Raw genomic sequence first — 115,343 nt, 5'->3', positions numbered from 1 at the left:
GACGCGTTGACTCGCCGCCTATGTCCAAGATGTCGGCGCCTTCGTGAAAGATCTCCCTGCCTCGTTGAAGCGCAAGCGAGGGATCAAACCAGCGCCCCTGATCGGATGATGAGTCTGGTGTGACATTAAGTATGCCCATTATACGCGTCATAATCCTCCTTAATAATTATTTTTCTTCAAACGCGAATGTTGAGTGTATCAAGCGAAAGCTCCTTTGTATAGATGTAAAATCTATTTTAAAAGCAAGTTTGTTTTTAATTACTTTGTTTGGGTTTTTACTAATTAGTTTTTATTGTTTTAAGGTTGGATTTGTTGATTATTAAAATTGGTTGGTGATTTAAATGAGGAAGAGGGATGGAACTATCACCTGTAAGTAGCTTTTCGGAAATCCTCACTGCGCTTAAAGGTGTCTTGTCAAAAGTTAGAGATAGCTTGATGGAGACAATGGAGAGACTAGGGCGAAAAATTATTGAAGGGATGCAGCATATTAAGGCATTGGTAGGCGGAGGTGCTGCTCAGTTCCTGGCCGATGTGGATGCGACTGTTTCTTCTAGATCAACAGTTGTTTCGAAAACCGATCATGTAGGCACAAGACAATTAAAGGTTGCTCAAGCACCTACGGCAGCTCCACAGATCGCTTTTGCAAAAGATGGTTCAATCAACGTTAATTGAAAGTTATCTCAAAAATATCGACTTATTGAAAGAGCTCGGCGGCAGTTCGATAGAGGGCTTAAGCTTAGGAGTGGAGGGGTATTTTCGGGAAATAAAATGGTTTCAACCTTTACAACTTTAGAGACGGGACCTGCAGCCAAATATTGTGAAGATCTTATAAAAACGATCCTGCAAAATTTGATCAGATCAGAAATGATGAAAGTTTCGACGGGTTTATGGAAAGGGCGCAAAACAATATTTTTTTAAGCCGGTTTAAATCGACGAGAGAACCAATTTATAGGATGGAGGGGTTGAAACAAATGCTCCTTTAGAGATCTTCACGAGGCAGGCTGATTACAAGGCAGAGGAAACAGTCGGTTTTGTTTTCGATAAGAGCGGTTTGGCGCATAAAATCCTGTATGGTCCAAAAATTGAGATCCCTTCATTTAGAGATTTGTTCATAGAAGGAGTGAATAAGGTTAGAGGATTGCTTGGAATGGGGTCTTTAGAAGTTGGAAATCAATCACCCGAATTTATTAGGGAAAAGGTATCGCTCTTTAGAGCCTTTGTTTTAGGAAAAGGGTATGTAGAGGTAAGAGCGAATGATGCTGAAAAAATCCATGGGCTCGGTTTTAATGCTTTTATTGTTTCTCATCGTAAACTAGGGACTTTTTCTTTTGGCACAACTCCTAAAAAGGTGAGTGAAGCAACAGGGCATGCAATTGCTGCGGCCAAAGATTACGCAGAATGGCGCAAAGACATGGTAACCTATACGACATACGATAATGTTGATGCTGCTATTGCGTCGATGAGGGATGAAAAGCGAGAGGCTTTGATTAAATCAGCTAAAGAAGACATAGGAAGCTATTTAAGGAAAAATCCAAAAGAGGGCGGGATCAGATAAAAATCCTGCAAGCCATTTTAAAGAGGGATAATCTCGACATAGACATCATTTTTGATGCTCTTAATTCATTCAAAGAGCGAATCGCCTGAGGACCACTCAAAGTGCCTGAACATTCACACATATATAATCGATGCATGGATTTTGGTTCATGTTTCGATTATTTTTCTGAGATAAATGGGCTGAGCGATTAATTCAGTCATTTTTCAATAAGTTTCATATAGAGTAAATAAATTCCTTTAGGATATAAGGGAATGGCGCCTGACTAGCCATGCACATCAGCATTTGAAAATGAAGAAATCATGCAGGCTAGTAATGACAATGATTGGCATTTCTTGATCGGCCCCCCGATTGGGTCAGATTTGGTTTCAGGTCATATGAAATTTATTACGCTTAGGTGAAGGTCATGGATGTTTTAATGTTGGCGCGCATTCAGTTCGCTTTGACTATCATGTTTCACTACATTTATCCGGTTCTGAGCATAGGCTTGGGATTGATCATGGTGATCATGGAAGGAACGTATTTAAAAACAAAAAATCCTGTTTACCTGCGCATGGCTCAGTTCTGGACCAAAGTGTTTGCTTTGACGTTTGCGATTGGTGTAGCGACTGGGATTGTGATGGAGTTTGAATTTGGAACAAATTGGGCCACTTATTCCCGCTACGTGGGCGACGTGTTTGGGAGCGCTTTAGCGGCAGAAGGGGTTTTGTCTTTTTTTCTTGAGTCTGGTTTTTTGGCTGTTGTGCTTTTTGGCTGGAATCGAGTCAGCCCTAAATTCCACTTTTTTGCCACTACCATGGTTTGTTTGGGGGCACATTTTAGTGCCATCTGGATTGTTGTAGCTAATGCGTGGATGCAAACGCCGGCAGGATACCACATCGTTGGAGAAGGCCTCTCGGCACGGGCTGAAATTACGGATTTCTGGGGCATGGTGTTCAATCCCTCCTCTGTCGTTCGTCTCCAGCATGTCATCTTGGGGTGCTGGCTTGCAGGAGCCTTTCTCGTCATCAGCGTTTCAGCCTTCTATTTGCTTAAAAATCGGCATCGAGAATTTGCAAAAAAATCGATGATCATTGGATTATGGGTCGCTTTTTTAACATCGATTTTACAAGCTTTTTCCGGCCATAGCAGCGGAAAAGTAGTAGCGCAATATCAGCCGGCCAAATTGGCAGCGCTCGAAGCGCTCTACCAAACAGAGTCTGGCGCACCTCTTACTTTGTTTGGCGTTGTCAATGCCAAAGAGCAAAAGCTCGATTATGCTATTCAAATTCCCAAGCTGCTCAGCTATTTGTCGTTTGGGGATTTCAATGCTGAAGTAAAGGGATTGGATCAAGTTCCGAAAGAGGATTGGCCTCATGTCACGGCTTTATTTAATGTCTACCGCCTGATGCTTGGCATGTGGGCGATCATGCTCTTTTTGGCAGTTGCCGGACTGTATTTATGGTATAGAAAGCGGTTAGAGGTTCATCGTTGGCTTTTGTGGATAATGACCTTCTCAGCCATTTTCCCTCAGTTAGCCAATCAAGCCGGGTGGTATAGTGCCGAGGTTGGACGCTATCCTTGGATTGTTTATGGGCTATTGCGCATTTCGGAAGGATTGTCTAAATCGGTGACAGCGAATCACGTCTTTGGCTCGATCCTCATGTTTATGGTGGTCTATACGCTTCTCTTTATTTTATTTATTTATCTTTTGAATGAAAAAATCAAGCACGGGCCGGAAGAGGAAGGAAGCGATCAATCTACCCCTTACCACGGGCTTCATCATCTAGTTGAGGAGGGTGCTCATGATTCCGATCTCTAATTTGGAATTTGGTTGGTTTACCATTTTTGTTATTTTGCTGACGGGTTATGCCATCTTAGATGGATTCGATCTTGGAGTTGGCATGCTGCACTTATTTGCCAAAAAAGATAGCGAGCGGCGCGTGATGCTCAATTCCATCGGACCGGTATGGGATGGCAATGAGGTGTGGCTTGTGACGGCAGGAGGGGCGTTGTTTGCAGGATTTCCTGATATCTATGCGACGATGCTGTCGGCCTTTTATATACCAGTGATGGCTTTGTTGAGTGCCTTGATTTTCAGGGCAGTGGCAATCGAGTTTCGAAGTAAAGAAAAAATGGCCTGGTGGCGTTGGACATGGGATGTGGCATTTGCCCTTGGAAGTTTTTTGATTGCTTTGATCTTAGGGGTTGCCTTGGGAAATCTGATTCGAGGCATTCAACTCGATCAATACAAAGAATTTACAGGAGAGCTTCAGGATTTATTTCATCCGTATGCCCTTTTAGTTGGCTTTTTGGCCGTTTCTTTATTTCTCATGCACGGCGCCATTTACATTCTGATGAAGACCGAAGGGGAATTGCACGATAAAATGCGCCTCCGAGCGGTACCTTGCATTATCATTTTTATCATCTGTTATGCAACGACAACGATGGCAACTTTGATTTATATGCCTCACATGATTGAAGCTTTTCAGCACCGCCCCTTTTTCTTTCTGATTGCGATCATCAATCTGCTTGCGGTTGCAAATATTCCAAGGGAAATCAATTTAGGACGCGATGTTAGGGCCTTTATCTCTTCGTGCGTCAACATCATTTGCTTGCTGGCCTTGTATGCCATTGGAACGTACCCCAATGTCATTCGTTCGATAGATCAACCTGATCAATTGAGTTTGACTATCTACAATTCAGCTTCATCACCTTTGACATTGAAAATTCTTTTTGTTATCGCCATGGTGGGGGTACCACTTGTCATTTCTTATACAATTGCCATCTATTACATTTTTAGAGGCAAGGTCAAGATAGACCCCCATAGTTATTGAAATAGATCACTTTACTTGTCACTGGTTTATGGACAAGTAAAGTGAATAAGCGATTAACACAGTTGGCGTTCATACATTGGTAATATCTAGGGCATCTGACGATAGATGAGAACGGAGCCATAGTTGTAAAGATCTTCTTGTACGTCGGCAGGAGTGCAAAAGGAGACTTGATCATCGTTATAATTTGCCCATCTGTCTTCTCCTGCTTTGACATAGCAATAGGCATGTCCTTTACCATTAACTGAAAAGGCAATCAATTCGTATATTACTTCACTATTTGCCAGATTAATCGATTGAGGAACAAGCGTGTGTTGTCCATTTGTACGTCTTAGGCAAATAGGAAGGATTAAAGGGGCTTTTTTGTCCTTTTGACAAGCATAATCATGAATATAGCAGGTTTGTTCGAGCATTTGGTAAGGCTTGCCAAACGGCTTATCCCGCGTATGTTGTTCAGAAACCACATATTCAAGGCAGTTGTTTGTGTAAGATTTTTTTGAATCAAAAGTAATGGTAAGCCACTGGCCTAGGAATATCGAGATCAGGCTTTTGTATGCCAGAATGCTATCTCCACCTGTGACAAGGGGTATGGAAGAGTCGTAATCCGATAAATGCATTCTCAATTCGTTGATTTGTTCTGCTGTACATGTTTCTTGGCGCCCGGATTTCTCTAAAGTGCTTTTAATGGCTTGAATGAGCTTTTGGCGCTTGAAGGCATTAGCCTCACTTTCGCAAGACTGGTTAAATTCTTCTTTTAGTTCTTCTGGCAGGATTTCAGAAGAAGCTTGAAGACACTGCAAAGCAGTTGCTAGAAAACAGGTATTGCCTCCATTATGAAATCCGCCTTTTTGCGAAAATGCGTAAGGAGAAACCTCGCTTGCACCAATAGTAAGGAGGTTGGCCTCGATGGCAGGCAAGACATCGCTATTGTCCGGCAGATTGAAAAAAGCGTTCTCTAATTGCTGAAAGTGCTTGTCGAAACCATAGATCCAAAGGACTAATTTGATAAATAGGCGGTTGATCACATTGTGTTGATTCACAGCTTGTTTAATATGCGAATACTTGGCAGAAAGTGAATGAACAACTCTTCTAGCTTCTTCTTTGCTTTGATCAACTAATTTTTTGTGCGCTACTTGCACGACTGCATTGAAATCGAGCAGATTTCCTAAGCAGTTGCGGCTTTTTGGTTGAGCGACTATGATATCGTTTTCGACCGTCCATTTTTGATTATTGGAAAGAAGCGGTAATGAGAAATGTGAGTGCATAAAATTTAATTTTTACAGGTTTTGGCCATTGACATGGTTATTTGAGGATAATGTTAATTGTGAATGTTATTTTAGATAATCATAACTGAATTAAAATGGATTTTCAATTTAAATAAATAGTGATACTTAGTTTAATTCATCGTAAATGTATTAATTGTCATTAGCAATGCGCCAAGTTAACAAAAGCCTATTATTATCTTGGAGTGTTTGGATTGCGAGGGCCTTACAGGCGGCTTAAAAATGAGCGTGTGAATTCTTGAATTGAGAGGTTGAGTTGGTTTGATGCTGCTTGGCCGACTTCTCCATCGTACTGCAGAGATGCATCGGCGAATTGAGCCGCCAGGCCATTTTGTTTCACAGCGACCAGCACAAGTTGTTTGTCTTTCTTGAACTCTTCATGAGCATACTGAAGCGCCATTCCATCTCTTCTAAGGGCTTCTAGAACAAAAGGTCTGATGGAGTTGTAGCGGGGATCGGCTATTTTAGCTAGTAAGTGAGTGTTTTGAAAGGATGCTTTTCTGCCCCAAGGTAAATAGGTCTCCCATTCTATTTTGTTTAAATGCTCACTTTTAAAAGCATTTGACAATTGCTTGAGGATAGGCTTAATGGCGGAGTTTTCAGGCCATTTGTTTTGCATAGCCTCTTCCAGACGCCAGTTTACGTGTTTCATCAAAAGGAGAGTGAGTTTTTCTATTTCGCTTCCTGGTATAATGGAGGAGGCATATTGAAATAAAGATGACAGGGCTTTTTCAAACTTGAGATTTTCCGGTAAAAGGGCCTTTAACGCATCGAAAGAGATGTTTTTTAAATAGTCTGTCGGAAGAGTTGGTTGACTTAAATCTTCACTTTTCATTCTTGCTTGTTTGAAGAGATGAACAAGCTGTCTTGTTTCTGATGAATCGATTGCTCGTTTGAAAATGCGAGACACTTTAGCCAATTCGGTTCCTTCATTCCAATTCGTTTGAGCGAAGCCTGTAATGTGAAGCAGGGAATCCTGGGCGATTTCCTCAAGAGAAACACGACTTCTGTTCATTGCATTCAACGAACAGTTATCGCTATTTACGTTATGAATAGATAGGTTTTGATCAGATAATTGTAAACGCATGGAATACTTTTGTTCGAGGTTTCGCTTAAAATTCCGGCTTTAGTCAGTAAATAGGAGCCAGGAAATATGCTAAATTTAGGCCCTATGAATTTGACGAGCTCTAGTATAAAGCAAATGAAAATCGAGCGCTACAGGTATTGGAGGCTAAACATATCGTGCCTAATGTCTATCGAGTCCGATCTATTTATCCTTGACTTGTACCATTTGCCTTAAGCGATCAATTCCTTTTGCAGTGCTTCCTGCTCGACATCATGGGCCTGCTTGTAGAAATAAAAAAGGAATGCAAAGGTTAGCCAGCTAGCACTTAAATAGCAGTTATTAGCTTCCCAGCGAGGGATGCAGAGCTGCTTTAGCTGTACTCGATCTTTAACAGATTGATAGAGTGTTTGCGGCATATAGAGGGTGTATTGAGATAGGGAAGGCTGGGCGATGGTATTCAGCTCGTCGTAGCGCAAGTGGGCAGCGCAGTTATCACATATTTTAAAGTCCCCCCCTTTTACATCAACGATTGTATTTGTGTAGTGTCCATGAGCAAGAGGCATGGAGATGATGAATTGGTTTGTGTCTTTTTTAAACAGTTCATGAGAAGCCAAAGAGCCATTTTCGTTTGCGTATTTAATTTTCAGTCCATCTGAGTAAACGTTTAGATATTTCTGATACAGTTTTTCCAGGATGAAAGCGCCATTGCCTGCACTGCCATAGTCGATTGTACTTATTTCTTTTCTGATGAGTTGGAGCCCTTTACTTAGTAAGGGGGTGACAGCTGAGCGATCCAATTTATCTTCGTTAAAAGTGCAAATAAGCATGCATTTAATCAAGCGATCAAAGTCAAGAGGGGCATTGTCGCTGTTTTTAAGCAGGTTAAAGGCCTCTTGGTTGGAAAGTTCCTGCCAAGGATCCCCCTTTTTAAATAGGAGCATTTTATAGGAGGAGAGTATTTCCAATGCCTGCTGCCTTTTATTCAATTGATCGATTAAATCTACAAAAGTCTTTTGGATTCCTTCAGAGGCTGTTTTAGCATAGGCTTTGAGGGATGAAATGAAAGAACTGATTGGAGTTTCATTGACTCTATGACTTTTTATTAGGTGATCGGCAATGTAAAGAATGCAGTTCGTTCTTTCTTCTTCGCATTTAACTTCTTTCACTTGGTAAATTTCATCTAGAAACTTTGAAACAACATCGCATTTCAATTTATACAGCTTGGCATTGATGAATTGACTGGCGACAGCCTCGAGATCTGATTTATCCTTTAAGAAAAGAAGAGGCTCTTCGATAATGTCTGGAGATGGCACTATGTGTGATAGATCTTCTATTGAATCTACCTCGTTTGTGCCTTCAAAGAAAGAAGAGGTCTCCTGATCAACCGTGGGTATCTCTATGCTGTGCGGTTTTTCTTCTAAAATGGATTCTAGATCTGAAAGCTCTTTGAGATGTGCCTCACTCCCTTCAAAAAGAGTTGGAAATCCTAGATCAATCAGGAATGCTTCTTTGGGCTGAGGCCCCGTCTCTTGCATGGATGAGGGTAAAGAGTGCTCGTTTGCGACATCGTCATTGACAATCTCTTCATGACTAGCCGTGTTTGAAGAGAGGCCTAAGTCCGCACTCTGATCATTTATAAGGGGGTCTTGGGAAGAGGATTCGTCGGACAATGCTTCTGCGCTTTCATCCTTTATTTGCGTGGTAGCGATGCTTTGAGACTCTTTTCTTTCATCCTGAGGCTTGATTGCAAAAGGACGGGCTATATCTTCGCTTGGCAGCAGAGGCTCTGAAAGAGGGCTTTCAAGCGCTTTTTCGCCTTGTCTTTGTTCCTTTCCATCTGGCTGGATCGGCTGCTGTTGTTCGAGATTTTCCTCTGGTACAGTCGCTTCATTAATCAATTGGGGGATAGGGGCTAAATGAGTGTCATGAACAATGGAAGAAGAAGAGGGCTCTCTTCTTTTAATTAAATCTTTAAAAGCAGGAATCATCGATTCGATGCGCGAGTTTACCTTGAAACGACGACCGATTGCATAGCTGATTGTGACACAGGCAACTGCACAAGCAAAAATTGCAAGCACTTTTCTTTGCAGGGGCGTCAGGATGATCAGGCTTTTTCCGATCTGTTTAATAAATAGGGAAGCAGTTGCTAAAGAGGGAATCTGAATCATCATCCTAACTGGGGTTAAATGAGTAATAGCCGTAAGGTAATAAAAAAATGACTGTATTGAATTCGTCTAATGACTTCATAAAGAAGGTGTTAAGTTCTCATTAAAGAGTCTGTTAGTGAAGCTTACAATCTATTTAAAAAAATAGCATTTACTAAATATAAATTCAATTGATGATTTAATAAATATTTATTGTTTGTTTAAGATTTGTTAATAAATTTCAAGTATTGTTCATCCAGCTAAAATAATTTTAGGTTGTATGAATATTCAATTTGTTAATGCTCAAATTAAATCTTTATTGGTTAGTGAAGACTCTACTATTTTAAATAGTCATTTCAAGGCGAGCGAGTTTAAGAGTAAGATTCAAGTCATTATTAGTCGGTTCAACGATGAGTATGGTTCTTTTAACTATCAACAATTTATGGACTTGCACGGCAATATCCGGCAATTGCGTTTGCAAAAGTGGAGGGGAATGAGCGAGTTTGAGTTGATGGAGTTGGAGCGTTTGGCTGGAACGAAAATATTGACTATTAAGGCTTCTCATTTCGATTGTGCAAGCGATTGTTTAACCGGTATTCAGAAGTGTCGGGAGAAAAATTGGGTGCTCTATTTAAATTTGATTGGCCGAGCTTTTAGGGTGAAGGAGCCTTTTTCACGGTATGAATCCTTTTTAAAAAAGGGCGTTCTTTGGGTTAGTTTTCAGTCCAGATTTTATAAAGGCTTGGAGAAGGCAGTTTCTGAGCAGAAAATGATGTTAATTAAGGGCGTGATTGAGCGCACCTATGCTGTTTTTAGGCAGATTCATAGATCCGAAGAAATCTTTGTCTTAGACTATTTAGACGAGGCCCTTGGACAGGATGAAGGGGAATTTAATGGGCAGCATGTGGAGATGGAAGAAAGGCTCATCGCGCGCTTAAATAAGCATATGATTGCCATTCAAAAATATGAGACTTTTAGTTCTATTCATAAGTTTTTGCACTCCATGCAGGAGCAATCCCGAACAAAAGATTCGCAAGAGTATCTTTTGCAAGGAGTGTGCACGGGTGCTACGATTCGCTATATTGAAGCGAAGATAGACAAGTTGCCATGCAAGGGAATGCAAATTTCGAGCAAGGCACGCTTTTATCAGCTGTGCTATGATATGAGCCATTACTTCAATTACACATTTAATGAAAGGCTCATTGATTATTCTATTTTGGAGTCTGATTTAGACGGAAGGGTGGAGGCTCAGCCAGAGCTTGATTCCCTTGCCTTGCAAAGAGATGCAGTAAGAAAAGAGAGGCAGGATTTTGCAAGTCAACTGGATCGAAACTACTCCCGGACGATTATTCCTCCTTTTTTGGGCAAAAAGTTAAGTTTCGATCTTGAGGAGATCATTGGGCCATTTGGTTCAATGCGTCAAGGGGATATCGCAGTTGATGAGTTTATCTTGAATGTTTTGGATCAATTGATAGGCAGCTACAAGGGTTGCAAAACACATTTCATCTTAACGGTAGCGGATAACCGGGCGCATGCGAGGCAGGAAAAAAAGAAAGCGCTGACGCCTGAAGAGTTGAAGGAAAAGACCCTTGCTATATTGGGTTCAGATGCTCCAGAAACTATCAAAAAAAGAATTAAAGCCAGCTTGATTGAGCAGGAGCCGGAGACGGGTCATGCTGTCTACCTATCATTGACTTCCCCTTACGAATTTCAAGATCCAAATGTGTCAGGCTGTGAAGGGCTGCATTCGACGGATCTAGAAAGCTTTAAGTGGATGCTCTTGGCTTGGTTTTCCCGTTTTCCTTATCAAACGATTTCTGGACTCTATCGTGCCTTGCCGCAAGTGAAAAAGGCTGGATCTATGAGCTTTAAAGAGGTTTCTCAGAACTAGAAAGGCCGGCTTGAGGTAGGGCCTCTTCGCTCTGCCCCTTCTTGCCTGCTTCGGCTTTAAAACGCTCTTTCGTTTCTTCGATAAATTGCTGCAATTTCTGCTTTTGCGTGTCCATTTGATCGAAAATGTCTTGGACCTGCGTCATAACATGGCGCAGATTTTCCTTTTCTGAATCAACTTCCGCTTTTAAATCTTCCACAGCCTGGAAGATTTGCTTTTTAAAAGCGTCTTGATTGCTGTCTTGAAGATGTTTTATGTGGTAGTCGCTGGCATAGCCCCTCAGCATCTGCTGATTGCTGACAAGCAAGCCTGCTGCTAGCGAGAACAGGAGGAGGAGGAGAGTAATGGAGAACCCGATCCACTGTTTGACGACTAAAAAAATGGTAACTAAGAAGATTAAGACGGCGATGAGAAGGGCTAAAATGGGTTCAGATTGCAGAAATTGCCATAAGGGGTGCATAGAGAGTCTCCTTCAAAATAAGTCCATTTTAGTGATTTGTGAATATCTCGCCATTCTAAAATTAAAAATGCAGAAAAATGGGAGAATGACTTGTTGGAATTTAACAACTAATTGAAATTTAATCGTTGTGGGTGTTTGATTTATATGCCTATAATTTGTGGTTTTTTTATTTTACTTTTGAAAAATCGTTTTATTTTTTGTTTTTTACGTAAAAGGTTTTATGAGTTCAATACTATATTCTAGTCAAAGCTGTGCTTCAATGCATGTAGGGGTCCCACAAGGAGGGTACGCTCTGACAGCGGCAACAAGTGATCGTCCCATCTTGTTTACGAGCCATGTTGTGACTTGCTTTGCCGTGACTATCTATGATCCGGTCTCAAAAATAGGCTCTTTGTTGCACATTGATTCGCTGACGTGCATAAGAGCTTCTTTTGATAAATTGGTAAAAAACCTTAAGAGGAATGGCGTTAACTTAAATGGCGTTGAAATTTCAGTCATAGGAGGGCATAAAAAATACAGTAAAGGCATCGCTGCCATTAGGCGCGTGCTAGCAGAGCTTTCGCGCACTACCGTAAAAGAAAATCTTTTTAGCAAGCAGGAGTTGTTGGAGGATGAAAGCAATGATTTGCAGAAGTTATTTGCCTTGATCGAGGACGTTGGAAGCCCGGTCAATCAAGAGTATTTAATTGGAAAAATAAATGGCTATCTTGGCAAGTATTGCTTTACTCAAATTGCTTTGGACACCCGAACAGGCGAGGTGGCTCAATCGACACACTATAACCATCTCATGGTTATCGAAAGATTGCCGGAAGGTTATTCTAAGAAAGCGATTCGCATTTTCGAGAACATTCAACTGGATTTTCAAAAACTATGCTGTCTACTTCATGAACCATCTTTTTTAAAATTGAAAGCGAGTGAAAAGAAAAATCGTTTAAAGCAATTTGAAATCCCCTTGAGAAAAGTTTATGACAGCACTAGAACAGATAAAATACATTTATAAATTCCTGAGATTTGGCTGGGCAAATGCCAGGCAGAAAACAGCGAATTGAATAGAAAGCATTCAACGATTCCATTCACTTGATGGTTTGGCGGGTCCATGTCGTTCGTTGAGGTCGATCTCATCGCGTGGTTCATTGATTCCAAGCGCTTGCCTTGCTTGACTCATGATGAAAAAAGAGCCGCAGATCAGGAGGATTTGGTTATGCAGTTTAGCTGCTTGTACGGCATTTTGGATGCCTTTTTGAATCTCGGAATGGGTGTGAATGGGGCTTGGTTCAACACCCAGATTGGCGAGGCGTGCCTTCAACTCGCTGATTGCAGCCCCTCTTCCATTGGGAGCTTCCACGATATGAAAAGCAGCGGCATTGTTTCTTAAAATAGTTAAACATCCGTCAAGATCCTTTCCTTTCGACAATCCGAATAGAACTCTTATTGAATGTTCTGGAAAATGTTTTTTTGTTGCTTGGAAGAGGCGCTGCAGGCCATCGGGGTTATGAGCGACATCTAAAATGACAGCTGGCGAGCCTTGCAACACTTCGAAACGGCAAGGCTGTTTTGCTTCCAATCCTTTTGCTATGGCTTCCGGGGGAAGTTTAAAACTGCTTTTTAAATGGTTCAAAGCCGTATGAGCAATGGCTTTATTTTCTTCTTCGAACAAAGGAGAAAGGGAATGTACTTTGATGCATGGGCTGTTATTTGCGTGAGCGATGTCTAAGAGTTGTCGATGGGGCGTTTTAGGACCTATAATTACGGGAATACCCGATTTGATGATGCCGGCTTTTTCTTTGGCTATGGCTTCTTCTGTTGATCCCAAAATGTCGGTGTGGTCCAAGCTAATTGAGGTGATGATCGATAAAAGAGGGGAGACAATATTGGTTGCATCCAGACGCCCTCCCAATCCTGTCTCCAAAACGGCAACATCCACTTTTTCTCTCGCAAAGTAGGTTAGGGCTAATAAAGTGGTGAGTTCAAAAAAAGTGGCAGGAATTGCATGCACAGTAGTTAGCTCAAATAGATGGGGAAGAATGGTTTCTACAGACGATTCGGAAATCATGTCTTGATTGATTCGAATTCTTTCGCGAAAGCAGCAGAGATGAGGAGAGGTATACAGGCCCACGCGATAGCCTGATTCTTGCAAGGCTTTTGCAATTTTTGTGACGACCGATCCTTTACCGTTGGTTCCCGCGACGTGGATGGTTGGAAATGCGTGATCCGGGAAGTTGAGGAGTCTTTGCAGTTGGTAGCAATTGGTCAATCCCATTTTTATGCCGCCAAAGAGATTGATGCTAAATAAGCGTTGGATAAGTTCCTTGTAGGTCATAGAAATTAATCAATTGTATGTTGTTTGAAATGCTCGAGTAGAACGTTAAAAGTCTCTTCTCCGACCCATGAGCTGCCAAGAGGAAGAGTTGGCTTGATGGTGCCATGAAAATCGGAGCCTCCAGTTACAAGCCATCCTCGATGCTGGCCGATTTTGACCCAGCGTTCCTGCTTAGATTTTGGAAAGCGTGCGTAATATCCCTCAATGCCATCGAACTTCATCGTTAAAAGATCGCGAATGATGCCGATATTTTCTACTAGATGCGGGTGGGCGATGACTGCAAGCCCTTTGGCGCGATGAATGAGATCGAGGGTCTCTTCGACGCTAAAGGTGTGGCCTGGCTCATAACAGCTTTTTCCCTCGCCAATATAATCGTGAAAGGCTTGTTGAATAGTGGTCACGTACCCTTTCTTTAACATGGCTAAGGCAATATGGGGGCGTCCCATGCTTACTTGAGATACAAGGGTTTGGGGATGCACATCTTCAAGCGTTAACGGCATTCCATGTGCGGTCAGGCGATCTAAAATGGCTTGATTGCGCAGTAAGCGCCTTTGATAGTGTTTATGGCAAAAATCTAAAATCAAGGGTGAATGCAAAGGAAAGCTGTAAGCTAAAATATGAATGCTGGTTTCTTTATGGACGGCCGAAAACTCGACGCCTGAAACGAGGGGGAGGCCTTTGGCTTTTGCAATAGGGATGGCTTCCTTATAGGCTTCAATCGTATCATGGTCTGTAATCGAAAGGCCTTGCAATCCTTTTTGGCAAGCGAGCTCAATGATTTCTTGTGGTGTGGCTGTCCCGTCTGAACAGGTACTGTGACAGTGAAGGTCTGCTCGAAAATCTAACATGCATCTGCCTTGGATGGCTCGTAGGCAATGCAGCGCACTTCACTTTCCAACTCAACACCCGTTCGAGCTTTTACTTCGATTTGAATGTGATGGATGAGTGCTAAAATATCTTGTGATGAGGCCATTCCACGATTGATCACAAAATTGGCGTGTACGGTCGAGACTTCTGCATCGCCGATCGCTTTTCCTTTTAGGCCTGCCTGATCGATTAACGCTCCGGCATGACCGCAGTCTGGATTGCGAAACACGCAACCTGCAGATTTCGCTTTATAGGGCTGTGTTTTTTTGCGGTAGTCGATGATTGCCAGCTGTTTTTCGCGGGCGGTCTCAGAAGGCGTCAGTTGGAAAGTAGCAGATACAATTGCTCCAGGCAGCTTCTGGAAAGGAGAAGTTCGGTAATGAAAAGAGAGATCTGAGCGGTTGAAGTGGATGAGCTCTCCTTGGGAATTCACAAACTCTACACTGATTAAGGACTCTGCAGTTTCCCGCCCATTTGCTCCTGCATTCATATAAACCGCTCCGCCGACGCTTGCTGGAATTCCAGAAGCAAATTCTAATCCTGAAAAGCCTTGACGAGCTGTTTGAGAGCCTAACAGTGAAAAGCTGTAACCAGCACCGACATGCCACTGGTCTGGCTGGATTTTTTCTAGAAAATCGATGCGATTGGCAATGACGACACCATTGAATCCTCGATCGTCAAATAAAGAATTAGACCCTTTTCCCAATATGAAAAAAGGGAGCTTATTTTGATGGCAGTAGTGAAGAACCTGCTGCATAGCGGAAAGTGTGCGAACTTCAACGAAATGCTTGGCTGGTCCACCGATTCCAAATGTCGTAAAATCTTTTAATAAGCGGTTGCTTTGAAAATCATTAGGAATGTTCATGAGAGGGGCTTTCATCTTCATCTGGCTCATCGATTAGAGGAACTTCTAAAGAATAGTCGGTTGCCGCTTGTTCGCTTTCGGCAAGGGTTTGCGCCTGTTGCGCGAGGATTTGAGGATCTGCCTTGTCTCCCTTGCTTCCTTGGTAGAGATGATCTAGCAAGGCATTAACAAAACTTGCTGACTCCGGGGTGCTGAATTTGCGCGACAGGCGGATGGCTTCAGCAATGGCTACTTTGGGCGGAATACCCTTGTCATAAAATAATTCGAAAACGCCTAGGCGTAAAATGTTTTTTGTCACCGTTTGAATTCGTTCAAAATCGTAAGATGTTGAAACTGAAGAGATCGAAGAGTCGATTTCGGCCAGTTTTTCAACGATGAGGTGCATTTTTTCTTGGGCTAAACGGACATTTTTCTTCGATACTGCCAGTTCCGCCATGATCAAACTAATCATCTCAGCTTCATCTGGATGACCGATATCTTGACTATAAAGAAGTTGAAAAACAATTTCTCGGAATTTTTGTTGCGATAGTGCCATGAAGTCCTAAATGCTTAACGTTAATAAATGAGAGGCTCAAGCATAGCACAAAGCCGGTGTTTCAGACTATTGAGAAATCGGAATTTCGTATTTTTGTTTGAGGTCTTTGTGCTGAATATACAGTCTTCTTAGCCTGGATTGTTCGTCAAATTGGAGGATGAATTCCATCCAACCACCATTAAAATGGTAAGAAAAAAGTGAGTTCTGTCTGAAAAGTTCTTTGCGAAGAGCCGTTTGAAAAATGCCGTCGGCTTGGTTGCGAGGCATAAAGCGCATAAGTTTAGTAGGACGATGAGAGGGATTTGTTAAAGAGGTGATAAATTCTTCGAATGTCAAAGCATTGGAAATATTGAGGCCAAGATCTGCTGCAACTTCTTCCGGTAAAGAAACAGGATAGCGAAAGCGAGTTAAAAGACGTGAGAGTGGTTGAGTGAGGAGTTTCATACGCAGCTGGGGTTTAGGGTTAAATAAGACCAAAAAAAGAGAAAAAAGCGATGTAATTACTATACAGGCAAAAAACTTCTCGGATTTTATCTTACGAAAATTGATTGCGGTGAGACTCTCTTAAGAGAATTGCAATCTAATCATTACGATTGAGTGTTTCGATCTTAACAACACTTTAATGTTGCATGCAATAAAAATATGGTTTTCATTCTTTTTTTTGCCTCTTTTAAAGAAAGAAATCGATGTTTTAATTAATTAAATATAAGTTGATTATGATTTTTTGGGAATGCTTTTATTTGCTTTGATGAGTAAAAATTTTAATTCACTTGATCGTTGCAAATTTTCTTCAAGCTGGCGTTCGAGCAATTGTAGGTTAGTAATAGTTGTGAAGCGAATCCATATAAGCTTTAAGCACAATTTTGCTGGAGTTCAAAAAACTTGTTGAAGATGGAGGAGATTTTTGTTATACCTCAGCCCTTTTATTGGCCACTCTAAAGACCCATCTTCAAGCTATGTTGTTGGCATACCTTGTGCAGGTCGCTTGTTATTTAGTCTGTCCCTTTATTAATAAAACCCATTGAAACTATGCTCGCCATTTTTTTAGACATCGAATCATCCGGTCTTGATTCTTTTCATCATCGTGTATTGGAAATTGCCTTTAAGGTCGTTGATGTGCATACGGGTGAGGAAAAGCTAACTTATCAAAGTATCGTTAAGCAACCCTTAGAGGTTTGGGAGAAGCACGATCCCATCAGTATTCAAATTAATGGGTTTTCTTGGGAAAAAGTATTGCTTGGTCAAAGTGAAGAGGTGGTTGGCCGGGAAGTTGTACAAATTTTTAATGATCTGGGAATTGAGCGAGGAAAGGCGGTCTACATTTGCCAAAATCCTGCATTTGATCGCGGATTCTTTTCTCAAATTGTCGATGTCTACACGCAAGAGAAGTATCACTGGCCTTACCACTGGCTTGATTTTGCCTCGATGTATTGGGCTTTGCAAGTCAAAAATTTTGATCAAAAGCATGAACAATTGCCGGCAGAAATGAGCCTATCCAAAAATGCCATTGCTCAGCAATTTGGACTTCCCATCGAATCCAGCCCTCACAGTGCTCTCAATGGGGTCAATCATCTCATTTTATGCTATCGAACAGTGGTCGGCTTTGGACATCCGATTTTATCCCATTAGGTAAAATATGGAGGATCCTTTCCATAAAGATAGGAGAGGAATTGCCTTTTCTTAAATAGGCTATGGCCGGCTCAGTCTTGGCAAGAGATGGGCCTATTCATTCATCTATCTTTATATTTTCACCGAGTTCATTTGCGATTTGCTTTTTGCAGCAGCAAGAGGCTTGGGGCATGCCTTCGGTTGATCCATTTGTGATGGCAGGCGCTCCATTCGAGAGGTGAAAGGGTTTTAATCCATTCCAGAATAGCCTCTTCCTCACGAGCGCCTTCCAGATGACCGGGATAGCAAGTCACGCTAATTGCACCGCCTGGCACAACTAAGTTTAAAGCCTCTTGCAGGCTTAGTAAGGTCGTTGAAGTTTCTGTCGTCTCCGCTTTATCTCCTCCTGGCAAATAGCCTAAATTGTAAACAATCAGTTTGATGCTAGTGGGTGTAATAGATGCAGGGAATTGGGAGTGGCAGCCGAGGATAAGGTGAATGTGTTCGATTTGGCTGGGCAGAAGATTTTGATTCAAATAGGCTTTTGTATTTTCTATGGCTTCGCTTTGGCGATCGAGCGCATAGATTTCTCCTTCGCTTTGGCATAAGGCCAGTTGGCATAATTTTAAGGTGTCATGGCCATTACCGCAGGTGGCATCGATCGCTCTGTCACCTGGCTTGAGGAGTTTTGACCAGTAGTGATGGGCTAAGTCGAGGTGAGATTGAAAGAGAGGATAGGTAGAGCGCATAAAAAATGATTGGGTTTGGTGTTTAGGGTCGTGAAAAAGCCTTAAGGTCGGCACTCACGAAAGCAATCGCGTCTATCATGCCCATTTGTAAGATTAATTCTCAATCTAACTCAAGAGCTAATTCGAGGAGGTTCGATTTATCTGATTTAAAAATCAGATTAGAAAATATTTGAATTCTTAAGAAACTTTCGGTAAAGCCTAAGGGAGTATTTTAAATTTGGTCAGTTAAGGGGGAGAGAATGAAAGTAAAAGACGTTCTTGTTGTAGGAGCTGGAATTGCTGGTTGTGCCGTTGCCCTGGCTTTGGCGAAACGCGGCGTTCCAGTTACCATTGTAACCTCCTCTTTTGATCAACGTGCGTACCATGCACCTTTTATTCAGCATGGACAATTCGAGGATAAGTTGAAGGCTCTCCAGTTAGTTGAGCGAGAAAACTGTTCGCGAGCAATGGCGCAGCTGGTCTCGCACGCAAGAAAAAGCGTGGATGAATTATTAGAATCTCATTACTTGGTCGATCGCAATGGCAACGTCGATATTCATCGTTGTTTGCAAGAACAGCTCAAGCAACTCCCCGATATTGAGTGGATTGCCAACCATAGTTTCATTGAATTGTTGACTTTGGATAAACATTCTTTGGCTTACGGAGATGTTTATAAAAAGCCCAGCTGCTTAGGCGCCGTTTTATACCATCATGCCACGGGAGAAGTGGAAACTATTTTGGCTAAGGAAGTGATTTTAGCAACCGGGGGCGCGACGTCTTTATTTCCTTATTCAACTCATCCAGCTATGGCCAGAGGTGGGGGATTGTCGATTGCCCATCGAGCGGGGGTGCGGCTTTTGAATATGGAAAACATCCAATTCCATCCATTGGGACTATACGAAAAAGATAAGCCTTGTTTTCCCTTGCCTTTGGAGCTTTTGCAGGCAGGGGGCAAGCTGCATGTGTTGAAGTCCATGCCATCAGAAGATATTGGATTGGCAAGCCAATTGAGCGAGCCTATTTATGATGCATTGCAAGCGCATCATGTCGATCATTTATGGCTTGATTTAACTATATTGGATCCGGTGTCTTTAAAAGACAAGTTTCCAGCAGTAGATACCTTTTGTCTAAATCATGGTTTTAATATCGCTAAAGACCCCTTACCAATTATCCCTGTAGCACGCTATACAGGAGGCGGCATTGCAGTTGATCGCACAGGACAAACGAGTCTGCAGCGTTTGCGTGCGCTTGGTGAAGTTGCTTGTACTGGCTTATTTTATGAATTTTGTGATGAAGCGATTAGCGTATTGGAAAGTCTTACATGGGCGACGGCTTGCGCTGAAGACGTTGTCAAGCATTTATCTAAATTTATTTATTATTTCCCAGAATTAAAGGAACGGGACTATGTGATTCAACAACAGTCGGAAAGTATTCTTCAAGAAGATTGGTATTTGCTCAAGCATTTGATGTGGCATTATGTAGGAATCAAGCGCGATAAGGCTCGTTTAAAGCGAGGGTGTATGCTCTTAGAGGAACTGCAAAGAGCAAATTGTATCCAGCCAGAGAATCTTACGATCGATCAAATCCATTTTTCGAATGCCCTGCAAACGGCGCTTTTGATTGCTCGTGCTGCGCAAGAGGCAAGCCAAGCGAAACTTGTTAAAAAGTCCCTTGTATCTCAGTCTGGTGTGGAATTAGTTTGCCAGGCACACAATTGACACTCTGATGAGGCTTTGATTGTATTGAAGGGGGAGGTTGTTATCTGAGTGGATGCATAGCTCAAACCGAGTCAATCACATCCAAGAGCATTTCCTGCTAGATGCATGCAAGCATCAGCTTAAGGAGGACTTGATGCGAATTGCTTAGGCTGTGTCGAAGCTGGCAATCAAATGGACGTCATGCGGGTACCCGAGTAGATCTCCAAACAGCCCCTTGAAATCTTGATTGATTCCCTCTAGTAATAGCTGCTGTTCCGGCTCTGGTAGATGAGGGAAATTGGCGACAATTTGCAAAGACTGGTTGCGGATGGTTAAATAGAAAGGAATGTGATGCTGTGGAAAACGCTCTTTCCAATAGGCTTCTAGATATTGCTCTATTAGGTTTTCATCAATTGTTACGGCGCGGCTACCTATTCTGACATGGGCGTAGTGGTGTCTTGTGCTCAAAAAAGTATAAATGACAATCGACAGTCCGACTAAAGCAAATCCAAGTCCAAATAAGGAGAGGATTAAAGCGTTTTCTGTTAGAAATCGAATGGTTGCAGCTTGCAGATGGGAAGACCATGGGAGGGCAATGCTAAAAACTCCCATGGTAAAGAAAAAGGTTCCTAGGATGAAGCTAATTGCTAGGTGGAAAAAGCGCCCAAATTTAAAATTCATCAGAGTACTCTTCGCCTAGATTTGATCCCATCAGTGTCGGGGGGCCTTGAGTTGCGCCTTGCTGACTTAACTTATGAGCTTGTTCAACCGAGATGACATTTTTAAAGACTACGTGCACAGAGGCGACGTGCAGACCTGTCAATTTAGTGATTTCTTCAGCAATGTTGGTCTGGATTTCTTCAGCTTTTTCTGGGATTGAGATGCCAAATTGAATATTGACTTCGACTTTGATCGTGACCGACTGGCTTTTATCATCTTGCTCAGCATAAATGCCTTTTACGCCTTCAGCACTACGGCCGAGCAAATGATCAATAAAGTTTCCTTCAACCAGGCTTATACCGTCAATTTGAGCTAGACATTGCAAGACAATGGATTGAAAAACTTTATTTTCAATGTCGCGTATAAAAACAGTTTCAGGAATTTCAAATTCTTTAGTGTCGACTCTCTTCTTATCAACTTTTACTTTAGGGTCTATCATGAGTAATTCTCCTGGTCTGAGTGGCAGCTGTTTCGTATACAAAAAACCAGACTATTCTTTCTTAGGTTTGATTAGAAGGCTTTGTTTGTTACCACGTCATTCTTGTGTCTTTCACGTTGTCTAAAAGCCTATTCTTCAGGTACTTTGTATACAATTAGATTAGCATGAAGATTTTAATCTGACTAGTACCCAATTATTAATTTTCTTGCAGTTTGGGCTGGTGCACAAGTTTCCGTCTTAAGAGAGTCTCTATAGGCTAGTAGGGAAGGGATACGATCTGGCAACTTCAGAGATTTTAGCGTTGTCCAGCGCTATGAAAAACTAATGCGTTTGAGTGTTCTGTTGCAAGAAGCAAGCGACTCGCGGAAGGTATAGAGAAAGCTGGCTTTTCAAAAGTTTTTGTGCTTTAGTAGACTTTTTTCGAGAGTGATCATGATTTGCCATTGTGTCCAAAAGATAAGGGGATAATCAATTGAGAGAATCATCTCAAAGATGAATCATTAATGATTTCGAAAGATGTCTAGTGGAAGAAAGCTGCTAAGTCGTTTTCAACGCTTTTAGATGCTTTAAGTGATTCACAAAAAAATAAAATCCTCAAACGATTTGATTCAACCATTTAACTAGAAAGGATTGAGCATGCCTCATCAGGAACCCTCAACAATGCAAATGATTGTGAGTTTTATTATTTTAGTCATCATTGCGAGTTTAACAGCTTATTATGCCGATCGAAAAGGGCGCAGTTTTACAATCTGGTTTATTTTAGGGGTTTTGTTAGGTGTCTTTGCTCCTTTAATCCTTTTCTTTCTTCCTTCTCTTCGCGAAGAAGATGCTAGTGAAGGGCAGCCAACCATGACAGTATCCAGACCAGATCCTTCTTTAGAGCATATGTCGCCCCCTCTAGCTCCTGTTCCAGCTTGGAAAGAAGAAGAGAGTAAGCTGTGGTATTACTTAGATCAAGAGCATCAGCAAATGGGTCCTGTTAGCATTGTTGCTTTAAGAGAGATGTGGAATAGGGGCTTGTTGGAGCTTACTAGTTATGTGTGGACAGAAGGGATGGGGCAGTGGCAGAAAGTTGAGCAGCTGCCTGAATTGAAAGATGCTTTGAGCAAGCAATAAGTGCTTGCTCCCTATTTGATCCACTATTCTTTTTGCTTGGAGCTCATTTCGATGGGCTTTAAGATCGTTTAACAATCCTTGTTTCGGCCTATTGCGCATTCGCTTTCTTGGTTTCCCACTTTTACATCCTATTATACGAACTTGGGCGATAAAGAGAGGCAGAATGTAGTATGCTGACTGTAGAGGAAGTGCGCAGCAGCGGTGGGTGACTCTTCCTTGCATTCACAAGAAAAACTTACTCTTACTTAAGGAGGGATTGTCTTTTTGTCTCTGTGAGGTAGTTGGGAATGGGGAGATGAATTTTAGGTATAAAAAAGGATGACAGTTGTCATCCTTTAATCTTCAGGGTTAAGCAGACTTTTAGTCTATTGAGCGCTAAATGGCTCAGCTTACCAGCTTGATTTCGTTACACCAGGAATCATTCCCATAGAGGCTAATTCTCTGAACGTTAAACGAGAAAGTTTAAATTTGCGCAAGAATCCGCGTGGGCGCCCAGTCAGTTGACAACGGTTTCTTAAACGGATAGGAGAAGAATCGCGAGGCATTTTGTTGAGGGCAATGCGAGCCTGCTCTCTTTCTTCTTCGCTGAGATTCATGTTATAACTTTTTTCGCGCAGCTCTTGCCTCTTGTCCCATTTTAACTTGACAAGTTTTTCGCGGCGCTTTTGCTTTTCTACAGATGACTTTTTCGCCATGTTTTCTTCCTTATTTTTTACGGGCTGGGCCTTTTTGGCGCTGCTTGCGATTTGGATCTTTTTTGTTGATCACATACAAACGACCACTGCGACGAACAAGAATATCGCCTTTAGAAGGATCAGCTTTGACCGATGCTTTGACTTTCATGAGGATTCCCTAATTGAGTTAATCAGTAAAGGTTATAAAGTAAGCATTAGTTATAAATCAAGATGCAATTTTATTCAACCTTTTTTCTGCGAGAATCTGCATTGGATTGCTTAGAAGATAATCGCATTAGAGCATTACATGTCTAAGATCTGTAAATGCGAGTGCTGGAGTTTCCTAGTGGAGATGTTTTTTAGTTGTTTGGTCGTTAACATGGAATATAATGGAGAGATCCTTTTATATATAGGAGAAGTTGAGCGAGAGGAATAAATCGGGGGCTGGTGCTGGAACCCCAAGCGGCAAAGATTTACCCCTTGCATTTATTATTGAAAATCGCTATCCTCTTGTCATGTTTAAACGTTTGAAGCCAAGAATACTGGGCTTTACCAACATTGAATTTTAATTTTTAAGGAAATTAACCGTGAAGCGTACTTACCAACCAAGCAAGCGTCGCCGTTCTTCTGAGCATGGATTTTTGAAAAGAATGAGCACAGCCAACGGACGCAAAATTATCAATAGACGTCGTAGACACGGACGTAAGCAATTAACACGCGTCTAACTCATCGATTTCCTAAGTCAGTGCGCTTGCGTACTCGTCGTCAGTACCAGCGCATGGCTCATGGAAGCCGACGTTATGTCGGCCAATGGATTATCGTTGATATCCGTTCTAGTAAAGAGCCTACTTCTCGGCTTGGAATTACCGTCACCCGTAAATTCGGAAAAGCGCACGACCGCAATCGTTTTAAACGCGTTGTGCGCGAAGCTTTCCGTTTATCTTATCAACAGTTTCCTGGTTCGTTTTTGCTTGTCGTCAAACCGCGTACGTTGGCGCATCAAGCTAGCAGCTTAGATATTCAAAAAGAGTTATTTTCTCTCATTGAAAAGGCCTTTTCAGATCAGCTCAAGAGTAATCAAGTTTAAATTCAAACGTTCTTGGGAATGTTTGGGGGTGATTGGGTAGTTTTGATTCGTGAGTTTTTCAAATGAGCGTTTTGATAGTGACTCATGGACTGATAAACTCACGAATGGGGTTTTTATTTACTCTGATCAAGACCGAATGTTTTCAATACGAATCCGCCAGTCAAGATGATTAGGCTGATTACGATTATACGGGCAATCAATTGCTGCTTAGCTGTTGGATAGAAGGGCTTTTTATACGTGAATGCGGCAGAAACTGCTGGATTAGAGCGGTAGTAAAGGTATTTCAAGGCTCGGTCCTGCACATTTTGCCATTCTTGATTCACGACTCGGCTCGCTCCTTTGCTGTCTAAAACGAGCTTGCAAAAATCATTATAGGAAAGTTTGTAGATTTTTCTTTTTCCTTCAAGGAGGCTAGGATCGATCGGATCGACTAAAAAAACTGAAGGGACTGGAGATTTTTCAGCGCCAACGAGAACAACGGTATGAGCAGTCTTTGGCTGTTCCACAAGCTTGATGGGATCCTGCCATTCATACATTTCATAATCACTTGTAGATGTGGATAAAGTAGGCGAATGGGGTCCATAGGAGCTTCCAAGAAAGCCCTCTGTTACAACGGGGCCGACGTTTTTTAACAATACTATTAATTGATCAATCGAATCTAAAGGAGTCCAGCTGGTGGGCGTCAATTGATACAGTTCTTTGATTTGATCAATAAAAATCTGATGAATAATTGATAGCTGCCTTTGCTTGGATAAACGCGTGAAGTCCTCTTGCAAAGAGCTCAACGCGATCCATTGAGAAAACTCTTCATGCTCTTGCCGTTTGCACTCTTTGGCGTTTTCCATGTCGATATAGGCACTTAAGAAAGAGGAGAAAATAGTCATTTTCTCTTCGGCAAAGAGATCACAATAAAAGGTATGGATGTCGGCCTGCCCACTCTCTTTATAGCGTTTAAAAAATTCACGAGCCGTTTTAACTTTTTCCTTCGCATCACCCATCGCCGCAATTTTTAAAAGAATGGCTTTTTGATTAGCAAGTATCCATTTTTTTAAATCTTCATCTGCCATAGGAGATGTTTTTCTTTCTCTTAAAAGTTCAGAAACATAATCACAGACTAAAGCGCGATGCGGCCATGTAGTCGTCGCGAAATCGTGTATGGTCCTTCGAAAGCCGGACAGTCTCTTTCGATCGTTTTCTTGAATTTGAATGGACTGAGGAGAGTCATTAAAAAAATTGGCAATCAATTTAGAAGCGTAAAGATAGCAAGCTCCATAATTACCTTTCCCTTGTTCGTTTTTACGTTTGCTAGAACCGGGAAGGGGTTTGCCTGGTTGTATCGTCCATAGACAAGCCGAATTAGTTTGAATCGAATGAATCATTATAGTTTATATTTGTTTTTATAGTTCTTTTTTTTTGTTATTTGTAAGTGGGTGTCGATAATATAGTTAATTGCTTAACTTGTCAAAGTTAAATGATTTATATTGAGCGTGTTGCATTGAATTTCTTTTTTATTAAATTTAAGATTTTGCGTGCTTGTTAAAAGGGTTATTAACGAGCAGCTTGAAAATCAATGGGGATAAGAGAGGGTAAATGGAGCAGGTACAGGGGCCGGCTTAGGTTTCTAGAACGTGATCGAAAAAAAATTGGTGAATGACTGACAGCTGTCCTCTTGGCGGCAGGCATTCACCAAATTTTTGTCGGGTTCTGGTAAACGTTTATTGAAACCGATGACCGGTTTACCGGCTTGAATCGTCAAAAGGCATTTTGAATGGATAGAAGGGATCATGGTATTGATTCTTTTTTTATTATCGTATTTTAACTATGTTCTTTCTTCTAGCGATTTTCTTTTTATCAAATGGAATTTTACCATACAAAATTTATTTTTTATTTTTAAATCGATTAGCGATTTATTTGATCTTATTGTCAATAAAAGGGCGATCTGTCACCCTTTATTTCTCATTGATTTTACAAGATGACGAAGTATGGAAAAACAATTAGACCTGTTGAATCCCAATCAAAAGCGGGCGGCGAAGCTCGTGGATGGAAGAGTATTGATTCTGGCTGGAGCTGGGAGTGGTAAGACGAGAGTTTTAACCATGCGTATGGCCTATTTGATTCGCAATTTAGGTGTATCTCCCAAGTCTATTTTGGGATTGACCTTCACCAATAAGGCGGCGGCAGAGATGCGGCATCGTTTAGCCACCTTTGTAGATGCGCAGGCGGCTAAGCAGGTTATGCTCTGTACGTTTCATAGTTTTTGCATGCAAGTACTGAGGCAAGATATTGGTAGATTGGGCTATACGACCAAATTTAGTTTATATGATGAACAAGATGTGCAGCGTCTCATCAATATGATTGTACGCGATATTCTTCAGCATGAAGGAGAATTGCCCTCTTTAGCTTCGACGCTCAATGCCATTCGTCAGGCAAAAAATAAAGGATTGGCACCAGAAAGCATTCAAGGAACGGAATCGTCTTGGCATGACTCCTTTGCTCAAGATGTTTACCGTCGTTTGCAATCTAGCATGCGTGCTTATAATGCGGTGGATTTCGACCATTTATTGGGATTGACCGTCGAATTATTTGAGCGTTTTCCAGATGTGCTCGATCGCTATCAAGAGCGTTTTCGCTATATCATGATTGATGAGTATCAAGATACCAATCCTATCCAGTATCGGCTCGCTTCTTTATTGTCTGCGAAGTATCACAATCTGTGCGTTGTGGGAGATGACGATCAATCCATTTATGGGTGGCGTGGAGCGGATGTTAAAAATATTTTAGAATTCGAGAACGCGACGTTAATTAAGTTGGAGCAAAATTATCGATCGACAAATGTCATTTTAAAAGCTGCCAATGCAGTCATTGATCACAACCAGCAACGGCACCGCAAGGTTTTGTGGAGCGATAAGGGGGAGGGTAAGCCGATAGAGGTTTTTCACACCCCAACAGAGGTTGATGAGGCCCAGGCCGTGGTCAAAAGAATTGTCAAAATGAAAGAAACGCTCGGGCTGCGCTGGAGGGATTTTGCCATTTTATATCGCTCTAATGCTTTGTCGCGCCAATTTGAATTGACGTTGATGAAGGAAACGTGGAAGATGGGCGATCGCTGGGTTCAAGGAATTCCTTATGAGATATTTGGAGGGGTGGAATTTTATGAGAGGCGCGAAGTCAAGGATCTTTGTGCTTATTTAAGATTGATTCTCAATCCTGCCGATCAAGAAGCCCTCTTGCGCATCATCAATCAGCCTCGCCGGGGAATCGGCGAAGACAGCTTGGATGTTTTGACGGCCTACAACCGGCTGGAGCAGCGTCCTCTTTGGGAAGTCATTGAAGAGGTGGCTCGGCGTGAGGGGCAGGCGGCCCATTTAATTCAACATGGCAAGGCTTTAAAAGGAATCGAGGGATTCGTGCGCATCATCAACGAGGCGAAAGAGCGCTTTGAAAGAGGGAATTTGGCTGAGAATCTAAAATGGCTGATCGAGCAGGTGGACTACCAAAAGGCCATCAAAGAAGAAGTTAAAAGCCAGCAGATGCGCGATTTTAAGTGGGAAAACGTTCAGGAGTTTGTCTCATCGCTCGTCGAGTTTGAGCAAAAAGCGCAGGCTAATCCGGAGATGAGCGGTTCGCTCGAGGCTTTTATCGGCAATTTGTCTTTGGACAACAAGCTGATGCAGTCGACAAAAGATAATCGAGAGGAAGATAAGGTCAATTTGCTGACGTTTCACAGCTCGAAAGGATTGGAGTTTCCTGTTTGCTTCTTAGTCGGGATGGAAGATCACATTATTCCGCACGAGAAAAGTTTGAAAGAGACAGGATTAGAAGAAGAGAGGCGATTGATGTATGTGGCCATTACTCGGGCTCAACAGCATTTAAACATCAGCATGGCAAAACAGCGCAAGCGGATGGGTAAAGACATGGCTAGCAGACCCTCCCGCTTCTTATTTGAAATTCCAAAAGAGTTATTGCACATGACAGATTGGCGTGTCACAACTTAAGAACAGTAAATGCTTTTAGCGCTATAGCTTGCTAGCAGAAGGGCGCGGTTTAGCATCAATGAAGATAATATCCGAAAAAGCATCCTTTAATTTAATCAATTCTTTATCCTTATTGCCCATTTTTCCTACATCAAGAACTAGGTAGTAACCTTTCTCGGTTTGCTCGGCTTGTTTATACGTTTGTAATTGTCTAGTATATCCTGAAACCAGCTTTGGATTTGATGATAGTTTTATTTCAATGACTATACGTTTATCAAATCCTTTTGAAATTTTAAAGTCGACAGGCCCGTTTCCCGTCTCTGCTTCAGGTGTAATGTCCAAGTTGTTAGCTCTACAATAGGCATGAGCTATGGCAAAAAAGAGGTTTTGAGCAGATTTTTCTTTGCGAGGTTTGCCGTTATGGTACAATTCTATAGAAAGCCGCCGTTTTTCAATTAAAAAACGGAATTGCTCAATGATTCTTTTTACGATTTTTTCTATTCCTTCGCTTGGATGAATGTGATAAGGATATTCTTTCACAATACTACTAGCAAAGCGTAGCATTTGTGTGAGTGTTAGAGAATTCTCTTCGAAGTTATATGATTGAGCAATATTTGGTTGATGTATTAGCTCTAAGCATGTATCAAAAGCTAATTTGCTTGATAAAATTCTTTGCTTAAGAAAAGCTTTATTTTTTTTTGTATCGCCATGCCATATATTTCCTATATGTGTGTTAACTTTTTTTCTTAAATTATTGTTTAGCGAAGAAGCTCTTGCTATATCAGACCAATCTTTTACTATGGGCAATTCTCGTAAAATATCGTTAGGCACTAAAATAATGGGAGTTATCCCTTTTTCAAAAGGGTTTATGGGACAATTTATTTGAATTTCATTTCCATCTTTTAAGGTAAAGCTGTAGGGCTGCCTGGCTATTTTTAATGCATTTGTTATTCTTTCATTAAATTCCAGAAGGGCCGGTAAAATAATTCCTGTAGTCATATCACTAATTCTGTTAGGACCAAATCCTTCTTCAAATAGTCCCATCGCTATAAATAAGTCAGGGTCAGAAATTCCTAAATCAATGATTTCTTTTGCTGTTTTTATGAGCGCATTTTTTATATGAGGGCCGCTTCCACTGCCTGATATAGATTGTGAGCCATACCCCAAGCACGTACCTTTTATTTCGGGAAAATGCATAAGATCTTCAACTGACCTCCAGGGCTTGTCACCTTGCTTAGAAGAAACTTTTAAAAGCTTAATAATCGTACAAAAGAAATCTTCATAAAGCTTATATCCCCTTTCTTTGATTTCTCGATGCCTACTATTTTTGATAAGTAAGGGATCGATGAATAAAGGAGTATCTGCATTTAGTATTGGATCTAAAACTCCAAGTTCAAGCAACAAGTTTGGATCTATTTCAAAATGTTCTGAAAAGTGGATTGGATTGCAGATTTTTGCCATAATGCTCAAAATCGAACTGTTATGAATTAATTGAAAAAGATGATTACTTTATCATTTAATTTAATAACTACATATTAATTTTTAGCAAAAGCTATGATTTTCTAAGATTTTAATCTAGGCTATTGGTAAGGAAATAAAGCTTTTTTTGATTATTAAAGAATTGCGGGTTAAAAAACTAGGCTCAAGTATTATAGCTTAAGAGAAAAAGACTTCGAGGGAAACCTTCGAAGTCTTTAATAAATTAGCGGTAATAGGGATTGGAAGGCTGTTGATGGACTGGATAGGTCATCTGGCGACCGGAGAATTGGCCAGGGTTGAGCTTTTGGATGAGCTCATTGATGTAGACACCTGGTCCGCCGGCTTGGTAGTTGACTGTATACAGTCTTTGCCCACTGGCATCGACGACAACCATTGTTGGGAATGCATCGATTCCGTAACGATCAAGCAAGGAACGGAATGGTGAGGCTGAAATGGCTTCTTCGGCGTAATCGGGAAACTCTGCCTTCAAAAAGATGAAACGGCCGCCGACTGCCTGTGCAAATTCAGCCTTATTCAATACCTCTCTTTCCAGTTTCATACAAGCTGGGCACCATTGAGTCCCAGTAAAAAGGATGACGATTGGCTTGCCCGATGATTGGGATTGAGAAATAGCTTCTTGGTAATTGTTGAGCCAATTAAGTCCTCCCGCTGCATAGGCTTGCGATCCAAATTGGCTTGGCTGTCCTTGATTGGGCATCCGGGTTGGCTGTCCGTAAGGTTGATTAAAAGGTTGGCTAAACGCTAATGAGGGAATAGCGGCAAATGCTAATGAGCTGCCCAATAATAAAGCGGCTATTTTTTTCATCTTTCATTCCTTTCTTGAATTTATGCCTGTTGAACATTAAAATAATAACCTGAGTTTTGGGTTTATCCGCAAACAACCTGAAAAAGATGCTTGATTGCCAAAATTGGGATGCCTTGTCGTGAATGAGGGGAATGTCCGCTTCAGGGGTCTTGTCTATAAATCCAAAACTCAGGTTAATAACCTAATCCCAAATTAAGGTAATATCTGCAAAAAATGCAATCTTTTCCTCCAACTGTCGTCATTCGGCATAGACTTGAAAATTTGAAGAAGTGCAGCTTGCGCGGTTTAGAATCCCGCTCAGATTTTATTTTTCTCACCTATCCTTATAAGAGCCTGCCAGATTTGTCCGGCTACATCATTTTAGCAGTTGACGCTCCGCCTCTTTCGGTCGATGATGCTAAACGAGGATTACTCGTTCTCGATGCTACTTGGCGCTATGCAGAAAAAATGATGAAACCCTTGCATCAGCAACCCCAATACATTTATCGTAGCCTTCCACACCACTATCGAACAGCCTACCCACGCTGCCAACATGACTGCCCAGACCCTGAACGCGGACTTGCCTCCATCGAAGCCATCTATCTAAGCTATCTTTTAATGGGACGTTCTGTCGAAGGATTATTAGATCGTTATTATTGGAAAGAACAATTCTTGAGAATAAATCAATTGCTTAATTGACTTTAAATGCAAAATTTTTTACTATATATAGAAAATATTTAAATTTTTAAACAAAATTTGGAACATAGATGCTAACAGAATTAAGCTCTCGATTAGATTTACTAGAAGATATTTTATGGACCTATTGCGGTGTTCCCATCGTCATGTTATTAGGGCTTTATTTATCGATAAAATCGGGCTTTTTCCAAATTCGCCATTTACCAACAGTTTTTAAGACATTTTTGGGATTCTTACGCGTTCGCGATTCTGGCCAGGAGAAAGGAGGGGTTCATCCTCTCAAGGCTTTTTTTGCTGCGGTCGGTGGCTGTGTAGGGATTGGCAATATTGTTGGGATTTGTACGGCCGTTCAATTGGGTGGGCCGGGTGCTTTATTTTGGATTTGGATGACAGCAATTGCTGGGATGATTTTGAAGTATTCAGAAGTTTATTTAGGCCTGCGCTACCGAGTTCCAAATGGCAGTGGAGGATACAATGGCGGACCGATGTATTTCTTGCAGAAAGCTTTTAACAATACTTGGGTACCGAAGCTCGTTTGTATTTTGTTGTGTGTGTATGGGGTTGAAGTTTATCAATTTAGTGTGATTTCAACGAGCATCACGGGGAATTTAGGAATCAACTCTTACCTTGTCATCGGAGTTTTGCTGGCGTTGGTTATTTTTGCGGGAAGTGGGGGAGTGCGCCGCGTAGGAAGCATTTCGAGTACGAGTTTGCCTATTTTTGTTGTCCTGTATGTTGGGATGGGAATGTGGGTGTTGCTTAACAACTTACCAGCTCTTCCAGGCGTTGTGAGCCAAGTTTTTACGTCGGCTTTTTCAGGTCATGCGGCAGTAGGAGGCTTTGTTGGTGCTGGGGTCATGAGTACAATGTCTTATGGAATCAGAAGAGGGTGCTATACGGGAGATATTGGAGTTGGGTATGCGTCTGTCATTCACAGCGAATCGAGCGTGCAAATACCTGAAAAACAAGCATCCCTTGCCATTTTTGACATCTTTTTAGATACATTCATCGTCTGTACGACGAGCCTTTTTCTCATCTTGACGACGGGAATTTGGCAAGAGCCCATTGAAGCTGGAATGTTGGTCCAATTATCACTTGGAGAGTATTTTCCATACATGCATTTCTTTATGCCACTCTTTCTCTTTATGCTGGGCTATAACACGATTAATGCCTATTTTTGTGTGGGACTCAAGTGTGCGGAGCATCTTTCTCCTAAGTATGGACGCGCCGTTTACTATGCTTATGCTGTTTTGGCTCTGCTCATCTTTTCTTTCATGGGGACGAGCCAGGCTCAGACAGTCATGGCCATTGCAGGGGTATCGCTCTTAATCATCAATGGTTGCGGAATTTTTATGCTGAGGCATGAAATCTCTTTCGATCTGGCTTCAGAAAGCCGCGCGCGCGAACAAGAGCCCTTGCTATCAAAGGTTTCTTTAGAGCAGGTTTAATCGAGCTAGATATAGCAAAGAGTCCTAATGGCGGCCCAGTCAGATGACTGGGCTATTTTATTAGGTACGGGCAATAAAATCCTAGTTCGGCTTGACTGTGATGGAAGCCGGTGCGGACACGTTGCCAAATTCATCTACTGCTATGATCAGGTAAGTATAGGCTTTGCTTTTCTTGCGATTGTGATCTTTAAATTCTAAGGGTAAGAAAGCTGGAGTGACACTGATTGCTTTATTTAACTGAGGAAGGCGGTAAATTTTATAGCTAATGGGGGGATTGCCCTGTTTTGGAGCTTTCCATTTGAGGACATTGATGTAATCTGTTTGGGAAAGAAAGCGGTTCTTTTTTTGAGTTCCCTTTAAGTGGGTGGGTGGTAGAACTTTTCCGGGTTGAGGCGGTTCGGGCAGATAGGTGAATGCGGATGCTGGTGTGGTTTCAGAGGTGCCGGTCGGTCCTGTGATAACTACCTGAACGGTCCCCATTCCGGGCGGAGCAATGGCTCTGATTTCGGTGTCACTAATGATTTCAAAAATGGCAGCTGTTGAACCGAAGAAGACTTCACTTGTTGCGGTAAAGCTTGAACCCGTAATGGTAACGACAGTGCCCCCAGATTCTGACCCGCTGTTTGGGGAAATAGCCGTGACGATTGGCACGATTGGTGCGGCTAATCTAAATTTGGCAATAAAAGCTGAATTGCTTCCTGCGAGTGTTGGCTGAAAGGAATCAGGCGTCGTTGGAAAGTTTGAAGATGCTGATGCTCCAGCTATATACAAACCGCCCATGCCATCTAAGGCGATTCCGAGTCCCAAATCATCTGCACTTCCCCCCATGTAGGTAGAATAAAGCAGTGCGCTTCCCTCGGCATTCAGCTGGGAGAGAATGACATCAATCCCTCCTGCGAGAGTTGATTGAAAGGCGTCTGGCGTCGTTGGAAAATCAGGCGATGCAGTGATTCCAACAAGATAGATCGACCCACTTGGCTCTAATACTAGGCTGGTTGCTTGGTTTGTGGTACTTCCACCTAAAAGAGTAGAGTAGATGAGGCCCGTTCCTGTTGCGTTGAGCTTGAGCGCAAAGGCATCCCGTGTTCCAAGAAACGAGGTTTGAAAGGCACCTGGGGTTGTTGGAAAATTGGTCGAGTCTGTGAAGCCGACGATATGGGCATTGCCTGTGCTATCGACGGCTATTCCACTTGGTCCATCAAGATTATTGCCTCCAAGATAAGTTGAATAGATCAAGGCTGTTCCCGTGGCATTCAGCTTGGTTACATAGCCATTTGTTGCACCAGGCTTTGAGGTTTGAAAGGCTCCTGGGGTGACTGGAAAGTCCGTTGAAAGAGTGGCTCCTATCGCATAGGCTTGATTGCTGCTGTCGACGGTGATTCGCGTGCCTTGTTCTGCTTGGCTGCCCCCTAAATAGGTTGAGTAAATGAGAGCCGATCCCGTGGAATTGAACTTTGTAATAAAACTATTAAAAACACCATTTAAGGTTGTTTGAAAGGCTCCTGGAGTGACTGGAAAGTCGGCAGAAGTCGTCAATCCCGTAAGGTAGCTATTTCCAGCGCTATCGATAGCCAAAGAGGCGCTTTGATTGACACCTGAGCCCCCTAAATAAGTGGAAAAAATGAGAGCGCTGCCTGTTGCATTTAATTTAGTTAAAAATGCGTTGGCACCAGATCCTGGAGGTGAAACTTGAAAAGCTCCTGGGGTCGTGGGATAATTTGGGGAGAAGGTGGATCCTGTGATATAGGCATTGCCGCTGCTGTCTATCACGAGTTCGTTTGCGAGGTCGTTTAAGCTTCCACCTAAGTAGGTAGAATAAATAAGGGCAGTGCCACTTGCATTTAGTTTGCTTACAAAAGAGTCGATATCACCGGTCAATATTTCTTGAAAAGCGCCTGGTGTTGTTGGAAAATCGACTGAATTCGCAAGGCCAGCAATATACGCATTCCCGCTTGTATCAACGGCTAGAGCTACGCCAAAATCTTCTCCGGAGCCTCCAAGATGGGTGGAATAGCTTAGAATGGGATCGATAATGAGAGAACTGCTCCGATCGTATGAGCCAATTTTGAAGCCGATGTCATTTTTTGCTAGGAGCACAAATTCTCCTGGAATCTCGGCTTTCTTTTCATTGTTTATCTGGTAGACAAACGGCTTTTGCATTAAGAGCTGCTGGCCATCAGGAGTCGAAATTTGAAGATTTCCTTTCTTGTCAAGCGTCAATTCCTTTATTCCTTCAAAGTGCACGTGCACCTCATTTGGATCGGCTCCTGGCGCAACGCACAGGTCATATTCAAGCACTTGGCCATTTCCGTAAAAAACAGCATCGATGCCGGTATATAAGTTTTCGTAAATCTCTTTTGTGTAATTGGGAATGTCGATATGCCATTGATTGGAATTGCTTCCAATGAAGTAGTGGCTCTTGCACGATTGCTCATCGACACCTTTTAGGTTTAAATTTTGATTGGCTTTCACAAACTCCATCTTCAGAACTGAAAACTCTTGTTTTTGTTCAGACTTTTTTGCGATGGGTACTGCGATGGCAATCTCTTGCTCGGTAAAGTAAAAAGAATGTCCCAAGCGTTGAGTCTTATATTTGATTTCAGATGGCAATTGTCCGACATTGCCTTCGAAATAAAGGGGTAATTCGAGAAACTTAACGAGGGCGTTCTTTGTTAAGTGCTCTAATTTTTCTTCTTTAGTTTGGGTCGGAATGAATAAAAATGCTGTTGTTATCAGAGTCGCAAATAGTGCAATGAGAGCAATTTTGAGAGTGGTAAAGGGGCTTAGCATACATGCTCTCATGACCTATTTCTCCTTTTCATGCGATTTTAAGAATCTTTGATCAGCTTTATTTAAACACAGTTTCTTTCAAACATTGTGGAATATTTTTTCTTGTTCGGCACATTGAAAATACATGTGCGCTAGAGATGATTTAGGTTTAACCCAACGACAGGAGTTAAAATCGGGATAAAAGGGGTGAAACTATAGGAGTGTCTATAATTTTTTTTAAGATATAAGGCTAGATTATTATTAGTAAAACTGTTGATTAAATAGGGGAATTTAATCGACGAGGTCTGCTGTCTTACTATTTTGTGTCATCAATAATTTCATGATATATTGTCTATTCGCATATAAATATTCTACTCCAGAGAATAGAGAATAAAGAGCTGCGATGGACACTATAATGGTGCTCGTTTGCTGGAGTGTTTCGCGCGATAAATAACCCATTGAATAGGGTATTAGTAAGATGATAGTGGTAAAGGCGGCAATCGCTTGGATGACTGCTTTGAGTTTGCCGCTTGGGCGCGCCGCTAGAGCAAATCCCTTGAGAGCACAAATGGTCCGTAAGGTGCTGATCACAGAATCTCTATACAGAAAAACAAAGATCAAGATCATGGGCAATTGAATGGGGGGCAAGGTAAAGGTGAGGAAGATGGAGATTCGATAGATGCTGTCTGCCATTGGGTCTAGAATTTTGCCGAGGTCGGTCACTTGGTTGTATTTCCTTGCCAGATAACCATCGCAGGCATCTGATAACTCTGATATGCCAAGGATAAAAAGAAGAATATAGGGAAGAGTCGCTAAGTTGATGTTGAAGGTTTCGTATTCTAAATAAACTAATAGAAAAATCGGGCTGATAAAGATACGAAAAAATGTCAGATAGTTGGGGATGCTCAAATCGACCTTCCTTTAATCTAAAAGCTCAATAAGCGAGGATTTTTTTACCCACTTACAATTTAAGTTCTTAGATTACTCCTTTTATTTTTGATGCTAAGTAAAATACCCGCATTTTTTTATTAATTCAAGTTATTGATCTAAAAGGATGTATTCTTTTGTAAAGTGGCGTGCGGATGTCCGTCAGTTGGAGGACTAGAGATCTTTGTATGGTTTGCATTTATTTAACTATTAAGGGGTTGTGAGAGCATCGTACTTATTGGTGGAGTTGGGCATTGGGAGAGCCAGCTAGCTTCCCGATACCCAACCTCGAATGTCAAGAGAGATTTGAAGGAGATTGTTCATTGCGAATGACTTGGCGATAAATTTCCAAATAGTCATCTGATGAGTGATTCCAGCTAAAATCCATTTTCATTCCGTTAAGGATTAAATTGCGCCATTTTTCAGGGTCTTCAAACCAGCAATGAATGGCGCGGTCGAGTGCGGAATCGATTCCAGCCGCATCGGGAAATTCAAAGACGTAGCCATTTTTTTCTTCGAAGGGTTTTGAAGAGTTGTCGACGTCAAAAATGGTGTCGGCCAATCCTCCTGTATGCCTAACGATTGGAACGGTTCCATATTTCAATGCGATCATCTGAGTAAGTCCGCATGGCTCGAAGAGAGAAGGGACGATAAACATATCGCATCCGGCATAGATAAGATGTGCCAGCTCTTCTTGATGGTGCAAGACCAGATGAATATGGGGATGGTCTGTGTATTGATGTTTCAGCCTATGAAATTCGGCGCTAATGCTCGGAATTGGACTCGAGCCTAGCAAAACAAACTGTCCCTTTTTATCAACAATATGGCGCATGGTGTGCTTGATTAAATCTATTCCTTTTTGAGGCACGAGGCGCGTGATACAGCCTACGATGGGGCGGTGATCTTCGGCCAATAGGAGCTTTTCTCTGAGCAATTTTTTGATAAATCCTTTTTTATCAATCGTGCTGCGGTCTTTTTTGTTGGCAGGCGTTTCGCGAGGCGAGTAGTGTGCGGGGAGGAAGCGGTCAATTTCAGGGTTCCAATAAGAATAGTCGATTCCGTTTAAGATGCCTGCAAATTTATCTTTATGCTCAAGAAGGGTCGTTTCCAGGCCCCTGCCGCCCTCTGGAGAGAGAACTTCTTTAGCATAGTTTGGAGAAACGGTTGTAATAAAGTCCGAGTAAACGATCCCCCCTTTGAGGAGATTGATTAAGTTGGGATAGAGGTTGTCTTGCATGCGGCTGGCTTGCTGGTAGAGAGATCCATCTAAGCCAATATGATTTAGATCAAACGTGGCACATTTGCCTTGATATTCCATGTTGTGGATGGTAAAAACTGTTTTTGGCTTGCTATAGCCAAGTTCCTGGTACATGTCTTTGTAAAGTGGTGCAATAACAGCCGTTTGCCAATCGTGCAGATGAATGATGTCTGGTGTGACAGGCCGTTTGTACATGAATTCGATTGCAGCGCGCGAAAAATATAAGAAGCGCTCCGTATCGTCATCACAACCATAAAAACAACCACGGTTGAAAAAGAATCGAGGGTGGTGGGGTTCGATGAAATACACTTTTAGATTTTCAACCCAGCCCATCCAGATAGTATTGGAAAACCATTCTCCATTGTAAAACGACATGAGGTTTTTGCTATCAACTGTTAGGTCTCTAATTTGTTCGCTATCCATGCAGTCGTATTTGGGAATGATGATGTCGACATCGTGACCTTTCCAAGATAATTCACGGCAAAGGCCTAAAACGACGTCTGCTAATCCTCCAACCTTTGCAAGGGGAGCAAGTTCAGAAGCAATGTGAACAATGTGCATGCGGAGCTCCGGTTCTTAATTTTTCTAAAAGATTACCATACCTAATAGTCGAACTGAGGGGAAGAAAAAAGAGATTTTACAAACCGCGCGAATGAAAAATGAGAATTGTTTCATGGGCTTGAACCAAGAAGCAGTGGGGTTATCAGTCCCTTCCCTCTTCTTAAACGGCGCAATGTAGGCAAGCTGACAGAGCTGCAAAAAGCCCTTTGATGCAGCTTGCACTTATTTGGTCTGAAATGAACCATTTTCTCATTTAGTCATAGCTATCCTATCTCAACAGCCGGGTAATCTTCAGAATAGGATTCACCTAAAACTCCATAGTAGATAACGACGCGTTTTTTAAAGTCTACAATATAGCTCACAACACCTGCTTCCCAAGAAGCCTTTAAGAATTCTGGAAAAGAACTTTGTCCTGCTTGATCGATCCTTAAGGCCTTTATAAGAGCCTCACGATCAAATAGAGGAATATCAACAGTCGTGTTAACAAGTGGGGTGCCCTGACTTACAACAGAACCATACTCTGTCAGATAAATACTCTGGCACGAAGGGAGGTTCCAAATATTTCGAGTGATTCCAGCTTTTCTTAAAGCTTCGGCAAGGTATGGGAAACCGCCTATCTGAGAGCGAATACTCATGGCGAATTGTTGGGCGTTTAGAAGATTTTCGATAGCTTTGCTCATATTTTTTCCTGATACTTAAAGTTACAACTTCTTTTCTGTCTCTGTTTTGGGTTATACAGGCAGTGTTGGGGTTTAGTCTGGATGACAATCAGTTATAAGTTATAGCGATGAAAGATATGTATCAATAAGCATCTTCGAGATACTCAGGCGAGAAGGTAATTGGGGTAAGTTTGTATAGTCAAATCAATCTGCATGTGTTAATTCTACAGGAAGGATAGAAATTTCTCCTTCTTCCCATTCATAAGTGAATGCCATCATAAGAGAATGCGAAAATGGACATGGTTGGCTGCCAAAATAACAAATATTTCTTACCTTAATGCTGACTTCTTCAAATATTTCAAGACAGACGCATTGCTCAAGCGTTTCACCTGGATTCTACGCTGTAAGATTTCTCAGAAAAATACGGACCTTGCGCCAAGAGAATCTTATTCTCCTTTCTAATCAATGCCATTACTGCAGGTGGATAATTTTGGATAGGCTAAAAGATCCACACGAGCACTCTATAAAGCATTCTTAAGCTTTTCTATTGCCAACCAGAGGGGATCCCTTCATATTCCGCTTCAGCAGCAAACAAGTTTCCTCTCGCAAGAGTGCCAATGTAAATACTTCGCTTTAAAGCAATGGACTGTTGATTTGGAATATTCTACCCATTATCGGTTGTCGGCAGTTTATTACCAAAGCGAGTTTCCATTGTTTTGAGGACGCAAAGCATCTGTAAAGATTAGTGGAGCAGAAAATGGGGTGAGCATCATCAGTTAGCTAATTAGAATATTAATTGGGGGGTCTATCTTCCCAAAAGTACTTCTAGCAAACAAGAGTTGCGTGGAACTCACATGCTTTCCAATCTTAGTTCGTGAATTGGCAAAAAACTAGTCTTGCATGATAGTTTTTATGCAAATTTCTGCACGCCTAGGTCTTGCTGTTTTTGATGGCGGTTCTTTTGCAAACAGCTATACTAACTATGAAGCTATTGCTCCATGATTGGATAATAGCAGCATTAAAAGGTCTACTCATAAGTCAGAAATAAGAATCTGAGAAAAAAATGCATAGAGAATGGATGGATTGATTTGGATTGATAATCAGTTGTTTATGCTAAGATGAAGAACATTTCCTTTTCTTGTTGCAAAAAAAACGGTGGATCAGTATTATTTTGTCTTTGCTAATGCGAATGGCTCATAATTAATGGGGTGTAGCCAAGCGGTAAGGCAGCGGTTTTTGGTACCGCCACGCGGAGGTTCGAATCCTTCCACCCCAATTGATCATAGGCGATCAAATGTCCTTTAGTTTTCCTCAACCGCTGTTGTTTGCTGGATCATCTCATCTTCTTCTAGCGACTGAAGTCGCATCTCAACTTGGTATTTCTCTTGGTCAAGTGCAGCTCAATCAATTTCCTGATGGGGAAATAGCGGTTCAAATTTTGGAGAGTGTGAGAGGGCGGGACGTTTTTGTTTTGCAATCTATTGCATTAGATCCCAATTTCTATTTAATGGAATTGTTGATCATTGTGGATGCTTTAAAACGGGCATCTGCAAGAAGTGTAGTGGCAGTGATCCCTTATTTTGGATATTGCCGGCAAGATCGCAAAGACAAGCCGCGTGTTCCGATTACGGCCAAGCTTGTGGCTAATTTATTGGTCGAGGCGGGTGTAACGCGGATTTTGGCCGTTGACCTACATGCTGGTCAGTTGCAAGGTTTTTTTGATATCCCAGTTGATCACGTTCATGGGCGCCAGCTCTTGATTGATGGATTGCGAGATTTAGAATTGAGTCGTTGTGTTGTCGTTGCGCCCGATATTGGAAGTGTTAAAACAGCCCGAGCTTTCGCAGGTCAGCTTCAAGTTGATTTTGCAGTAGTTGACAAACATCGCCTGAGTGCGATGGAAGTGGGTGGTCTTTCATTGATCGGAGATGTTAACGGAAAAGATGTACTTCTCGCTGACGATATGTGCTCTACAGGAGCAACTTTAGTGTCAGCAGCGAAAGCATGCCAAGAGAAGGGAGCAAAGCGTATTTTTGGTGTTATCACGCACGGGCTATTTGTGGACGATGCTGTTAACCGTATAGAAAATAGTTTGCTTGAGTCAGTATGGATGACGAATACCATTCCCTATACTGAACGGTTGAAAGACGGTCATAAGCTTAAAACCATTTCGATAGCCCCTCTTTTGGCTCATGCCATCCAATGTATAGTATCGGATGAGTCCATCTCTTCTTTATAAAATGTGTCTATAAGCCTAGTGAAAGATAACGATCTGAAAAGTTTCCTCTTTTAGGGGCTTTATTGTAGATCGGAATTTTTTTAGATAAGTTGCGCAGCTTTGCAATTGAAAAGAGAATTGATGGGTCAAACCAGCCGAACAAAGCTTAGCGTAATGTAGAAATTTGTTTAACTTTATCCTTTTTGGGGGATTCATGAAACTGCAAACAGTATCGAGAACAGGAAATAGCAAAAGCGAAGTCAATAGCCTTCGTCGTGAAGGAATGATTCCAGCTGTCCTATATGTTAGAGGGAAAGCCGGTGAAACTTTAGCTGTTAAGAGTTCTGAATTTGGCGCTTACCTTCGTCAAGTTAAATCAGGTCATCTACCTACAACGGTATTTACTTTGGTTGACGACAAGGGGCATGAGCGTCGTGTATTAGTAAAAGATATTCAGTATACCATTACGACTTATGAAGTGATGCATTTGGATTTCGAAGAGTTATTAGAAGAGCATAAAATCAACGTAAAAGTACCTATCGAATGCACAGGCACTGTTGATTGCGTGGGGATTAAATTGGGTGGTGTACTCCGTCAGGTCATTCGTCATGTTCGCGTACGTTGCTTGCCAAAAGATATGCCAACTTTCTTCGAATTGAATGTAAAAGAGTTGGGCCTTAAGCAATCTAAGCGTTTAAGCGACATTGCAATCCCAGAAACAGTACGTCCTTTGGTTGATTTAAACGAAGTTGTAGCTGTTATTGTAAAACGTTAAAATAAAAGCTTAAAGAGTGACACATTCAGCTCAGCAAAATTACCTTTTTGTGGGACTTGGGAATCCAGGTTCTCAGTATGAGTTGACAAGGCATAACATGGGTTATCTTGTCATTAAGGCGTTTGCCTTGGGTATGGGGTGGCACTTTAAAGAAGATAGGCGTTTTAATGCTTTAGTAGCGAAAGGGGTAATCGGAGAGGCATCGATCCACTTGCTTTTACCATTGACCTATATGAATTTGAGCGGAACAGCTGTTAGGCGTTATCTAGACTTTTTTAAGTTGCCTGCTAGTTGTTTAGTGGTTGTCACAGATGACATCGCACTGTCTTTTGGAAAGCTCAGATTAAAGACGATGGGGAGTGCAGGAGGGCATAACGGATTAAAAAGTGTGGAAACTCATTTAGGGAGTTCGCATTATGTTCGTTTAAGGATGGGAATTGGACATCCTGGTGAGAAAGAACTCGCAGGATATGTTTTAGATTCGTTTAGCCCAGAAGAATTAAAAATTTTAGCGACTTTTGTTGATCGCGGGGTAGAGGTTTTACTACGCTTATTAAAAGAAAGCGTCTCGCATGTGATGAACGTGGTCAACACGGCTCCGAGCAAGGACAGATTGGTTCCCTTGCCAAAGAAGGAGTCAATAGATTTAACAAAACCCCCTTTGCAGGGTTAGGAGAATACGCATGAGTCAAAACAGACAAAACCTTTACGAAGGAATGTATGTCATTAGCGCGACGCTAAGCGATGATGCTCGCCACAAGGCTTTGGATAGAATTCAATCAGGAATCACCAGCCATGGTGGAGAAATTAAAAAAATTCACGAGCAAGGACGCCGCCGTTTAGCTTATGAAATTGATGGACATCGTGAAGGTTACTATTACCTGGTTTATTTTACAGCTCCAACAGCAGCGATTTCTGATCTGTGGCAGGAGTACCATTTGAATGAAGACTTAATCCGCTTTATTACTTTACGTACAGAGAAGGTGATGGAGAAAATTGAATTCAAACCTTTAGTTGAGCAGCAGTAAGGAGTAGACTATGATGCAAAGAAGACCAAAATACAATTCAGAGTACTCTGATGCTCGTTCTAAAAAGCGCAAGCGTTGCCCGTTTACAGCGGCTGGCGTAAGAGACATTGATTACAAAGATATCGACACTTTGACTAAATTTATCACAGAACGTGGTAAAATTTTACCAAGACGTATTACAGGCGTATCTGCTTATCATCAAAAGAAATTGACAGCAGCAATTAAACGCGCCCGTCATGTGGCGTTGTTGCCATTTGTAGCTGAAGTTTAAGGAATCATACGAGGAGATAACAGTATGGCACAATTGTTGTTACTAGAAGATGTGGAAGCTCTAGGCAGAAGTGGAGAGATTGTTAACGTAAAGCCTGGCTATGCACGTAACTTTTTACTTCCGCAAGGACTAGCGGTTACAGCTAATAAAAATGCTCTCCGTATGCAAGAGCGTCTGAAAGACGAACGTCAAAAGCGTGCGATCGCTGACAAGGAAGAGTCTGAAGCCGTTGCAGCGAAGATTGAAGGAGTGTCCTTAGTGAAAGTGGTTAAAGTTGACCATGAAGGGCACATGTACGGTTCCGTTACGGTTGCTGACATCATTCACCTTATTCAAGAACATACTCAAGTTGAAGTAGAAAAGAAAGCTATTCAACTTAAGCATGCGATTAAAACAACTGGTGTTCATACCGTTGTTGTTAAATTGAAAGAGGGTGTTTCTGCTAGCTTTAATCTTAAAGTGATGTCTGAAGAAGGTCATCGCGCAAGCTTAGAAGAGCAGCAAGCGTCTTAAGTGAATTATGGCTAGAAGTTGTTTGATGATTTTATCATTAGCAACTTCTAGTTTTTTTTAAGGAGCTGAGATGGTTGCAGTGTCCTCTTACAGGGCTTCTTAAGATATAAAGTTTCTTACCCTACTCAAAGCGTGGAGCATGCCCTATGTTGCGCTTATTTTCCCCTGCTAAAGTCAATCTCTTCTTACGTGTCGTATCAAAGCGCTCAGATGGCTATCACGAACTTTCTTCGGTTTTTCAAACCATTAGCCTAGGTGATGTCTTGACTTTTCAGCGCCAGGTAAAGGATGTTCTGACCTGTTCAGATCCTCTACTGCCGACAGACAGCTCTAATTTAGTGCTTAAGGCAACTCAGCTATTTCGTTCTAAAACAGGCATTGATCTGCATTTAAGAGTCCACCTCGATAAGCGTGTACCTTCTCAAGCGGGTCTTGGAGGAGGAAGCAGCAATGCTGCGACGACTCTTTGGGCATGTAATCAATTAGCCGGCGGAGTTGCATCGACAGATGAGTTAATGCAATGGAGCGGAGAAATCGGATCAGACATTCCTTTTTTCTTTTCTAACGGCACAGCACACTGCACCGGGAGGGGGGAAGTGGTTCAGGATTTGCCTCCTACTGCCAATCAAAAGCTTTGGATTGTCAAGCCAGCTCTTGGTCTTTCGACTCCGGAAGTGTACGGCCGAGTCCGAATTTCTCAGACTTCTCAAGAAGCGTATTCTAACCTCGATAAAGAGAAGTTCTTGCAAGGAACACTGCCTTATTTTAATGATCTGGAATCGGCAGCTTTTGAAGCTTGTCCCGAATTGAAGGAGATTAAAGCTTTTCTTTCTCAAAGCGGCTTTGAAACGGTATTGATGTCTGGTTCGGGCTCTTCATTTTTCTGTATGGGTGAGGGCCACCTACCTCACCAAACAAGTTTAAGAGCGTTTTCTGCTCATTTTATTAATAGATCTCCAATACAGTGGTACGCATAAATTCTTCACCCAAGAGAATAAGTCATTGAATTTGACACGCCCCAGTGAAAATTGAAAATAGGTAGCAACGATAATGGCAGACGATTCTTTAAAAAATGATCCCTCATCAGAGTGGCCGGAAGAGGTTAAGCAAGCCTATGAAAGCCTAAAGATTCCGAGCTTATATGATACTGTCCTGGCAAACGAAAAACTCAGTTTAGAGGTGCGCAAGCAAAATCGAGAGGTTAAGCTGGTCGTAGAAAACATGGGTAAGATTGCTCTTCAATTAGACTCGTTGCTCGAAATGATGTCAGAAGAGTGGGAGGAGTATGAAGAGGGGGATGTTCTTTCGCGAGAGCCTGGTAAGGAAGCTGAAGAAGCTCTTCCTACTTTTTCAGATTTAGAACTCGAATTGTTGGGAGACAAGCAAGCGCATTTGGAGCAGCAAACGCAAGAGCTGCTCGTTGAGATATCTGATTCGATTTTAGAGTTATCTCATACGACCAAACATATGGGGCATCAATTGTTGCAAGTCTTGCCAAAAAAAGAAGGGGTGTTTGCTAAACCTCCTCATTGGCATCCGTTAGCAGAAGATATCATCCATACTTTCGTTGAAGAAGTGAATCGCGTTCGCTATAGACTGTTATCGCGCCTTGAGAAAATGCAGATTCACTTGATAGATCCCCATGTGGGCGATCCTTTTGATCAAGACAAACATCAAGCTTTAGAACAAGTCGCTGGATCGCCTAAGGGAACTATTGCACAAGTCATCAGGCCTGGCTATAGCCAAGATGATACGATCCTACGCCATGCTGAAGTCGTGATCTATGTTTAACGCTAGCCGCTTAGTGGCTATTTGGCATGCTTAATTTGAATGAGTGGTGTTACTCATTTGAATGAGTTGCCATCAACCGAGTGAGGCTTACCTATCATGGAAGACGTGAATGAAAATTTATGGATTTGTCCTATCTGTTCAGCTGAGCATCCAAGTCCAGTAATTGTATGTCGTCGATGTGAATGTCAAATTCTTCTTCTCATTAAAATCAAGCTGACCGCGCATCAACTTCGTCAAGCAGGTTACTTAGAAATGAGTCAACGCTTCTACGATAGAGAGTGTGAATTGAGCTAGCAGGTGGAACAAGCTTACTAGTTCCTCATTTTCAAACCTAAATCCTGAAAATATTTTAATAATATTTATCGGTTCTTAATAATATTCAATTAAATTAAGAGCTAATTTTTAAAGTCTGTCTTTTCTTGAAAAGACCTGAAATAAGTAAACCGCAGAGAATAATATGAGTATTAGTAATAGTCTTTCGAATGTTGGGCATGCCATTTACGAGGGATGTAAAGTTGTTTATAAAAAGACTGTTCATCCTTTAGTGCAACTGGCCTGTAAGGTACTTTTTTTAGATATTCCTCATTATACAGGCACGATTGCTCGTAAAGTGATCCATCTCTTTACAAGGACTCAACCGACAATCGTACGTATTGAGGAAGCAGTGTCTACAGTTCTTCCTATTAAAAGAGAGCGAGTCGATTTAAGTTCTTTTGAGCCCACACTTTTTCAGCCTGAGTTAAGAGAAGAAGGTGAAGAGTCGGTTAACGATGAGACTGAAGAGAGAAGAGAGAAGAGCCCGAGAAATCCCTTGCAACCAATCGTTATTGAGCCAAGAGAAGAGATAGAAGAGCCAGTTAGCCATCAGGTTGTAGAGGGAAGAGAGGAAAGCCCGAGAAATCCCTTGCAACCAATCGTTATTGAGCCAAGAGAAGAGATGGAAGAGCCAGTTAGCCATCAGGTTGTAGAGGGAAGAGAGGAAAGCCCGAGAAATCCCTTGCAACCAATCGCTATTGAACCGAGAGAAGAGATAGAAGAGCTGGTTAACGATCAAATTGAAGACAGAATAGAAAGCGAGGCTGGAGAAGCCTTGCAACAGTCCATTCAGATCGTGCAGAAGGAGTTAGAGCCTCTGCCTGTGCTCGTAAAATCAACCAAAAGGTATGTTGCCAATTCCAACATACCTTTTTACGCGGCCCGTGTAGGCTTCCCGAATCCTTCTTTTCGAAATTGTAGCTTTAATTCCTTATCGGTTGTTTGCGCTCATGCAGGCTATAAAATACCCGTGATTCATCCGGACAATGAAAAGCTTTATGCAGAATTGGCTGTTGCTAATGCGGAAGAGTTTAAACAAGTGCTTTATCAAAAAATAGCTGAATGCCAGGAGAAGATTGCGTTAGGAGAGATAAAACTTCGAGGAATGAGTGAGCAAGAGAAAACCGAGCTAGCAGAGATTGAATGTAGGATCGAACCAACCAAAAAAGAACTTGACGAAGTCGCATCTCAATTAAAGCACTTTAATCCTAGTGAGTGGGAAATAAAGGAAGATGAAAGACTTCCCCCTTTAAGAAAGCAACTCTCGCTGCTTAAGCAAGAGCTCGTAACAGACGAGAGCGAAACATTAAAGCAAGATATTTACAAGCTGCAGATAGCTATTAACAAACGGGAAATGGAGCAAATGGTGCTTCGGAATACGATTGCGAAAACTGAAGAAAAGATTAAGGCTGCAGTTGAGGTCAAGAAGAACGAATTGGAGCGCAGGGAAAAAGAGCTGAAGGATAAAAAAGGGCAGTGGGGACGCGAAATGGGTGAAGTCTCGAGGGAGATTATATCAATGAAACGCGAGATGACAGAATTTGAAACGGCTTTAGAAAATCAAGAGAAATTAAAAAGAGGATCTGCTGTTATTGCGATTTTACGTGGAGAAATCGAAGGGCCTTTAACAATGGAAGATGCCCAAATACTCTCCGCTATTTTGACCCATGAAGTTAAATCTCGAACAATCTACAACGGTACTGAAGACGCGCGCTCAGATCTTGGGCATATGATCCTCAAGCAGGCTCTCTATGATTCTGATTGGCGTGCTCTTCGCGTCGGCGGATATGGACATTGGTGGGTTTATGTACGCAATCCAGATGGTTTGACTATTGATGAAATTAATGATGCAACCATTTATCGCAAGCGAATGACAGTTGATCAGCTATTTGCGAAATACAGCAACCCAGATGAGTGGCGCAATACGCAAATTACATTCTATGATGGCATAAACTAGATCCTGGGCCGTAACAAAAAAAGCTCAAAGGAAAGATTTGATCATTCCCTTGAGCTTTTTTTTGTCCTCAAATAACCCCCATTCTTTCTGCAATTAGCCGCGCTCTGAGCTAATAGAGGTGCTGATTTTCGCAAATAATGACAATTAGCTATTTAAAATGAGGCAGTAAACAAGAGTTTAATGCAGAGACGGTTGAGAAACGCAGAGATACAGATTTCAATAGCAGTAACAGATAAAAATTCTAAACAACGTGATCCAATGTATCTTAATATGCTTATGGATCGAAAAGTAATCATCTAAGTAAAAGCAACGGGCTAATTGTAATGGATAGAGCACATCATAGATGAATGTGGGCAGTGCAGTCAATGGTTTATCATTCCCTCAGTGTCTCGGCCTTAAACTCTTGTTCGCAATTTTGTTTGTTTCGCCCCAGCTCTTTTTCTTTTCCGCTTTGTGGACTAGCCAAGTTTACAGGATTTTGTTAGATTAAGATTCTCATTTTTAATGAGTTTTAGTATTCTTTTTTGCAACTATCAATCGAAACTGTAAGTGGCTGGATAAAAGATATGAAATTGTTTGATGATCAATTAATAGTAATTACTGGTGGCGCTGGTTTTATTGGTTCCTGCGTCGTGCGGTATTTGAATGACAGAGGAATGAACAACTTAATCATTGTCGACGAGCTTCGCTATTCAGAAAAGTGGAAGAATTTAGTTGGCAAACGATTTGTTGATGTGATTTCCAAAGACCGGTTATTTGATTGGCTGGTGGGACGGGAATCATTGGTCGAGGCTTTTATTCATTTAGGCGCGTGTTCAGATACTTTAGAGACCGATGCCAGCTATCTATTAGAAAACAATTATCGTTATAGCGTTCGTTTAGCAGAGTATGCTTTAAAGAACAGTCAACGCTTCATTTATGCTTCTTCAGCTGCTACCTATGGAGATGGTTCTAAAGGGTTTGTGGATGATCAAGACAATCTTTATGCTCTTCAGCCTTTAAACATGTACGGATTCTCCAAGCAGCTGTTTGATCAATGGGCCTTTAATGAAGGGATTTTGGATAAGGTTGTAGGACTGAAATATTTTAATGTTTTTGGGCCCAATGAATATCATAAGGGACGCATGGCATCGGCAGTCAGTAAAATGGTCCCTCAGATTTTAAATGGCGAAACGGTTAAACTGTTTAAGTCGTCCGATCCTTCATATTATGCCGATGGAGAACAGAAAAGAGACTTTATCTATGTTAAAGACGTCGTTAGGATGACCTGTGCATTTTTAGAAAATGACGAGGGGGGGGTGTATAACATTGGCAGTGGAGAAGCTTCGACTTGGAATGCTTTAACGCGAGCCGTCTTTAAGGCCTTGGATCGTACTCCTCAAATTCAGTATATTGATATGCCTCATGATCTCGTTAATAAGTATCAGAACTATAGCTGTGCTGATATGGCTAAGACAATCAATGTTTTGAAAAATGAAGCTCGGACAATGAGCCTAGAAGATGCTGTTGTCGATTATGTGAAAAATTATTTGGTATCGAAAAAGATATGGTAAAACTTGCTAATACACTGCGCAGCTTAAATCCAGTCAAAGTCATGGTGATTGGGGATTTGCTTTTAGATACTTATACCATTGGAAAAGCACGTCGCATTTCTCCAGAGGCTCCGGTTGCTATAGTGCATGTTCATCACGAAGAGCACAGGCCTGGCGGCGCTGGAAACGTGGTTTTGAATTTGGTTTCTTTAGGTGCTCAAGTGGCCGTCATCGGTCGTATCGGAAACGACTGGGCTGGCGAGGTTTTGTGCGATGCTTTGCGGAAGGAAGGAGTGGTTGTAGAAGCTATTTTTAAGCAGGAGAGCTATAAAACACCGATTAAAAATCGAGTGATAGCAGAAAACCAACAGATCGTTCGCGTTGATTTTGAGCAAATGACTACCCTCGATGAGCAATTGGAGCAGGAAATTATTGAGTCGATCCCTCATTTAATGCAAGATGTGAAAGCGATTGCGATTTCTGATTACGGTAAAGGATTGCTCACGCCAACGCTTTTGCAGGCCATTATTCAGCATGCCAACCGTCATCGTATTCTTGTCATAACAGATCCGAAAGGAAGCGATTTTAGCAAGTATTTGGGCACAACGCTTATTAAGCCTAATCTGTCCGAGGCGTATGCAGCAGCCGGCTTGCCTTTTCAGGCTTCATTAGACTTAGTTGCCCAGAAAATTTTGCATTTGACGCAAGCTAAGACATTGATGATCACCCGCTCAGAAGCTGGAATTTCCTTATTCGAATCGACGGGGACAAGGCACGATTTTCCGGTCCATGTCAAAGAAGTCAAAGATGTCACAGGTGCTGGAGATACGGTTTTGGCCATGCTGGCCTATGCTTTGGCCAATCAGCTCCCTTATGATTCTGCCACGCAGCTATGCAATATTGCAGCGAGCCTGGCCATCGAACAAGTGGGATGCGCGCGCGTTACTCTTTCAGATCTGGCGCATCGCCTTTTTCAGCGCGATATGAATCATAAAGTTTTTGATCACGAGCAGGTCTTTGTCTTACGAGAAGTTCTCAAGAAAAAGCCTTTTCATTTGCTGATTTTGCAAGGTATTGACGAGCTTTCGCAGCCCCTTTTCCAATCTATTCAACGGCTGACACAAACTGGCCACTCCCTTTTGGTCTATATCAGAGATCCTCAGCCATCTCAAATTGGAATAGAAATGCTTGCATCTTTAAAAGAAGTCAGCTTTATTCTCATTCAACAAGACAATTTAAAGTTTTTATGCCGAGAAGTACAACCTGAAAAGGCGTATGCGTTTGAAGGTCAAATTTTTAAGGAAATCAACGTTCTTTCTTACTTGTTGGATGCGTGGGTAACGGAGGAAGCGTCGATTAGTCATTAAATCTATCAATGGAGCGTAAGGATGAATATTAATGCCGCTTTTCAATGGGAATGCCAGCCTCAAGCTGAGAATTGGATATTAACTGTTGTTCAGGAGGCGATTGATTCAAACCCCGCCATTGCCAAGCTTCAGGATGATTTATTGACTAAAACGAGTACGCGGCTATTCGACTGGATCGATCACGTAGTTGCGGGGTTTTCTTCTGAAACGGAGAAGCAACTGCAGGCCCTTGGATTCGTCCGCCAACACTTCGATTTAGAGTCTGTCATTTATCATCATCCACGCGCTCAGTTACCGCGCATTGTATTAGAAAAAGATCATGCCGCTTTTCACGGATTAGCCATTAGCGTTGATAGTGTGGCAGAATTTCTCATGATGCAAGGGGGAGCCAATCTCGACATTGAGGGCGCCATTTTTGGCAATTATCGTAGCTGCTGTATAAATGTTGCGGGCAAAACGGCTCTTTGGGCGGTAGAAAGACGGGGAACACAAACCCTCATACCAACAAGCGAAGGACCGGGAGTTATTCAGACCTATCATGAAGCGTTGGAGATGTGGCTCAAGCGTTTTCGTGGAGATGAAGATGAGGAAAGGGCCATTAATGAGGCAATCGACCTGGCTGAAAAGCTTGTGACTCTGGTTGGGCAGCATCGAGCAGCTTGGACAGTTCTGGAAGGCGAAAGACGTTATTGGGAGGCTAGAAATACAGCTGGGCAAATTCAAAAAAATCGTCAGGACCGTTTGGGGATGGGTTGGGCCAATCATGACCACCATACATTCCGCTCTTCTAGGCGCTATTTTACCCATCTAGTCCATTTATTCGAAGTTTTAGGATTTACTTGCAGAGAGCGCTTTTATGCCGGTGAAGAGGCTGGATGGGGGGCACAAGTGATGGAAAATCCTATATGCCGGCTCGTTTTATTTCTTGACGTCGATTTAGCGCCGCAAGAGATTGAGGGAGATATTGCGCATGAGCCTTTGCCGGATCTGCCGCAGCTGGGTACTATTGGGCTGTGGTGTGCATTGCATGGGGACTCGATTTTGAAGGCTGGCATGCATCATTTGGAGGCTCAGTTTATGTTCGAAGAGCTTACACATGACTTAGCTCAAGTCGGAGTTAAAATGATGAATCCTTTTAGCTCTTTTCCATACCTTAAGCAAGCTTTTACAGCAGGTGAAATGTGGCAGGTGACCCCAAAACGGGTTCAAGGGCTATTGAAAGAAAATAAAATCTCAGAAGAGCATGCGGCTAAATTTATTTCTCAAGGAGCCATTGGAAGCCATTTAGAGAACCTTCAGAGGCGCGAAGGGTATAAGGGATTCAACCAAAAAAATGTCAGCATCATCATTAAAAAGACAGATCCACGCAGTCAGGAAAAATAAGCAGGGGAATCTTGCATTTGCAAGTCCTAAACATGGTGCTGTCTTAATTCTTCTTTGGTTTGTCTGACAGCTCCTAAAGCCACTGTAGGCGTTAAATCAGGAGGCCTTTCGGCCTCCAACAAACCACCCACAATCCATTCCAGCTAAGCCAGAATGTTGTTAGAGGCCTAAAGGCCGGCTGATCTTAGAGCCTGCCGTGATAGCGATGGATGGAGGAATCAAAAATAAAAGAATTCTGAGAGCCGTTGTTCGAGCTTTATCTGTATAGAATTACCAGGCATTTCTCCATTATTTGCTAATAAGATGTTCTTGGTCTTTGCAAATTATTAATTATTAAAATTCTGGTAGTCCTAAAGATGTAATGCTCGCCTTTGATTGTAGTCACAAATAAAATATTTTAGCATACCTATATGGTTTGCTAGTTTTTTCGAAAAAGAAAGAGTCTTTCTCACCAGTCGAGAGCATCTTTGTCTGAGGGTATTATTAAATCTTTCAATGTAGCTTGTTTTACCTGATTCTTTTCCAACCGGTCGATGTTGAAGCCATGGAATGGTTTCATAGTAAACAGAGAACTTATCTGTATAAAAGATGGCTTTTTTTTTAAGTCTTCGGGCAATTTTTCTAATAAGCATTCAGCTGCTTGTCTTGTTCGCTTACCAACATGCATTGCCAAAACCTGCCGAGTTTTGGAATGAAAAACAAGCCATAACCACTGCTGATTATCTTTTTTTTTAACATAACTCCATTGCTCATCTAACTCAACAAAAGCCACTTCAAGCTCATCAGCACAGGTTACCGTCGCATTCAGATCACCCGGGAGTTCTTTGATAATTTCATTAATAAATTGCAAAAGCCATGGCATGCTCACATTAAAAATTCGGCAGACCCCCTCAAGAGAAACTCGTTCGAGAAGTGCTTGGCGAATCAACGATCTCTTCTCTTCATTAATTATTTTCTGCTGAGGATCAAGGACAAACTGTCGTCCACAAGCAAGGCATTGGTGATTTTGCTTTCCGTTGTGAATATGACCATTTTTTTTGATCGATGTTGAAGAGCAAGCTGGACATTCTAGAAGCATTGTTTTCCTGGGTTATAAACCAAAGACGAAAACCCAAACGACATCAAAAAGTCAAAGGAAATCTTTTCTCAGCATTACATGTTTAGGACTACCAAAATTCTTTTAAATAAATTAAAATCCGATTAAATTGTTTTGAAATGTTAATTTTTCTGCAATGCTGTTTTTAATAAATAAAAAATAGGAGTTTTATGACCACTATTCAAGGGTTTCCTGTATTAACAGGAGTCAATCAAGGAAGAGAAAGCTTGTTTAATTTTTCTAACCAGGATTCGCTTTCTGTCAATAGTATTGCTGCATGGCTTGGGCATAAGGCTTTATCGGTGATTTGCATTCCATGTAATACTACTGCAACAGTTGTAGGAGCGGTAGGAATGGCCGTTACGGGGGCAACGCTCGGAGCTTTGAAGGTTGGTATTTTTGCTGCAACTTTGGGGAATGTCAAGCCCTCATTTCCATCAGGATTTCTTTGGTTTGGTGAGCGGGCAGCTAAAGCCTCCTCAGATTTAGTTGTGAATACGTATGAGTTGCTGTACGATGTGGGCAATCTTTTTTATCAAGGCTACCGTCTGCTAAAGTGGATTGCAGAGAGAATTAATCTTGGTGGTTTTGTGAAAATGGCTCTGAATGCTATTGCAGATGTTTTTAAGTTTTTTATAGAAAAATTTTATCACCTATGATTGAAAATGTTTTGGTGCCTACCATAGAATTTGTTGTAAGGCGTATCGATGCAGGCTTGAAAAAAGCAGTTGAATCAGAGGTGCCTTGTCAGATGAATGAAAGTACGCCTTTTCTTATTAAACCGATGAACGATATAGCCAAAGAGACGCGGATCGATTGGAGTTCCCAAGAGCGCTTGTTAAGTACAATTGCCAAACACTATGCCATATCAATTGTAAACATCCCTGTTAATGCTGCAGCTGCGATCTGTTTTACTGCAACATCGATTCTTCTCTCAGCTGCTTTTGTTGGAAAGGCTTCACTCTATGCTGCAACCAATGTGAATATTGCAATACCTACTTTTGCAGGGCACTCCATCAGGGCCGCAGCTTCAACTAGCTTCAATACGATTGCGGATGTTGCGACAGATGCTGCGGATCCGTTTGTTTTGATCTACAAAACAGCTTGTACATTAAGGCTCAATCGAGTCATGGCAACAGCCTTAGATGTACTCTTATATATTCCTGAAGCAGTATTCAGCTAGTTTTTGATTACGAGGTTTACGCCTTTATAATCTAGCTTATTTAGCGCAATAGATGCCTTGATAAGTAAGGGTGAGTAGTTTTTATACTCATTCTTCTTTTTTAGAAACTAACTAGCCATTCTTTCTTGAATTATCATTGATTCATTTTATCAAACAGCAATCATAAAAACAAGTTGTTAAAAATGGTTCTTCACGTACTTACAGAGTAGATTAAGTGGAAATAGAAAGCGAAATAGCTAAAAAATAATTTTGCATTACTGATTAGAGAGATAGATGTATGAGCCTTTACAATTTGAGTCTAATTTTTATAAAATTGCATAGCATTTTTTGTTAATTTTCTTGCAATTAATAGAGCATAAGCCTAACTTGCTCAGTTTAAATTTAAATTAAAGTTTTTATTTTTTGATGAAGCCATAGAATATTTGAGAATTAAAAAACTCAGACTTATCAAAAAATGGCATTATATTATAGATGGTTTATCACATGCAATCCTACCCAAAAATAGTTCTAGTTGGATTAGGCCCTTTTAGTAAGAGGAATTATTTTGAACTATTCAAGAGACATCAATTCCAGCCCGAATTTATTATCGATTTAGAAAGTAAAAGATCAGAGTTAACGCGTTTTTTAGATTGCAATGGTTTTCAAATTCCATTCTATCTGATTCCTGAAGAGTATCGAGATTGTGAAATACTACCAGATCAACAAAAGCGAATGATCTTGCAATTGTTAAAAAAGCATGATATCACGCATGCGATTGTGGCAACGGAGCCTAAAGCGCACTATGCCTATCTTGATTTCTTTATTGAGAATGGAATTCACGTACAAGTTGAGAAACCCCTCACAGCTCCAGAGTTTGCTTCCATTTCAATGAGTGCGGCTGAAAAAATTGAAAAGGACTATAACACGCTTTTGCAGAAAATTGAAGAGAGTCCGACACCAAACTTAAGGATTGAGATTCAATGCCAGAGGAGATATCACCCGGTATATCAATTTATTCAAGAGCAGATAGAGTCTTTTGTCCGTGAGTTTGATGTTCCTTTAACCTATTGCGATATTTATCATTGCGATGGGATGTGGAATATGCCGAATGAATTTTTAGAGCGTGAAAATCATCCCTACAAATACGGCTATGGCAAGCTTCTCCATAGCGGTTATCATTTCATTGATTTATTGGGAGTCTTGCTAAAGAGCAGCTTCAAATATTGCAGTAAGACGCCTACCTGTGCTGAATATTATGGTACGGGGTTTTCCCCATTGGATTCTTTGGGTGCTGTTAATCAAAAAGACTATGAGCGATTTTTCGGCCACAAGAAATACGCTGAAATCTTTGAGGATCCTTATGCATTTGGCTTTTCCAGATTTGGTGAGCTCGACTTTTTTTCGATTCTTCAGTTATTTCAAGGCGACAGGAAGCTGTCTGTTTGCAATCTGAACTTATTGCAAACTGGATTTTGCAGGCGGAAGTCGAGCGTGCTTCCAGAGGATACTTATAAAAATAATGGACGTCTTCGGCATGAGAGATTGAATTTGCAATTTGGGCCTTTACTCAACATACAAGTGCACAGCTATCTTTCCCAAAGCCCAAATGAGGTGAGTTTTGAAGATCCGATTTCTGTTGGGCACGAGCTTCATTTCGATGTCATGATCTTTAGAAATTCAGATTTGATCGGCGGCAAGCCTTTTGAAATTTATCATTCAGATGATTTTTCCTCGATCAAGAATGGATTTAATGAAATTTCCAGGGAAAGTTGTTTTTTTAATTTTATTAGCAATGAAAAGTCCTTGTCAGATTTACGCGATCACAAGTTGAGCATTCAGCTGTTATCTAAATCTTTGAAGTTGCTCTGTCGCGATCATGCTAATCAGGTTCCCATAGAGAAGTTTGAATTACATCCTTTATGTGAAAAAGCAGTGGTAGTCTAAATTTTAACCTTTGAGGTGATGATGAGTTTCAGAATTTCGGTAGAGTCAGTTATTTATAGACATTTACAGGATATGCCAGGAGAGGTGCTTTTGGTGAAGCGGGCCTCAGATTGTAGAGTGGCGCCGAATGTCTGGAATGTTCCGGCTGGAAAGGTTGATTTTTTAGAGAGGACCTATGAAGCCGTCGTAAGGGAGACGAGCGAAGAAACGGGGCTAAAGGTCAAAGTAGTGCAGCTTTTGTCAGAAGATGCTTTTGAAATTAGGGTTGGTGATGATAAAGCGTACCGCAACATGTTTACTTACTTGACTCAAGCTACAGATAATGATCAAGAAGTAAAATTGAATAAGGAGCACACGCAATTTAAATGGGTCACTGAAAAAGAGATTCATTCGGAAGAATATGCTTCCTTGATGCCTCGTTTGAAGCAGATTATTTTAGAGGTCTTCAAGAGTCATGAATAGTCTTACAACTACGCTTCCCGTCTCCTATGAAGTTGGGGAAAAATATTTTAATTATCGAACGTGCGGAATCGCTCTCAATGATGGGCGTGTGCTGGCTGTTAAAATTTCGCCCTATGACTTTTGGCTCTTTCCTGGCGGGCGAGTGGAGTTTATGGAGTCGTCGCAAGTGGCATTGGAAAGGGAGATTAAAGAAGAATTGAAGATTCCTTGCCGCGTTGAGCGGCCCTTGTGGATAGTAGAAGATTTTTATAGTTTCGAAAATCAAAAGGTCCATGAGTTGGGCTATTACTATCTCATCGATTTTCCAAGCAATAAAGAGATCTATGAGAAGAAAGAAGAATGGTCTGTCTATGAAGAAGAAAAAATTAATGAAAGGGCAAAGACGCTAACATTTCGATGGTTGCCATTGAACCATCTGGAATCGGTCGATCTTCGTCCCGGCTATATCAAAACTCGGCTTAGTGCTTTACCCGATAACACTGAGCACTTAATTATTGATTCTAAATAATGAGGCTTCACTTGAAAATAGTAACCTTTCAGGGTCCTTTGGAAATAGCTTCACAATTAAGTGAAGCATTGAGAATGGATGTGGTGGTTGTTGATCATGCAACACCGCTTCCTGTTCGAGATACAATTCTTGTGGGCCCATTAGCCTTTGAGCGTTTTGCCAATGCCGATTGCAAAATTCTATTGCATGAGGCAGGGCACGCTGTGGAAAATCCATTCTCTATAGAGTCTGGGATGTTGATCTGGAGGTATTGCCCGTCAGATGAAACCTCTATGGCTTCATTGGTGCGCTGGGTGAAGCATCATTTATATGGAACGCCTCTTTTGGTCTCTGTCATCATTCCTGCATATAATCGACAGGATCATCTTCGCTTTTGTTTAGAGGCGCTTTTTAAGCAAAATCTTTCTCCAGATTCATATGAAGTTATAGTTGTAGATGACGGCTCAAGCGATGCAACAGCTGAAGTGGCAGAGAGTTTTCCCACAAAGACTATTCGCACGTCCAACCGCGGACCGGGAGCTGCCCGAAACGTGGGAATAGAAGCTGCTAAAGGGGACATTTTAATTTTCTTAGATGCCGACATTCTAGTTGAAAATGATTATCTGGATCAAATATGCCAACGCTTTCGTCTTTCGAATTCCCTCCTTTTATTGGGAGCCAGGCGCCATTTGCCGCCGGGGCATACAAATGCTGAATCGGGGGGATATAATTTAGATAGCCGGGAAAAACTTTTAAGAAGGTATTCTTTTTGCCTCAGTCATTTAAATTGTCCTTGGAGCCTTGCCTATACATGCAACTTTTCAATTACAAAGCACTTTTTAGGAAGTATCAGATTTGATGAAAGTTTTGTCGGGTGGGGATTGGAGGATATAGACTTTGCTTATCGCCTTCATCAGCAAGGTGCCCATTTCATCTTTTCTAAGAGAATATGTGGCTATCATCTATATCATGACCGCCAACTCACGATGAATAGATATCTAAGCTGGTTGCAAAACTTGGAACTCTTTTTAAAAAAACATTCAGGAGATAAGGCACAAGGCTTTAGCCTCTTCAAGCAAGTCTTTCATCCAGAGATAAAGGCTAACTATTTTGATGTCTTTGATCAATTTGAAAATAGCCTTTCCTGCAGACAGCATATAGACGTATACGATTTTGCGAATGCTGAAGGCGATCCCATTGATTGGATCAAGCAAAAATGCCAAGAAGCGACAAAAGATTTCGTCCTTTTAAGCAGTTCCTCAAATGCAGCATTGGATGTTTACGTTCCCTTTTTTAAACATCCTAGGATCAAGTCGTATCTACCGAACGAAGATTGGAAACAAGCCCTATGCCAAAACTAGAGACAATGCTGCCTCTGCATTTTGGGTGGATTAATCTTGTTTTAGATATTCCTGATGGAGAGATCAAAGCCTTAGTTGTTTTTTGCCATGGTTTGACAGGGGATCGCTCCGGCCCACAACGAATTTTAACAGCGTGGGGAAAGACTTTAGCGGAACAACACTATTTAGTGGCCCGGTTTGACTTTAGGGGATCGGGGGATTCTTCCGGAGCGTTTGAAAAGACAACTTTTGCTCAAATGGAAGAAGATTTGGAAGCTGTAATTGACTGGTGCCGCGCCCATTATTCATTTCCCCACATCATTTTGGCAGGATTAAGTTTGGGTGGCGTTGTAGCCTCGAATGCGTTGAAAAAATATAAAGAGTGCAAAGCGATTTGTTTGTTCAATAGCGATGTGCGAAATGCTCCGCCTTTTGACCTTTGCTGCGATCCTCTGCCGATCAGAGAGGGACAGTTTTTTTTGCATAAGCAATTTTTTGAAGAACGCCTGTCCCTTTTTCCTGAACAAACCTTAGCCCATTCGAATGCGCACCGCTTTTTGTTTTATGGGGATGGGGATATGAAAATTAGGCAGCTTGTAGAGACGTTAGAGCCGATAGGGGTACGTACGATTAAAATTAAAAATTCAGGGCATCTTTTCGAATCGTTACAAGCCCGTTCTTTAGCGATTAATAAAATGGTAGAAGCATTAGAACTCTTGAGTGAAAGGTAGTAATATGAATAATATGAGTCCCCTTTGTTTGTGTTTGATTGTAAAGAATGAAGCAAAATATCTTAGAAAGTGTGTAGACAGTGTGAAGAACATTGTTTCTCAAGTTGTCATTGTCGATACAGGATCTACCGACGAAACTCTTGAAATTGCACAATTGCTGACAACTGACTGTTATCAAATCAACTTTCAGAACGATTTTAGCCAGGCACGCAACTATGCTCTCCAATACGTTAAGACTCCTTGGGTCTTGTTTTTAGATGCAGATGAAAGTTTTGAGAGTATAGATGCAGATAACCTTCTCGATTATATAAAGCAGGCCCCATCTTCAGTTTGGGGATGTCAATTAACACGTTACAATTTCTTTGGAACAGGCGGATGGTACACTTCAAAGAATCTTAAGGCCTTCAGAAACACTCCATCTATTAGATATGAAGGAACTGTCAGCGAGTCTGTCACTCAATCTATCAAAAGAAATGGAGGCGAAATCGTTGATGCTCCCGTTTTATTAAATCATTATGGTCATTGCAGAAGCATTGAAAACCGTAATATCAAGGCCCATTACTACTTTAAACTGATGCATGGGGAAATTGATAAGCAGCCGAACAATAGCCGCCTAATGGGATATATGGGAATGATTTTGCGCACGCTGGGCCGCTTTGATGAAGCATTGGAGATTGCCAAAAAAGGAGTCTCGCTTACGCCTGACTCTGCCCATTCTCACTATTGTCTCGCACAAGTTTTAAGATCTACTGGAAGTGTTGAAGAGGCTCTACATCACTACAAGAAAGCCATGGAATGCAATCCAAATGATCCGATGATTTTGAATATGATCGGACTCATGAATATGTCACTTAAGCGCTATGACGGGGCAGAAGAGGCTTTTTTAAGAGCTTACCATTTGAATCCACTGTTAGTTCATATCTATGTCAATCTAGGCCTTCTTTATCAGCTTAAAGGTGACATTGCTACTGCCTTACAGTACTTTGAAAAGGTTGTAGAAAGGAATAAAGGCTTTTTGCATGAAGATTTTGCTTCACGCTTGGAGTGCGATCCTTATCGCGAGTTTTACTACGAAACAATTTTTAAATACTGCGGGTTGGGATATCACATCGCCTACTGCAAAGAGAGAATAGGTAATAGCCAGGCTGTCTATTATCATGGCTATGAATATGCCCAGGCGTAATTTTTCTTTTCCAAAAGATTTCCTTTGGGGAACGGCAACTTCTGCTTATCAAATCGAAGGTGGAGTTAAATTGAGTAACCGGCAGGATTCTATTTGGGATACTTTTTGCCGGTATCCAGGCAATATTTTGAATGGAGAAAACGGTGATATTGCTTGCGGTCACTATCAGCGCTGGGAAGATGATATCATCTTGATGAGCAAGCTTGGAATCAAGGCTTACCGTTTTTCCATTGCTTGGACCCGGATAATCCCAGAGGAAACTGGGGCTATTAATTCTGAAGGATTGAATTTTTATGATCGATTGATCGACACCCTATTGAAGTATGGGATTGAGCCGATCATTACACTATATCATTGGGATTTACCAGAAAGATTGCAAAAACAAGGCGGATGGGCTTCTAGGGGCGTTATTGAACCATTTCTTCATTATGCATTAACCTGTTTTTCTCATTTTAGCGATCGAGTAAAAATTTGGATCACTCACAACGAGCCTTGGGTGATCGCCATGCTTGGATATCGTTGGGGCATTCATGCTCCAGGAGTGAAGGATGTACAGCATTCGCTGCAGGCTGCGCATCATTTGCTGCTTTCTCATGGAATGGTTGTTGAAGCCATGCGAGCCCATTCTCCAAATTTTTTAGGGAAAATCGGGATAGCCTTGAACTTAAGTCCAGTTTATCCGATTGATCCGAGTAAAGAGGCGGATCAATTAGCCGCTAAGCAGTATGGATGGATGTTGAATGATTTTTTCTTAGATGCCTTATTCCTTGGAGCTTATCCACAGGAAATTTTAGCTAAGTATCCTGAGCTGAATCAAATCATTCAGGCTGAAGATATGAAACGCATTTGCGTGCCTTTAGATTTTTTAGGCATTAACTACTATACGCGGACCCTTGTTAAAGGCTTTGAAAAAGAGGGGCAATTGGAGTCTGAAGTTGTGGCGCTTCCAAATGCGCATTCAACAATGTGGGAGTTTTATCCTCAGGGGCTTAGTGAAATCATAGAATGGGTTTGGGAGCGTTATCATCCTCGAGAAATCATGATCACCGAAAATGGAACAGCACTTGATGATGAGTTGAGCGCCACCCAAGAGGTATTGGATGACCGTCGAATTGAGTATTTTCAGGCCCATCTTCAAGAGCTGCACAAGTTGATCGATCGATCGATTCCAATTTCTGGCTACTTCGCATGGTCTCTTTTGGATAATTTTGAATGGAGTTTTGGTTATCAAAAAAGATTTGGATTAGTTTATGTTGATTTTCCTACGTTAAAAAGAATCCCAAAAAAAAGTGCAACTTGGTTTGGAAGTGTCTCAAAAAACAATGCTATCGCAATTAATTGAATTCCAAGTGGGAGCAGGCGCCTTTTACTGCCTTGAAGAATTACCTTCTCATTTACCAAATGGCAAGGCGATCGTTTTTCTTCACGGCCTTGGAGAAAATCGCTCAGGCTTAAATTATCTTTTCCATGAAATGTCTGAAAGGTTTACTTCTGATGGATTTGCTGTTTATCGATTCGATCTGGCAGGCTGCGGGGAAAGCTCCTTACCGCTATTATTTCAAGTGTGGCAGGAACAGCTGGCTGTTGTCGTTAATTATTTAGAAAAGTATCAAGCTGTCCATCTGATTGCGCGAGGAGTGTCATCCTATCTGCTCCCTAAATATCAAACGGGCAATATTGCAATTGGACCCATTGTCGCTCACTATTTTTGCGAACAATATCCCCAAATTCCTGTTGAGCAGCATGAAAAAGTATGGATTCCGCAAACAGACGCGTCTTGCAATCTTGAAAGGGATTATTTTTGGTTTGGTTTAGGCGTTGAAGCGGGATGCTTGGGCGGATTTTATCTAACGAAAGAATTCCTGATCGAACTCGAACAAGCTATTTTTCCCATTCCTAAAGAGTGGTCTGTTATCTATTCAGGAAAACATTGGCCCCATTCTCTGCCTTCTTGGGCCCATCTTCTGAGCGAATGTCATCCCTTGTTTGTTTACCAAGATGATCGTGCAGTACTCTATAACAAATTAACCGGGTTATTAAATGCCTCAACTTAGTCGATGGTTTAAATGCGTATTCCCTATTGATCGAAGTGAATACATCAAATTTTTTCTCCTAGCAACTATTTGTTTTCTTGTATGTACCAACTATACGCTACTGAGAACGATCAAAGAAACGCTCGTGATCACCAAACCAGAAATGGGCATTCAAATTATCCCTTTCTTACGAACTTGGATGCTGATGCCTATCATGCTTTTCTTTGTTAAGATGTATGCTTTTTTGAGCGCACGCTATAAGCAGGCGGATGTTTGTTATAGTTTAATTGGTTTTTTTCTCGCTTTCTATTTGCTCTTTATTTTTATTTTTTATCCATATGAAGAATTCTTCCGGCTCGATCGATTAGGCAACTGGATTTCAAGTTGGCACATTCCCTTTTCTGAACAATTTGGAGCCATGGTTCGCTATTGGATTTTTTCAATTTATTACTGTTTATCGGAGGTCTGGGGAACTTTAGTCGTTTTAATTCTGTTTTGGGGTGTCAGTAATCGCTCCAATACCGTTGAGGAAGCAAAAAGATTTTACAGTCCCATCTTACTAATCACCAACCTTTCAGGCTTTTTCGCTTCTCAAATTTCGCTTTTCTTTTCAAAAAGCTCTTTTAGGGACGTTTTGTTTGGAGGCCAGAATATTTGGAGTGCAACTCTTCTTTCTATTACTCTATGTGTTTGCTTTTTTACAGTTGCGATTCTCTTTTTATTTTATCTCTTTTTTCAACGATTTGCTAATGACTCCAAACCATCTTTTCGGAAAGAGCATTCTGTTACTAAAGAGGAAATGACTTTGACTAATCTTATTAGAACCATGTTTAATAACAAAATGTTTTTGTTGTTATCAATCATGGTTTTTTCCTATTTCTTCACTTCTGCGATTATGGAAATTACATGGAAATATTATCTGCAGCAGCTTTATCCTAATTCGAACGATTTCAATGATTATTTGAGTCATTGCACAATGTATATTAGTCTGATATCTGTATTTCTAGCCTTGGGTGTAACAGGCAACCTGATTCGAAAATTTTCTTGGAGGATGAATGCCTTGATCACACCGGTGGCTTTATTCATTCCCTTATTCTTTTTAGTTGTAAGCAACTTTTATTATGAGATCGACCCCTATTATCGAGCTTTTTTTGGGGCCTTGTACTATTGCTTAAGTCGGATTTGTAAATTCACCTTTTTTGATTTATCAAAAGAGGTTGCTACCGTAGAGTTTTCCGCAGTTGAACAAATAAAAATCAAAACAGCCGTTGATGGAATTGTTCCAAAATTTGCCAAGACCGGTGAATCTATCCTATTACAGTTACTTTTGGTCTTCTTTCATTCGTTTGCATTAATCATTCCTACGATTTTGATTTTGATGTTTGTCGTTCACTTTTTATGGGCTTATTCCACAGCAGAGATTAAAATAAAACATTTTGCACCAGAAGGAAATGTATGAAAAACAGTCGATGGATCACACTCATCCGCCATGGGGAAACGATTTGGAACAAAGAAAAGCTTCTTCAAGGAAGAAAAGACATTTCTTTATCCGACAGAGGAATCGAACAAGCTTATGAGATGGCTGATTATTTCAAGAGCTCTCCATTTGACTTTGTGGGAGCCTCTCCTCTTAAGAGAACGCAGCAGACAGCTTCGATTATTTCCGAAGTGTTAAATGTTCCCATGCATACACTTGAAGGCTTGATGCCAAGGTCTTATGGCCCTTGGGAGGGTAAAAGCATTGACGATATTAGAGAGCAAAATAAGTCTCTTTTTTTGCAGTTGAGCAAGTGTTCCAAAGAGGAGGTTTTTCTGAAGGCTCCATTAGAATCGATCGAAAGCTATGATGCTGTTTCAAAAAGGGTTTTGCCTACAATTTCTCAAATTCAAAGCAATGCCCTGCTTATCACACATAGCGGCGTCATTACCTCTCTTTGTTTGGCTCTTAAGCTAGAAACTCTTCATATTCCTTTGCTAGAGCAAACAGGCTATGTAAAGCTTAGGGTTTCTGATGAAGGAATAGCCATTGAGGATGTGAAGGGCTTAATAGTGCCAAAGCAGCTGACGAGTGAAGCTAGAGAGCCGGTTTTTATTTTTTAAGCCGGGCTCTTTCCTCTAAAAGCTCTGCCTCAGAACATTTGATAAGCTCTTTGAGAAGGGGATGCGGAGAATAGTCTTCGCATATTTCATACACTCCTCTAGTAATTGTGCGACAAGGCAATCCAAAAACAAGATCCTGATCGAATTCGAAAGGGTTACTTGATGAGTACATGCCTGTACAGAAAAAAGAGTTTTGGGCTGTTGGGACAATTAACGCCTTCATGGCCTCGATTGCTGCATAGGCAGCGGACGCACAAGAGGAAAGGCCCATGTTTTGGGTGATTGCCATTCCTCTCTTTTGAACAGCATGAATAAAGTGGGATGATAGCCAATTGTTATCTACAAGTAAACTAATGGGAGAGGCCATTATTTTTACATGAGACCAATCAGGAACAACTCTAGGGGAATGATTTCCCCATATGAGCATATGTTCTACGTCTTGCGACAGGCACTGAGCTTTCTCTGCGATGAACTGACGTGCGCGATTGAGATCCAGCCTCATCATGGAGTGGAAATTCATCGGAGGAATGTTAGGAGCCGCTTTGATTAGGGCTAGCGTGTTTGTGTTGCAAGGATTGGCTACCATCAAAAATAATGTCTGATGAGAACAAACGCGATTAATCGTCTCTCCTTGCAGAGTTAATGCTTCCCAATTTTCAGCTTGAACAAGAGCTCTAGTTTTTGGATCATGGCAGGTTTTTGCCCCACAGAAAAAGACATAATCCGCGCCTGTAAAAGCGCAATCTAAGTCATGCGTATAGTGGACGGCTCGCAATAAAGGGAAAATAGAGTCTTCTAATTCCATTTGAATGCCGCGGCATTTTTGCTGATTCGATTCTTTCTCCAGCATACATAAAATAATGGGCTGATCGGCTCCAAGTAATAGGCCTTGAGCTATTAAAAAGACGAGCTGATAGCCTATGCGTCCAGAGGCTCCTGTGATGACAACTTTTTTAGGGGCGATCATGTGTCATAAATCGGGTATAATTTTGCAGGCATTCTTCGAGGGAACCGGAAGTACTAAACTCTATAGAGGGGAATATTGTCTGTGCAAGGCGGTAGGCCTTTTCAGTGACCAGATGAAACTCCTCTAATCTTTTTCGAGCTATTGCTTCATTGTCATTCGAACGGATTTTTAGCTGAGCAAAGCATGAATCGCAAATATTGGCTTGCTTAGGCGGGCATGAGTAATCATTGTAGATGCGGGCACATTTTCCGCAAATTGATCGGGAGAGTATCCTCTTTTCACACGTTGCATCGTCGGCATACAGTCCGATTAAAAGGACTTGTCCGCTGAGGTTGTATTGTTGGAATAGGTTGTGGATGAAATAAACGGATTCTTCAGTACGCGGAAAGCCGTCGATAATCACAGGAGTTTTATTTTGCAAAAACGGGATCAGATGTTTTGAAACTAGAGCTTGAATCATGGCCTCTTCTAGGAAATCTCCTTTTCGAAGGCACTCATCAGCTTGTTTACCAATTTCGGTTTGCAAACTGATCTCTTCACGAACGACGTCTCCGACACTCAAATGCGAATAGCCGTACTGTTCATGAATATACTGTGAAAAAGTCCCTTTTCCGGTTCCTGGAGGGCCGAACACAACAAAAATGGGTTCGAGTGCAGAAAGATGAGAACAGGCATAAAGAAGAAAAAAGACAATCCGTATTATCATAAAGCTCCGTTTTCAATACCTTTTAGTTTATTTATTTCTAAAACTTTTGTTTTGAATTCTTGAGGGGAGTAATACCCCATGCCTTTCAGACGGTGATTTAAAGCAAGTGTCTCTATTAAAAGGACGACATCACGGCCTGGCTTGATATGTAGCGTGTGAAAGGGAAGCTTAATACCCAAGATGGTGGTAAATTTATCTTCCAGGCCAGAGCGATCATAAAAGTGTTCTTGCTCCTTCCATTGTTCCAGCCGTAGGACGATATCGATCGTTTTTTGAACGCCCACACACACCGTTCCATGCAAGTTCGCGGCATTGATGATGCCGATTCCTCGAATTTCCATATGGTGGCGGTCCAGAGGATTTCCCGATCCTTCCAGGTAGAATCCTTCTTTTACTTTAATTGTTACAAGATCATCCGAAATTAAGCGATGCCCTCTTTCAATTAATCCGAGAGCTGCCTCACTCTTCCCGATGGCAGAATTGCTTTGGATCAGAACACCAACTCCAAATACATCAACGAACGTGCCGTGGCTGCTAATACTTGGAGCAAACTCTTCAGTTAAAATCAAGGTGAGCTTGCTCAAAAGATTCATAGTTGACAGGTTCGTCCTAAACAGCGGGATGCCTTGGCTTTTAGCTAGGGATAACAATTCGCTCGGAGGGCGATAGTTGCGCGCAATAATAATGGCAGGTACATTTCTTTGAATGATTGCTTCCAAATGCAATATTCGGACATCCTGTTCAAGATCTCTCAAATATTCAATTTCTACCTTGCCAAAGACTAAAATGCGCTTTCCAGAATGATTCTTGAGGTAGCCGCTCAAGGTCAATCCCGGACGTTCAGCTTCGGGAATCTTAATAGGTCGATTGATTCCCTCTTCGCCGCCACAAAGCTCTAAATTGAGCGTTTTGCCATGTTGATCATATAGGTCTTTGACAAGATACATTTTTTGATAGACTTATTATTAATTCGAGTTAAGTAGTAACATTAATAATTAAACTGGAATAAGGTCAAAGATGAAGTAACAATCTACCAAAAATGGCAATTAAGTCAAAATAATTTTGATGGATAACTTATCTCGCTAGTGTGGGTAAATCTATCTGCAAGCCCTCATGTTTTTTAGGGAGGGGTGTAGAGGCTGAAAAATCTGGTAAGCCGGCTTCCTTTTATTTGAGATGTTATTCGCAAAAAATGAAACAATTGGAACTTATGATGTAATCATATGCTGATAAATGATTTCTGCCAGATGCTTCGCTGTGCGATTAGTCCCATCAAAAATTTGATGACGGCACGACATTCCATTGGCGACTATTTCAGTATCAGGATGGCTTTCCCGAATTGCTGGAAAGAGTCGCAGTTCTCCAATTTGCATTGAAATGGCATAGTGTTCCAGTTCATATCCAAAAGATCCTGCCATGCCGCAGCATCCTGAGGGAATTTCGGTAACTTCAAATCCGGGAATTGCTTTCAAAACGATTAAGGTTGGTTCCATTCCAACGAGAGCCTTTTGATGACAATGACCATGGACTTTAACCTTTTTTTTAGACTCATTGAAGGGGAGATGAAACTGATTTTTTTGCACCAGCTGTGCTAGGAATTCGTCCAATGTTATGCAAGATGCTATAATCGTTTCTGCCAAGGGGAAAAAGGGATCTTCTTCGGGCAGGAGGCTTGAATAGTCATCTTTTATGGTTAGTATGCAGCTTGGCTCTAATCCAATGATGGGAATTCCATCCATTGCGAGCGGTCCAAGTTGGGAAAGTAAGGTATGCGCTTGTTCACGGGCTTGTTTAAGCACTCCTTTGGTTAAGGCTGGCCTGCCGCAGCATTTCCATTGCGGAACAATGACTTTGTATCCTAGCGCATTTAAGATATAAACGGCAGCTTGGCCAACTTCCGGATGATTGAATTCATTGAAAGTGTCATTGAACAAGATGACGCTTTCTTTCAGATGAGAAGGCTGCGGAAAAGCCTTAAACCAATCAGAAAACCGCTTTTTAGATAAAGGAGGAAGGGTTCTTTTTGAGGATATGCCTAGCCGTTCTAATCCTTTTTTTACCCATGCTAGTTTGCTTAGGATATTAAACAGGGGGGCAAATGGGACTGTCCATTTGTTGATGAGGCCAATGGAGCTGAATAAGCGGCTTCTTAAGGAGTAACCATTCTCTTCTTGAAAGTGAAAGAGAAATTCAGATTTCATTTTAGCCATATCGACTTGAGAAGGGCACTCAGTCTTGCATCCTTTACAGGATAGGCATAAATCCATCACATTATGCAGCCCTTGACTCGTAAAGTCCTTTAGGGGCAGCCGGCTATGAATGATAGACCGCAGGGTCTGTGCACGGGCCCGGGTGGAGTGAAACTCTTCGTTGGTAGCCTGAAAGGAGGGGCACATGACGTTTTCTTTTTTACGGCAAAGGCCGTTGCCGTTGCAGAGATCGGCTGCGAGTGCGAATCCGCCTTCTGCTTTGAAGTTTAAAAAAGTGGTTGGTTCGACGAGTGTTTGGCCGGGTTGGGTGCGCAGCTCTTCAAATTCAGGAGGAAGTGGAATAATTTTTCCTGGGTTGAGTAAATGGCTGGGATCGAATGCGGTTTTTAGATCTTTAAAGGCTTGCATGAGCTGATCGCCGAACATGAGCGGGTTTAGCCAGGAGCGAATGAGTCCATCACCATGTTCTCCGCTTAAGGATCCATCAAACTCAAGCAGCAATACAGCAATATCCCGCATCATCTGCCGCATGAGTACAAATTCTTTAGGGTCTTGCAGGTCAATATAGGGGCGGATGTGCATGCAGCCGGAGCCTACATGACCATAAATCCCTGCTGATTTTCCTTTGCGCTCTAAATATTTGCAGAACCGGGACATAAAATCCGCTAAGCGATTGGGACTAACAGAAATGTCTTCTAAAAATGCAATGGCTCGGCTATAGGTGCGCTTGGATAGCAAAATGCCAAGTCCCGCTTTGCGCAATGTCCAAACCTTTGCCATTTGAGATGGGGCTGATAGAATAACCTGCGTATAGCCCATTTTTTTATTTTGCGCATGAGACAGAATCATTTGAGACTTTTCTTGAGTTTGTTGTTCATTGGCACCGGCGATTTCAATGATTAGTAATGCTTTGGGGTTTCCCTGGAGCCAATCCATTTGTCCACGTAAAGATGGTGACGCTCTTCCAAGCTCAATGATTTGATCGTCAATTAATTCTAGGGCAACCGGTTTATGAATTAAAAGCTCTGGCACTTGCTTCAGGGCATCTAAAAGGTCATCGAAAAAAATGAGGCAAAGGGAAGATGCCTGAATTTTTGGCACGACAGTCATTTTAATTTGAGTAGCAATGCCAAGTGTTCCTTCAGATCCGGCTATCAGCTTTGCTAGATTAAGCGGATAAGGTTTGATGAGTTCATCCAAATTATAGCCGGAAACACGCCTGGGAATATTTGGAAAGCGCTTTATTATTTCTTGTCGATAGGTTCTTCGAATGCGTTCGACTTCCCGATATATATCTCCCTCTTTCGAGGCCAGGCACAATTTAACTTGCCATTCAGGCTCTGTCAAAGGGCTTAAATGGAGTAGTTCGCCATTAGCTAAAGCAATTTCGACTTCTTCGACAGCATCAACCATTTTTCCATAGTGCAGCGACCGAGATCCTGCTGCATTATTGGCGAGCATACCTCCTAAGGTGGCTCGATTACCAGTCGACGTATCGGGGCCAAGCCTTAAGCCATAGGTGGAAAGCTGGTGATTGAGTTCGTCTTGAATAAGACCCGGTTCACAAATGGCATATTGATGTTCCTGATTGATTTCAATAAGCTTATTTAAGGACTTGGAGAGGTCAATAATTGCTCCTCTTCCAAGGCATCCCCCTGTGATTCCTGTAGCGGCGCCTCTGGCGGTTACGGGAACTTTAAAGTAGTGGGCAATTTCAAGCGCTTTTTGCAGGTCTTTCTTGGAATTTGGGATAATAATGACTTGGGGTTCTACTTCAAAAATGGAGGCATCCACGCTGTAAACGCGTCGTGAAATTGGATCAAAGTGAACAGATCCTTCAATATTGCCTTTTAGTTCTTCCTGGAATTTGTTCATCAGTCACGCCTTAAGTTTCTACTCTTTGATTTCATTGTAGAGGCTTTAATTTGGAGGAGAGTTTAAATGCTGCAATTGAAAAGGATAAATCGGACCCACTTTTAAAATGCCGGTTAATGCATCTAATGCTTGCCTGCTCTCATTTAATAGCTGAGGATCGATGAGGTCTTCGGGGATTAAACGATCGCGGTAATATTTATTAATCCACTGAACGAGTTGGTTGTAGAGGTGGTCTGTTAGTAAAATCGAAGACAGCATAGAGGTTTGTTCTTTTTGATTTAAGACAACTCTTAGCCTTAAACATGCCGGGCCTCCCCCATTTTGCATGCTTTCGCGAATATCTTGATAAATCACTTGTTTAATGGGGTGATTCGATTGATCGAGGATGGATTGGATAAGTTTGCGGGCAGAGTCGGATTCTTGGCATTCTTGCGGTGCAATGAGAGCCATGGTTTGATTGGGCAGGGTGATGAGTTGGGAATTGAAAAAATAGGTTTTAACTGCTTCTTCCAAGGAAAGCTGGTCGCTTGAGATGCGCAGTAGGTGTGCGTCTGTTTGTTGCTCTTCCAGTAATCGTTTTATCTGCGAAGCTACAGATTCGGAATCTACAAATGCTTTTTCGTGGTAGAGGAAAACATTTTGATTGCCGACAGAAATGACATCGTTATGAAAAACGCCTGCATCGATTGCCTCTGGATTTTGTTGCGCAAAGATGACTTGATTGGGAGACAAGTGGTGGGTACGAGCAATGGCCTTTGAAGCCTCATCTGTTTGCCGTACTGGGAATTTTTTGGGGAACGCAGCTTGAGGATTTTGAATCTTGCGTCCATAGACGAATAAGTGGGTTCCTGGCTGATCATGCCGTTTGCAAAAGCGTGTATGATTGGCAGCGCCTTCGTCTGCAAAGTCATCTTGAGCGGGCAGAGGAAAGTGGTGGGCAAAGTAGGCTGGATTTTCAAAAATGCGGCGCAAGATGAACGAGGTGCCAGGCGCTTCAAAGGAGCGATGAAATTTGCTTATAAGGTTGGCTGGAGTAAAGTGAACGCGTTTATCGTTGGAATCGCTCGATGGAGTTACTGTAGCAGCATTAGCAGTCCACATGCTTGCTGACGAGCTGCAGGAAAGGAGAAGGGATGGGTGATCTTTCCAAACTTGTTGAAGAAGAGCTGTGTCAGACCCTGTATATCCTAACGCTCGCAAAATTGGAATAAAGGGACGCTCTTGCGGAGGTAGAACAGCTTGTTTGATTCCAAGCGATGCAAGCGTGCGCATCTTTTCAAGTCCTTGCAAGGCTGCTTTTTTGGGATTCGAGGTTAAATGGCCATGGTCCATGGAAGCTATATTTCCAAAAGAAAGTCCGCTGTAGTTATGTGTGGGTCCGATTATTCCGTCAAAATTAATTTCGTCTACTTGATCTAGCATGTTTGCCTTGTCCATGTATGTTGCGATTTCATTGGCGATTTAATAAGTCATTTTGGGTTGTTCAGTTTTGGCTTTCAGGCCTGGCTGTGTAATGCTTGGCATTTTCAAAGTTGGCGTTTCCAAAGAGGCTACTGGGTAAGAGCAATAATCAGCAGCGTAATAAGCGCTTGGCCTGAAATTACCGCTACAACCAATGCCACCGAAGGGGGCGGCGCTGCTGGCTCCTGTCAGCTGAGTATTCCAGTTGATGATTCCTGCCCTTATGTTTTTGTAGAAATAATTATATTCTTCTTGTTGATCGCTAAATAGCCCCGCTGCCAATCCAAATTTAGTTTGATTCGCTTCTTTGACTGCCTCATGAAAGTTTCTGACGCGAATGATTTGTAAAAAAGGACCAAAAATTTCTTCATCCGGGCGCTCTGCTATATCTGAGACGTCCATTAAGCCAGGCGATAAAAAGGCTGTTCCTGGTTGAATAGCAGCCATTTCAAGAATAGGCCTGCCGCCTTTATCTATAAGGTTTTGCTGGGCTTCTAGCAAATACTTGGCTTGTTGTGTAGAAATGACGGGGCCCATAAATGGTTCGGGAATTTGCGTATAAGGGCCAACAACGATTGTTTTAATCATTTCTTGTAAAGTATTGAGGAATTCGTCACCGATTTTGCCAGCAGGGACGATTAAGCGCCTTGCACATGTGCAGCGCTGCCCACTTGAGAGATATGCAGACTGGATTGTTAAATAGGCGGCTGTTTCAAGGTCGGTAATTTGACTGACAATAAGGGGGTTGTTGCCGCCCATCTCCAAAGCCAGGATTTTTTGCGGGTAATTGCCGAAGTAATTGGATAGAAAGAGTCCAGTCTTGTAGCTTCCGGTAAAAAATACTCCTTGAATATCTGGGTGGTGTACGAGGGCTTGCCCTGTTTCTTTTCCTCCTTGAACCAAATTGAGTACTCCCGCCGGTAAATTGGCCTTTTCCCAAAAAGAGAGGGTAATCTCTGCGACAAGCGGCGTGAGTTCGCTTGGTTTGAAAACAACAGTATTGCCAGCCAGAAGGGCTGGAATGATATGTCCACCTGGCAGGTGTCCTGGAAAGTTGAAAGGGCCGAATACTGCCACGACTCCGTGTGGTCGGTGCCTTGTTATAGATCTTGATTGAGGCTGCTCTCGAATCATTCCTGCGCAACGTCTTCCATAAGCTTCTAAGGATAGGCCAATTTTATTAATCATGGCGGAGACTTCATTTCTAGAGTCCCATAAAGGCTTTCCCGTTTCTTGTGAAATGGCTTCTGCAAGCTGCATGGCATTTTGTTTGAGTATTTCGCCGAAGTGATCTAGATGTTGCGATCGTTCATCCATTGTTAAACCAGACCATTTTTCAAACGCTTGCTTTGCGTTTTGAACGGCCTCATAGACTTGCCTTTCGCTTGTTTCATTACCTTGCCAAACAATTGCTCCTGTAGCTGGATTGATGGAGGCAAAGGGAAGGCCTTCTCCGATAGACCAGCGATGATTTGTAAAAAGGCTTGGATGTTCTTGCATATTCAAATGCCTTGCGTTGTATTCTGTCAGATCTTTTTAAGACACCCCTTGGAGAATTCATGGGTGTATCGATATATAACGAATAGAGTCTCCAGCTTTAACGAGTAGAGCATTTGCAACCTCTTCGTTGATCAGGGCTTGATGTTTTGAGAGAATTTGCATTCTCCCAAAACATGCTCTAAAATCAAGCCTATCATTGGCTAAGATATACTCTGCTTCTTCTGATAAAGCGTCGGAAGTGATCGCTATTTGAGTAAGGGCGCTATTTTTGATAGTCCGGATGCTACTTGTCGGAGCGACTAGTAAGGGGCCTCCGTCGAAAATATCAATTTCATTATTAAAGGCAAAGCCTTCTTGCATTAACATGTTGATGGCTGGTTTTGTATTTTCATGGGTTTTGCCAATGACTTCTTGAGCCTCTTTGGGAAGTAAGGATAGATAGATTGGAAACTTAGGTAAAATCTCTGAAATGAATGTCCGATCCTGGTCTAGCTGAGCCATGACTTCAACAAATGAAAGATTGCAAAAATGACCTCCTACGGCTTCCCAAAAAGGAGAAATTTGGCGCTGATCGATGTAGCCGCGCATTTCAGCAGTGATTTTTTTTTCGAATCGATGGCGATGGGCGGCTATGAAAAGAAAGCGGCTTAATGAGAGCAAGCGTCCCTGTCCACTATGTCTAAAAGTTGGCTGTAGATATAGAGAGCAGACTTCTGAGGCTGCAAGCGAACTATAGATGGCTCTTAGAATTTTTATTTCTTTAGGGGAAGAGATGTGTTTAGCATCTAAAGGAAGGCTTTCGATTCGGTACAAGTAGTTACGTCTTGCATTGTTTTGGGACAGGATGCCGCAGGTTCCGCCAATACGGCCGGTAGTCAAATCCTCGAGCACAAAGAAGTACTCTTCGCCTCCTGGTTTTTCAACTTGTTTTTGGAAGGACAGCTCGGATAAGGTCATTTTATCATGCAACTTGTCCCGGTCCCTTGGCAGGTTTGTCATGCCGAGCAAGGATTCGAACGAGAATTCTGCAAATACTTTTAAATCAGATTTTGTGATTGGTCGAATGACAATCATGGTATACGCGCATCCCTATTCATTTTGATCACAGCTTCTATAATGTCCATTACATGTTCAATATCTTTTACTGTAATCGCACCGACGGGAATTAAGAATCTTACTCGTGCTGGATTGCTCCCTGCAATGAAGCTGATTACACCTGCTTGAAACAAATCTTGGATAAACTGCGTAACTCTTTGTATATTTCCGTCGAAAGGGGTAAAAGCTAGCATGCTTCCTATGCCATAAGGGCCTTGAACTGAGCCCGGATACGTTTTTTGAAGCCTTTCAAATCCTTCGACGAAGAGAGTGTGGATATGTGCAATTTTACCGTCAGGGCCGAAGTAGCGGCCGGTGAGTAGATGATCAACAATTGCAAGCCCTACTTGCATGGCTACGGTACTGCTTGTGAAGGTTTGACTCAGAAGGCCAGCTTTGGGCTTAAAATTTGATTTAAAAAGGGTAGCGCAGACTTGTGACAACTTGCCAATGGAAACTAAGTCGACAAATTCTTCCAGTTCAAAATGGCGATAGGCAAATAACTGGGTTGTTCTGCCAAATGTTTGGACCTCATCGACAAAGATTGTAATGTCATGCTCTTTTAAGACAGTCATCAAGGCTTTAAAAAAATGAGTTGTTCCGCAATGAAAGCCCCCTTCGCCCTGCACCAGTTCAAAACACATGACGGCATGCTGCTTGGGGTAGCGAGCCAGGTGTCGTCTTAAGGTTTGCACAGCCTGCTTGGTGCTCTCTTCAGGCTCTTCTTCGCGGTAGAAGGGCACATAATCAACTGCAATCGATTGAGGAAGTCCTTCCCGGAAAGAGGGTTTGTCCGTGACTTGTGAAAGCGTTGTTGTCCGTCCCATGAAGCACTTTTCAAAGGCCAGTACGCGGTTGGCTGGAAATTTCTTTTGAAAAGCGAGTTTGAGGGCATTTTCATTGGCCATGGCGCCAGAAGAAGATAAAAAGCAGTGATCCATTCCAGAGGCTTCAACAAGTATTTTGGAAAATTGAAAAGCTTCTGTCCCTTGCTGCAAATGCCCCTGCATGACTGTATCATTGAGGGCTGCTTCAATAGCTACAGTTATGATGTCAGGATGGCTATGACCCCAGTAGTGGGGGCCGATGCCGCTAATCATATCATATTTTACACTGCCGTCCAGCAATTCGACGAGAGCTCCTTTTCCAAATCCGCTTCCAAGGTACGGAAAATAGAGGGGGGCCCCGCGCAATTCATTGAATGCGTCTAGCATGTCCTTGTAGTTTTGAGCGGCTTCTTTTTGAGGCGGACGAATCTGGGTCAAAGACGCTTGATGATCTTTTAAAGCTTCTAAAACAAGCCTTTTTGCCTCGTCAATGCGAGGGTCATTTTTAAATAGCTGAGAAGCTAGCTTAGGTTTTTCAGCCATGATGCGGCTCCCGTTGAATGATGAGTTCTTTCGTTGCAAGTTTGAATAAAAATAAGCTTGCGAGTTTGGTGCGCTCGACTAAGCTTGGCAGAAATAAGTATTCTTCATGGGTGTGGATGCAGCCGCCAACTGCACCAATTGAATCCATAGTCGGCAGGCCTGCTCCAGAGGTGATATTGCCATCGCAGACACCGCCTGTTTCTCTTAACTGGAAGGGAATATGCAAGTCGTGAGCGCAGTCAGCGTACAATTCAAATAAAACTTGCAGATTTTGAGTAAGCGGCTTTGGCATGCGCTCTGTTTCATTGATAATGGAGAGCTGGATTCCCTCTTTTTGCTGGCAAAGTGAGGCAATGTCTTGAAGGGTGCGCTGCAAGAATAAAATATCGTCGGCGTTCGAGGTTCTCATATTTAAGCGGCAGGCAGCAAAATCGGGAACGATGTTGACCGGGCCGCCGCCCTCGACGTAGCCCACATTGACAATGACTCCTTCATCTGGTTTATTCAGCAGCTCTACTTTTTGAATGAATTGGGATAGGGCATAGATAGCATGGCGCCCTTCTGAAAAATTGCGTCCAACGTGAGCAGAGCGTCCTTTGACGGTTATGCTATAGGTTGCTGATCCCTTACGTGAGCTGACGAATGCGCCATCTGGAAATGAGGGTTCGAAAATGAGGCCGATGTGATTGCGTCTCGCAGCTTCTTCGAATAAATAGGCTGAACCTGGTGAACCAATTTCTTCGTCTGGATTGATGAGTACTTCCCATCCAATTTGATCTGCATACGGGGAACGTTCTAAAGCTGCTAGAGTCACGAGTAAAATGGCTAAGCCTCCTTTCATATCGGTTACACCCGGTCCAATCCATGTTTGATGGTCCTTTTCACGTACGATTTGAAAAGGGCTGGATGGGGGGTAGACGGTGTCCATATGACCCGCAAGCAGGATTTGAATAGGTGCGTGAGGGCGTTTTTTGATTCGCAAAGCTTGTCCAAGCATTTGTTCTCTTAGCTCTCCTTTAGCTCCAATAATTTGGCGAGGAGGGAGTGAAATAAGGTGCATATTGCCTTCTAAGCCCAAAAAGTCCCGCTTTAAAGTACTTAATAGGGTTGCCAATCCCTCGGTATTGTAGGAAAATGTATTGATGTTAGACCATGCTCTAACAAGGTGGTGTAGGTAGGAAGCCTGACTGTCAATCCACTTTAGGTAAGGAATGAAGGCCTGGATGGAAACATTCATAGTTCAGCTCACATTTTCTCTCAAATTCTCTCAAAAGACTTTGAATTTTCAGACAAACCAAAAAGGATTTCTCAGTTAGTGCTTGTGTAACCATCATTATTAATCGTTTAAAAATTATTTATAATAAAGAGAAAAGATAAAATTTGAGTCACGAAGGAGGGGTAAAAAGAATATCCATCCAGAACAAGTTTGCCTTGGTAATAAATTATCGTATCCGCTAATGTGACAACTGCCAAGGAGTTGCTTGTTTTTCCTCCCTGAATGTTTTCTGAACCATTTTTTGCTTCGGAAGATTAAGTCAGCTGCTCGGGTGGGTCTTAAAACCCAGGATGAGATGAACGTTTGCTCAATTTGGCATTGTAGATAAAACACCTGAAGAATTGGTTTTTAGAGGATGTGAAAGCCTATTTTCCAGGTGTTTTGTGTATAGGCCGCAAAATTGAGCGATAAAGTGCCATACCTAAAGTTTCAAGACACTCTCTTAATCGATTAAATTAAGTTAGGAGCAATATGAACAATAGAGGTCGAAAGCATTTGCAAGAGGTTTTAGAAAAAAATCCTGCCTGCTATGTGCTGATTACCTGCGGAGAGCTATCGGAAGATGGAAATATGCAGGTTGAGATGACTTATCAAGGAGATGCAACACTGGCTTCTTATCTTCTTCAGGGGGCTCAATTTTATATGGATCAAGAAGAAGATTGTCTGGATTCCACTACACCATCGATTCGGCTAGTAAAGTAGTCGCATTCGCACAAAAATCTGTGAATTAGCTTTGGGGCAATGCGAAAGTTCTTGCCCTTAACTTAAAATCTGTGTCTCTGATCAGCCCATTTGTCGGGACCGAAATGTTTTATTTTTTGACTAACGATTCCACGCATGTCTGGTTCATAGATGTTTGATTGAAGGCGAAGCCTTCTGCTTATTTCGGTAAACCGATGTTTCTTTTTGAATGATAATGGCCACAGATAAGGCTTTAAGGGGCCTTTAGCCCCTATATGGCTTATGGTTGCGCACGTGATGATTTCTCGAGCATTTGGAAATTGGCGATGAGTTTATCGAAGTTGGCTTTGATAAAGCTATAGCTCTTTTTTGGTCCCCAGAGTTCGAGGCGATAGACGTTATGCTGATCTTCAAAGAAAGCGATCCATCCCATTTCATCTTGATCGGTGATGGTAAGATAAATGCCTCTTTTTCCCAATACTGTTTGCAATTGCCCCTTTCCAACTAATTTGGCCTTGTCGGCGTGTGATTTGTAAAGAGAAACATATCTTTTGCGTAAAAGTGCTTTAAGCTCATTTGTGAGGCGGGCTTCTTTTTCATGAAAGGCTACACCTCCATAAAGGTCGCTATGGGGATCTGAAAAAATAAGCGAAATCGTGTAAGGATACTGATCATCAAAGTTCGTTTCTTGGGTTTCTTGATCCTCTACAAGCCATTCTTTTGGGAGCGAGAGGCTAAAGCCTGCCTCTTCATTTGTGACGACTCGATTGTTAGATTCATAAGCCAGCTTTTTGTCGCCTTGGAAGACTCCTTCATCTGTAAATGTGAACCATTGCCCTTGTTGATCTGGGTGGGCTTCTTTTGCCAAGTACATTTGTTTGAAGCGGTCATGCCAGGCTTGTTTATTTTTCTCAAAAGTTTCTCTGTCCTTTGCAGAGTAGCGTACATAATAAATAGCTGTCTGTCCTTTTAAAACACGTCCTAAATTGTATTCGTCGTAAGCAATATTTTGCGTTTTAGATTTACTCTCTTCTTTGAGTACGAATGAGCTTTCAAAAATGTTGAGGTTGGCGGGTTCAAATTGATTGAGGATTAAGTCTTGATAGTTTGTCAGATGCTCTTTGAAAGCTTCTTCAAGATTTTTAGCAAAGTCTGATGCGGAGATGCCGATTCCATCAAATTTTTGGACAGTAAATAGTTCTTTCCAGCTGAGTATGTCTTCGCCTTTTAGAATCATTTCTACAATTGACTGCTCATCTGCATATTCTTGGAAGCCAATTTGCCAGCTACGATCATCGAAGGGAACAAAGAGCTTTTCTTGTCCGCTTAAATAGGGAGAGAAAAATGAAGTGATTAGCAAATACGCTATTAAATACCAACGCCGTGAATTCATTGTAGTCATAAAGTTCCTCCTTTTGACCTCGCTGAGATTTCATAACCCGAACGATTTTAAAAAGTGATGAGCAAACGGGATATTTCCATTTTCAAAAAGAACAAATGGGGTGCTGCAATCAGAGAACGAGCCTTCTGTTGCTTTGGAATTTGAAACATCCGTTCGGCTTTTACCTCTTTTGCTAAGGGTGAGTTTATAAATAGCATATCAAAAAATAAATTAACAAATTAGAATTGTGCTAAGGTTCAGTCATACAAAAAAATAGGCAAACAGACTCGAGATCTGCTAAGGTCTTGAATTTAAATGATCGTAGCTATGTCAATGTTATTATTTTATGTTGGTGAAAATAGGTATGCAGTTGATAATCAATGCATTGTGAAGATTATCCCTCGTGTTTTTTTAAAGAAAATGCCTTACGCTCCTCCTTATTTAGCGGGTTTATTGAATTGGGAGGGAAAGCCCATTCCCATTGTTAACTTTTGCCATCTAATTGAGCAAAGAGAAGCATGTGAAGCCTTTCACACCAGGATCATATTGATTAAAGCGCCGCATGACGCCTTATATGTGGGGATAATGGGAGAGAAAGTAATTGATATTGCCAATGTAAAGGCGAGCCAATTTTCGGAAACCGGATTCTATTTAAGCCATTTTCCTTATTTAAGCGGCTTTTATAACGATCAGAATGGGATTATTCAAAAACTCGACGTGGCAGAGTTTTTCAAATTCTTATCTGTGGATTTTTTTCCGGCTATACAGAGTGGAGATGATGGGCAACCCTAATTTTTTCCATTGCATTATTCGATATATTGAAAACAAAATGGGTTTAAAGCCCAACAGGATCACTGATAGTGTTTGGGAATGGGTTATAAAGGAGAGAATGAATCTATGCAACTTAGGCACCCATAAAGAGTACTATGAAAGATTAGTTTCTTCAAGTGGAGAATGTCAGGAGCTAGTCGAACTCGTTGTTGTTCCTGAAACGTGGTTTTTCCGTGATAAAGGCTCTCTCGATTTTTTAGTCAGAGCAGTACGTCAGAATTCGCATCCGTTAATCAAAATTTTGAGCTTGCCTTGTTCGACTGGAGAAGAGCCCTATTCGATTGTTATGGCCTTATTTGATGATGGTGTCATTCCTTTCCGGTTTGTCATAGACGCGGCAGACGTCAGCCAAAAAAGTTTACTCACGGCTCAAAAAGGGGTATACGGTAAAAAGTCGTTTCGCGGCAGAGAGCTGGGGTATCGAGACTTTTATTTTAAGAAGAATGGGGATGGATATGCGATCGACTCAATTATAAAGGAGCAAGTGCATTTTTATTATCACAACGTGATGGATGAAAAGGCAGACTCTTTCGGTTTTGGTTCCTACCATTTTATTTTCTGTCGCAATTTACTTATTTATCTGAGCGAAAAAGGGCAGGCAAGAGCGTTTCGATTGATACGTTCGCTGCTAGCCCCCGATGGGATATTGATTGTTGGGCCAGCAGAAACTCAATTAGCTCAGAATGGTGGATTTGTCCCCATTCATTATCCAAAGGCTTATGCATTTGCTCAAGAAACAGCAGTATTGGCTCCGTCGATCGAACAATTTACTTCCCAGCTACTGCTAGACCAGACTTTTTCAGAAATGGATAAGCTGACTAATTCTAAAGAAGATCCCTTTTTACCTATTCAAAACCTTGCACAGAGCTTAACAGCTTCTTTGACTGTGCCTGAAAAATCAACTCTTTTGGAAAAGGCGAAAAAATTAGCCGACAGTGGCGATTTTGATGAGGCAGTAACATGTTGTTTAAATTACATTTATAAGCATGGAGCAAACGAGACGGTCTACTATTTGCTAGGACTCATTCAACACGCTATGGGAGATGAAGCAAAAGCTGAAGAATTTTTTCGAAAAGTTGTTTATTTAGAACCTTCTCACTATGAGGCTCTAATTTATTTGACTCTCCTCTCCGAAAAAAAAGGAGATTTTAATCAGGCTGAACTGTTTCGGAGGAGAGCTCAAAGAGCCTTTAAGATATAGGAGGCAGGCTTTGTTTTTTGTCCGGGAGATTTATAAGGTGAGGAAATAACGAAATGATTTGTCAATGCCTTCTAAAGGTGGAGTAACTGTGCTAGAAAAACAAGATGATCTAATGATGCATAGGCCAGAAAAAGAGCGGAAGGAAAATCTTTTAGATAGGCGCCCATCTGAAGAATATTTACAAACATTGACGCAAGCAATCCAGAAGCCTCTAAGTGTTGAGCAAAAGAGCGATACTATATCTGTCGTCGTTTTTCGTTTGGCTCATGAATGGCTTGCAATGAAAACAAGTGTTTTTAAATCAGTCATTCTTCGCCGGCAGATTCACTGCATTCCGCACCGGGCACAAAAATTTCTTTTGGGGGTTGTGAATGTGGATGGCGAGCTTCAGCTATGTGTTGCACTTAATGAATTGCTAGGGATTGAGTATTCGATGTCGCGCAGTCATCATGCTTCACATGATGACAGGATGATTGCGATTGCGCAAAATAAAGAGCTTTGGGTATTTCCCGTAGATGAGGTCGAAGGCATTCATTTATGGCATGTAGCCATGCTGGAAAATGCTCCAGTCAATGTTTCAAAGTCAGCGTCAAATTACTTGAAAGGCATCATGACTATTAAAAATAAAAGTATTGGTCTCTTAGACGAAGAACTGATTTTTTATAGTTTGAAGAGAGGGGTGCAGTGAAAGAAACCACTGATATTTCTTCTGGAGAGCCCTTGCCTGTAAAAATTGATGAAGCTTTGATCGCTTTATTTTTAAAGGAGCTGAGAGAGCAAAGTGATAGCATTCGATTGGACTTGCAATTATTTGAAGAGAATCCTCAATTAGATCAGCCTTTGAAAGAGTGGGCTCAAACAGCGCGGACAATCAAACAGGCAGCTCACATAGTCAAGTTACAGCAAGTAGTAGAAGCTGCTCAAACGTTAGAACTTTATGCACAAGCGTTGCTTGATCAACGGGTTATAAAAACAGCTAGTGGACAAGAACTATGCGTTAAAATAGTTCAGCTATTGGCTGATCTGTCTTGCATAGAGCCTGATCACCTTAGTTTTTTCCTACAGGAAAAGCAAGAGCTTCTCGCGGAACTCCATCAAAAACTCTCCTCTTTATTAGCTATTTCACCAGCCGCAAATGTCAAAGAGGAGCTTATTGTAGAAGAGCTGGAGAGCGAAAATCCAGATTTTGTGATTGATGATGCGATGTTTGACTTATTTCGCATTGAGGTGGAAACCCAATCTAGGGTGCTCAATCGTGGATTGATTGAGCTGGAGCAGAATGAAGATCCAATTCTATTAGAAGAATTGATGCGTGCCGCGCATTCTATTAAAGGTGCTGCACGTGTTGTCTCTCTTCCCTCGATCGTAAAAATGGCTCATTCAATGGAAGATTGTTTTGTTAGTATTCAAGCTAATCAAAAAGCTTTACCTGTGCATATGATTGACACGCTCTTGCAAATGGTTGATCTATTGTCCAATTTGTCTCGCATTCGATCGTCTGACATTCATAATTGGTTAAAGGGACAGCTTCCACTTATTGAAAAGAAAATAAAAGAGCTTGAAGAGATTCAAAAGCAAGAGCCGGTCAACGCTCGAGGCGCAGTTGCATTGGTAAGTGCATTTGAGGGGAAAGGAAAAGAAAGTATAGGATCGAGTACTGTGCCCTATCCATTGAAAGAGATGAAGAAAAGCGAGTCTATTAAGCCTTTTCAAACAGGATTTTCGGAAGAGAGGGTACTCCGCGTAACGGCTCAGAATTTAAATCGTTTGATGGGGCTTGCCGGTGAATCACTTGTAGAATCGAGATGGCTGTATCCTTTTTGGGATAATCTGCAAAAGCTTAAGAAAGAGCAAATTGAGATTGCAAATTTACTAGATGGTTTCCGAGGTGGCTTAGCAGACAGCAGGCTGGATGAAAGGATGTGGCAGTATTTAACCGATCTGCAGCATCGATTTAATGAGAGTCGTCAGCTGCTTACTGAGAATTTAGGGGAGTTGGATTCTTTTATAAGACGGCATGCTAATTTATCAGACCGCCTTTATCAAGAGGTCATTAATAGTCGCCTACGTCCATTTTCAGATGGTGTCGAAACTTTTCCGCGCATGGTTCGTGATTTGGCAAGGCAGCTTGACAAACGCGTAAGGTTAGAGATCGAGGGATTATCGACTTTGGTCGATCGGGACATTTTAGAAAAACTGGAAGCCCCGCTGAGCCATCTTTTACGAAATGCCATCGATCATGGGATTGAATCACCTCAAGAGAGGCAAAAAAAAGAGAAGCCAACGGAGGGATTGATTAAGTTGAAAGCCTATCATCGTGGAGGAATGCTTGGGATTACCGTTTCAGATGATGGGCGCGGGATAGATGTGGAGGAGTTGCGCAAAAGAATAGTAGAGAAAAATTTTACTAGTTCTGAGATGGCCAAGCGTTTATCAGAAAGTGAGGTCATCGACTTTCTTTTTCTACCAGGTTTTTCGACTGCTAAAGAAGTGACTGAAATCTCAGGAAGGGGGATTGGACTCAATATTGTCAGAAGTGCGGTGCAAGAGGTTGGAGGGATTGTCAAAACGACTTTAATGCCTGGCAAAGGAACGAGCTTTAATCTGCAGCTGCCTTTGACCTTATCTGTCATCCGCGCTCTTTTGGTGGAAATCTCTGGCGAGGCCTATGCTTTTCCTCTAGCACGCATTGATCAGGCTCTCCTCATCAATCGCGATCAAATTGAAATGGCAGAAAATAAACAATATTTCAGATATGAAAACCAAAATATCGGTTTAGTCTCTGCTTGGCAAGTATTGGAGTTAGCTGAACCCCAACTAACCTTGAATCTGTTGCCTGTCATTATTTTAAGCGAGCGGACCAATTCTTACGGACTTGTTGTGGATCGTTTGATTGGCGAGAAAGAGTTGGTCGTACAAGAGTTGGATGCCCGTTTAGGAAAGGTCTCAGATATTAGTGCAGGGGCTCTAATGGAAGATGGAAGCCCTGTCTTAATTATCGACGTAGATGAGATTGTGCACTCTATTGATTTGCTGCTTTCGGGAGCCGGGGTGGCAAAAATTTCTTACACTAAAGAATTGCCGCCTGATCGCATAGCTAAGCGCGTTTTAGTGGTAGACGACTCCATTACAGTTAGAGAGGTTGAATGCCGTCTTTTAAAAAACCAAGGCTATGAAGTGGAAACGGCTGTCAATGGTATCGATGGATGGAATGCTGTGCGGGTTGGCCATTATGATCTTGTCATTACCGACATCGATATGCCACGCATGAATGGAATCGATCTGGTGAGAGCGATTAAGAATGACCCGCACTTAAGTGATATTCCCGTGATGATAGTGTCCTATAAAGAAGGAGAGACTGATCGTTTGATGGGGTTGGAAGCTGGAGCAGACTATTATTTGACTAAAAGCAGTTTTCATGACGCCACATTGCTAGCAGCTGTTTACGATTTAATTGGGAAGCCATAAATCGGTTGATGTGCTATGAACCAGAATAAATGCATTAGACACTGACTTTGATTGAAAAAATTGAAGATTTTTGAGCAGGTTGATCATTACTTTGAGAGCGTATAGAGGTTTGCGGAAATTTGGTAATCAAAGTGCAAAAAATAGCCATTTTAACAACCAAATGAAGTTTTGAAAGTCCAATGAATAAAAAAAGCGATTCTTACGGCAACAGGTCTGTATGGCTTATAATCCCACATTATCCGTTTCAACCCATTTGTTTTCCCCTCGTCGCTCTTATTCAGTTAGAGTGCTTTTAATTGATGATCAAGCAATCATTGCAGAAGCTATTAAGCGCCAACTAGCCGATCAGACAGACATCGATTTCCATTATTGCTCAGATCCTACGAAAGCATTGGAGGTTGCAAGCGAAGTCAAGCCCACGGTTATTTTACAGGATTTAGTCATGCCAGGGTGCGATGGATTGCTTTTGGTTAAATACTTCCGCGCGAATCCAGCCACTAAAGATATTCCCATCATAGTTTTATCAACGAAAGAAGATCCTAGGGTAAAGGCCGAGGTTTTTGCATTAGGGGGAAATGATTACATCGTCAAGTTGCCGGATAAACTTGAGTTGATTGCTCGCATTCGTTATCACTCAAAAGGATACATTCGTTTATTAGAGCGCGATGAGGCTTATAAAAAGATCGAGGAAAGCCAGCAGGTCTTGTCCGCGGAATTGGCGGAAGCGGCTGCATATGTAAGGTCATTATTGCCAGAGCCTTTACACAACACGATTGTGGCTGAATGGCGTTTTATTCCTTCAACCCAGCTTGGGGGGGATGCATTTGGCTATCATTGGCTGGACGACCGCTACTTTGCTATTTATCTTTTGGACGTATGCGGGCATGGAGTGGGAGCTGCTTTACTGTCCATTTCTGTTGCCAATTTGCTTCGTTCTCAAAATTTGCCGAAAGCTGATTTCAAAGATCCGAGTTCCGTTTTGGAGGCTCTTAATACCGCCTTTCAAATGGAAGAACATAATAATATGTTTTTTACAATTTGGTATGGCGTTTATGATAAGCACACGCATCAACTGGTCTATGCGTGTGGCGGACATCCTCCAGCACTTTTAATTACGGGGGATATTGCCCGCGAAGCGCAATTGTATGAGCTCAAAACACCGGGCGTTGTGATCGGAGTGCTTCCTGAAGTCGATTTTCAAAATGGGTCGATTCAAATCAAACCTTATAATGTTTTGTACATTTACAGTGATGGGATTTATGAAATCAGTAAAATTAATGGCAGCATGTTAGAACTGCAGGAATTTATTTCACTCATAGGATCTCATCAGGAAAAAACAGAGTTGAATTGGATTATTGCAGAAATTCAAAATTTGCAAGGAAAAAAAGAATTTGTAGATGATGTGTCTATCATAAAAATCACCTTTGAAAATGGTCATGCAGACAAACAATCAAAATGAGATATTAAAGACTCGGAAAAAAATGAAGCAGAGAATCAATGCATTTGCTTACTCGATGAGAGCGCTTTTAGACGCGGCTCAGGGCAAAGATGTTTCGTTGGAGACCCTTTTAAAGGGGCTTGGAAAAAAAGGGCAGGCGGCATTGTTGATTCTTTTAAGTTTGCCTTTTTGTCAACCGATTCAGATTCCTGGTTTTTCAACTCCATTTGGAATTATTCTGGCATTTATAGGGACGAGGATTGCATTTGGCAATCGCATTTGGCTTCCAAAATACATCTTGGATAAAAAGATTTCCTATCACCACTTAGAAAAGATTGTGTCTGTTTCAATTAAGATAACTGATAAGTTGCGGTATTTTGTCTATGCAAGATTTTCTCATCTTGTGAAAAATCCCATCTTGCAAATCATGCATGGCTTAACAATTACGCTGTTAGGATTTGTTCTTGCCTTGCCTTTGCCTATTCCATTAAGTAATATTTTAGCGGCCTATCCTCTAGCCATATTTGGCCTGGCCATCTTAGAAGATGACGGGATGGCCATTTTAGTGGCTTATGGACTGAGCCTTTTATGTTTTTTTGTTCTCGCCTTATTGATTTGGCTAGGCAAAGAAGGATTGGCCTCTTTATTCCAATAATGAATGGAATAATTGTATAAAATAGATTTTACAGAAATAACATTTACCAAAAAAAGAAGCTTTAATTCCAAAACATCGTTCTGTTTTTTCTTTTCTTTTTATATACTCACTTTACGTAAAAAAGAGGGTGGTGAATAAGCAAGAGGTTGCGATTTCCTACAGATCTGCTCAAATTGAGATAAAATAGAGCGAGCATTTCTGTCTATTCAAGGAGTTGAACGACCTGCCTGTGTTTCATTTAATCTGAATTGTGATCTGCTTGCAATTCATTTGAAGGATTGTTTTGCAGACAATAAGCTTCTTCTGGTCTTGCTTTGATTGAAAAATTTGGTGATTAAAGTGTAAAAAAAGGCAATTTTAATAACCAAATGAAGTTCGAAAGAAGTCGAATAGTGAATGAGCTAGTGTTAGAAGCGGTTTTTTTGTATAACATTCTTAAATTTCAGGCAGATAGGCAAGTTTTAGAGTTAACTCTGTTATTTAAAAAATGCCTGAGTGTGAATTTTCGAAATAAAAAATTCCAAATACAGATCTCTTATCGAGGAATACGATTGTGAACGTTTTAGAAAAAAGAGTTGAAAGTCAGGTTCAGTTTTGGTCGCTGCTTGGGCCATTTTTAATTCTTTTATCAGTAGCCGTTTTGCTTTTTAAAGTATCGACACACTGGTATTTCCCTCTGAGTGGCCTTGTCGGGATTCCTCTTTGTGTTAAATGGAAGATGAAAGGCATGGCCACGGCTTTAACATGTCTTTTCTCTCTTTCTATTATCGGTTATCAAACAATAGACTTGGATGAGCGTTTTTGGCACGTTGGAATGGCTTTAGCTATGGCTTTTTCATTTATTATTTTAACGCTATCGCTAGAAGAGGTAGAAGGGTTAGTTGATAAGCTTCAGTTAGAGTCGCAGAGTCGTTTAGACAATTTTCTGCGTTTAGATGAAAAAATGAAAGGCATGGAGCATGGCTGGTTCTTAGAAAAAGAGCACATCCAAGGGCAGGTTACAGCCCTCACGCAAGATGTTGCACAGACGCAGGAAGAGAAGCAAACCTTTTATAAGCTCATGCAGCTATCCAAAGAAGAACTCATTTTACTCCACAGTCAACATGACCAGCTTTTACAAGAGCTCTTTTATAAAAAACAACAGGTCGCTCAGCTGCATGAGAAACTAGAAGAGGCTGAAATGACAGTTCAGACTCTGATTAATAGTGAATCTGAGAAAAGCGGCTTAAAGCTTAAAGAGGATGTTGTCAAGCTAGAGCAAGAAAAAAACATTCTTACAGTTCAGTTAGCTGGCCTTCAATTCGATCAGGAAAAACTTTTGCAAGATTTTGCGATTCTGCAAGAGCGCGAAGCAAACTATTTATCAGATCAAAGCCGTTACAATCAAAGTGTAGAGGAAAAGCAATACCTTGTTCACAAGCAACAAGAGCAATTAGAGGCTCTGGAAGAGGAGAAAAATCTTCTACAATTGCATTTAAGTCAAATTCAACAGCAATATGATGACGCTAAGAGGCTATTTGAAGAGGTTAAAAAAGAGTGCGATACGGTCAAATCTAGTGAGGGTCAAAATCTCGCCACAATTCAAGCTCAGATAGAGAAAATAGAAAGATTGGAAAAGAATTGGGAAAGCAAAGAAAAAGAGATTCAAGTTCTTCAACAGAATAAGAAGGCTTTAGAGGAGCAACTTTTACAGGAAGAGTCTAATAAGCACTATTGTGAAGAACTAAAGAGCCGTCTTCAGAAGATGGAAGAGCAATTTGAACAGGAAAAGCAAGGGTTGCATCAACGCCATTTAGCGCAGCAGCATCAATTGCATAGCCAGTTAGATAAATTGAGTCACGATTTGCAGAAAAATCTCTCTCTGTTTTCTCATCAGCAAGATGTTATTGCTCGCAAAGACCAAGAACTGGAAGGCTTAAAGATAGTGGCTGCAAAGGCAAATGAGGCAATTGCTGAATATGAATGTGCTATGCAGTCCCAGCTAGAGCAAGCAAAATTAATCGATGAGGAAAAACATTCGCTTGAAAGCGAATTAGAGCGTTTGAATTCGCAGCTTGTCAATTATCACGCGCAATGCGAAGTCATGCAAAGTAGTCAGCAGCAACTAAAATTGCTTGAAGAAACAAACCAGCAGCTTGAATTGGCATTGACTCAAGTAAAGCTACAATTGACGACTTCTGAAGATGAATTACAGCAAGCTCTTGAGGACTACCTAAAACTTGCACATATTGAAGAGAGCAAGCTGAAACTTGAGCAAGAACTGATGGAAGCTAGAGCAAACTTAAAAACTTGCCAAGATAAGCTTGAATTCGCGCAAGAGAATCAGGATATGCTCGAGCATAGGTTTGAAAAAGAATTGGCAGAGTTGAAGGCTAAGTTGAGTGTCTGTGAGGAAGAGTTAGAGTCAGCGCACGAAAGTCAGGCTAAATTGGAACTCATCCAAGAAAACAAACAAAAACTAGAGCAAGAATTGACTCAAGTGAGGACTAAACTTAGTGCTTGCCAAGATGAGCTGGAGCTTGCGCATGAAAATCAAGATATGCTCGAACACAGACTTGAAAAAGAATTGACAGAGATCAAATCCCAGCTGGCTACCTGCCAAGAGGAACTCGAAAGGTCTGTTGAAGCGCAGAGTAAGCTAGAGGCTATCGAGGAAAGCAAGCAAAAGCTTGAGAGTGAACTGAACCAATTCAAATCGAAGCTGATTGATTGCCAAGAGGAGCTTGAAAGGTCTGTTGATGCGCAGAGTAGGCTAGAGGTTATCCAGGAAGATAAACAGAAACTTGAGAGCGAACTGAACCAAGTGAAATCCAAGCTGAGTGCCTGCCAGGAAGAGCTTGAGAGAGCTGTTGATGCGCAGAGTAAGCTAGAGGTTATCCAGGAAGATAAACAGAAACTTGAGAGTGAACTGAGCCAAGTCAAATTCAAGCTAAATGCCTGCCAAGAAGAACTTGAAAGGTCTGTTGACGCGCAGGGTAAACTAGAGGTTATCCAGGAAGATAAACAGAAACTTGAGAGCGAACTGAACCAAGTCAAATCCAAGCTAAATGCCTGCCAGGAAGAGCTTGAAAGAGCTGTTGATGCGCAGAGTAAGCTAGAGGTTATCCAGGAAGATAAACAGAAACTTGAGAGTGAACTGAGCCAAGTGAAATCCAAGCTAAATGCCTGCCAGGAAGAGCTTGAAAGAGCTGTTGATGCGCAGGGTAAACTAGAGGTTATCCAGGAAGATAAACAGAAACTTGAGAGTGAACTGTCTCAGACCAGATCAGAAATAAGCAATTACAAAGCACAGCTTAATCAAGCGATGCATGATCAAAATAAAGTTTCAGAAGCTATGGTCCAGACTCGAAAAGCGGAAGGGCTGTACCTGCAACTCAAAGAGCAATTTAAAGTAAAATCAGCCGTTTTAGATGAGACTCGTAAAGAATTATTCTATACGCAAGAAGAGTTACTTAGTCTCCAAAAAGGATATGAAGAGCAGCAAAAATTTGCGATTGGGGATGAGGAAAGATTATTGCATAAAGATTTAGAGCGCATGAGCTATGAATATGAAAAGGTCATTCAAGATTACGAACAAGAGCTGGATGCAATGTCGGAGTTGATCCAAGAACTATTGGCTCGTTCATAAAAGCACCGGCTTTAAGGCGAGGATTGGGTAAGTATTTGACTTATCGCCTTACCTCGCTTCAAAGTCGTCTAACGGGTTTTAAGGTCGGCTGTTCTTACGGGGTGGCAATCTAGGCCCGTATACACTATTAACATTTCGCGCACGTTAGCATTCCTGCTTTACCGCTTCCACGGGGTCAAGATCTCATATGCGTCATCTGTAATGAGCAAAGTATGTTCCCATTGCGCGCTGGCTTTACCATCTTTTGTGCGCGCTGTCCAGTGGTCAATTGGATCGATGATGGCTTCGCGAACGCCGGCATTGATCATCGGTTCAATGGTAAATGTCATACCGGGAACTAGTAAAATGGAGTTCTGATTGCGGTTATGGGGAACCTGTGGACCTTCGTGAAATTCAACTCCGACTCCATGTCCCACAAATTGATTGACGACGGAACAATTTTGTGAAGTTGCGTAACTTTCAATGGTGTCGCCAATTTGAGAGACGGGAATGCCAGGTTTTAAGATAGCGATTGCCCTCATGAGGCATTCGTATGAAACATCAGTGACCAGCTGCTTTTCGGCTGAAATTGCACCAATCGTGACCATGCGGCTGCAGTCGCCATAATAGCCGTTTAAAATGCTTGTGACATCGATATTCAGGATATCTCCCTCTTTCAGCGGAGTGTGATTGGGAATTCCGTGGCAAATGACTTCATTTAATGAGGTGCAGATGCTCTTGGGGAAAGGGGGATTGCCATAATGCAGGGGAGCTGGCAGGGCACCGGCTTCTTTATGAAGGCGATGAGCGAACTCATTGAGTTCTTGCGTCGAAACTCCCGCTTTTGCCATCGCACAGGTCGCGTCTAAAATATGGGCAGCTAATTGGCTGGCCGCGCGGATACCAACTATTTGTTTCTCATCTTTAATGATGATGTGGTGTTGCCGAAAATACTCCCGACGAATGTCCAGTGATGATTTTGATTTGTGAGTTTGAGGTTCTATTTGAGGAAAATGACATTTCTTCCATTTTTGACCACTTCCGCACCAACAAGCATCATTTCTTCCGATCATAACCGTTCCTTTCAAATCTGTGATTCTATATACTAATTCAATCATTTGGTTAAATCAATTAAGTTTTATTTTTTTATGAAGCCAGCAGACTTAAAATCTCCTTTTAGATGGGAACAAAGACAAATTATTATTGAAGACCGTGTTTGGTACGTACCAGACCAGCACCTTTCAGACAAGCAGTTTGAATTTCCTGGTTGGAAGCATGAGCAGACGTTTTCTCAAGATCAACCCGTATATGTTGAGTATTGCAGTGGTAACGGAGCTTGGATTGCCGACAAGGCTCAACAGGAACTGCATTGCAACTGGGTAGCGATTGAGCGTAAGTTTGAGCGTGCCCGCAAGATCTGGTCTAAAATTAAAAATCATGAATTGAACAATTTATTAGTGGTTTGCGGCGAAGGATATAAGGCTACGCAATCTTTTTTTCCAAGTGAAAGCGTGGATGCGGCCTTTATCAATTTTCCCGATCCATGGCCAAAAAAGAGGCATGCAAAGCACCGCATTGTGCATCCTGCCTTTGTTCAAGAAGTTCACCGCATTTTGAAACAAGGGAAAACATTTACCCTTGTGACCGATGATGAGGCCTATTCAGAGATCATGATAGAGGTCATGTGTCAGAATCCGGGTTTTGAGTCTGTTTTTGAAGCCCCTTATTTTGTTTCTGAATATTCAGGCTATGGTTCTTCTTATTTTGAGGAATTATGGCGGGAAAAAGGAAAAATGATTCGTTATCACGTTTTTCGGAAACTTTAATTTTTTTATTTTGAGCGCACATGCAAGAAGAACAAGTACAAGCACATGATGATATCGATGCACTCGTGTGGAATAGTCCTCATTACACTTTGGCAGGCAAGCCTTTCATTCCAGTGGTTTTCGAAGGTACCATGGAGCCATCTTTGCACACTCCTTTCAATACAGTGACGATTTATCTTGATGGACGCCTACAGGCTGATTTGACTTGGAAAAAAGCGAAGGAAGAGGCTCAAAAAGCTGTTGAATGCGGATATGGGATCTTCTGGGATATTGATATCGGTTTATTCGAACAGCTTCCTTTTGCGCTTACTAATCAGACTCAATATTTATCTCTAGCGCTTTCACTCGAGCATTTTAGAGATTCTTTATGGAAAGAATTTAAGTCTAAAACAATTGGAGTGTCCATTTACCGTGGAAGCGCTGATTTTAGCCTGGGCTTTCGGTGGGATGAGTCACAGGTTGCCAATTTAAGGCAGTGGCTAAGCCATGTTTTTGTTGATGAGGCGCAATTTGCGAGTGAAATAAGCGTGAAGCATTCCTCATTTGCTCAGCTGGAAGTTACGGATCTTCTGCAGAGTGAAGCAGGGACGCAGCTTGTAAGGCTGTTTTGTCGAGATGTGTCTTTAGAGTATCTCTCATTATTGGCATCGCGCTTGCCAGATACTTTGCCCGTCTATTTGTTTTTGAACGTAAGTGTCTTTATTTCGAATCCTCTATGGCAAGCCCAGTTACTCCATGCAGAAAGATTTGAACATTTAAATTTGGCATTGAATGGGGCGACCCTTCCTATTCAAGCGTGGGGATGGCAATCGCATATGAGTCCTCTCGGATATAGCGGTCAAGAGGTTCCATCTAATCAGGCTGTTCAGCAAGAGATAAAAGTTGGCGTGTGCCTTCCTTCAATGACTATGTGCCGACCAGGCCAATTTGAAGGATTAGAAGAAGCGCTTGTACAGCTTTTACAAGCAGGGATTCCTTTTCGTATCATTGCTGAAAACCACCTGATTACCGAATGGGATGGGTTGGATTATCTTGTATACACCCCTACTGGCCTATCTGTACAAGGCAAGCGCAAGCTGCAAGGTTTCTGTGCGGCTGGAGGAACAGTGCTTTCGGTTGGACATCTGCTTGGCTTAGCTTATGAAGAGTCATTTGCAGAATTTATGCAAAGCAATGCCTAGCCGTTCTTCTATTTTTTCTTTGCTTTAGAGCCTTTAGCCCCCGTTTCTTGCCTGAAAGGCTCGTTACGGCGGGCTTTATATAAGCCGACCCTCTAAAACTCATTAGAGGCCTCCCTCTCGCAGCATAAATATTCAAGACTTAAGTTAATGTTCGCTCGTATCAGTTGTTGCTGTATTTTTTCTAGTATTTTGCAGAAAATCCTTAGTTGTTGATTGTAAAAGGGTAGCAGCAATTAATTCTATTTCATGTTTTTATGAGATGGGATGGCTTTTGCATCTACGTTGTTTGTAAATTGAAACATTTCAATATTTTAGGTAATGTGTGTATATACTAATAGAAATGAGTCATTTTATTTAGGGAGTTTACAATGACCGCCACGCATCTACCTCAGGTTGCCAAATCTGTTCCCGCCTTTTCAAATTATCCAGCAGTCAAAAAGCTTAGGCAGCTTGCGCAACAGCCCATTGATTTAACCAAGCAGTTAACTCCAGAGAGGATTAAAGATTATTGTGCAGAGGCATGTGGATTTAAGCTGCTTTATGGAACAGAACGAGTGACAGATGATGTATTAAATGCATTACACGAGCTTGCAAAAGAAGCGCAGGCATTGGATAAAATGAGGCGCATGCAAGACGGCGAAGTGATGAATTTTATTAAAGGACATTCAAGTGAAAATCGTCCGGCTTTACATACGGCTACGCGAGACTTCTTTGATCATCCACGCACGGCTCTCAAGGCCAAAGAAGCGGCGCAGTTGGCTCGCCATGAACTTGATAAGCTAGAGTCTTTTTTGGCTAAAATAGAGGTTGAGGGCCAGTTCACCGATCTTGTCACAATTGCTATTGGAGGGTCGGATTTGGGGCCTCGAGCCCATTATTATGCTTTGGAGCACTTTTTAAAACCAAATCGCCATATTCACTTTATTTCCAATGTCGATCCAGATGATGTGGTCGGTGTATTTAAAAAGGTAAAGAGTCTTGAAAAAACGTTGGTTGTTGTTGTGTCAAAGTCGGGCACGACATTAGAAACTGCAACAAATGAAGAATTAGTTCGAGAGAAATTTAAAAAGGCAGGCCTCGATCCCAAAAAGCATTTCATCGCCATTACAATGCCAGGGACACCGATGGATAATCGCAGTCAATACCTCGAAACTTTTTACATGTGGGATTGGATCGGAGGGCGCTACTCAACGACATCGATGTGTGGAGCGTTAATGCTGTCATTTGCTTTTGGATTCGACGTATTTTGGGAATTTCTGAAAGGTGCCCATGCCATGGATCAAGATGCACTGCAAAGTGATTTAAAGAAGAATCTTCCTCTTTTAGCTGCTCTGTTAGGGATTTGGAATCGCAATTTTTTAAATTATCCGACGATTGCATTGATTCCCTACTCGCAAGCATTGATTCGCTACACGGCACATATTCAGCAAGCAGATATGGAATCTAATGGTAAGCAGATTGATCAGCAAGGGCATCTTGTCGACTTTCAAACGGGCCCCATTATTTGGGGAGAGCCTGGCACGAATGCTCAGCATTCATTTTTCCAACTAATTCATCAAGGCACGTCAACGATTCCAATGAGTATGATTGCCTTTAAGAATAATTTGTATGGTGAAGATTTGCAATTTGAAGGCACAACCTCTCAAGAAAAGTTGTTGTCCAATTTGTTTGCACAAAGCTTGGCGTTGGCGACAGGGCAGGATTCTGATAACCCCAATAAGGTCTTTTTAGGTAATCGCCCGACCAATATCCTACTTGGTGAAAAGTTAACTCCTTATGCCTTAGGAGCTCTTCTTTCTTTCTTTGAGAATAAGGTGGCTTTCCAAGGGTTTATTTGGGGCATTAATTCTTTTGATCAAGAAGGGGTTCAATTGGGAAAAGTATTGGCCAATAAGCTGATCACGGCATTTGCTGCCAAGCGACAGCAGCGAAAAGAGCTTTCATCCTTTCCTCTTGGTGAAGCTTACTTGCAACATTTAGATCATTTTCATTAAAATGATTCTCATTATCAGCAGATGCTTGATATTTGATGAGCATCTGTTACGTGCATAAGGATAAAAATGAGTTCATTGTTTCAAATTGAAATACCAAAGCGCAACACTGCTTGCTCGGCTCAAGGAGAGCGTCTGCTTCCTGGAATGGAGTATTATTCACTCCTGATGGAAAACGATATGCAACAAATGATAAGGCAAGATTTCTGTATCTCTTGTTGGCCGCAAGTTGCCGATTCAGATACCGTTCTGAATAGTCGCAGTTATTGGAAGTCAAAAATCGATCTAAAAAAAAAATAGAGCCGGCTTCTTCTCGCTGCGATAAAGCACTCAATCTCTTAAAAGAGTTATTGCAGACTGTACCTCTCCAAGAAGAGGAAATTTTTGTTTTGGCAGTCTTTCTTTCCCATGCCCGTAAGTTAATTTTGCGGCAAGAGTTTGAAAAAGAAGGGTTCAAGTGGGGGGTGTATGAAATTCCACGTCAAGATGAATTTGTGACCATCAAAATTCTTCCCTTAGTTTTAATTGAGACCGATCGCATTCAAAAAGCCTTGGCCGAAAAGCTAGCTTGAGTTGGTGGTTGATGCTGTTTCTATTTCTCATAGGTGTTTGATGCAAAGCGACTTGGAAGACTTCTTTATTTACCTGGCTTCGGAAAAGGGGTTGGCTCTTAACACTTTAGAGGCTTATCGACGCGATTTGTCAACTTTCTTATCTTTTTTACATGGCCGGGCAGTAGAGGGCTGGTCGAAAGTTGATCTGCAACTAGTTGTCGACTATTTAGCGCAAAAAAAGGCTGATGAGTATGCTTCTTCTTCGATTTGCCGTGCTTTGATTGCTATCAAGGTACTGTTTCGCTTTTTGAAGCGTGAGGGAGTCATTGCTTCCAACGTTACGCATTTGCTTGAGACGCCTAAATTGTGGCAGCTTATACCAGATGTTTTAACACAAGAAGAAATTAAGCGTGTGTTGACGCAGCCTGATGTATTAACTGTGAAGGGTGCGCGCGATAGAGCTATTCTAGAGGTACTCTATGCAAGCGGATTGCGCGTTTCAGAGTTGTGCCAGCTTAAGTTGCAGGATGTTGACGACACGTTCGTGCGCGTTCAAGGTAAAGGTGGGAAAGAGAGGGTTGTACCGATCGGTCAAAAGGCCATTCTTGCCATCGACCGCTATCTCCACTTTCGTAGCGTTTCGGAGCACTCACGCCACGAGTCTCTTTTTGTTACGCAGAGGCAGAAGCCGCTTGATCGTATAGCCGTTTGGAAATTAGTCAAGTTCTATGCAAAACAGGCAGGGGTGACTAAACCTATCTCTCCCCATACCTTTCGCCATTCTTTTGCGACACACCTATTGGATAATGGTGCAGATTTACGCGTCATCCAAGACATGCTCGGCCACGCGAATATCAATAGCACGGATCGCTATACTCATGTGAGCCAGACGCGCTTACAGGAGGCTTTTCATATTTTCCACCCCAGACAATCTCCTCAATTTAATTGAAGCAAGAAACGATCGATTAAAAAATCTGCAATCAAAGGCGTTTATTACACCCCTTGAGGAATTTGTTGCTGGCGGCTTCTTGTATAGAGGAGAGCACCCCATTTGGCTGAATAATAAAGAGTGGCAATCACAATTGAAGTCGGCATGGTGAGAAGGGCTAAAACGCTTCCTCCACCAATGAAAAGGACCCGTTCAATGAAAGAGCGCTGTGCATTGTAGACAACATTGACTTTTTCAACGACTTCACGCACTTGTCGATCAAAAACAAATCCGATGACAAATCCTAATGTAAAGAGATTGTGATGCAAATAGAATAGAGGAGTTGTCATGATGATTTGAACTGCAATGCGATTGATCGTTGCGTCGACAGCGTTAACAATGGTCGAAATGACTGCTGAAACAGCCTCAGTAATCGTATCCAAAATAGTATGACTACCGTAGTATCGGATTGCTTCGATCATAGATGTCTCCATAGTTGTTCAGCAAAAAGTGTTTCGAAAGAGTGATTAGAGGCTCTCAAGACTTTTTGCGTTGTATTCTTTGGGTTGTCGAACAGTTTTTCTGCTTCAACAAGGTCTCGTTCATATTCAAAAACTAAAAGCATACACAATTTATTATCTTCTGACAATACTATTCCTGCATAGTCATTATTAGTAGATTTAACTAGGAACTTAAAATATTAATCCATGCGAATTGCTTTCAAATGCTATTTAAAAATATTTTTTTGACATTTTTTTGTTCCAATTACTTTTATACACGAGTGTAGATAAAAGAAAAGGCGCAGTAAGTCAAAAGTCTTACTGCGCCTGTATTTGAAAAACTTCTCTATTGCCTATAGATGGCTATAGAGAAGTAGAAGAATTAACGCTTCTCTTCTGTGTCTTCTTCTTCTTCTTCTTCAAATTCTAACTCATCTTCCATATTAGCTAAGAAGATCTCATCCATTAAGCTGTTTAATAGAGTGAGGTGAGCAGCTAGATCAACTTTTGACTTCATGTCTAGGTTGCCTTTAACTGCTGCTGCTTTGCCTTCGATGATGTTGATAACTTCAACAACAAACGCGCCTAAAGATTCAAGAGAAGAATCTTCTTGAACAGCTGCTTCGATATCTTGCTTTGCAAGATTAAGATCTTCTTGAATTTCAGCTAATTCTGGCAATTGAATGAAATCTTGACTCATGTTTTTCACTTCCTTAAAAAATTAATGGTGATTTGAGATGGCAGGCTTATTTCGATTGACGAGTGAAAACTTTCAACCACTCTACAATCTAGATGAAGGCATGCCAGTATTTAAATAAAACGAAAACGATGCAAAGGCGATATCAACTTGTATGAAACATGCTCTGATATTCGTCCATTAACGTTGAAGAACTTAAATCTTCCAGCTTTCCAGCGGTTTTTGATTCAGTGGAGGCAAACGATCATCGATGATCAAACCACAAAATTTGAAAGGTTTAAATTCTTCAACAATGTGTACTTTATGCAAATGCGTCGCATATTTTGACCGTAAAAAGTTAAGTCATTGCCTCTATTTTGACAAGGATAAAGTGCAATTGATGAGAATGTTGATGTAGAGAAAGGGAGCTCTAACATTCGCTATAGCTGCAAGGGGATGGAGTCTTTGGCTTATTCTTTTAAGCTCACTCTATCAAAATAGGTGAATATTGTAAAATGCCTAAAAATTTCGTTTTGGGCGCAGCTTACGACCTTCAGGAACTATTCGCAAATTGACATGTTAAAAAATATTTAATAAAATAAGATTTAGCATTAGTTCCAAAAATGTAAATTTGGAGGCTTTTAGAAAGCATTTTTAGGGATAGTAGGTAGCCTAATTTGAGATCATCTTTTAGGTGTGATTATGAAAGACGATTTAAGCGAATTCAAGTTAACGCAAAGGGCTAAGGAAAAATTAAAAGACAAGAAGCTATTAAAAAAGGAGTTGGCTGAGGGGAAGACAGCTCAAGAAATTATGGAATTTAAAGATTCCACGATGGCTAAATTTTATGGTGCGGCCTATCGTTTATTTGAGCATAAACGGTATGATGACGCTGCCAATGCTTTTCTATTTTTAGCTACTTTGAATCCTCATAACCATGATTATTGGCTGGGGCTTGGAATGGCAACTCAGATGTGCCAAAATTATGAAGCAGCCATTGACGCCTATGAGTTGGCAGCTCTTTGTGATATCTCGAGCCCTGTTCCCTATTTTTATTTAGCCAAGTGCCTGTTTGCCATTCACGACCGAGAAAGTGCATTGCAGGCCTTGGATTTGGCTATTGAAACGGCCGATGAAATAGAAGACTATGCTGATCTTAAAAGACAGGCTCAAGAAGCCAAGCGAATTTTATTGAAGAGTTAGTGAAAAAGAGCGGGGAATGAAAGAGATAAGCCATTTATCTATCATTCCCCATCAGTTTTGTTCGACTAATTTTCGTTGCAGGCCTTAAGGCAGCTTGTCGATTTTTTGTTTAAGTAGGTCATTGACTACTGCAGGAGAGGCTTTACCTCGGCAGAGCTTCATGACTTGTCCGACTAAGAACGCAAAAGCCTTGTCCCGACCGGCTCTATAATCGGCAATCGACTGACTATTTTCGACGAGAACTTGGTCAACGAATCCTTCGATGGCTCCTTGATCATTGAGTGGCTGATAGTCTGGATTTGCAGCAACAATGTCAACAGGGTTTCTATCTGGTTGTGCGACCATATCATCGGCGACGCTCTTCGCAATGCGGCCCGTAATGGTTCCTTTTTCAATCAAATTAATTAAGGCTGTCATATACGAGGGCTTAATTCCGGCAGTCATCACATTTTTGCCGCTTTCTTTAAGCCTTCCAGGGAATTCCACGAGCAGCCAATTGGATAAGCTGCGGCCGTTGGAACACTCTTTTAAAGCTTCTTCGAAGTAGTCGGCAAGAGCCTTCTCACTTGTCAAAGCAAACGCTTGGTGCGGAGATAGGCCCAATTGCTGGACGTAGCGTCGCTCACGCTGTAGTGGCAGCTCTGGCAAGCTTTGTCTGATCTCTTCTATGTAGTCATCTGTTAAAATAATGGGAACAAGATCTGGCTCTGGAAAGTAGCGATAGTCATCGGCCGATTCTTTGCGCCGCATCAAAACAGTTTCCTGCTTTTCGGGATCCCAACGATAGGTTGCTTGTGCGATGACTTCATGATGGGGAGTGTTGGGGTTGTCTTGATAAGCTTGAATTTGGCGAGCAATTTCAGACTTAATGGCCATTTCCATAAAGCTGAAAGAATTCATGTTTTTAATTTCAATCTTATTTCTGAGCTCTTTTTCCCCTTTAGGACGGACTGAAATATTTGTATCTATGCGCAGAGATCCTTCTTCCATGTTGCAGTCTGATGCGTCGATATATTGAAGAATGGCTTTGATGGCCATGGCATAAGAGGCAGCTTCACGGGCTGTGTGAATACAAGGCTCTGATACAATCTCAATCAATGGGCAGCCTGCTCGATTATAATCGACTCCAGCGAAGGTGGAAAAGTGCTTAAGCATTCCGGCGTCATCTTCGAGGTGGACGCGGTTAACTGCAAAGGATTTTTCCTCTCCATCTACTTCTGCAATGACTATTCCGCCTTTTACGATGGGTTGGTCGTATTGGGTGATTTGAAAATTGCGCGGGCTATCGGGATAGAAGTATGATTTGCGGTCAAATTTGCTGAATTTGGCTACTTCAGCTTGAATCGCGCAGCCAAATTGAACAGCTTTGCGGACAGCTTCCTTGTTGAGGACAGGCAGTGAGCCAGGCATGCCTGTGCATACTTCTGTGATATTGGTATTGGGTTCATCGCCAAAATGGTTGGGAGCGACACTAAATAATTTAGATTTTGTATTTAGTTCAACGTGAATTTCTAAGCCGATGACAGCTTCCCAGTCCGAATGCGATGGATGGTGGTATTTGTGGGTCATGCGGAAATCTCCTCTTTGACGAGTTCTGGAATGGCATCCTGGAAAGGAAGGTACTTTTCTAATACGTAGGCTGCATTTAAAACGCGTCTATCTTGCTTTTGCGGGCCGATCAATTGCAGTCCCATCGGTTTGCCATCTTTGCTAAAGCCGTTGGGGATACTGATGGCTGGTAAGCCAGCTAAGTTGATCCCGATCGTATAAATGTCTTCTAAATACATCTGAAGCGGATCTTTAATCGCTCCAATTTCAAAAGCTGCGAAAGGAGAAACAGGAGAGGCGATTAAATCGCATGCTGCAAATGCTTCTCTATAACTTCTTAGTATCAGAGTGCGCACTTTTTGAGCTTTTTTGTAATAAGCGTCTTGATAGCCAGATGAGAGTACAAAGGTTCCTAGCATAATGCGTCTTTTTACTTCCGGTCCAAACCCCTCTTCTTTAGAGAAGTCATACACCTCTTCCAGTGTTTTAGCGCGAGGAGAGCGCTGGCCATAGCGAATACCGTCAAAGCGCGCTAAATTAGTAGAGGCTTCAGCCGTTGCCAGAATGTAATAAACAGCAATGGAGTATTTGAGAATACTTAAATCAATGTCGACAATTTCGGCGCCAAGCTGCTTCATTAAATTAATCGATTCTTGAAAGACTTTTTTCGGCTCTTCCGCTAAACTATCTAAAAATTGCCAGGGCACTCCTATTTTCATGCCGGCAATAGAGTCTTTGAATTGGCTAAGATACTCTTCTGGGCCAAGTGCAATGCTAGTCGAATCTTTTGGACAGTGGCGTCCAATGACCTCCATCAGCAAAGCTGTATCGACCGTATTGGTTGCCAAGGGGCCGATTTGATCCAAGGACGAGCCATAGGCTACGAGGCCAAAGCGGGATACTCTTCCGTAGGTAGGCTTAAAGCCAACTACGCCGCAAAAAGCCGCTGGAAGACGGACTGAACCGCCTGTATCGCTTCCAAGCGAGAGTGGGCATAAACGTCCAGCAACTGCAGCAGCTGAGCCACCTGAAGATCCGCCAGGGGTGCAATTTAAATTCCAGGGGTTGCTTGTCTTCTGCAGAGCCGAATTCTCTGTCGAAGAACCCATTGCAAACTCATCCATATTGGTTTTACCAATAATGACAGCTCCTTCTGCAAGTAGTTGTTCAATGACGCTGGCTTGATAAGGAGCGCGGAAGTTTGTCAAAAATTTTGATCCGCAAGTGGTGATTTCCCCTTTAACCAAAATATTGTCTTTGATACCAATTGGAATACCGGCCAATTTGCCGAGAGGCTGGCCAGCTTGTCTTTTTTTATCTAATTCCTGGGCGCGCTCTAAAGCCTTGTCTCCATAAATCGTAAGAAAAGATCCGATTTTAGAGTCATATTTGGCTATGCGATCTAAATAGTATTGGGTAATTGAAACGGCAGTGACGTATCCTCGAATAAATTGATCGCGAATACCAATTGCTGAAAACTTATACATGAATCCTCATTAAAAACTTTAAGATTGCTTGATGACTGGTGGTGTACGAATCAGTCCTCCAATATGGGAGGGGGCATTGGGTAAGAAATCTTCATCGCGGTTCAAAACCGCGCCGATGACGTCATCACGCATAACGTTAGTTATATCATCTAATACATGATTGCAGGGAAGCACGTTTTCTGTGTCTATCTGCTGAAGCTGCTCAATATATTTTAAAATGTTCTTTAAGTCTTTTAATAACGCCTCTTGTTCTTCTTCCGTACAATCAATACGACATAGATGCGTTAACTTTGTAATAGTTTCCTTGTCTAATTCAGCCATAATTCCTCTGGAAAATAGGGATAAGAATGTCGTCCATTCTAATGGGGACTCATAAAATATGCAAGCTATCAGAAAGGATGACCATGCAATCTAAAATGCAAATGCCTTGACCAATAAACCTATGCGCAATTAATCATCGACTTTAGAGCCTCACTTTGTCTTGGTTTTTTTGTAGTAATAAATTTTGTTAATTAATTTGTGGTTTTTGTCGCATCTTAATTATTAATTAATAATTGCTTGTTATAATTTATCTAAAATTTTTAAATAAGGTTAAAGGTAAATTATGCAATTAAATAATTCATTTGACCAAATTAAATGGCAAAACCAGTTTTTTTATGATTTAGGACAAGATTTAGTCGATCCGATTTTCAAAGAAGAGACAGAGAAAAAAACTGAGCAGCTACAGGAAGCGAGTTCCTTTTCTTTTGAAGCTTTTGATGCTGATGCGTTTAATGTTGCAATGATCCAGCACAATGCAAGAGTTTTACAGGCGGTCCAAAAGATTTTTAGTCAAGAAGTGCCGGAGTTGGCCGAGAGCCAGAGTATTTGCATCGCCATGACTGGGAGCGATGGTCGACAGGAAAAGCTGTGTTCACTTTCTTCTAAAATTGAATTAGTTGTGATTGTGAAGAGCGGGGAGGATTTGAAGTCTCCTATCATTGCCAAGATTCAAAAGGTTTTAACTGAACATGCGAGCTTGTTCCATCCAGATTTGGAATTTAAAAACTTACAGGAAGATAGTTTAATTTGCTTTAATCGCAATAAAGATTTATCTGGAGTAAAAGATTATCGTCCTTTTCCGACGAGAGCTTTGGACGCCCTGTATGTTATGGGTTCGGCTAAGGTCATGCTAGAATATAAGACCCAATTTTTTGGTGAATTAACGCAAAAAGAATCGAGCAAGCTTTTGCAAAAGTTTCAAGATAGTGCTCTTAAGCCTATGGTGAAGCTGTTAAGAGATGCGAAAGGGAAAACAGCGAACAATGAAAGCGCGAAAGTCGGTGAGACCCACATCGATTTCGAGAAGGGTGAGATGCATTACGATGGAGAGCGAATCAAAGCGACGAAATATCCTCTATTGCGCGTTGTTCAGTATAAACTGGCTCATGCCGTTTGTAAAGCCGTTAATAAGGGCGAATTGAAGCAAAATATGTTTTCGACCATGCCTGTCGGGATTTTGGAGCGAATAGACTGGCTGGCCAAAGAAAAGATTTTAAATCTGGGGACAGGTGAAGTCCAAGCATTAAAAAAAGCGTATAGCGCTTCATTAGTTTGGTTTGCTCAAGCGCAGCAACGCTTTAGAAAAGATAAAATAGCCGTGACTTCGGAATCTGCAAAGTCTTTGCAAGTCGTTGCCAATAGCATATTAAATGTAGGAACGAATGCCAAAGTATTCGATAGAAAGTAAGCTGTCTTAAGCTTCACTCGCGAGAAGGATAAAGCCCTGAAAATTTAAATTTTCGGGGCTTTTTATTTGAGCGCTTTTTTCAGTTTGGATTGCTTACTAACACTCTGATCTCCATCAACTTTTGATACTCGTTTTACGGCGAAAGAGAGAGTTGGCGCTGATTATGGACGAGTTGCAGCTGCTCTCTTGTGAGAATAATCAAGCCTTGGCACTGTTTAATGAGAAATTGCAAGGCGACCGCATCCGCCAAATTGATAGGCATTTGGGATGCGATTTCTTTATGTTTGAGATGGACGGCTTCTTTGGCTTGGGCAATGGCCATTAACGAAAGATCAGACATGTCTTGGTGCAATTCATCGAGGCGCTTTTCATAGCGCTCTTTTAATAGGATTGCAAATCCTGGGTTTAGCGGATAAAGTGATTGAATGGCTTCCCGCGTCCGCGCCGCTTTAAAATCCAGATCTTGCCCTAAACTTTTTAAGTGAATTTCTGCGGCTGTATGATCTTGATCTGGTTGATTTAAGATGGAACAAAACTGCTGAAAATAGTTTTTTTGGTGAATCTCTAATTCTTTCAAATAAATCTCAGCTTGCTGTTCCAGTGAAATTTGTCCTAATGAAGAAAGTGGATCAATACGCATGCAACGGCCCCTTTGCAAGAATTAATAAATAGTATAATGATAGTTTGTTTTGTTATTTGTTTTAAATGTTTTATTTTGTTTTGCTTACACCTTGTTGTTAATATAGAAACTTTCTCTAGGGAAGAGTAAAAGAGAAAAGAAATTATTTGTTTTTTTCTTGAAACGGTCTTATGTTGCTTTAGATCAAGTAAAAAGTTAAGATTTACATCTTTTTTAAAACAAAAAAACAGGGGCGTTATTTATGCCAACTTTAAATGATATTCGACTAAGGGAAATTCTTGGAGAGCTGAGCCAGCCTGCTGTTAATATAGATGAGGTCGAATGCTTTAGGGATCTGTATGTGAGTGGATCTGTTACGCAAAATAATCATCAGAGATTAACGCATTTGGTTAAAGTTGTTAATCAAATGTTAGAACAATTGGAACGAAAAAAAGTTAAAATTTTCGATGCGGGCCGTCCCGAATTGGATGGGCAAGCTGCGTCTTACCGGGCTCGTTTTCAGCCCTATTTTCAAGCAGCGCCTTACGTGAAAGCCAGGCTCGATCAAATGAGGCAGGTTGATCCAAAATTAGAAGAGGCTCACCAATTACTTTGCCGTCAGGAAGTTGGATTGCGCTATCGGATTGGAGCGAGCAATGGAGGGCTTGATCCTTTGGCAGCACCAGATCCTGATTGTTTAGCAAAGCTCGAGGATTATGCAAGAGAATGGAAAAGAGGGCAAAAGCTTGCAGTTAATCGCGAAATTAATGAATTGGAGCACGCCCAGTTGCAAGAGGCTGCACGCTACCCTGAGTGGGTTGCTTTGTTAGAAGAGGATAAGGCTTACTGTAAAGAGTTCATGGGTTGGGCTATTCAGCACTACAATCCGCCTGCTGTTTTTATTCAGTACGAGGCTTTGCGCAAAAAAATTAAGGCATCGCTCATTTCGAGTGCCTTGGGGTATTCGCGTAACTTGGATAATGAAATTCTTTCGATCCAGACGGCTGCATCGCGCGTTGATGGTATTGCCAAAAAAGCTTTAACTTTTCTTCTTTACCAAGCTAATGACTTTAAGGAGTTTGATCCTGCCAAGCAGGAGCGTGTGAGTATTTTAAAGCCTGAAAGCGAGATTCACTTTGAAAGCGGTAATTACCATTTATCTGTAAAAGAATTTTTTGATAAATGGGCTCTTAAAGATCAGCGTGAGGTAGAGCTTTCTTTATCTGCATGGGGATTTATTAATTACCATCCCGTTCATGGTCCTTGGAATGCAGATGCTCAAATGTTTGACGAAGCACCGTTAACAACGCTTAATCGAGAAGACTGGTACGAGCATGTTCCTCCGGCTCGCATTGTCACGCAAGAAGAATTGGAGAGGGTGTATGGGGATGAAGTAAGAGGAAAAAATGTCTTTTTTAAAGTCATGGCAGCCCGAAAAAATCTCGATTTGACAGCACTCGATTGCCATGCTTTCTGGCAGATTTACGTCTCAATGGGCAATGGGCAGTGGAAGGTAATTAATCCGGGTGTGTATGCATATCGTTTTGCTCAAGGAGTCTGGGATGGTATTAAGTTGTTTTGCGCTACTGTTAAGCGTGTGTTATGTTTGATGGATCAAAACAGTTATTATACTCATCGTATTCGCGCTGCTTATCCTGTTTTCCCAACAGCCGCAGAATCGGGACATTTGCTTGACCGCATTTATGATGTTCTTACATCACAGGCGGTCTTTCAATTTAGCGGTCGCAATTGTGCTTACTGTGTTCAGAAAAATACTCAGCGTGCCATCAATAATATGCCTAATTTTTACAGAATGCCTATTGTTAATGTCAAAACAGGTATTGGACCCTTGGATAACTTGTTGGGGTGGGCGAGTAAGAAGTCTGAATGGATTCAACATCTGATCGTTGGAACATTGCAGAGGATGCTTGGATCTGCTCGAGGTCTCTATATCCCTAGGGCTGTTGCCGATGATCAAGGCATAAGACAGGAAGAAACTTGGCAGTCGGTCAATGAATTTCTCGGGCGCAAAGGAGATTTCATCCACAACCCAGCCTTTCTGGTTCATCAGATTACCGAGGCTAAAAGAACTGGAGAGGGGCCTTTTGCCAATGGAGAACTCTTTTGGACACATACGGATGAGCGTCTTCTAACGCGAAATGAACCCACTCCAAACTTGGGTGAACACTATTTGGCGGCGTTTGAAATGCCTGAAGCGGCTAAAACAACTCTAGACTTACAGCAGCCTGTAAATCCGGATTTGATTTTTGTAGGGGGCTAATGTTCGCGTGCCTTGGGCAGGCTAAAGTTTCACTCTAGCCTGCCTGATGAATATCGATTTTCAACTATCACCCATTCATTGCAGGTTTTCTTCAGTGTATTCTTTCGGGATTTAATAAGGGCAGGAGTGCTGTGTATCCATAGTTCTCGGCCATTTGATAAGCTGTTTTTCCTTTCACATTGCGCGTTCGACAATTGTTCTCATTAGCCAATTGGCTGATTAATGCGCAATAATGATTGAAGCAGCATTGAAAGATCTGTTTTTTTTTGATGGGATCGTCGGCATCCTCTAATAACTCTTCGACATTTCGTAGGGTACCGATGAGAAGATGGATGATGGTCCGGCCTCGTTTATCAACTACGTTGCGGTTGATGTAGGGAATAAAGGAGAATATGCTTTGGAAAATCGCATTCAAGCTATCTTCTAGAGTATTATTGATTAACTCTTCTTCATCTTGATAATTCACGATAAGGTGATTGACGTGCAATTTGGGTAAATTCAGCAAGGTTTTGATTAAACGGCCGATGTAGGCTTGTTCCTGAGATTGCGTGTACTTGACTAACGATTCAAAAAGGGGAAGGTGCCAAAAGAGCAGCGAGTTTAATTGAATATGGTCTTTTAGAGAGGGGCATATGGCTAGTAAGACTTCCAAAGTGAATCTGCATCGTACGTAATCGCTTTCATCAAATTCATTGCTGTGCACATCTAGCGATTCAATATAGCCTGCCAAAATGCTCTGTAAATTGAGTCCGTTCGCTTGGCTGATATCTGTTTTATTAAAGAGATATTGAAGCATGGAGGGATTAAAGTTTTTAGCGGCTATGGAATAAGGCGTGTCGTTTTCCTGATTTCTCTGCATGAGTGAATAGCCGCGCTCCAATAGAATATTCATAAATCTCATCCACTGGACTTGTTCTCTTTCATCCATCATTTGCTCGTCAATTGAGCATAGAGCATGCAAAGGAAATTCATCTCCAGGAGTCGAGCCATCCAGGTTTGCTGCAAGAGGTTGATGAGATAGCAGGGCATCTAAAGTGGCAAAGCTTTTTGTCTCGGCGGCGGTTTGTAAGAGTAGCGGACCTTCATCGTAGATATCCGGATGTTGGCAAAATAAAAATCCATTCATTAAGAAGCTAAAATCGTACTGAGCCGCACCATAAAGGATAGGCCATGGCTCGGACAATCCTTTCACGAAGTCAGATAAAGGGGCAAATGAAGAAAAAAGACTTTGAAATATACTGTAGGTGCGTTCGCGCTCTGAACTTGAGATGTGTTCAACCAAGCAGCGTTTGAGTATTTGGCTTCTAATCTGTTGCAACTTGTTTAATTGATTCTTATCACATTGAATGTGAACGATTTCTTGAATCAAATAATGGGCTTCTAGAGCCCTCCCATTCTCAAACAAGCTATTTACATTGTTTATCCATTGAGTAACATGTTGGTGGCTTGATAGGTCATTGAGCTGTTCGGTTGATTGATCTAAAGTGGGATTCAGGCAGTTGACGATAAAGTGCAAAAAGTGCTCGGATTGTCTAATACTCAAAAGGCTATCAGAAATGGAAATCCGGTTATAAATACTGTCTGTAATGTTTGTAAATCCAACAGCGCGGTAGCGAAAGGTGAAATGAGTAAAGGGGGGAGTATCATTTGGTGGAACCCCCTCTTTCCATAACGTGCGGTAGAGGAATGCCCACCCATCAAAAAAAGGAGTATGGCAAATACTATACCAATTCCAACACACTCTTGTCACATTGCTGAGAGAATAATCATCGACATAATTAAAAATATGATTCCAGATTTCACTGGGCATGCAGACCTTGTGTTGATTGGCCTCTTTCATTTCTAAATCTGTATTATTACAGTTGTTAAAATTTGAATTGACTGTGTAATTAAAATTCATAATTCCTTGATACTAAAATTTATTTATTCTGATTATGATATTGTAATTTTATTACCCATGCAAATTGTTTATTTGTTTATTAACTATTTATTGTTAGTTTTATTTTTAATCTATTTTACTTGTTAGATTATTGTTTAAATGAAATATTTTCTGTTAGTTTGTATTTTATTGATCACTATTGGAAATAAGAGAAGAGCTGTAGAGGTCATGAATAGGAGTTGTGTAAGACGATTTCGTTGCTCTAAAGGTGATTTTTAAGGTACTTTGTCTTTAGATTTAAGATTGGGAGGCGCATAGCGTTTTTAGGGAATGGTTAAAGCATCGATTATTTGGTTTCGGCAAGATCTGCGTCTTGAGGATCACCCGGCTTTATGGGCTGCGCTAGAAAAAGGAGGAGCCATAATCCCTTTGTTTATTTGGGATGCGGAGCAAGGCGATGAGTGGCGGATAGGAGCTGCCAGCCGCTGGTGGCTGCATCATTCGTTACAGGGGTTGAAAGCGGGGTTGAAAAAACTTGGTTTAACGCTTATTGTACGGCAAGGCAAGCCTTTGGATGAAATCTTCAGTGTGATTAGCCGAACAGGTGCGGATGCAGTTTATTGGAATCGGTTGTATGAGCCATTCATGATCCAGCAAGATGCTGTGATAAAGGCTGAGCTATTAAAACAAGGAATAAAAGCTCAGAGCTTTAATGGAAGCCTATTATTTGAGCCGTGGACGGTTGCCAATAAGCAGGGCAAGCCTTTTCAAGTTTTTACATTCTTTTGGAAGCAGTGCTTAAAATTAGAAGAGGTTGGATTACCTCTACCGGCTCCTCAATCAGCTAAAAGGTATTTAGGCAAGATAGAGTCTTGCACGATAGAGTCTTTGGATCTTTTACCGCGCATTAAGTGGGATTCGGGGCTTGAAAAAGCATGGCGTCCAGGTTTTATTGAAGCTCGATGTCTAATTGAGAAAGGCGTTGAGGTAATTGGCGACTATGCTAAGAGTCGAGATCGACCAGATTTTGCTGGAACGACGCTTCTTTCTCCTTCTCTTCATTTTGGCGAAGTTTCACCGCGGATGGTTTGGCAGGCGGTCAAAGAGAAGCATGATTTGAACCGAGAAGGTGCCGAAGCCTATTTGCGACAGCTTGGATGGCGGGAATTTGCCCATCACTTGCTGTATCATTTTCCTCAAACTCCGCAAGAGCCGTTAAAAAAGCAATTTAAAGCTTTTTCATGGAAAAGCGATAAACAGGCTTTAAAAGCTTGGCAAAGGGGTAAAACCGGTTATCCAATCGTCGATGCCGGGATGCGGCAGCTTTGGGAGACTGGGTGGATGCATAACCGTGTCAGATTGATAACAGCCTCTTTTTTAGTTAAAGATTTATTAATTGATTGGCTTGAAGGGGCAAAGTGGTTTTGGGATACGTTGGTGGATGCTGATTTAGCCAATAACACACTTGGGTGGCAATGGGTAGCTGGGTGCGGTGCTGATGCAGCCCCGTACTTTCGCGTTTTTAATCCCATCACCCAAGGGGAAAAGTTTGACCCAGAAGGGGAGTATGTTAGAAGGTGGGTACCTGAGCTGCGTCATCTTCCAAATAAATGGATTCATCGACCTTGGCAAGCGCCAGAAGGTGTTTTGGTGCAAGCTGGAGTGCAGATCGGTGTGGATTATCCAACACCTGTTGTTGATCATGCAGAGGCTCGAAAGCAAGCGCTGGATGCGTATAGACGACTTTAAGGTTTAGATTTTTTTATTGGCAGGCCTTTTCTCAAATAGGGTTGATAGTAGGAGTAGAGCGCATGAAAATATTAGTCAGTGGTTCTTCGGGTCTTGTGGGATCGGCCTTAGTTCCTTTTTTAGAAACCGGGCATCATCAAGTCTTTAAATTGGTAAGAACGCGGGCTGACCTCAAACCCGACGAAATTGCATGGGATCCAGAAAGGGGAGTGATTAATAGTGAATTACTGGAGGGATTTGGGGCTGTTATTCATTTGGCAGGAGAAAACATTGCCGGCCTGTGGACTGAAAGAAAAAAAAGGCTGATTTTTGAAAGTCGTGTGCAAGGCACCCGTCTTCTTTGCCGTGCTTTAAGTCAACTCCAGCATCCGCCCCCAGTTTTAATAAGCGCTTCAGCAATTGGATATTATGGAAATCAGGGCGAGCGTATTTTGAATGAGGAAAGCCCCAAAGGGCAGGGTTTTTTAGCCGATGTCTGTCAGCAGTGGGAAGAGGCAACGCAAGCGGCGAGTGAAAAAGGGATTCGGACAGTGCACTTGAGAAGCGGAATGATTTTAAGCCCTCACGGGGGTGCCCTGAAAAATATGCTTATGCCCTTTAAGCTTGGATTAGGCGGTCCTTTTGGATCTGGCGAACAATATATCAGTTGGATTGCCATCGATGATCTATTGGGGATTATTTATTACGCGATCAGGCAAGCTTCTTTGGTTGGGCCTGTTAATGCAGTCAGTCCCAATCCCGTCACGAATCAAGAGTTTGTAAAAACACTTGGCCATGCACTGAATCGGCCTACTTTTTTCAAACTCCCTTCTTTTGCTCTTAAATGGGTATTTGGACAAATGGCTGAAGAACTTTTAATGAGTAGTCAGAGGGTGATTCCAGAGGTATTGGAAGACAAAGGATTTCGCTTCGATTATCCAGACTTAAGCCAAGCCTTGAAACATCTCTTGTCATGAGCGTTGACGATTCCTCCTTTTCTTTTAAGGCAAGAAAGTTTTAAAGGAGGGATAATTTAAATGACAAACAACAGGGTACTTAGACCCTGTTGTTTGTAGTGGGCATGCATGCAACCTAATGGCTTCATCAGGTTACATGCCAATCATTACATTCTTTGCTGAGATAGCTGAAGGGCTAATCTTAGGTCTCTATCTTCAAATTCTTCTTCTTCTCCCTGAGCAAGTCTTTGAGCTAGTAAAAGGCTCAAAGCGTCGCCTGCTTGTCTGTCAACGTCATTTTCTTCTTGAGCTCTTTCAATGGCAATTTCACTCAATCTGTTTTCCAGTTGTTTTAAGCCATGATTTTGAGAAATGAGTTGTAATTCAATTTTCAACAGATCAAAGCGCGTTTCTGCCAGTTGAATGAGCCGCTGCTCATAGAGCTCTTTTCCAGCTTTATCGTTTAATTTACTTGCCAAGACGAGCATTTTATCGGCTCTTGCAAGATTGAATTCGCCGTGTATATGCTCCAGCAGTTTTTTGTAGTGGACTGCCGAAAGTTGTAAATTGGCCTCGCTTGCCAACTCGGCTGCTTGACCAGCCGTTTTCCAATCCAATTGTTGGTAAATATCTTTACCATGCATTAGATCGATAATTGCGCGAACAGCGAGAACTGTAGCATTTTGATTAATTAAATCGACGCTTGTCGATCCCGCCATCTCTCCTCCAGCGCGCATCTGTTGCCTAAAATGACCAGATTGAGAATAGAGTAACTCTTGATACGTTTGAATGGCAGGCGTTCTGACCGACTCTTCTGTCATGCTGAAAGAGAGGGTGAAGTCTTTAAAAAGATCGGCTTGCACATCAATGGGTTTTCTAAGTACCTCGAATGCACGTCTTCCGTCAGTCTCTTCGACAAAAAGCTCTAGGGCGATGCGATTGTTGACGTAGCTAGTCGCAGCCATTTGATTTTGAACATGTCCTGCCATGAATTCGCATGCTTCGAGCTGCTCGTCGATGGCAAGAGCTGTCATTAGAGGCGCCAATTCTTCTTGGAAGACAATGCGCGGATAGAGGCTAGCCAAGAGCAAAGAGGGGTTTCTGGTAACTTTTGTTTGTCCAACGGCAACTTGGCTTAGTGAATTCAAGATTTTTGGTGTAATTTTACCCTCAAATTCTACTCCATCGAACGCCTTGTCTGTAATGGCGGTGCATCCTTTTAAATTAAGGATTGCAATGTTTAAGCGTTGCGGGTTTTCCTGCCACAGCCCATTTTCCTCTTGCCGTTGATCGGCATTTAAACGCTCGAGCAATTTCTCAAGCGCTGCATCGGTAAGATTCGTGCAGTCTTCTAAGTCGATGCGATGCAAGCGGTTCAGTGCTTGAGCATTGAGAATGCGCTCTAAAGCATCATCATCAGTCAGCTCTTCATTTCGAATCTTTAACGACTTGACTTCAAACGCAATGCGTCCATTTAACTCCTCGCGGAAAATATTAGCGACATCGAGAGAAATGGATGTGTCGGAAAGATCTAGCTTTAGTTCAGCGCATTGCTGTAAAAGGGAATGATTTTCTAATAGAAACTCATCAGTAATTCCCAGGCAGCTAGTGAGGTCGATTTTTTTGAGTTGTGGGCATGCTTCTAGCAGTGCTTTCACGCCTGCATTTGTTATGCCTGGGCAGTTATGTAAGCTGAGTTCCTGAAGATTTGGAAATTTCTGAAGAAACTCTACCACATTGTCATCATTTAATAGTGCCGAATTATCTGCCACAATTGTCTGAATGGCAGCTTGGGGCTGTAAATGCCTGTAATCACCTTTATGAAGCCAGCATGCGACGCTATGGGGATCTAAAACTAGGTGATGCGGAGCAAAAACTTCAGCCACGCCTGATCGTGCTAAAGGAATTTGAAAGCGGGTCGCCCACATTGAAAGCCCTGTGTATAGGCTAAGAGCAAGAGATCTTGTCAAATCGCTCTGAGTATAAAACAGGCTAATTTTAAATGGATTGCTGAATTTGGGGAGCTCAGATAGAGGACGAGTTCCTTGCGAAAAATTAGGTGCTTCTAAAAGCGTTAAGGATGGCAATGCGGTCAGCGTGAAAAGAGCATCTGTTGTAAGGTTGCTACAATCAGATATTTTTAACCCTTGCAGTGAGTTTAAGTAGCCTTGTTCATGCATCTGTGCCAGAAAAGCGGAGGTGATTTCCTCTTGATCCAATGTAAGGAATTCCATATCTGTCATCTGGCTTAAAAGATGGCCCACCAAGTCGAAAGGATACCCAGAAAGATTGACATGTTTGTCTGCCAGTAAAACTTGCGGAAGATCAATTTTTTTCGGCTCGGAACAAGCCAATAAGCAAGCCTTCATTAAATCAGGAGTTGGGCAGAGTTGCAGCAGATTGGAAAAATGTTCTGGAGCAATTGACGATTTATCGTGATTAGCCAATGTGATCGATCGGAGATTTGAAAAACTGAATTTAGACAGATTCTCAATCATATTTTTTTCATCTTCAGCCGAGATGTTCATTGCTGCGAAATCGATTTCTGAGATTCCTTTGAGTGTTACATCAGGAACCCGATTGGTAAGCTCTAGCAGCTGTGCGAATAGTTCAGGAGTCAGAACCTCCTCCTCAGAAAACTCAATTTCTAAAGAGTAAGGCCGGCAAGTCGCTGCGTTGGTAGTTAGAAATTCTTTTGTTATTTCTAAGTCCTTAAGATTGAATCGAATTTGTCCATTGTAGTTTTTAGCTTCGGATTCTCGATAGGATTTACCGTCTTTGTGAAAGGTTAAAAAGGCTGTACCTATGGTTTTGCGCACGATTATTTGCACATAGCTTTGCTTCGAAGCTTCTTCGTAGGCTTGCCCCCAGCTGGTTGGATTTAAGAGCGTGACAATTTCATTAAACCTGCCGTTAAAGAAGATGCTTGAAAGAGAATTGTTAAGGAAAACAGCGATTAAAGAGTTATCCATGCCGACGCTTCTGAGAAACTGTTCTTTATTGAGATTGGGTGAAAGATTGTATAGCGTGTTGAGCTGATACTCCAGCTTTATCAAGGAGCTTCTAAATTTTTCAAATGATAAAGGTGTTTGGCTAGTCGCATTTAAACGGTCGATTAGCTTTGTAATCTCGGCTCTAGCTTTGTCTATAGCAGTCTCTTTGCGCTGTGTAAGGCGGGCTTGTGCATTGATTGTGACTTGCTGCCCCAATCGTCTAGCGCGTTCATCCACGGCTTCTTCTGCCAGGCGTCTTTTTAATTCTCTGACGCGATCAAGAGCCGTTACGAGTTGGTTTAAGTCGGGGCCTTGTTGAACGGCCTCTTCTGCTTGAGTAACAGTCCCATCTTCTCGTTGAGTAACAGTCCCATCTTCCTGGGCGACTGGATTTGGAATTGGGCGCGGAGTAGCAAGCGCTTGATTGGTTAAATTGTATTCACGCTCAGACATCTCCAAAATATGGGCCATCAATTGGGAATCTATCAAATCTAATTCGTCTGGCGTCAGGTTTTCGAGATTGGCCTCTGGTGCAAAAAGATTTGGCAAATCTGTCACCGGCGGTAGACGCGGCTGCTCATTTTCAAATGTAAGGGGCGGCAATGCTTGCGGGGTGGGTCGCACTTGATGGGGCCTTTGGGGAGTTTGTCCTGTCAGATCTATAATACTGCGGCGCAATAAATCTTTAAATGCAAGGTAGGCTAATTCCGTTTCTACTTCGGCAGCCCTTATACCATTGGCAAATATTGTAGGTAGAATGACTTTTAAAAAGCGGGGAGCGTAGTATTCAAGCCCTTTTAAAAAGCGACGCGACCATGTTTTAGCCTTCAGGCTGTATCGTAAAAAGGAGTCATTTCCGTCTCTTTCTAGTTCATGCAAATGAGAGATCTTCTCTGCTATAGGCGAGGTGTCGGCATCTAACAGTCTTATGACTTGAAGCTGAGCAATCGCATAAACGTTTTTGAGCTGTTGCGTTTTATTCGGGGTCGCAATTAACTCGCGCGTGCCTTCAGAAACTCCTAAATAAGTGTGATTTGTATTAACTTCAGCAAACACTAAATGCATTGATTGAAGAGGGGAAGTCATGGAAACCTTTTTATTATACGTGTTGAATTTAATTATATACTACATTGTTAGTTAAGTTAATAAATTAATCAGATATTTGTTAAGTTATTATAAAGAATTTTAAAAAATATGTCAATTTAATGCTATTTCAATGACAACGTCTCAAAGGTTTAAACATTTTTACAGTGGGGGAGAAGATGAAGGGGCAGAGGGGAAAAGCATTCAGACCACATCTTGATTAAAAAGCGTGGTCTGAAAGGAATGATTAGAATTTGACGTCGACTTCTCCGCCAAAATAGCCGCTTGGGCGGAGTCTGTAATGGTGGGGATCGTGATTGTGTCTATTGG

The 115,343-nt window shown here is 41.8% G+C and carries 103 protein-coding genes and 1 tRNA gene (2 of these 104 cut by a window edge); 60 read left to right on the top strand and 44 right to left on the bottom strand.

Annotated elements, in window-relative coordinates; translation table 11 throughout:
* Positions 1-151: the beginning of a dihydropteroate synthase gene (gene folP, locus PNK_RS08015; RefSeq protein WP_032124191.1), read on the bottom strand. 647 nt of this gene lie to the left of the window's left edge; 151 of the gene's 798 nt are visible here — the first part of the coding sequence; its start codon is at positions 149-151; its stop codon lies beyond the left edge, outside the window.
* Positions 152-354: 203 nt separating this feature from the next.
* Here folP and PNK_RS08010 point away from each other — a divergent pair, with 203 nt between their 5' ends.
* The 4 genes from PNK_RS08010 (at position 355) to cydB (ending at position 4,368) form a co-directional block, all read left to right on the top strand.
* Positions 355-672, top strand: a complete 318-nt coding sequence (locus tag PNK_RS08010) for a hypothetical protein (RefSeq protein ID WP_032124192.1) — start codon at positions 355-357, stop codon at positions 670-672.
* 379 nt (positions 673-1,051) lie between these two features.
* Entirely contained in the window at positions 1,052-1,555 is a 504-nt protein-coding gene (locus PNK_RS08005) for a hypothetical protein (protein ID WP_158021755.1), read from the top strand.
* A gap of 403 nt (positions 1,556-1,958) precedes the next feature.
* On the top strand, positions 1,959-3,353 hold the full coding sequence (locus PNK_RS08000; protein WP_059061364.1) for a cytochrome ubiquinol oxidase subunit I: 1,395 nt from the start codon (positions 1,959-1,961) through the stop codon (positions 3,351-3,353).
* Positions 3,337-4,368 (top strand): cytochrome d ubiquinol oxidase subunit II, encoded by a 1,032-nt coding sequence (cydB, locus tag PNK_RS07995; RefSeq protein WP_032124195.1) that lies wholly within the window; start codon positions 3,337-3,339, stop codon positions 4,366-4,368. Before PNK_RS08000 ends, cydB begins: the two co-directional genes overlap by 17 nt.
* 86 nt (positions 4,369-4,454) lie before the next feature.
* Here the strand turns inward: cydB and PNK_RS07990 are convergent, their stop codons facing one another.
* The 3 genes from PNK_RS07990 to PNK_RS07980 all read right to left on the bottom strand — a co-directional run bounded on the left by PNK_RS07990 (position 4,455) and on the right by PNK_RS07980 (position 8,885).
* Complete coding sequence (locus PNK_RS07990) at positions 4,455-5,630, bottom strand: ubiquitin carboxyl-terminal hydrolase (protein WP_059061361.1); 1,176 nt, start codon at positions 5,628-5,630, stop codon at positions 4,455-4,457.
* A gap of 223 nt (positions 5,631-5,853) precedes the next feature.
* Positions 5,854-6,663 (bottom strand): DUF4116 domain-containing protein, encoded by an 810-nt coding sequence (locus tag PNK_RS07985; protein ID WP_158021754.1) that lies wholly within the window; start codon positions 6,661-6,663, stop codon positions 5,854-5,856.
* Between the two features lie 281 nt (positions 6,664-6,944).
* Positions 6,945-8,885 (bottom strand): hypothetical protein, encoded by a 1,941-nt coding sequence (locus tag PNK_RS07980; protein WP_158021753.1) that lies wholly within the window; start codon positions 8,883-8,885, stop codon positions 6,945-6,947.
* Positions 8,886-9,138: 253 nt separating this feature from the next.
* On the opposite strand from PNK_RS07980, the gene PNK_RS07975 reads away from it, so the two are divergent.
* On the top strand, positions 9,139-10,749 hold the full coding sequence (locus PNK_RS07975; protein ID WP_059061356.1) for a hypothetical protein: 1,611 nt from the start codon (positions 9,139-9,141) through the stop codon (positions 10,747-10,749).
* Here the strand turns inward: PNK_RS07975 and PNK_RS07970 are convergent.
* On the bottom strand, positions 10,727-11,209 hold the full coding sequence (locus tag PNK_RS07970) for a hypothetical protein (RefSeq protein ID WP_032124200.1): 483 nt from the start codon (positions 11,207-11,209) through the stop codon (positions 10,727-10,729). The two genes, PNK_RS07975 and PNK_RS07970, sit on opposite strands and share 23 nt — an antisense overlap.
* A gap of 220 nt (positions 11,210-11,429) precedes the next feature.
* On the opposite strand from PNK_RS07970, the gene PNK_RS07965 reads away from it, so the two are divergent.
* Positions 11,430-12,209 (top strand): hypothetical protein, encoded by a 780-nt coding sequence (locus PNK_RS07965; protein ID WP_158021752.1) that lies wholly within the window; start codon positions 11,430-11,432, stop codon positions 12,207-12,209.
* Positions 12,210-12,269: 60 nt separating this feature from the next.
* Here PNK_RS07965 and PNK_RS07960 read toward each other — a convergent pair whose 3' ends face one another.
* The 5 genes from PNK_RS07960 to PNK_RS07940 form a co-directional block, all read right to left on the bottom strand.
* Positions 12,270-13,529 (bottom strand): bifunctional folylpolyglutamate synthase/dihydrofolate synthase, encoded by a 1,260-nt coding sequence (locus PNK_RS07960; protein ID WP_059061352.1) that lies wholly within the window; start codon positions 13,527-13,529, stop codon positions 12,270-12,272.
* Between the two features lie 5 nt (positions 13,530-13,534).
* Positions 13,535-14,377, bottom strand: a complete 843-nt coding sequence (locus PNK_RS07955; protein ID WP_059061350.1) for a PHP domain-containing protein — start codon at positions 14,375-14,377, stop codon at positions 13,535-13,537.
* Positions 14,371-15,261, bottom strand: coding sequence for a UDP-N-acetylmuramate dehydrogenase (gene murB, locus PNK_RS07950; RefSeq protein ID WP_059061349.1), 891 nt, complete (start codon positions 15,259-15,261; stop codon positions 14,371-14,373). The genes PNK_RS07955 and murB overlap by 7 nt, the downstream gene beginning before the upstream one ends.
* Positions 15,248-15,796 carry a transcription antitermination factor NusB gene (gene nusB, locus PNK_RS07945; RefSeq protein WP_079992873.1) on the bottom strand — a complete coding sequence of 183 codons (549 nt, stop codon included), beginning with the start codon at positions 15,794-15,796 and terminating at the stop codon, positions 15,248-15,250. The genes murB and nusB overlap by 14 nt, the downstream gene beginning before the upstream one ends.
* Positions 15,797-15,862: 66 nt before the next feature.
* The gene (locus PNK_RS07940; RefSeq protein ID WP_032124203.1) at positions 15,863-16,240 is read right to left on the bottom strand and encodes a hypothetical protein; all 378 of its coding nucleotides are present in this window, start codon (positions 16,238-16,240) and stop codon (positions 15,863-15,865) included.
* A 585-nt stretch (positions 16,241-16,825) separates the two neighbouring features.
* Between PNK_RS07940 and PNK_RS07935 the strand changes: the two genes are divergently transcribed.
* Positions 16,826-17,425: a 3'-5' exonuclease gene (locus tag PNK_RS07935; protein ID WP_059061347.1), complete on the top strand. Its 600-nt coding sequence runs from the start codon at positions 16,826-16,828 to the stop codon at positions 17,423-17,425.
* 128 nt (positions 17,426-17,553) lie between these two features.
* On the opposite strand, the gene mnmM is transcribed toward PNK_RS07935, so the two are convergent.
* The gene (gene mnmM, locus PNK_RS07930) at positions 17,554-18,153 is read right to left on the bottom strand and encodes a tRNA 5-(aminomethyl)-2-thiouridylate-methyltransferase MnmM (RefSeq protein WP_059061345.1); all 600 of its coding nucleotides are present in this window, start codon (positions 18,151-18,153) and stop codon (positions 17,554-17,556) included.
* A gap of 239 nt (positions 18,154-18,392) precedes the next feature.
* Here mnmM and PNK_RS07925 point away from each other — a divergent pair, with 239 nt between their 5' ends.
* Positions 18,393-19,850, top strand: coding sequence for an FAD-dependent oxidoreductase (locus PNK_RS07925; protein ID WP_059061343.1), 1,458 nt, complete (start codon positions 18,393-18,395; stop codon positions 19,848-19,850).
* A gap of 144 nt (positions 19,851-19,994) precedes the next feature.
* Here PNK_RS07925 and PNK_RS07920 read toward each other — a convergent pair whose 3' ends face one another.
* Both PNK_RS07920 and PNK_RS07915 read right to left on the bottom strand, forming a co-directional pair.
* A complete protein-coding gene (locus PNK_RS07920; protein ID WP_032124207.1) occupies positions 19,995-20,510 on the bottom strand; it encodes a hypothetical protein in 516 nt (171 codons plus the stop codon).
* On the bottom strand, positions 20,500-20,988 hold the full coding sequence (locus PNK_RS07915) for an Asp23/Gls24 family envelope stress response protein (RefSeq protein WP_032124208.1): 489 nt from the start codon (positions 20,986-20,988) through the stop codon (positions 20,500-20,502). The genes PNK_RS07920 and PNK_RS07915 overlap by 11 nt, the downstream gene beginning before the upstream one ends.
* A gap of 636 nt (positions 20,989-21,624) precedes the next feature.
* Here PNK_RS07915 and PNK_RS07910 point away from each other — a divergent pair.
* Positions 21,625-22,104 carry a GYF domain-containing protein gene (locus tag PNK_RS07910; RefSeq protein WP_032124209.1) on the top strand — a complete coding sequence of 160 codons (480 nt, stop codon included), beginning with the start codon at positions 21,625-21,627 and terminating at the stop codon, positions 22,102-22,104.
* A gap of 389 nt (positions 22,105-22,493) precedes the next feature.
* Here PNK_RS07910 and rpsN read toward each other — a convergent pair whose 3' ends face one another.
* Together rpsN and rpmJ are read right to left on the bottom strand one after the other, a co-directional pair.
* Complete coding sequence (gene rpsN, locus PNK_RS07905; protein WP_059061341.1) at positions 22,494-22,799, bottom strand: 30S ribosomal protein S14; 306 nt, start codon at positions 22,797-22,799, stop codon at positions 22,494-22,496.
* A 10-nt stretch (positions 22,800-22,809) separates the two neighbouring features.
* Positions 22,810-22,947, bottom strand: a complete 138-nt coding sequence (gene rpmJ, locus PNK_RS07900; protein WP_032124211.1) for a 50S ribosomal protein L36 — start codon at positions 22,945-22,947, stop codon at positions 22,810-22,812.
* Positions 22,948-23,197: 250 nt separating this feature from the next.
* Between rpmJ and PNK_RS13450 the strand changes: the two genes are divergently transcribed.
* Genes PNK_RS13450 through rnpA form a run of 3 tightly spaced genes read left to right on the top strand, consistent with a single transcriptional unit; the run spans position 23,198 to position 23,865 of the window.
* Entirely contained in the window at positions 23,198-23,347 is a 150-nt protein-coding gene (locus PNK_RS13450) for a hypothetical protein (RefSeq protein WP_158021751.1), read from the top strand.
* A gap of 18 nt (positions 23,348-23,365) precedes the next feature.
* Positions 23,366-23,503, top strand: a complete 138-nt coding sequence (gene rpmH / locus PNK_RS13160; RefSeq protein ID WP_079992872.1) for a 50S ribosomal protein L34 — start codon at positions 23,366-23,368, stop codon at positions 23,501-23,503.
* A 26-nt stretch (positions 23,504-23,529) separates the two neighbouring features.
* Positions 23,530-23,865, top strand: coding sequence for a ribonuclease P protein component (gene rnpA, locus PNK_RS07895; RefSeq protein WP_231909234.1), 336 nt, complete (start codon positions 23,530-23,532; stop codon positions 23,863-23,865).
* Positions 23,866-23,978: 113 nt separating this feature from the next.
* Here the strand turns inward: rnpA and PNK_RS07890 are convergent, their stop codons facing one another.
* Positions 23,979-25,244: a hypothetical protein gene (locus tag PNK_RS07890; protein ID WP_059061340.1), complete on the bottom strand. Its 1,266-nt coding sequence runs from the start codon at positions 25,242-25,244 to the stop codon at positions 23,979-23,981.
* A gap of 242 nt (positions 25,245-25,486) precedes the next feature.
* A complete protein-coding gene (locus PNK_RS13445) occupies positions 25,487-25,651 on the bottom strand; it encodes a hypothetical protein (RefSeq protein ID WP_158021750.1) in 165 nt (54 codons plus the stop codon).
* A 196-nt stretch (positions 25,652-25,847) separates the two neighbouring features.
* On the opposite strand from PNK_RS13445, the gene PNK_RS07880 reads away from it, so the two are divergent.
* Entirely contained in the window at positions 25,848-27,860 is a 2,013-nt protein-coding gene (locus PNK_RS07880) for an ATP-dependent helicase (RefSeq protein ID WP_032124214.1), read from the top strand.
* Between the two features lie 21 nt (positions 27,861-27,881).
* Here the strand turns inward: PNK_RS07880 and PNK_RS07875 are convergent, their stop codons facing one another.
* The gene (locus PNK_RS07875; RefSeq protein ID WP_059061335.1) at positions 27,882-29,300 is read right to left on the bottom strand and encodes a hypothetical protein; all 1,419 of its coding nucleotides are present in this window, start codon (positions 29,298-29,300) and stop codon (positions 27,882-27,884) included.
* Between the two features lie 241 nt (positions 29,301-29,541).
* Entirely contained in the window at positions 29,542-30,144 is a 603-nt protein-coding gene (locus tag PNK_RS07870) for a thioredoxin family protein (protein ID WP_032124216.1), read from the bottom strand.
* A gap of 213 nt (positions 30,145-30,357) precedes the next feature.
* On the opposite strand from PNK_RS07870, the gene PNK_RS07865 reads away from it, so the two are divergent.
* Positions 30,358-30,822 (top strand): hypothetical protein, encoded by a 465-nt coding sequence (locus tag PNK_RS07865; protein ID WP_032124217.1) that lies wholly within the window; start codon positions 30,358-30,360, stop codon positions 30,820-30,822.
* A 68-nt stretch (positions 30,823-30,890) separates the two neighbouring features.
* The gene (locus tag PNK_RS07860) at positions 30,891-32,267 is read left to right on the top strand and encodes an amino acid carrier protein (protein ID WP_032124218.1); all 1,377 of its coding nucleotides are present in this window, start codon (positions 30,891-30,893) and stop codon (positions 32,265-32,267) included.
* Positions 32,268-32,348: 81 nt separating this feature from the next.
* On the opposite strand, the gene PNK_RS07855 is transcribed toward PNK_RS07860, so the two are convergent.
* The 4 genes from PNK_RS07855 to PNK_RS07840 all read right to left on the bottom strand — a co-directional run bounded on the left by PNK_RS07855 (position 32,349) and on the right by PNK_RS07840 (position 38,462).
* Positions 32,349-35,069: a DUF7948 domain-containing protein gene (locus PNK_RS07855; protein ID WP_079992870.1), complete on the bottom strand. Its 2,721-nt coding sequence runs from the start codon at positions 35,067-35,069 to the stop codon at positions 32,349-32,351.
* 258 nt (positions 35,070-35,327) lie between these two features.
* Positions 35,328-35,945, bottom strand: a complete 618-nt coding sequence (pgsA, locus tag PNK_RS07850; RefSeq protein WP_032124219.1) for a CDP-diacylglycerol--glycerol-3-phosphate 3-phosphatidyltransferase — start codon at positions 35,943-35,945, stop codon at positions 35,328-35,330.
* A gap of 313 nt (positions 35,946-36,258) precedes the next feature.
* The gene (glgA, locus tag PNK_RS07845) at positions 36,259-37,782 is read right to left on the bottom strand and encodes a glycogen synthase GlgA (RefSeq protein ID WP_059061331.1); all 1,524 of its coding nucleotides are present in this window, start codon (positions 37,780-37,782) and stop codon (positions 36,259-36,261) included.
* A 263-nt stretch (positions 37,783-38,045) separates the two neighbouring features.
* The gene (locus tag PNK_RS07840; protein WP_059061330.1) at positions 38,046-38,462 is read right to left on the bottom strand and encodes a DUF1398 domain-containing protein; all 417 of its coding nucleotides are present in this window, start codon (positions 38,460-38,462) and stop codon (positions 38,046-38,048) included.
* A gap of 1,183 nt (positions 38,463-39,645) precedes the next feature.
* On the opposite strand from PNK_RS07840, the gene PNK_RS07835 reads away from it, so the two are divergent.
* The 14 genes from PNK_RS07835 (at position 39,646) to PNK_RS07775 (ending at position 51,591) form a co-directional block, all read left to right on the top strand.
* Positions 39,646-39,717 (top strand) — tRNA-Gln (locus tag PNK_RS07835).
* A gap of 18 nt (positions 39,718-39,735) precedes the next feature.
* Positions 39,736-40,680 carry a ribose-phosphate diphosphokinase gene (locus PNK_RS07830; RefSeq protein ID WP_059062388.1) on the top strand — a complete coding sequence of 315 codons (945 nt, stop codon included), beginning with the start codon at positions 39,736-39,738 and terminating at the stop codon, positions 40,678-40,680.
* Between the two features lie 193 nt (positions 40,681-40,873).
* The gene (locus PNK_RS07825; protein ID WP_032124223.1) at positions 40,874-41,434 is read left to right on the top strand and encodes a 50S ribosomal protein L25/general stress protein Ctc; all 561 of its coding nucleotides are present in this window, start codon (positions 40,874-40,876) and stop codon (positions 41,432-41,434) included.
* Between the two features lie 16 nt (positions 41,435-41,450).
* Positions 41,451-42,107 carry an aminoacyl-tRNA hydrolase gene (pth, locus tag PNK_RS07820; RefSeq protein ID WP_079992869.1) on the top strand — a complete coding sequence of 219 codons (657 nt, stop codon included), beginning with the start codon at positions 41,451-41,453 and terminating at the stop codon, positions 42,105-42,107.
* 10 nt (positions 42,108-42,117) lie between these two features.
* On the top strand, positions 42,118-42,462 hold the full coding sequence (gene rpsF / locus PNK_RS07815) for a 30S ribosomal protein S6 (RefSeq protein WP_032124224.1): 345 nt from the start codon (positions 42,118-42,120) through the stop codon (positions 42,460-42,462).
* 10 nt (positions 42,463-42,472) lie between these two features.
* Positions 42,473-42,733 (top strand): 30S ribosomal protein S18, encoded by a 261-nt coding sequence (gene rpsR, locus PNK_RS07810; RefSeq protein WP_032124225.1) that lies wholly within the window; start codon positions 42,473-42,475, stop codon positions 42,731-42,733.
* Between the two features lie 24 nt (positions 42,734-42,757).
* Positions 42,758-43,246, top strand: a complete 489-nt coding sequence (gene rplI / locus PNK_RS07805) for a 50S ribosomal protein L9 (protein ID WP_032124226.1) — start codon at positions 42,758-42,760, stop codon at positions 43,244-43,246.
* A gap of 146 nt (positions 43,247-43,392) precedes the next feature.
* Entirely contained in the window at positions 43,393-44,223 is an 831-nt protein-coding gene (ispE, locus tag PNK_RS07800; protein ID WP_059061328.1) for a 4-(cytidine 5'-diphospho)-2-C-methyl-D-erythritol kinase, read from the top strand.
* A gap of 73 nt (positions 44,224-44,296) precedes the next feature.
* Positions 44,297-45,037, top strand: a complete 741-nt coding sequence (locus PNK_RS07795; protein WP_051981705.1) for a nucleotide exchange factor GrpE — start codon at positions 44,297-44,299, stop codon at positions 45,035-45,037.
* Positions 45,038-45,133: 96 nt separating this feature from the next.
* A complete protein-coding gene (locus PNK_RS13440) occupies positions 45,134-45,331 on the top strand; it encodes a hypothetical protein (RefSeq protein WP_158021749.1) in 198 nt (65 codons plus the stop codon).
* Positions 45,332-45,494: 163 nt separating this feature from the next.
* Positions 45,495-47,309: a hypothetical protein gene (locus tag PNK_RS07790; RefSeq protein WP_032124228.1), complete on the top strand. Its 1,815-nt coding sequence runs from the start codon at positions 45,495-45,497 to the stop codon at positions 47,307-47,309.
* 566 nt (positions 47,310-47,875) lie between these two features.
* A complete protein-coding gene (gene rfaD / locus PNK_RS07785; protein WP_059061326.1) occupies positions 47,876-48,862 on the top strand; it encodes an ADP-glyceromanno-heptose 6-epimerase in 987 nt (328 codons plus the stop codon).
* Complete coding sequence (locus PNK_RS07780; RefSeq protein WP_059061324.1) at positions 48,856-50,208, top strand: bifunctional heptose 7-phosphate kinase/heptose 1-phosphate adenyltransferase; 1,353 nt, start codon at positions 48,856-48,858, stop codon at positions 50,206-50,208. The genes rfaD and PNK_RS07780 overlap by 7 nt, the downstream gene beginning before the upstream one ends.
* A gap of 21 nt (positions 50,209-50,229) precedes the next feature.
* On the top strand, positions 50,230-51,591 hold the full coding sequence (locus PNK_RS07775) for a hypothetical protein (protein ID WP_032124231.1): 1,362 nt from the start codon (positions 50,230-50,232) through the stop codon (positions 51,589-51,591).
* A 350-nt stretch (positions 51,592-51,941) separates the two neighbouring features.
* On the opposite strand, the gene PNK_RS07770 is transcribed toward PNK_RS07775, so the two are convergent.
* Positions 51,942-52,669, bottom strand: a protein-coding gene (locus PNK_RS07770) for an IS1 family transposase (protein WP_197560202.1) whose coding sequence is annotated in 2 segments (ribosomal slippage) — positions 51,942-52,198 and positions 52,198-52,669 — 729 coding nt in all. Because the reading frame shifts where the segments join, the coding sequence is not laid out codon by codon here.
* A gap of 188 nt (positions 52,670-52,857) precedes the next feature.
* Between PNK_RS07770 and PNK_RS07765 the strand changes: the two genes are divergently transcribed.
* From PNK_RS07765 to PNK_RS07710, 12 genes are all read left to right on the top strand, one after another.
* Positions 52,858-53,346 carry a hypothetical protein gene (locus PNK_RS07765; protein ID WP_059061320.1) on the top strand — a complete coding sequence of 163 codons (489 nt, stop codon included), beginning with the start codon at positions 52,858-52,860 and terminating at the stop codon, positions 53,344-53,346.
* On the top strand, positions 53,343-53,870 hold the full coding sequence (locus PNK_RS07760; protein ID WP_059061317.1) for a hypothetical protein: 528 nt from the start codon (positions 53,343-53,345) through the stop codon (positions 53,868-53,870). Before PNK_RS07765 ends, PNK_RS07760 begins: the two co-directional genes overlap by 4 nt.
* Before the next feature lie 483 nt (positions 53,871-54,353).
* Positions 54,354-55,793 (top strand): Gfo/Idh/MocA family oxidoreductase, encoded by a 1,440-nt coding sequence (locus PNK_RS07755; RefSeq protein ID WP_032124233.1) that lies wholly within the window; start codon positions 54,354-54,356, stop codon positions 55,791-55,793.
* An 18-nt stretch (positions 55,794-55,811) separates the two neighbouring features.
* Positions 55,812-56,255, top strand: a complete 444-nt coding sequence (locus PNK_RS07750; protein WP_032124234.1) for an NUDIX domain-containing protein — start codon at positions 55,812-55,814, stop codon at positions 56,253-56,255.
* Entirely contained in the window at positions 56,248-56,763 is a 516-nt protein-coding gene (locus PNK_RS07745; protein ID WP_032124235.1) for an NUDIX hydrolase, read from the top strand. The genes PNK_RS07750 and PNK_RS07745 overlap by 8 nt, the downstream gene beginning before the upstream one ends.
* 11 nt (positions 56,764-56,774) lie before the next feature.
* Positions 56,775-58,103 carry a glycosyltransferase family 2 protein gene (locus PNK_RS07740; RefSeq protein WP_158021748.1) on the top strand — a complete coding sequence of 443 codons (1,329 nt, stop codon included), beginning with the start codon at positions 56,775-56,777 and terminating at the stop codon, positions 58,101-58,103.
* The gene (locus PNK_RS07735; protein WP_059061313.1) at positions 58,091-58,813 is read left to right on the top strand and encodes an alpha/beta hydrolase; all 723 of its coding nucleotides are present in this window, start codon (positions 58,091-58,093) and stop codon (positions 58,811-58,813) included. Before PNK_RS07740 ends, PNK_RS07735 begins: the two co-directional genes overlap by 13 nt.
* Positions 58,814-58,817: 4 nt before the next feature.
* Positions 58,818-59,996, top strand: a complete 1,179-nt coding sequence (locus tag PNK_RS07730; RefSeq protein ID WP_059061311.1) for a tetratricopeptide repeat protein — start codon at positions 58,818-58,820, stop codon at positions 59,994-59,996.
* Complete coding sequence (locus tag PNK_RS07725) at positions 59,971-61,338, top strand: GH1 family beta-glucosidase (protein ID WP_197560201.1); 1,368 nt, start codon at positions 59,971-59,973, stop codon at positions 61,336-61,338. The genes PNK_RS07730 and PNK_RS07725 overlap by 26 nt, the downstream gene beginning before the upstream one ends.
* Positions 61,304-62,050, top strand: coding sequence for an alpha/beta hydrolase (locus PNK_RS07720; protein ID WP_158021747.1), 747 nt, complete (start codon positions 61,304-61,306; stop codon positions 62,048-62,050). The genes PNK_RS07725 and PNK_RS07720 overlap by 35 nt, the downstream gene beginning before the upstream one ends.
* Complete coding sequence (locus tag PNK_RS07715) at positions 62,037-63,488, top strand: Npt1/Npt2 family nucleotide transporter (RefSeq protein WP_079992866.1); 1,452 nt, start codon at positions 62,037-62,039, stop codon at positions 63,486-63,488. The genes PNK_RS07720 and PNK_RS07715 overlap by 14 nt, the downstream gene beginning before the upstream one ends.
* Positions 63,485-64,129, top strand: coding sequence for a histidine phosphatase family protein (locus tag PNK_RS07710; protein WP_051981711.1), 645 nt, complete (start codon positions 63,485-63,487; stop codon positions 64,127-64,129). The genes PNK_RS07715 and PNK_RS07710 overlap by 4 nt, the downstream gene beginning before the upstream one ends.
* Here PNK_RS07710 and PNK_RS07705 read toward each other — a convergent pair.
* From PNK_RS07705 to PNK_RS07665, 9 genes are all read right to left on the bottom strand, one after another.
* Entirely contained in the window at positions 64,119-65,096 is a 978-nt protein-coding gene (locus PNK_RS07705) for a malate dehydrogenase (RefSeq protein WP_059061305.1), read from the bottom strand. The genes PNK_RS07710 and PNK_RS07705 overlap by 11 nt on opposite strands.
* Positions 65,083-65,802, bottom strand: coding sequence for an adenylate kinase family protein (locus PNK_RS07700; RefSeq protein ID WP_032124240.1), 720 nt, complete (start codon positions 65,800-65,802; stop codon positions 65,083-65,085). Before PNK_RS07700 ends, PNK_RS07705 begins: the two co-directional genes overlap by 14 nt.
* Entirely contained in the window at positions 65,799-66,749 is a 951-nt protein-coding gene (gene hprK, locus PNK_RS07695) for an HPr(Ser) kinase/phosphatase (RefSeq protein WP_059061304.1), read from the bottom strand. Before hprK ends, PNK_RS07700 begins: the two co-directional genes overlap by 4 nt.
* A 261-nt stretch (positions 66,750-67,010) precedes the next feature.
* A complete protein-coding gene (locus tag PNK_RS07690; protein WP_059061303.1) occupies positions 67,011-69,887 on the bottom strand; it encodes an FAD-binding and (Fe-S)-binding domain-containing protein in 2,877 nt (958 codons plus the stop codon).
* Positions 69,888-69,932: 45 nt separating this feature from the next.
* Entirely contained in the window at positions 69,933-71,309 is a 1,377-nt protein-coding gene (gene astB, locus PNK_RS07685; protein ID WP_059061302.1) for an N-succinylarginine dihydrolase, read from the bottom strand.
* 39 nt (positions 71,310-71,348) lie between these two features.
* Positions 71,349-72,848 (bottom strand): succinylglutamate-semialdehyde dehydrogenase, encoded by a 1,500-nt coding sequence (gene astD / locus PNK_RS07680; protein ID WP_059061301.1) that lies wholly within the window; start codon positions 72,846-72,848, stop codon positions 71,349-71,351.
* Between the two features lie 57 nt (positions 72,849-72,905).
* Positions 72,906-73,922, bottom strand: a complete 1,017-nt coding sequence (locus PNK_RS07675; protein WP_051981713.1) for an arginine N-succinyltransferase — start codon at positions 73,920-73,922, stop codon at positions 72,906-72,908.
* Complete coding sequence (locus tag PNK_RS07670; protein ID WP_059061300.1) at positions 73,919-75,313, bottom strand: aminotransferase class III-fold pyridoxal phosphate-dependent enzyme; 1,395 nt, start codon at positions 75,311-75,313, stop codon at positions 73,919-73,921. Before PNK_RS07670 ends, PNK_RS07675 begins: the two co-directional genes overlap by 4 nt.
* On the bottom strand, positions 75,306-76,550 hold the full coding sequence (locus PNK_RS07665) for a hydrolase (RefSeq protein WP_032124246.1): 1,245 nt from the start codon (positions 76,548-76,550) through the stop codon (positions 75,306-75,308). Before PNK_RS07665 ends, PNK_RS07670 begins: the two co-directional genes overlap by 8 nt.
* A gap of 510 nt (positions 76,551-77,060) precedes the next feature.
* Here PNK_RS07665 and PNK_RS07660 point away from each other — a divergent pair.
* Positions 77,061-77,291: a hypothetical protein gene (locus tag PNK_RS07660; RefSeq protein WP_032124247.1), complete on the top strand. Its 231-nt coding sequence runs from the start codon at positions 77,061-77,063 to the stop codon at positions 77,289-77,291.
* Between the two features lie 259 nt (positions 77,292-77,550).
* On the opposite strand, the gene PNK_RS07655 is transcribed toward PNK_RS07660, so the two are convergent.
* Positions 77,551-78,672, bottom strand: coding sequence for a hypothetical protein (locus PNK_RS07655; RefSeq protein ID WP_032124248.1), 1,122 nt, complete (start codon positions 78,670-78,672; stop codon positions 77,551-77,553).
* A gap of 306 nt (positions 78,673-78,978) precedes the next feature.
* Here PNK_RS07655 and PNK_RS07650 point away from each other — a divergent pair, with 306 nt between their 5' ends.
* The 7 genes from PNK_RS07650 to PNK_RS07615 all read left to right on the top strand — a co-directional run bounded on the left by PNK_RS07650 (position 78,979) and on the right by PNK_RS07615 (position 89,872).
* Positions 78,979-79,443 (top strand): chemotaxis protein CheW, encoded by a 465-nt coding sequence (locus tag PNK_RS07650; RefSeq protein ID WP_051981715.1) that lies wholly within the window; start codon positions 78,979-78,981, stop codon positions 79,441-79,443.
* Between the two features lie 97 nt (positions 79,444-79,540).
* Positions 79,541-80,683 (top strand): CheR family methyltransferase, encoded by a 1,143-nt coding sequence (locus PNK_RS07645; RefSeq protein WP_059061298.1) that lies wholly within the window; start codon positions 79,541-79,543, stop codon positions 80,681-80,683.
* Between the two features lie 88 nt (positions 80,684-80,771).
* Positions 80,772-81,371, top strand: coding sequence for a chemotaxis protein CheW (locus PNK_RS07640; protein ID WP_158021746.1), 600 nt, complete (start codon positions 80,772-80,774; stop codon positions 81,369-81,371).
* Complete coding sequence (locus PNK_RS07635) at positions 81,368-84,151, top strand: hybrid sensor histidine kinase/response regulator (protein WP_197560200.1); 2,784 nt, start codon at positions 81,368-81,370, stop codon at positions 84,149-84,151. The genes PNK_RS07640 and PNK_RS07635 overlap by 4 nt, the downstream gene beginning before the upstream one ends.
* A gap of 217 nt (positions 84,152-84,368) precedes the next feature.
* Complete coding sequence (locus tag PNK_RS13905) at positions 84,369-85,610, top strand: SpoIIE family protein phosphatase (RefSeq protein ID WP_079992862.1); 1,242 nt, start codon at positions 84,369-84,371, stop codon at positions 85,608-85,610.
* A gap of 22 nt (positions 85,611-85,632) precedes the next feature.
* Positions 85,633-86,244, top strand: a complete 612-nt coding sequence (locus PNK_RS07625; RefSeq protein ID WP_032124250.1) for an exopolysaccharide biosynthesis protein — start codon at positions 85,633-85,635, stop codon at positions 86,242-86,244.
* A 553-nt stretch (positions 86,245-86,797) separates the two neighbouring features.
* Positions 86,798-89,872, top strand: coding sequence for a coiled-coil domain-containing protein (locus PNK_RS07615; protein WP_059061293.1), 3,075 nt, complete (start codon positions 86,798-86,800; stop codon positions 89,870-89,872).
* Positions 89,873-90,030: 158 nt separating this feature from the next.
* Here PNK_RS07615 and PNK_RS07610 read toward each other — a convergent pair whose 3' ends face one another.
* Positions 90,031-90,921 (bottom strand): methionyl aminopeptidase, encoded by an 891-nt coding sequence (locus PNK_RS07610; protein WP_032124418.1) that lies wholly within the window; start codon positions 90,919-90,921, stop codon positions 90,031-90,033.
* 78 nt (positions 90,922-90,999) lie between these two features.
* On the opposite strand from PNK_RS07610, the gene trmB reads away from it, so the two are divergent.
* The 6 genes from trmB (at position 91,000) to xerD (ending at position 96,352) form a co-directional block, all read left to right on the top strand.
* Positions 91,000-91,677 carry a tRNA (guanosine(46)-N7)-methyltransferase TrmB gene (gene trmB / locus PNK_RS07605; RefSeq protein ID WP_032124253.1) on the top strand — a complete coding sequence of 226 codons (678 nt, stop codon included), beginning with the start codon at positions 91,000-91,002 and terminating at the stop codon, positions 91,675-91,677.
* A gap of 20 nt (positions 91,678-91,697) precedes the next feature.
* Positions 91,698-92,858, top strand: a complete 1,161-nt coding sequence (locus PNK_RS07600) for a hypothetical protein (protein ID WP_032124254.1) — start codon at positions 91,698-91,700, stop codon at positions 92,856-92,858.
* A gap of 368 nt (positions 92,859-93,226) precedes the next feature.
* The gene (locus tag PNK_RS07595; protein WP_032124255.1) at positions 93,227-94,852 is read left to right on the top strand and encodes a glucose-6-phosphate isomerase; all 1,626 of its coding nucleotides are present in this window, start codon (positions 93,227-93,229) and stop codon (positions 94,850-94,852) included.
* Between the two features lie 66 nt (positions 94,853-94,918).
* Positions 94,919-95,149: a hypothetical protein gene (locus tag PNK_RS07590; protein ID WP_059061292.1), complete on the top strand. Its 231-nt coding sequence runs from the start codon at positions 94,919-94,921 to the stop codon at positions 95,147-95,149.
* A complete protein-coding gene (locus PNK_RS07585; protein WP_059061290.1) occupies positions 95,116-95,421 on the top strand; it encodes a hypothetical protein in 306 nt (101 codons plus the stop codon). The genes PNK_RS07590 and PNK_RS07585 overlap by 34 nt, the downstream gene beginning before the upstream one ends.
* A 40-nt stretch (positions 95,422-95,461) precedes the next feature.
* Positions 95,462-96,352 carry a site-specific tyrosine recombinase XerD gene (gene xerD, locus PNK_RS07580; protein ID WP_059061288.1) on the top strand — a complete coding sequence of 297 codons (891 nt, stop codon included), beginning with the start codon at positions 95,462-95,464 and terminating at the stop codon, positions 96,350-96,352.
* A gap of 44 nt (positions 96,353-96,396) precedes the next feature.
* Here xerD and PNK_RS07575 read toward each other — a convergent pair whose 3' ends face one another.
* Both PNK_RS07575 and PNK_RS07570 read right to left on the bottom strand, forming a co-directional pair.
* Positions 96,397-96,813, bottom strand: coding sequence for a hypothetical protein (locus PNK_RS07575; RefSeq protein WP_059061286.1), 417 nt, complete (start codon positions 96,811-96,813; stop codon positions 96,397-96,399).
* Between the two features lie 400 nt (positions 96,814-97,213).
* Positions 97,214-97,531 carry a hypothetical protein gene (locus PNK_RS07570; protein ID WP_032124259.1) on the bottom strand — a complete coding sequence of 106 codons (318 nt, stop codon included), beginning with the start codon at positions 97,529-97,531 and terminating at the stop codon, positions 97,214-97,216.
* Positions 97,532-98,209: 678 nt separating this feature from the next.
* Between PNK_RS07570 and PNK_RS07565 the strand changes: the two genes are divergently transcribed.
* Positions 98,210-98,710, top strand: coding sequence for a SycD/LcrH family type III secretion system chaperone (locus PNK_RS07565; RefSeq protein WP_032124260.1), 501 nt, complete (start codon positions 98,210-98,212; stop codon positions 98,708-98,710).
* Between the two features lie 84 nt (positions 98,711-98,794).
* Here PNK_RS07565 and gatB read toward each other — a convergent pair whose 3' ends face one another.
* From gatB to gatC, 3 genes are read right to left on the bottom strand one after another with little or no spacing between them, the layout of a single operon-like run.
* Positions 98,795-100,279, bottom strand: a complete 1,485-nt coding sequence (gatB, locus tag PNK_RS07560) for an Asp-tRNA(Asn)/Glu-tRNA(Gln) amidotransferase subunit GatB (protein ID WP_059061285.1) — start codon at positions 100,277-100,279, stop codon at positions 98,795-98,797.
* Positions 100,276-101,745 (bottom strand): Asp-tRNA(Asn)/Glu-tRNA(Gln) amidotransferase subunit GatA, encoded by a 1,470-nt coding sequence (gene gatA / locus PNK_RS07555; RefSeq protein WP_059061282.1) that lies wholly within the window; start codon positions 101,743-101,745, stop codon positions 100,276-100,278. Before gatA ends, gatB begins: the two co-directional genes overlap by 4 nt.
* Before the next feature lie 18 nt (positions 101,746-101,763).
* A complete protein-coding gene (gatC, locus tag PNK_RS07550; protein ID WP_032124263.1) occupies positions 101,764-102,066 on the bottom strand; it encodes an Asp-tRNA(Asn)/Glu-tRNA(Gln) amidotransferase subunit GatC in 303 nt (100 codons plus the stop codon).
* A 283-nt stretch (positions 102,067-102,349) separates the two neighbouring features.
* Between gatC and PNK_RS07545 the strand changes: the two genes are divergently transcribed.
* Positions 102,350-103,474, top strand: a complete 1,125-nt coding sequence (locus PNK_RS07545) for a hypothetical protein (RefSeq protein ID WP_032124264.1) — start codon at positions 102,350-102,352, stop codon at positions 103,472-103,474.
* 133 nt (positions 103,475-103,607) lie between these two features.
* Here PNK_RS07545 and PNK_RS07540 read toward each other — a convergent pair whose 3' ends face one another.
* The gene (locus PNK_RS07540; RefSeq protein ID WP_032124265.1) at positions 103,608-104,114 is read right to left on the bottom strand and encodes a hypothetical protein; all 507 of its coding nucleotides are present in this window, start codon (positions 104,112-104,114) and stop codon (positions 103,608-103,610) included.
* A gap of 241 nt (positions 104,115-104,355) precedes the next feature.
* Here PNK_RS07540 and PNK_RS07535 point away from each other — a divergent pair, with 241 nt between their 5' ends.
* Positions 104,356-106,374 (top strand): hypothetical protein, encoded by a 2,019-nt coding sequence (locus PNK_RS07535; RefSeq protein WP_059061280.1) that lies wholly within the window; start codon positions 104,356-104,358, stop codon positions 106,372-106,374.
* Positions 106,375-106,465: 91 nt separating this feature from the next.
* On the opposite strand, the gene PNK_RS07530 is transcribed toward PNK_RS07535, so the two are convergent.
* Complete coding sequence (locus PNK_RS07530; RefSeq protein WP_059061279.1) at positions 106,466-108,274, bottom strand: F-box protein; 1,809 nt, start codon at positions 108,272-108,274, stop codon at positions 106,466-106,468.
* A 309-nt stretch (positions 108,275-108,583) separates the two neighbouring features.
* Here PNK_RS07530 and PNK_RS07525 point away from each other — a divergent pair, with 309 nt between their 5' ends.
* Together PNK_RS07525 and PNK_RS07520 are read left to right on the top strand one after the other, a co-directional pair.
* A complete protein-coding gene (locus tag PNK_RS07525) occupies positions 108,584-110,002 on the top strand; it encodes a cryptochrome/photolyase family protein (protein WP_032124268.1) in 1,419 nt (472 codons plus the stop codon).
* Between the two features lie 62 nt (positions 110,003-110,064).
* A complete protein-coding gene (locus tag PNK_RS07520; protein ID WP_032124269.1) occupies positions 110,065-110,958 on the top strand; it encodes a TIGR01777 family oxidoreductase in 894 nt (297 codons plus the stop codon).
* Positions 110,959-111,104: 146 nt separating this feature from the next.
* Here PNK_RS07520 and PNK_RS07515 read toward each other — a convergent pair whose 3' ends face one another.
* Entirely contained in the window at positions 111,105-115,016 is a 3,912-nt protein-coding gene (locus tag PNK_RS07515) for a leucine-rich repeat domain-containing protein (RefSeq protein ID WP_059061277.1), read from the bottom strand.
* A 244-nt stretch (positions 115,017-115,260) separates the two neighbouring features.
* Positions 115,261-115,343, bottom strand: the 3' portion of a protein-coding gene (locus tag PNK_RS07510) for a DUF6268 family outer membrane beta-barrel protein (RefSeq protein ID WP_059061275.1). It continues 922 nt past the right edge of the window; only the last 83 of its 1,005 coding nucleotides appear in the window; its start codon lies beyond the right edge, outside the window; it ends in the stop codon at positions 115,261-115,263.

The sequence above is a fragment of the Candidatus Protochlamydia naegleriophila genome, assembly GCF_001499655.1.
Taxonomy (GTDB): Bacteria; Chlamydiota; Chlamydiia; order Chlamydiales; family Parachlamydiaceae; genus Protochlamydia; species Protochlamydia naegleriophila.
This window is presented reverse-complemented; position numbering and strand designations above follow the sequence as displayed.

Excerpts from the sequence above, each read along its gene's own strand:
- PNK_RS07975 (WP_059061356.1), top strand. The coding sequence starts at position 9,139 with ATGAATATTCAATTTGTTAATGCTCAAATTAAATCTTTATTGGTTAGT.
- PNK_RS07890 (WP_059061340.1), bottom strand. The coding sequence starts at position 25,244 with ATGATTCATTCGATTCAAACTAATTCGGCTTGTCTATGGACGATACAA.
- PNK_RS07880 (WP_032124214.1), top strand. The coding sequence starts at position 25,848 with ATGGAAAAACAATTAGACCTGTTGAATCCCAATCAAAAGCGGGCGGCG.
- mnmM (WP_059061345.1), bottom strand. The coding sequence starts at position 18,153 with ATGCGCTCTACCTATCCTCTCTTTCAATCTCACCTCGACTTAGCCCAT.
- PNK_RS07980 (WP_158021753.1), bottom strand. The coding sequence starts at position 8,885 with ATGATGATTCAGATTCCCTCTTTAGCAACTGCTTCCCTATTTATTAAA.
- PNK_RS07575 (WP_059061286.1), bottom strand. The coding sequence starts at position 96,813 with ATGATCGAAGCAATCCGATACTACGGTAGTCATACTATTTTGGATACG.
- PNK_RS07700 (WP_032124240.1), bottom strand. The coding sequence starts at position 65,802 with ATGATAATACGGATTGTCTTTTTTCTTCTTTATGCCTGTTCTCATCTT.
- hprK (WP_059061304.1), bottom strand. The coding sequence starts at position 66,749 with ATGTATCTTGTCAAAGACCTATATGATCAACATGGCAAAACGCTCAAT.
- PNK_RS07535 (WP_059061280.1), top strand. The coding sequence starts at position 104,356 with ATGCCAACTTTAAATGATATTCGACTAAGGGAAATTCTTGGAGAGCTG.
- PNK_RS07875 (WP_059061335.1), bottom strand. The coding sequence starts at position 29,300 with ATGGCAAAAATCTGCAATCCAATCCACTTTTCAGAACATTTTGAAATA.
- PNK_RS07705 (WP_059061305.1), bottom strand. The coding sequence starts at position 65,096 with ATGATCGCCCCTAAAAAAGTTGTCATCACAGGAGCCTCTGGACGCATA.
- rplI (WP_032124226.1), top strand. The coding sequence starts at position 42,758 with ATGGCACAATTGTTGTTACTAGAAGATGTGGAAGCTCTAGGCAGAAGT.
- cydB (WP_032124195.1), top strand. The coding sequence starts at position 3,337 with ATGATTCCGATCTCTAATTTGGAATTTGGTTGGTTTACCATTTTTGTT.
- PNK_RS07730 (WP_059061311.1), top strand. The coding sequence starts at position 58,818 with ATGAATAATATGAGTCCCCTTTGTTTGTGTTTGATTGTAAAGAATGAA.
- gatC (WP_032124263.1), bottom strand. The coding sequence starts at position 102,066 with ATGGCTGAATTAGACAAGGAAACTATTACAAAGTTAACGCATCTATGT.
- PNK_RS07725 (WP_197560201.1), top strand. The coding sequence starts at position 59,971 with ATGGCTATGAATATGCCCAGGCGTAATTTTTCTTTTCCAAAAGATTTC.
- PNK_RS07830 (WP_059062388.1), top strand. The coding sequence starts at position 39,736 with ATGTCCTTTAGTTTTCCTCAACCGCTGTTGTTTGCTGGATCATCTCAT.
- rfaD (WP_059061326.1), top strand. The coding sequence starts at position 47,876 with ATGAAATTGTTTGATGATCAATTAATAGTAATTACTGGTGGCGCTGGT.
- PNK_RS07655 (WP_032124248.1), bottom strand. The coding sequence starts at position 78,672 with ATGACTACAATGAATTCACGGCGTTGGTATTTAATAGCGTATTTGCTA.
- PNK_RS07970 (WP_032124200.1), bottom strand. The coding sequence starts at position 11,209 with ATGCACCCCTTATGGCAATTTCTGCAATCTGAACCCATTTTAGCCCTT.
- PNK_RS07670 (WP_059061300.1), bottom strand. The coding sequence starts at position 75,313 with ATGGCTGAAAAACCTAAGCTAGCTTCTCAGCTATTTAAAAATGACCCT.
- rpsF (WP_032124224.1), top strand. The coding sequence starts at position 42,118 with ATGAGTCAAAACAGACAAAACCTTTACGAAGGAATGTATGTCATTAGC.
- xerD (WP_059061288.1), top strand. The coding sequence starts at position 95,462 with ATGCAAAGCGACTTGGAAGACTTCTTTATTTACCTGGCTTCGGAAAAG.
- PNK_RS13445 (WP_158021750.1), bottom strand. The coding sequence starts at position 25,651 with ATGATCCCTTCTATCCATTCAAAATGCCTTTTGACGATTCAAGCCGGT.
- PNK_RS07715 (WP_079992866.1), top strand. The coding sequence starts at position 62,037 with ATGCCTCAACTTAGTCGATGGTTTAAATGCGTATTCCCTATTGATCGA.
- PNK_RS07565 (WP_032124260.1), top strand. The coding sequence starts at position 98,210 with ATGAAAGACGATTTAAGCGAATTCAAGTTAACGCAAAGGGCTAAGGAA.
- PNK_RS07915 (WP_032124208.1), bottom strand. The coding sequence starts at position 20,988 with ATGATAGACCCTAAAGTAAAAGTTGATAAGAAGAGAGTCGACACTAAA.
- PNK_RS07840 (WP_059061330.1), bottom strand. The coding sequence starts at position 38,462 with ATGAGCAAAGCTATCGAAAATCTTCTAAACGCCCAACAATTCGCCATG.
- astD (WP_059061301.1), bottom strand. The coding sequence starts at position 72,848 with ATGCAAGAACATCCAAGCCTTTTTACAAATCATCGCTGGTCTATCGGA.
- glgA (WP_059061331.1), bottom strand. The coding sequence starts at position 37,782 with ATGCACATTGTTCACATTGCTTCTGAACTTGCTCCCCTTGCAAAGGTT.
- PNK_RS07755 (WP_032124233.1), top strand. The coding sequence starts at position 54,354 with ATGCAATCCTACCCAAAAATAGTTCTAGTTGGATTAGGCCCTTTTAGT.
- PNK_RS07515 (WP_059061277.1), bottom strand. The coding sequence starts at position 115,016 with ATGACTTCCCCTCTTCAATCAATGCATTTAGTGTTTGCTGAAGTTAAT.
- PNK_RS07765 (WP_059061320.1), top strand. The coding sequence starts at position 52,858 with ATGACCACTATTCAAGGGTTTCCTGTATTAACAGGAGTCAATCAAGGA.
- murB (WP_059061349.1), bottom strand. The coding sequence starts at position 15,261 with ATGAACATTCCTAATGATTTTCAAAGCAACCGCTTATTAAAAGATTTT.
- astB (WP_059061302.1), bottom strand. The coding sequence starts at position 71,309 with ATGCTAGATCAAGTAGACGAAATTAATTTTGACGGAATAATCGGACCC.
- PNK_RS07570 (WP_032124259.1), bottom strand. The coding sequence starts at position 97,531 with ATGAGTCAAGATTTCATTCAATTGCCAGAATTAGCTGAAATTCAAGAA.
- PNK_RS07935 (WP_059061347.1), top strand. The coding sequence starts at position 16,826 with ATGCTCGCCATTTTTTTAGACATCGAATCATCCGGTCTTGATTCTTTT.
- PNK_RS07600 (WP_032124254.1), top strand. The coding sequence starts at position 91,698 with ATGCAAGAAGAACAAGTACAAGCACATGATGATATCGATGCACTCGTG.
- PNK_RS07860 (WP_032124218.1), top strand. The coding sequence starts at position 30,891 with ATGCTAACAGAATTAAGCTCTCGATTAGATTTACTAGAAGATATTTTA.
- PNK_RS07910 (WP_032124209.1), top strand. The coding sequence starts at position 21,625 with ATGCCTCATCAGGAACCCTCAACAATGCAAATGATTGTGAGTTTTATT.
- PNK_RS07795 (WP_051981705.1), top strand. The coding sequence starts at position 44,297 with ATGGCAGACGATTCTTTAAAAAATGATCCCTCATCAGAGTGGCCGGAA.
- PNK_RS07925 (WP_059061343.1), top strand. The coding sequence starts at position 18,393 with ATGAAAGTAAAAGACGTTCTTGTTGTAGGAGCTGGAATTGCTGGTTGT.
- rpsR (WP_032124225.1), top strand. The coding sequence starts at position 42,473 with ATGATGCAAAGAAGACCAAAATACAATTCAGAGTACTCTGATGCTCGT.
- trmB (WP_032124253.1), top strand. The coding sequence starts at position 91,000 with ATGAAGCCAGCAGACTTAAAATCTCCTTTTAGATGGGAACAAAGACAA.
- PNK_RS07540 (WP_032124265.1), bottom strand. The coding sequence starts at position 104,114 with ATGCGTATTGATCCACTTTCTTCATTAGGACAAATTTCACTGGAACAG.
- PNK_RS07985 (WP_158021754.1), bottom strand. The coding sequence starts at position 6,663 with ATGAACAGAAGTCGTGTTTCTCTTGAGGAAATCGCCCAGGATTCCCTG.
- PNK_RS07780 (WP_059061324.1), top strand. The coding sequence starts at position 48,856 with ATGGTAAAACTTGCTAATACACTGCGCAGCTTAAATCCAGTCAAAGTC.
- PNK_RS07870 (WP_032124216.1), bottom strand. The coding sequence starts at position 30,144 with ATGAAAAAAATAGCCGCTTTATTATTGGGCAGCTCATTAGCATTTGCC.
- nusB (WP_079992873.1), bottom strand. The coding sequence starts at position 15,796 with ATGGCACTATCGCAACAAAAATTCCGAGAAATTGTTTTTCAACTTCTT.
- PNK_RS07865 (WP_032124217.1), top strand. The coding sequence starts at position 30,358 with ATGCAATCTTTTCCTCCAACTGTCGTCATTCGGCATAGACTTGAAAAT.
- PNK_RS07750 (WP_032124234.1), top strand. The coding sequence starts at position 55,812 with ATGATGAGTTTCAGAATTTCGGTAGAGTCAGTTATTTATAGACATTTA.
- PNK_RS07595 (WP_032124255.1), top strand. The coding sequence starts at position 93,227 with ATGACCGCCACGCATCTACCTCAGGTTGCCAAATCTGTTCCCGCCTTT.
- PNK_RS07920 (WP_032124207.1), bottom strand. The coding sequence starts at position 20,510 with ATGAATTTTAAATTTGGGCGCTTTTTCCACCTAGCAATTAGCTTCATC.
- PNK_RS07525 (WP_032124268.1), top strand. The coding sequence starts at position 108,584 with ATGGTTAAAGCATCGATTATTTGGTTTCGGCAAGATCTGCGTCTTGAG.
- PNK_RS07625 (WP_032124250.1), top strand. The coding sequence starts at position 85,633 with ATGAAGCAGAGAATCAATGCATTTGCTTACTCGATGAGAGCGCTTTTA.
- PNK_RS07855 (WP_079992870.1), bottom strand. The coding sequence starts at position 35,069 with ATGAGAGCATGTATGCTAAGCCCCTTTACCACTCTCAAAATTGCTCTC.
- PNK_RS07965 (WP_158021752.1), top strand. The coding sequence starts at position 11,430 with ATGAGTTCAATACTATATTCTAGTCAAAGCTGTGCTTCAATGCATGTA.
- PNK_RS07660 (WP_032124247.1), top strand. The coding sequence starts at position 77,061 with ATGAACAATAGAGGTCGAAAGCATTTGCAAGAGGTTTTAGAAAAAAAT.
- PNK_RS07545 (WP_032124264.1), top strand. The coding sequence starts at position 102,350 with ATGCAATTAAATAATTCATTTGACCAAATTAAATGGCAAAACCAGTTT.
- PNK_RS07675 (WP_051981713.1), bottom strand. The coding sequence starts at position 73,922 with ATGATTGTCATTCGACCAATCACAAAATCTGATTTAAAAGTATTTGCA.
- PNK_RS07710 (WP_051981711.1), top strand. The coding sequence starts at position 63,485 with ATGAAAAACAGTCGATGGATCACACTCATCCGCCATGGGGAAACGATT.
- ispE (WP_059061328.1), top strand. The coding sequence starts at position 43,393 with ATGTTGCGCTTATTTTCCCCTGCTAAAGTCAATCTCTTCTTACGTGTC.
- PNK_RS07530 (WP_059061279.1), bottom strand. The coding sequence starts at position 108,274 with ATGAATTTTAATTACACAGTCAATTCAAATTTTAACAACTGTAATAAT.
- gatA (WP_059061282.1), bottom strand. The coding sequence starts at position 101,745 with ATGTATAAGTTTTCAGCAATTGGTATTCGCGATCAATTTATTCGAGGA.
- PNK_RS13440 (WP_158021749.1), top strand. The coding sequence starts at position 45,134 with ATGGAAGACGTGAATGAAAATTTATGGATTTGTCCTATCTGTTCAGCT.
- PNK_RS07665 (WP_032124246.1), bottom strand. The coding sequence starts at position 76,550 with ATGAATGTTTCCATCCAGGCCTTCATTCCTTACCTAAAGTGGATTGAC.
- PNK_RS07760 (WP_059061317.1), top strand. The coding sequence starts at position 53,343 with ATGATTGAAAATGTTTTGGTGCCTACCATAGAATTTGTTGTAAGGCGT.
- PNK_RS08010 (WP_032124192.1), top strand. The coding sequence starts at position 355 with ATGGAACTATCACCTGTAAGTAGCTTTTCGGAAATCCTCACTGCGCTT.
- PNK_RS07590 (WP_059061292.1), top strand. The coding sequence starts at position 94,919 with ATGAGTTCATTGTTTCAAATTGAAATACCAAAGCGCAACACTGCTTGC.
- PNK_RS07745 (WP_032124235.1), top strand. The coding sequence starts at position 56,248 with ATGAATAGTCTTACAACTACGCTTCCCGTCTCCTATGAAGTTGGGGAA.
- rpmJ (WP_032124211.1), bottom strand. The coding sequence starts at position 22,947 with ATGAAAGTCAAAGCATCGGTCAAAGCTGATCCTTCTAAAGGCGATATT.
- PNK_RS07790 (WP_032124228.1), top strand. The coding sequence starts at position 45,495 with ATGAGTATTAGTAATAGTCTTTCGAATGTTGGGCATGCCATTTACGAG.
- rpsN (WP_059061341.1), bottom strand. The coding sequence starts at position 22,799 with ATGGCGAAAAAGTCATCTGTAGAAAAGCAAAAGCGCCGCGAAAAACTT.
- PNK_RS07960 (WP_059061352.1), bottom strand. The coding sequence starts at position 13,529 with ATGACCTACAAGGAACTTATCCAACGCTTATTTAGCATCAATCTCTTT.
- PNK_RS07940 (WP_032124203.1), bottom strand. The coding sequence starts at position 16,240 with ATGAAACTCCTCACTCAACCACTCTCACGTCTTTTAACTCGCTTTCGC.
- PNK_RS07735 (WP_059061313.1), top strand. The coding sequence starts at position 58,091 with ATGCCAAAACTAGAGACAATGCTGCCTCTGCATTTTGGGTGGATTAAT.
- PNK_RS07775 (WP_032124231.1), top strand. The coding sequence starts at position 50,230 with ATGAATATTAATGCCGCTTTTCAATGGGAATGCCAGCCTCAAGCTGAG.
- PNK_RS07645 (WP_059061298.1), top strand. The coding sequence starts at position 79,541 with ATGAATCTATGCAACTTAGGCACCCATAAAGAGTACTATGAAAGATTA.
- PNK_RS07690 (WP_059061303.1), bottom strand. The coding sequence starts at position 69,887 with ATGAACAAATTCCAGGAAGAACTAAAAGGCAATATTGAAGGATCTGTT.
- PNK_RS07520 (WP_032124269.1), top strand. The coding sequence starts at position 110,065 with ATGAAAATATTAGTCAGTGGTTCTTCGGGTCTTGTGGGATCGGCCTTA.
- PNK_RS07650 (WP_051981715.1), top strand. The coding sequence starts at position 78,979 with ATGTCAATGTTATTATTTTATGTTGGTGAAAATAGGTATGCAGTTGAT.
- PNK_RS13905 (WP_079992862.1), top strand. The coding sequence starts at position 84,369 with ATGGCTTATAATCCCACATTATCCGTTTCAACCCATTTGTTTTCCCCT.
- PNK_RS08000 (WP_059061364.1), top strand. The coding sequence starts at position 1,959 with ATGGATGTTTTAATGTTGGCGCGCATTCAGTTCGCTTTGACTATCATG.
- PNK_RS07825 (WP_032124223.1), top strand. The coding sequence starts at position 40,874 with ATGAAACTGCAAACAGTATCGAGAACAGGAAATAGCAAAAGCGAAGTC.
- gatB (WP_059061285.1), bottom strand. The coding sequence starts at position 100,279 with ATGACCCACAAATACCACCATCCATCGCATTCGGACTGGGAAGCTGTC.
- PNK_RS07955 (WP_059061350.1), bottom strand. The coding sequence starts at position 14,377 with ATGTTAGATTTTCGAGCAGACCTTCACTGTCACAGTACCTGTTCAGAC.
- PNK_RS07990 (WP_059061361.1), bottom strand. The coding sequence starts at position 5,630 with ATGCACTCACATTTCTCATTACCGCTTCTTTCCAATAATCAAAAATGG.